General features: G+C 35.1%; 111 protein-coding genes and 3 tRNA genes (1 of these 114 running past the window's edge). 31 read left to right on the forward strand and 83 right to left on the reverse strand.

The window, feature by feature from the left end; genetic code table 11:
• Positions 1 to 289: 289 nt before the first annotated feature.
• From ACFQ1K_RS07705 to ACFQ1K_RS07735, 7 genes are all read right to left on the reverse strand, one after another.
• Positions 290 to 775, reverse strand: a complete 486-nt coding sequence (locus tag ACFQ1K_RS07705; RefSeq protein ID WP_320556413.1) for a YybH family protein — start codon at positions 773 to 775, stop codon at positions 290 to 292.
• A gap of 171 nt (positions 776 to 946) precedes the next feature.
• On the reverse strand, positions 947 to 1663 hold the full coding sequence (locus ACFQ1K_RS07710) for a VIT1/CCC1 transporter family protein (RefSeq protein WP_320556412.1): 717 nt from the start codon (positions 1661 to 1663) through the stop codon (positions 947 to 949).
• A gap of 170 nt (positions 1664 to 1833) precedes the next feature.
• Complete coding sequence (locus tag ACFQ1K_RS07715) at positions 1834 to 2130, reverse strand: hypothetical protein (RefSeq protein WP_320556411.1); 297 nt, start codon at positions 2128 to 2130, stop codon at positions 1834 to 1836.
• Positions 2120 to 2575: a hypothetical protein gene (locus ACFQ1K_RS07720; protein ID WP_320556410.1), complete on the reverse strand. Its 456-nt coding sequence runs from the start codon at positions 2573 to 2575 to the stop codon at positions 2120 to 2122. Before ACFQ1K_RS07720 ends, ACFQ1K_RS07715 begins: the two co-directional genes overlap by 11 nt.
• Positions 2576 to 2748: 173 nt before the next feature.
• A complete protein-coding gene (locus tag ACFQ1K_RS07725; protein WP_320556409.1) occupies positions 2749 to 3474 on the reverse strand; it encodes a DUF6090 family protein in 726 nt (241 codons plus the stop codon).
• Positions 3475 to 3614: 140 nt separating this feature from the next.
• On the reverse strand, positions 3615 to 3776 hold the full coding sequence (locus ACFQ1K_RS07730) for a tyrosine-type recombinase/integrase (protein WP_320556408.1): 162 nt from the start codon (positions 3774 to 3776) through the stop codon (positions 3615 to 3617).
• Between the two features lie 322 nt (positions 3777 to 4098).
• Positions 4099 to 4172: transfer RNA gene (locus tag ACFQ1K_RS07735), tRNA-Met, on the reverse strand.
• A 129-nt stretch (positions 4173 to 4301) separates the two neighbouring features.
• On the opposite strand from ACFQ1K_RS07735, the gene ACFQ1K_RS07740 reads away from it, so the two are divergent.
• Together ACFQ1K_RS07740 and ACFQ1K_RS07745 are read left to right on the forward strand one after the other, a co-directional pair.
• The gene (locus tag ACFQ1K_RS07740) at positions 4302 to 4694 is read left to right on the forward strand and encodes an START-like domain-containing protein (protein ID WP_076620980.1); all 393 of its coding nucleotides are present in this window, start codon (positions 4302 to 4304) and stop codon (positions 4692 to 4694) included.
• 66 nt (positions 4695 to 4760) lie between these two features.
• Positions 4761 to 5615: an aminotransferase class IV gene (locus ACFQ1K_RS07745; RefSeq protein ID WP_320556407.1), complete on the forward strand. Its 855-nt coding sequence runs from the start codon at positions 4761 to 4763 to the stop codon at positions 5613 to 5615.
• Here the strand turns inward: ACFQ1K_RS07745 and ACFQ1K_RS07750 are convergent.
• From ACFQ1K_RS07750 to ACFQ1K_RS07770, 5 genes are all read right to left on the reverse strand, one after another.
• A complete protein-coding gene (locus tag ACFQ1K_RS07750; protein ID WP_320556406.1) occupies positions 5612 to 6166 on the reverse strand; it encodes a YqgE/AlgH family protein in 555 nt (184 codons plus the stop codon). The genes ACFQ1K_RS07745 and ACFQ1K_RS07750 overlap by 4 nt on opposite strands.
• 128 nt (positions 6167 to 6294) lie before the next feature.
• Positions 6295 to 6567 carry an HU family DNA-binding protein gene (locus ACFQ1K_RS07755; protein WP_076620986.1) on the reverse strand — a complete coding sequence of 91 codons (273 nt, stop codon included), beginning with the start codon at positions 6565 to 6567 and terminating at the stop codon, positions 6295 to 6297.
• Between the two features lie 195 nt (positions 6568 to 6762).
• Complete coding sequence (gene fmt / locus ACFQ1K_RS07760; protein WP_320556405.1) at positions 6763 to 7722, reverse strand: methionyl-tRNA formyltransferase; 960 nt, start codon at positions 7720 to 7722, stop codon at positions 6763 to 6765.
• The gene (locus ACFQ1K_RS07765; RefSeq protein ID WP_320556404.1) at positions 7719 to 9611 is read right to left on the reverse strand and encodes a RecQ family ATP-dependent DNA helicase; all 1893 of its coding nucleotides are present in this window, start codon (positions 9609 to 9611) and stop codon (positions 7719 to 7721) included. Before ACFQ1K_RS07765 ends, fmt begins: the two co-directional genes overlap by 4 nt.
• A gap of 2 nt (positions 9612 to 9613) precedes the next feature.
• Positions 9614 to 10153 carry an ATP-binding protein gene (locus ACFQ1K_RS07770; protein ID WP_320556403.1) on the reverse strand — a complete coding sequence of 180 codons (540 nt, stop codon included), beginning with the start codon at positions 10151 to 10153 and terminating at the stop codon, positions 9614 to 9616.
• Between the two features lie 91 nt (positions 10154 to 10244).
• Between ACFQ1K_RS07770 and ACFQ1K_RS07775 the strand changes: the two genes are divergently transcribed.
• The 3 genes from ACFQ1K_RS07775 (at position 10245) to murA (ending at position 12591) form a co-directional block, all read left to right on the forward strand.
• Positions 10245 to 10538, forward strand: a complete 294-nt coding sequence (locus ACFQ1K_RS07775) for a DUF493 family protein (protein WP_320556414.1) — start codon at positions 10245 to 10247, stop codon at positions 10536 to 10538.
• A gap of 88 nt (positions 10539 to 10626) precedes the next feature.
• A complete protein-coding gene (locus ACFQ1K_RS07780; protein ID WP_320556402.1) occupies positions 10627 to 11268 on the forward strand; it encodes a DUF4290 domain-containing protein in 642 nt (213 codons plus the stop codon).
• Positions 11269 to 11274: 6 nt separating this feature from the next.
• Complete coding sequence (gene murA, locus ACFQ1K_RS07785) at positions 11275 to 12591, forward strand: UDP-N-acetylglucosamine 1-carboxyvinyltransferase (RefSeq protein WP_320556401.1); 1317 nt, start codon at positions 11275 to 11277, stop codon at positions 12589 to 12591.
• A gap of 133 nt (positions 12592 to 12724) precedes the next feature.
• Here murA and ACFQ1K_RS07790 read toward each other — a convergent pair whose 3' ends face one another.
• From ACFQ1K_RS07790 to ACFQ1K_RS07895, 22 genes are all read right to left on the reverse strand, one after another.
• Positions 12725 to 14029: a cryptochrome/photolyase family protein gene (locus ACFQ1K_RS07790; RefSeq protein ID WP_320556400.1), complete on the reverse strand. Its 1305-nt coding sequence runs from the start codon at positions 14027 to 14029 to the stop codon at positions 12725 to 12727.
• A gap of 1 nt (position 14030) precedes the next feature.
• Entirely contained in the window at positions 14031 to 14492 is a 462-nt protein-coding gene (locus ACFQ1K_RS07795; protein WP_320556399.1) for an SRPBCC family protein, read from the reverse strand.
• Positions 14493 to 14511: 19 nt separating this feature from the next.
• A complete protein-coding gene (locus tag ACFQ1K_RS07800) occupies positions 14512 to 14991 on the reverse strand; it encodes a TspO/MBR family protein (RefSeq protein ID WP_320556398.1) in 480 nt (159 codons plus the stop codon).
• On the reverse strand, positions 14984 to 15148 hold the full coding sequence (locus ACFQ1K_RS07805) for a Lacal_2735 family protein (RefSeq protein WP_320556397.1): 165 nt from the start codon (positions 15146 to 15148) through the stop codon (positions 14984 to 14986). The genes ACFQ1K_RS07800 and ACFQ1K_RS07805 overlap by 8 nt, the downstream gene beginning before the upstream one ends.
• A 6-nt stretch (positions 15149 to 15154) precedes the next feature.
• Entirely contained in the window at positions 15155 to 15694 is a 540-nt protein-coding gene (locus ACFQ1K_RS07810; protein ID WP_320556396.1) for a glutathione peroxidase, read from the reverse strand.
• 5 nt (positions 15695 to 15699) lie between these two features.
• Positions 15700 to 16383 carry an SDR family NAD(P)-dependent oxidoreductase gene (locus ACFQ1K_RS07815; protein WP_320556395.1) on the reverse strand — a complete coding sequence of 228 codons (684 nt, stop codon included), beginning with the start codon at positions 16381 to 16383 and terminating at the stop codon, positions 15700 to 15702.
• 10 nt (positions 16384 to 16393) lie between these two features.
• Positions 16394 to 16621: a hypothetical protein gene (locus ACFQ1K_RS07820; protein WP_320556394.1), complete on the reverse strand. Its 228-nt coding sequence runs from the start codon at positions 16619 to 16621 to the stop codon at positions 16394 to 16396.
• A gap of 3 nt (positions 16622 to 16624) precedes the next feature.
• The gene (folE, locus tag ACFQ1K_RS07825) at positions 16625 to 17317 is read right to left on the reverse strand and encodes a GTP cyclohydrolase I FolE (RefSeq protein ID WP_320556393.1); all 693 of its coding nucleotides are present in this window, start codon (positions 17315 to 17317) and stop codon (positions 16625 to 16627) included.
• 55 nt (positions 17318 to 17372) lie between these two features.
• A complete protein-coding gene (locus ACFQ1K_RS07830) occupies positions 17373 to 17645 on the reverse strand; it encodes a TIGR03643 family protein (RefSeq protein WP_320556392.1) in 273 nt (90 codons plus the stop codon).
• A complete protein-coding gene (locus ACFQ1K_RS07835) occupies positions 17642 to 18073 on the reverse strand; it encodes a hypothetical protein (protein ID WP_320556391.1) in 432 nt (143 codons plus the stop codon). The genes ACFQ1K_RS07830 and ACFQ1K_RS07835 overlap by 4 nt, the downstream gene beginning before the upstream one ends.
• Positions 18074 to 18174: 101 nt before the next feature.
• Positions 18175 to 19665: a cryptochrome/deoxyribodipyrimidine photo-lyase family protein gene (locus ACFQ1K_RS07840; RefSeq protein WP_320556390.1), complete on the reverse strand. Its 1491-nt coding sequence runs from the start codon at positions 19663 to 19665 to the stop codon at positions 18175 to 18177.
• On the reverse strand, positions 19662 to 21140 hold the full coding sequence (locus ACFQ1K_RS07845; RefSeq protein WP_320556389.1) for a cryptochrome/photolyase family protein: 1479 nt from the start codon (positions 21138 to 21140) through the stop codon (positions 19662 to 19664). The genes ACFQ1K_RS07840 and ACFQ1K_RS07845 overlap by 4 nt, the downstream gene beginning before the upstream one ends.
• Position 21141: 1 nt before the next feature.
• Complete coding sequence (locus tag ACFQ1K_RS07850; RefSeq protein WP_320556388.1) at positions 21142 to 22446, reverse strand: DASH family cryptochrome; 1305 nt, start codon at positions 22444 to 22446, stop codon at positions 21142 to 21144.
• Complete coding sequence (locus ACFQ1K_RS07855; RefSeq protein ID WP_320556387.1) at positions 22428 to 22565, reverse strand: DUF2256 domain-containing protein; 138 nt, start codon at positions 22563 to 22565, stop codon at positions 22428 to 22430. Before ACFQ1K_RS07855 ends, ACFQ1K_RS07850 begins: the two co-directional genes overlap by 19 nt.
• The gene (locus tag ACFQ1K_RS07860) at positions 22562 to 23983 is read right to left on the reverse strand and encodes an SDR family oxidoreductase (RefSeq protein WP_320556386.1); all 1422 of its coding nucleotides are present in this window, start codon (positions 23981 to 23983) and stop codon (positions 22562 to 22564) included. Before ACFQ1K_RS07860 ends, ACFQ1K_RS07855 begins: the two co-directional genes overlap by 4 nt.
• Positions 23983 to 24621, reverse strand: a complete 639-nt coding sequence (locus tag ACFQ1K_RS07865; protein WP_320556385.1) for a flavin reductase family protein — start codon at positions 24619 to 24621, stop codon at positions 23983 to 23985. Before ACFQ1K_RS07865 ends, ACFQ1K_RS07860 begins: the two co-directional genes overlap by 1 nt.
• A 1-nt stretch (position 24622) precedes the next feature.
• Entirely contained in the window at positions 24623 to 25933 is a 1311-nt protein-coding gene (locus tag ACFQ1K_RS07870) for an ABC1 kinase family protein (RefSeq protein ID WP_320556384.1), read from the reverse strand.
• Positions 25934 to 26590, reverse strand: a complete 657-nt coding sequence (locus ACFQ1K_RS07875; RefSeq protein WP_320556383.1) for a TetR family transcriptional regulator C-terminal domain-containing protein — start codon at positions 26588 to 26590, stop codon at positions 25934 to 25936.
• A 98-nt stretch (positions 26591 to 26688) separates the two neighbouring features.
• Positions 26689 to 27732, reverse strand: coding sequence for an ACR3 family arsenite efflux transporter (gene arsB / locus ACFQ1K_RS07880; protein ID WP_320556382.1), 1044 nt, complete (start codon positions 27730 to 27732; stop codon positions 26689 to 26691).
• Between the two features lie 4 nt (positions 27733 to 27736).
• Positions 27737 to 28351, reverse strand: coding sequence for a protein-tyrosine-phosphatase (locus ACFQ1K_RS07885; RefSeq protein ID WP_320556381.1), 615 nt, complete (start codon positions 28349 to 28351; stop codon positions 27737 to 27739).
• 15 nt (positions 28352 to 28366) lie between these two features.
• A complete protein-coding gene (locus tag ACFQ1K_RS07890) occupies positions 28367 to 29257 on the reverse strand; it encodes an arsenite methyltransferase (protein WP_320556380.1) in 891 nt (296 codons plus the stop codon).
• A gap of 37 nt (positions 29258 to 29294) precedes the next feature.
• Positions 29295 to 29624, reverse strand: coding sequence for an ArsR/SmtB family transcription factor (locus ACFQ1K_RS07895; protein ID WP_320556379.1), 330 nt, complete (start codon positions 29622 to 29624; stop codon positions 29295 to 29297).
• A gap of 148 nt (positions 29625 to 29772) precedes the next feature.
• On the opposite strand from ACFQ1K_RS07895, the gene ACFQ1K_RS07900 reads away from it, so the two are divergent.
• Positions 29773 to 30621 carry a DUF2911 domain-containing protein gene (locus ACFQ1K_RS07900; RefSeq protein WP_320556378.1) on the forward strand — a complete coding sequence of 283 codons (849 nt, stop codon included), beginning with the start codon at positions 29773 to 29775 and terminating at the stop codon, positions 30619 to 30621.
• 48 nt (positions 30622 to 30669) lie between these two features.
• Here the strand turns inward: ACFQ1K_RS07900 and ACFQ1K_RS07905 are convergent, their stop codons facing one another.
• From ACFQ1K_RS07905 to ACFQ1K_RS07955, 11 genes are all read right to left on the reverse strand, one after another.
• Positions 30670 to 31647, reverse strand: a complete 978-nt coding sequence (locus tag ACFQ1K_RS07905; RefSeq protein ID WP_320556377.1) for a Gfo/Idh/MocA family protein — start codon at positions 31645 to 31647, stop codon at positions 30670 to 30672.
• Positions 31637 to 33454 carry a sodium:solute symporter gene (locus ACFQ1K_RS07910; protein ID WP_320556376.1) on the reverse strand — a complete coding sequence of 606 codons (1818 nt, stop codon included), beginning with the start codon at positions 33452 to 33454 and terminating at the stop codon, positions 31637 to 31639. Before ACFQ1K_RS07910 ends, ACFQ1K_RS07905 begins: the two co-directional genes overlap by 11 nt.
• A gap of 129 nt (positions 33455 to 33583) precedes the next feature.
• Complete coding sequence (locus ACFQ1K_RS07915) at positions 33584 to 36103, reverse strand: PIG-L family deacetylase (protein ID WP_320556375.1); 2520 nt, start codon at positions 36101 to 36103, stop codon at positions 33584 to 33586.
• A 147-nt stretch (positions 36104 to 36250) separates the two neighbouring features.
• Positions 36251 to 37333, reverse strand: coding sequence for a magnesium/cobalt transporter CorA (gene corA, locus ACFQ1K_RS07920; protein WP_320556374.1), 1083 nt, complete (start codon positions 37331 to 37333; stop codon positions 36251 to 36253).
• Positions 37334 to 37336: 3 nt separating this feature from the next.
• Complete coding sequence (locus tag ACFQ1K_RS07925; protein WP_320556373.1) at positions 37337 to 37870, reverse strand: mechanosensitive ion channel domain-containing protein; 534 nt, start codon at positions 37868 to 37870, stop codon at positions 37337 to 37339.
• 41 nt (positions 37871 to 37911) lie between these two features.
• Positions 37912 to 38835, reverse strand: coding sequence for a septum formation inhibitor Maf (locus ACFQ1K_RS07930; RefSeq protein WP_320556372.1), 924 nt, complete (start codon positions 38833 to 38835; stop codon positions 37912 to 37914).
• Positions 38836 to 38867: 32 nt separating this feature from the next.
• On the reverse strand, positions 38868 to 39458 hold the full coding sequence (locus ACFQ1K_RS07935) for a Maf-like protein (RefSeq protein WP_320556371.1): 591 nt from the start codon (positions 39456 to 39458) through the stop codon (positions 38868 to 38870).
• 1 nt (position 39459) lies between these two features.
• Positions 39460 to 40386 (reverse strand): geranylgeranylglycerol-phosphate geranylgeranyltransferase, encoded by a 927-nt coding sequence (locus ACFQ1K_RS07940; RefSeq protein WP_320556370.1) that lies wholly within the window; start codon positions 40384 to 40386, stop codon positions 39460 to 39462.
• Positions 40387 to 40395: 9 nt separating this feature from the next.
• Positions 40396 to 40710: a FeoB-associated Cys-rich membrane protein gene (locus tag ACFQ1K_RS07945; protein WP_320556369.1), complete on the reverse strand. Its 315-nt coding sequence runs from the start codon at positions 40708 to 40710 to the stop codon at positions 40396 to 40398.
• A gap of 3 nt (positions 40711 to 40713) precedes the next feature.
• A complete protein-coding gene (locus ACFQ1K_RS07950) occupies positions 40714 to 41247 on the reverse strand; it encodes a KdsC family phosphatase (protein WP_320556368.1) in 534 nt (177 codons plus the stop codon).
• Positions 41234 to 41995 (reverse strand): Rossmann-like and DUF2520 domain-containing protein, encoded by a 762-nt coding sequence (locus tag ACFQ1K_RS07955; protein ID WP_320556367.1) that lies wholly within the window; start codon positions 41993 to 41995, stop codon positions 41234 to 41236. Before ACFQ1K_RS07955 ends, ACFQ1K_RS07950 begins: the two co-directional genes overlap by 14 nt.
• A 127-nt stretch (positions 41996 to 42122) precedes the next feature.
• Here ACFQ1K_RS07955 and mscL point away from each other — a divergent pair, with 127 nt between their 5' ends.
• The 4 genes from mscL to ACFQ1K_RS07975 all read left to right on the forward strand — a co-directional run bounded on the left by mscL (position 42123) and on the right by ACFQ1K_RS07975 (position 47873).
• On the forward strand, positions 42123 to 42572 hold the full coding sequence (gene mscL, locus ACFQ1K_RS07960; protein WP_320556366.1) for a large conductance mechanosensitive channel protein MscL: 450 nt from the start codon (positions 42123 to 42125) through the stop codon (positions 42570 to 42572).
• 103 nt (positions 42573 to 42675) lie between these two features.
• Complete coding sequence (gene ccsA, locus ACFQ1K_RS07965; RefSeq protein ID WP_320556365.1) at positions 42676 to 45945, forward strand: cytochrome c biogenesis protein CcsA; 3270 nt, start codon at positions 42676 to 42678, stop codon at positions 45943 to 45945.
• Positions 45946 to 46017: 72 nt separating this feature from the next.
• Complete coding sequence (locus ACFQ1K_RS07970; RefSeq protein ID WP_320556364.1) at positions 46018 to 46206, forward strand: hypothetical protein; 189 nt, start codon at positions 46018 to 46020, stop codon at positions 46204 to 46206.
• Positions 46207 to 46466: 260 nt separating this feature from the next.
• Positions 46467 to 47873 (forward strand): MATE family efflux transporter, encoded by a 1407-nt coding sequence (locus ACFQ1K_RS07975; RefSeq protein WP_320556363.1) that lies wholly within the window; start codon positions 46467 to 46469, stop codon positions 47871 to 47873.
• A 49-nt stretch (positions 47874 to 47922) separates the two neighbouring features.
• On the opposite strand, the gene ACFQ1K_RS07980 is transcribed toward ACFQ1K_RS07975, so the two are convergent.
• Entirely contained in the window at positions 47923 to 48660 is a 738-nt protein-coding gene (locus ACFQ1K_RS07980) for a bacteriorhodopsin-like (RefSeq protein ID WP_320556362.1), read from the reverse strand.
• A 90-nt stretch (positions 48661 to 48750) separates the two neighbouring features.
• On the opposite strand from ACFQ1K_RS07980, the gene ACFQ1K_RS07985 reads away from it, so the two are divergent.
• Together ACFQ1K_RS07985 and ACFQ1K_RS07990 are read left to right on the forward strand one after the other, a co-directional pair.
• Positions 48751 to 49635, forward strand: a complete 885-nt coding sequence (locus ACFQ1K_RS07985) for a Brp/Blh family beta-carotene 15,15'-dioxygenase (RefSeq protein ID WP_386134060.1) — start codon at positions 48751 to 48753, stop codon at positions 49633 to 49635.
• A 46-nt stretch (positions 49636 to 49681) separates the two neighbouring features.
• On the forward strand, positions 49682 to 50827 hold the full coding sequence (locus ACFQ1K_RS07990; RefSeq protein ID WP_320556360.1) for a trans-sulfuration enzyme family protein: 1146 nt from the start codon (positions 49682 to 49684) through the stop codon (positions 50825 to 50827).
• On the opposite strand, the gene ACFQ1K_RS07995 is transcribed toward ACFQ1K_RS07990, so the two are convergent.
• The 3 genes from ACFQ1K_RS07995 to ACFQ1K_RS08005 all read right to left on the reverse strand — a co-directional run bounded on the left by ACFQ1K_RS07995 (position 50808) and on the right by ACFQ1K_RS08005 (position 55082).
• A complete protein-coding gene (locus ACFQ1K_RS07995) occupies positions 50808 to 51500 on the reverse strand; it encodes a DUF2490 domain-containing protein (protein WP_320556359.1) in 693 nt (230 codons plus the stop codon). The two genes, ACFQ1K_RS07990 and ACFQ1K_RS07995, sit on opposite strands and share 20 nt — an antisense overlap.
• 93 nt (positions 51501 to 51593) lie before the next feature.
• Positions 51594 to 53231 (reverse strand): phosphoenolpyruvate carboxykinase (ATP), encoded by a 1638-nt coding sequence (pckA, locus tag ACFQ1K_RS08000; RefSeq protein ID WP_320556358.1) that lies wholly within the window; start codon positions 53229 to 53231, stop codon positions 51594 to 51596.
• A gap of 12 nt (positions 53232 to 53243) precedes the next feature.
• Positions 53244 to 55082 carry an SLC13 family permease gene (locus ACFQ1K_RS08005; protein ID WP_320556357.1) on the reverse strand — a complete coding sequence of 613 codons (1839 nt, stop codon included), beginning with the start codon at positions 55080 to 55082 and terminating at the stop codon, positions 53244 to 53246.
• Between the two features lie 222 nt (positions 55083 to 55304).
• Here ACFQ1K_RS08005 and bshB1 point away from each other — a divergent pair, with 222 nt between their 5' ends.
• Together bshB1 and ACFQ1K_RS08015 are read left to right on the forward strand one after the other, a co-directional pair.
• Positions 55305 to 56027, forward strand: coding sequence for a bacillithiol biosynthesis deacetylase BshB1 (gene bshB1, locus ACFQ1K_RS08010; RefSeq protein ID WP_320556356.1), 723 nt, complete (start codon positions 55305 to 55307; stop codon positions 56025 to 56027).
• A gap of 60 nt (positions 56028 to 56087) precedes the next feature.
• Positions 56088 to 56163, forward strand: a tRNA-His gene (locus ACFQ1K_RS08015).
• A 57-nt stretch (positions 56164 to 56220) separates the two neighbouring features.
• Here the strand turns inward: ACFQ1K_RS08015 and ACFQ1K_RS08020 are convergent.
• From ACFQ1K_RS08020 to ACFQ1K_RS08035, 4 genes are all read right to left on the reverse strand, one after another.
• Positions 56221 to 57804 (reverse strand): M28 family metallopeptidase, encoded by a 1584-nt coding sequence (locus ACFQ1K_RS08020; RefSeq protein ID WP_320556355.1) that lies wholly within the window; start codon positions 57802 to 57804, stop codon positions 56221 to 56223.
• Between the two features lie 101 nt (positions 57805 to 57905).
• Positions 57906 to 58937 carry a M28 family metallopeptidase gene (locus tag ACFQ1K_RS08025; protein WP_320556354.1) on the reverse strand — a complete coding sequence of 344 codons (1032 nt, stop codon included), beginning with the start codon at positions 58935 to 58937 and terminating at the stop codon, positions 57906 to 57908.
• Between the two features lie 142 nt (positions 58938 to 59079).
• Positions 59080 to 59418 carry an FUSC family protein gene (locus ACFQ1K_RS08030; RefSeq protein WP_320556353.1) on the reverse strand — a complete coding sequence of 113 codons (339 nt, stop codon included), beginning with the start codon at positions 59416 to 59418 and terminating at the stop codon, positions 59080 to 59082.
• A 4-nt stretch (positions 59419 to 59422) separates the two neighbouring features.
• A complete protein-coding gene (locus ACFQ1K_RS08035; RefSeq protein ID WP_320556352.1) occupies positions 59423 to 60202 on the reverse strand; it encodes a DUF3108 domain-containing protein in 780 nt (259 codons plus the stop codon).
• Positions 60203 to 60371: 169 nt separating this feature from the next.
• Between ACFQ1K_RS08035 and ACFQ1K_RS08040 the strand changes: the two genes are divergently transcribed.
• The 5 genes from ACFQ1K_RS08040 to ACFQ1K_RS08060 all read left to right on the forward strand — a co-directional run bounded on the left by ACFQ1K_RS08040 (position 60372) and on the right by ACFQ1K_RS08060 (position 67824).
• Positions 60372 to 60456, forward strand: a tRNA-Ser gene (locus ACFQ1K_RS08040).
• A 62-nt stretch (positions 60457 to 60518) separates the two neighbouring features.
• Positions 60519 to 61148, forward strand: coding sequence for an NAD(P)H-dependent oxidoreductase (locus tag ACFQ1K_RS08045; protein ID WP_320556351.1), 630 nt, complete (start codon positions 60519 to 60521; stop codon positions 61146 to 61148).
• A 63-nt stretch (positions 61149 to 61211) separates the two neighbouring features.
• On the forward strand, positions 61212 to 62402 hold the full coding sequence (locus ACFQ1K_RS08050) for a DegT/DnrJ/EryC1/StrS family aminotransferase (protein WP_320556350.1): 1191 nt from the start codon (positions 61212 to 61214) through the stop codon (positions 62400 to 62402).
• Between the two features lie 37 nt (positions 62403 to 62439).
• Entirely contained in the window at positions 62440 to 66192 is a 3753-nt protein-coding gene (locus ACFQ1K_RS08055) for a DUF3857 domain-containing protein (RefSeq protein WP_320556349.1), read from the forward strand.
• Positions 66193 to 66267: 75 nt separating this feature from the next.
• Complete coding sequence (locus tag ACFQ1K_RS08060; RefSeq protein WP_320556348.1) at positions 66268 to 67824, forward strand: family 16 glycosylhydrolase; 1557 nt, start codon at positions 66268 to 66270, stop codon at positions 67822 to 67824.
• On the opposite strand, the gene ribB is transcribed toward ACFQ1K_RS08060, so the two are convergent.
• From ribB to pheT, 8 genes are all read right to left on the reverse strand, one after another.
• Complete coding sequence (gene ribB / locus ACFQ1K_RS08065) at positions 67821 to 68954, reverse strand: 3,4-dihydroxy-2-butanone-4-phosphate synthase (RefSeq protein ID WP_320556347.1); 1134 nt, start codon at positions 68952 to 68954, stop codon at positions 67821 to 67823. The two genes, ACFQ1K_RS08060 and ribB, sit on opposite strands and share 4 nt — an antisense overlap.
• Before the next feature lie 42 nt (positions 68955 to 68996).
• The gene (locus tag ACFQ1K_RS08070; protein WP_320556346.1) at positions 68997 to 70976 is read right to left on the reverse strand and encodes an LptF/LptG family permease; all 1980 of its coding nucleotides are present in this window, start codon (positions 70974 to 70976) and stop codon (positions 68997 to 68999) included.
• An 18-nt stretch (positions 70977 to 70994) separates the two neighbouring features.
• A complete protein-coding gene (locus ACFQ1K_RS08075) occupies positions 70995 to 71636 on the reverse strand; it encodes a LolA family protein (RefSeq protein WP_320556345.1) in 642 nt (213 codons plus the stop codon).
• Positions 71637 to 71653: 17 nt separating this feature from the next.
• Positions 71654 to 74065: an FtsK/SpoIIIE family DNA translocase gene (locus ACFQ1K_RS08080; RefSeq protein WP_320556344.1), complete on the reverse strand. Its 2412-nt coding sequence runs from the start codon at positions 74063 to 74065 to the stop codon at positions 71654 to 71656.
• 39 nt (positions 74066 to 74104) lie between these two features.
• Complete coding sequence (locus ACFQ1K_RS08085) at positions 74105 to 74887, reverse strand: M15 family metallopeptidase (RefSeq protein ID WP_320556343.1); 783 nt, start codon at positions 74885 to 74887, stop codon at positions 74105 to 74107.
• 71 nt (positions 74888 to 74958) lie between these two features.
• Positions 74959 to 75330 (reverse strand): diacylglycerol kinase family protein, encoded by a 372-nt coding sequence (locus tag ACFQ1K_RS08090; RefSeq protein WP_320556342.1) that lies wholly within the window; start codon positions 75328 to 75330, stop codon positions 74959 to 74961.
• A gap of 7 nt (positions 75331 to 75337) precedes the next feature.
• Positions 75338 to 75838 (reverse strand): thiol peroxidase, encoded by a 501-nt coding sequence (tpx, locus tag ACFQ1K_RS08095; protein WP_320556341.1) that lies wholly within the window; start codon positions 75836 to 75838, stop codon positions 75338 to 75340.
• Positions 75839 to 75977: 139 nt separating this feature from the next.
• On the reverse strand, positions 75978 to 78404 hold the full coding sequence (pheT, locus tag ACFQ1K_RS08100) for a phenylalanine--tRNA ligase subunit beta (protein WP_320556340.1): 2427 nt from the start codon (positions 78402 to 78404) through the stop codon (positions 75978 to 75980).
• Between the two features lie 116 nt (positions 78405 to 78520).
• Here pheT and ACFQ1K_RS08105 point away from each other — a divergent pair, with 116 nt between their 5' ends.
• Complete coding sequence (locus ACFQ1K_RS08105) at positions 78521 to 79744, forward strand: peroxiredoxin family protein (protein WP_320556339.1); 1224 nt, start codon at positions 78521 to 78523, stop codon at positions 79742 to 79744.
• Between the two features lies 1 nt (position 79745).
• On the opposite strand, the gene ACFQ1K_RS08110 is transcribed toward ACFQ1K_RS08105, so the two are convergent.
• From ACFQ1K_RS08110 to ACFQ1K_RS08120, 3 genes are read right to left on the reverse strand one after another with little or no spacing between them, the layout of a single operon-like run.
• Positions 79746 to 80294 carry a hypothetical protein gene (locus tag ACFQ1K_RS08110; RefSeq protein ID WP_320556338.1) on the reverse strand — a complete coding sequence of 183 codons (549 nt, stop codon included), beginning with the start codon at positions 80292 to 80294 and terminating at the stop codon, positions 79746 to 79748.
• Positions 80284 to 80775, reverse strand: a complete 492-nt coding sequence (locus ACFQ1K_RS08115) for an RNA polymerase sigma factor (protein ID WP_320556337.1) — start codon at positions 80773 to 80775, stop codon at positions 80284 to 80286. Before ACFQ1K_RS08115 ends, ACFQ1K_RS08110 begins: the two co-directional genes overlap by 11 nt.
• Positions 80776 to 81624: an alpha/beta fold hydrolase gene (locus tag ACFQ1K_RS08120; protein WP_320556336.1), complete on the reverse strand. Its 849-nt coding sequence runs from the start codon at positions 81622 to 81624 to the stop codon at positions 80776 to 80778.
• 176 nt (positions 81625 to 81800) lie between these two features.
• Between ACFQ1K_RS08120 and ACFQ1K_RS08125 the strand changes: the two genes are divergently transcribed.
• Entirely contained in the window at positions 81801 to 82559 is a 759-nt protein-coding gene (locus tag ACFQ1K_RS08125) for a DUF481 domain-containing protein (RefSeq protein WP_320556335.1), read from the forward strand.
• Between the two features lie 93 nt (positions 82560 to 82652).
• On the opposite strand, the gene ACFQ1K_RS08130 is transcribed toward ACFQ1K_RS08125, so the two are convergent.
• The 4 genes from ACFQ1K_RS08130 to recG all read right to left on the reverse strand — a co-directional run bounded on the left by ACFQ1K_RS08130 (position 82653) and on the right by recG (position 87679).
• Complete coding sequence (locus tag ACFQ1K_RS08130) at positions 82653 to 82847, reverse strand: cold-shock protein (protein ID WP_320556334.1); 195 nt, start codon at positions 82845 to 82847, stop codon at positions 82653 to 82655.
• A 371-nt stretch (positions 82848 to 83218) separates the two neighbouring features.
• On the reverse strand, positions 83219 to 83830 hold the full coding sequence (locus ACFQ1K_RS08135) for a hypothetical protein (RefSeq protein WP_320556333.1): 612 nt from the start codon (positions 83828 to 83830) through the stop codon (positions 83219 to 83221).
• Between the two features lie 57 nt (positions 83831 to 83887).
• Positions 83888 to 85273: a short-chain fatty acid transporter gene (locus ACFQ1K_RS08140; RefSeq protein WP_320556332.1), complete on the reverse strand. Its 1386-nt coding sequence runs from the start codon at positions 85271 to 85273 to the stop codon at positions 83888 to 83890.
• Positions 85274 to 85576: 303 nt separating this feature from the next.
• A complete protein-coding gene (gene recG, locus ACFQ1K_RS08145; RefSeq protein WP_320556331.1) occupies positions 85577 to 87679 on the reverse strand; it encodes an ATP-dependent DNA helicase RecG in 2103 nt (700 codons plus the stop codon).
• Between the two features lie 79 nt (positions 87680 to 87758).
• Between recG and ACFQ1K_RS08150 the strand changes: the two genes are divergently transcribed.
• Together ACFQ1K_RS08150 and ACFQ1K_RS08155 are read left to right on the forward strand one after the other, a co-directional pair.
• Positions 87759 to 89723: a M1 family metallopeptidase gene (locus tag ACFQ1K_RS08150; protein ID WP_320556330.1), complete on the forward strand. Its 1965-nt coding sequence runs from the start codon at positions 87759 to 87761 to the stop codon at positions 89721 to 89723.
• Positions 89723 to 90613 carry a patatin-like phospholipase family protein gene (locus ACFQ1K_RS08155; protein ID WP_320556329.1) on the forward strand — a complete coding sequence of 297 codons (891 nt, stop codon included), beginning with the start codon at positions 89723 to 89725 and terminating at the stop codon, positions 90611 to 90613. The genes ACFQ1K_RS08150 and ACFQ1K_RS08155 overlap by 1 nt, the downstream gene beginning before the upstream one ends.
• A 31-nt stretch (positions 90614 to 90644) precedes the next feature.
• On the opposite strand, the gene ACFQ1K_RS08160 is transcribed toward ACFQ1K_RS08155, so the two are convergent.
• Positions 90645 to 91163: a DUF7935 family protein gene (locus tag ACFQ1K_RS08160; RefSeq protein ID WP_320556328.1), complete on the reverse strand. Its 519-nt coding sequence runs from the start codon at positions 91161 to 91163 to the stop codon at positions 90645 to 90647.
• A 37-nt stretch (positions 91164 to 91200) separates the two neighbouring features.
• Positions 91201 to 92766, reverse strand: coding sequence for an FMN-binding glutamate synthase family protein (locus ACFQ1K_RS08165; protein WP_320556327.1), 1566 nt, complete (start codon positions 92764 to 92766; stop codon positions 91201 to 91203).
• Between the two features lie 138 nt (positions 92767 to 92904).
• Between ACFQ1K_RS08165 and ACFQ1K_RS08170 the strand changes: the two genes are divergently transcribed.
• The gene (locus ACFQ1K_RS08170; protein WP_320556326.1) at positions 92905 to 95232 is read left to right on the forward strand and encodes an ATP-dependent helicase; all 2328 of its coding nucleotides are present in this window, start codon (positions 92905 to 92907) and stop codon (positions 95230 to 95232) included.
• On the opposite strand, the gene ACFQ1K_RS08175 is transcribed toward ACFQ1K_RS08170, so the two are convergent.
• Positions 95233 to 96132 (reverse strand): hypothetical protein, encoded by a 900-nt coding sequence (locus ACFQ1K_RS08175; protein ID WP_320556325.1) that lies wholly within the window; start codon positions 96130 to 96132, stop codon positions 95233 to 95235.
• 38 nt (positions 96133 to 96170) lie between these two features.
• Positions 96171 to 97145 (reverse strand): hypothetical protein, encoded by a 975-nt coding sequence (locus ACFQ1K_RS08180; RefSeq protein WP_320556324.1) that lies wholly within the window; start codon positions 97143 to 97145, stop codon positions 96171 to 96173.
• A gap of 84 nt (positions 97146 to 97229) precedes the next feature.
• Here ACFQ1K_RS08180 and ACFQ1K_RS08185 point away from each other — a divergent pair, with 84 nt between their 5' ends.
• Positions 97230 to 97850, forward strand: a complete 621-nt coding sequence (locus ACFQ1K_RS08185) for an L-threonylcarbamoyladenylate synthase (RefSeq protein ID WP_320556323.1) — start codon at positions 97230 to 97232, stop codon at positions 97848 to 97850.
• 75 nt (positions 97851 to 97925) lie between these two features.
• Here the strand turns inward: ACFQ1K_RS08185 and ACFQ1K_RS08190 are convergent, their stop codons facing one another.
• Positions 97926 to 99137, reverse strand: a complete 1212-nt coding sequence (locus ACFQ1K_RS08190) for a multidrug effflux MFS transporter (protein WP_320556322.1) — start codon at positions 99135 to 99137, stop codon at positions 97926 to 97928.
• A gap of 72 nt (positions 99138 to 99209) precedes the next feature.
• Between ACFQ1K_RS08190 and ACFQ1K_RS08195 the strand changes: the two genes are divergently transcribed.
• The 3 genes from ACFQ1K_RS08195 to ACFQ1K_RS08205 all read left to right on the forward strand — a co-directional run bounded on the left by ACFQ1K_RS08195 (position 99210) and on the right by ACFQ1K_RS08205 (position 102988).
• A complete protein-coding gene (locus tag ACFQ1K_RS08195; protein ID WP_320556321.1) occupies positions 99210 to 99656 on the forward strand; it encodes a DinB family protein in 447 nt (148 codons plus the stop codon).
• A 267-nt stretch (positions 99657 to 99923) separates the two neighbouring features.
• Positions 99924 to 101198, forward strand: coding sequence for a ribonucleotide-diphosphate reductase subunit beta (locus ACFQ1K_RS08200; protein ID WP_320556320.1), 1275 nt, complete (start codon positions 99924 to 99926; stop codon positions 101196 to 101198).
• Positions 101199 to 101200: 2 nt separating this feature from the next.
• Complete coding sequence (locus ACFQ1K_RS08205) at positions 101201 to 102988, forward strand: ribonucleoside-diphosphate reductase subunit alpha (RefSeq protein ID WP_320556319.1); 1788 nt, start codon at positions 101201 to 101203, stop codon at positions 102986 to 102988.
• A gap of 62 nt (positions 102989 to 103050) precedes the next feature.
• Here ACFQ1K_RS08205 and ACFQ1K_RS08210 read toward each other — a convergent pair whose 3' ends face one another.
• The 6 genes from ACFQ1K_RS08210 to ACFQ1K_RS08235 all read right to left on the reverse strand — a co-directional run bounded on the left by ACFQ1K_RS08210 (position 103051) and on the right by ACFQ1K_RS08235 (position 108998).
• A complete protein-coding gene (locus ACFQ1K_RS08210; RefSeq protein WP_320556318.1) occupies positions 103051 to 104592 on the reverse strand; it encodes an acyl-CoA carboxylase subunit beta in 1542 nt (513 codons plus the stop codon).
• A gap of 6 nt (positions 104593 to 104598) precedes the next feature.
• Positions 104599 to 106038 carry an acetyl-CoA carboxylase biotin carboxylase subunit gene (accC, locus tag ACFQ1K_RS08215; RefSeq protein ID WP_320556317.1) on the reverse strand — a complete coding sequence of 480 codons (1440 nt, stop codon included), beginning with the start codon at positions 106036 to 106038 and terminating at the stop codon, positions 104599 to 104601.
• Position 106039: 1 nt separating this feature from the next.
• Positions 106040 to 106516, reverse strand: a complete 477-nt coding sequence (locus ACFQ1K_RS08220; protein ID WP_320556316.1) for an acetyl-CoA carboxylase biotin carboxyl carrier protein subunit — start codon at positions 106514 to 106516, stop codon at positions 106040 to 106042.
• A 128-nt stretch (positions 106517 to 106644) separates the two neighbouring features.
• Complete coding sequence (locus ACFQ1K_RS08225) at positions 106645 to 107322, reverse strand: PrsW family intramembrane metalloprotease (RefSeq protein ID WP_320556315.1); 678 nt, start codon at positions 107320 to 107322, stop codon at positions 106645 to 106647.
• On the reverse strand, positions 107319 to 107876 hold the full coding sequence (locus ACFQ1K_RS08230) for an NUDIX hydrolase (RefSeq protein ID WP_320556314.1): 558 nt from the start codon (positions 107874 to 107876) through the stop codon (positions 107319 to 107321). Before ACFQ1K_RS08230 ends, ACFQ1K_RS08225 begins: the two co-directional genes overlap by 4 nt.
• 33 nt (positions 107877 to 107909) lie before the next feature.
• Positions 107910 to 108998: a M42 family metallopeptidase gene (locus ACFQ1K_RS08235; protein ID WP_320556313.1), complete on the reverse strand. Its 1089-nt coding sequence runs from the start codon at positions 108996 to 108998 to the stop codon at positions 107910 to 107912.
• A 124-nt stretch (positions 108999 to 109122) separates the two neighbouring features.
• Here ACFQ1K_RS08235 and ACFQ1K_RS08240 point away from each other — a divergent pair, with 124 nt between their 5' ends.
• The 3 genes from ACFQ1K_RS08240 (at position 109123) to ACFQ1K_RS08250 (ending at position 111991) form a co-directional block, all read left to right on the forward strand.
• Positions 109123 to 109806 carry a DUF4294 domain-containing protein gene (locus tag ACFQ1K_RS08240; protein WP_320556312.1) on the forward strand — a complete coding sequence of 228 codons (684 nt, stop codon included), beginning with the start codon at positions 109123 to 109125 and terminating at the stop codon, positions 109804 to 109806.
• Between the two features lie 5 nt (positions 109807 to 109811).
• On the forward strand, positions 109812 to 110441 hold the full coding sequence (trhA, locus tag ACFQ1K_RS08245) for a PAQR family membrane homeostasis protein TrhA (protein WP_320556311.1): 630 nt from the start codon (positions 109812 to 109814) through the stop codon (positions 110439 to 110441).
• A gap of 107 nt (positions 110442 to 110548) precedes the next feature.
• On the forward strand, positions 110549 to 111991 hold the full coding sequence (locus ACFQ1K_RS08250) for a pyridoxal phosphate-dependent decarboxylase family protein (RefSeq protein ID WP_320556310.1): 1443 nt from the start codon (positions 110549 to 110551) through the stop codon (positions 111989 to 111991).
• 307 nt (positions 111992 to 112298) lie between these two features.
• Here the strand turns inward: ACFQ1K_RS08250 and ACFQ1K_RS08255 are convergent, their stop codons facing one another.
• The 4 genes from ACFQ1K_RS08255 to ACFQ1K_RS08270 all read right to left on the reverse strand — a co-directional run.
• Positions 112299 to 112613, reverse strand: a complete 315-nt coding sequence (locus ACFQ1K_RS08255) for a hypothetical protein (protein ID WP_320556309.1) — start codon at positions 112611 to 112613, stop codon at positions 112299 to 112301.
• Positions 112614 to 112879: 266 nt separating this feature from the next.
• A complete protein-coding gene (locus ACFQ1K_RS08260; RefSeq protein ID WP_320556308.1) occupies positions 112880 to 113110 on the reverse strand; it encodes a hypothetical protein in 231 nt (76 codons plus the stop codon).
• Positions 113107 to 114435, reverse strand: a complete 1329-nt coding sequence (locus tag ACFQ1K_RS08265) for an APC family permease (RefSeq protein WP_320556307.1) — start codon at positions 114433 to 114435, stop codon at positions 113107 to 113109. The genes ACFQ1K_RS08260 and ACFQ1K_RS08265 overlap by 4 nt, the downstream gene beginning before the upstream one ends.
• Before the next feature lie 144 nt (positions 114436 to 114579).
• Positions 114580 to 115343 carry the 3' portion of a DUF6090 family protein gene (locus ACFQ1K_RS08270; RefSeq protein WP_320556306.1) on the reverse strand. It continues 28 nt past the right edge of the window, so only the last 764 of its 792 coding nucleotides appear in the window; the start codon falls outside the window, past its right edge — the gene reads right to left on this strand; it ends in the stop codon at positions 114580 to 114582.

Raw genomic sequence — 115343 nt, forward strand, 5'->3', positions numbered from 1 at the left:
AGCTTTCCGGTTGTAAGTTCGTCTAAAATTTTCAGTTTGAAAGGTTCTGAATACCGTCTGATGACTTTGTCGTTTTTGTACATAATGTTTAAAATTATGTAGCCTTTATTCAGGACGGGTCATAATTAAAGACAACGGTCTCGTATAACCGTCAGTTACGGGTTTTTATGCGTTTATTTTTCGGTTAAGCACAGACGTTAGCAATTCCGAGTGCCTTCGGATGTAGTCGAATCCAGCATAATTGCGGTTATACATTGTTGGCAATAGTTTTTATTTGATTTAATCAATATCATTCAGTAACATTTGATGATGCAACCTCTCGGTGAAGTCTCCAAATGCCATCCTTACCTTTTTTTAATATAGCCAAAAAGTTATCTTTAAGTTCAACAACAATTCCTTCACCATTAGTATAATATACATGACTAACGCCAAAGTCATAAGCCATACTGTCTGATGCAATTATTGTCTCTTTTGGGAACATAATAATACTGTCGTAAGGAAACGGACCTTGATTTTTACTCGTTTTATACATTTCAATCCAATCACTGCTACCAGGTGAAATAGTCTTAACATCTTTTGTTACCATTTTTCCTATGGTTTCACCATCACCTTGCTTAACAGCTTTCATAAATGTCTGACGAGTTTTTTCTATTGAAGCCAATTCGGCTTCAATATCAATAGTATTGGTATTTGACGATTCTGCTTCCCCTCTATTGTACTTATCGTTGCAAGAAATAAGGGTTAGGACGAAAAAAATAATTATTGAACTTCTCATATTTTTAAATTTTCAGGTTATTCATAATTATTGCCAACGGTTCGGCTGTGATTTCGTTGCGTTGAAAATCCGCTTGGATTTTCCGCCGTAAACCGAAGATAGCAAATTTGCAAGGACTTTCCGCGAGGAAAGTCAGAAGCAATGAACTATAGCAAATGTTGTTTGCATTTTTTATCCAACATTTACATTGAACAAATACCCAACCAATGCTGTCAGTCCCATTGCCACAGTTCCCCAGAACGTAATTCTAAGAATTGCTTTACCAACACTAGAGCCTCCTGCTCGGGCGGCTAGAGCACCTAAAATTATTAGAAAAACAAGTGCAAAGCCATAAAGTGAATATTCCATACTCCTTATAGGAATGAAAAGTGTCACTAAAAAAGGAAGTAATCCACCAACTGTAAATGCCGCGCCAGATGCTAAAGCAGCTTGAATTGGTTTTGCTTGACTAATTTCATTTATACCTAATTCGTCTCTAACATGAGCACCTAATGCATCGTGTTCCGTAAGTTCCCTGGCAACTATCTTGGCAGTCTCTTTTTTTAGCCCTCTTTTCTCATAAATTTCCGCTAGTCTTTGTAATTCAATTTCAGGCATTTCATTCAGTTCATCCATTTCACGTTGGATATCGGCTTTTTCAATATCTGTTTGCGAACTTACAGAAACATATTCTCCAGCAGCCATGGATAGAGCACCAGCAACTAAACCAGCTAGAGTGGCCAAAATTACAGGTTCTCGTAAATCACTTGCCGCGGCAACACCAATCGCAATACTAGCAGTAGACAAAATTCCATCATTTGCTCCCAGAACTGCTGCTCTTAACCAATTACTACGATTAATGTAATGTGGTGCTAAGTAATCATCTAATTCGTCCGTTTGTTTAGTCATTTTTTTGATTATTTAGATTGCACATATCCTAATTGTGTATGGTTAGTTGGGTTGACAAGGATTAAGTTAGTGAACAAAAACCAACCAGAAGAAAATCCGAAGGATTTTTCGAGCACACTAAGACCAAGCAATTGGCTATACACGTTGTTGTAAGTAGTTTTTTAATCCCATTAATAAAAGAACAAAAAGTAAATTAAACCACAAGTCACGATAATTGACAGTAAATATAAATATAATTCATGCCGCAATTGAGCTTTAGCTTTTTTTCGTATTTCAATTTTTATTGCTTCTAATTTTTTAGGGTCAATTGTTTCAAAATTGTTTTCAATTCCGCTTTCGCCTCTTTGAGTACTACTTAAACTATTCCGCCAAATTTTATTTTCTCTGCGCTCTATTTTTTTTCGGCGTAGCTCTTTAAATCTTTGGTTGTGTGCGCTTAATCTACCATATGTTCCATCAATAGGCATACTTTTTTCTTTCCGTTACTAATTCCGTTAACTTACCCAGTTTTATTTGGTTAATTTTTTCCCAATCAGTTTTGTCAAATTCCAACGTACTGAACTTTTTTAAACTCCGATACATTGGTAAAATCAAAGTCTCAAAATTTCCATTCAGTTCATAAATCAGGTTTCGTTTTTTTGTTTTTTCGCCACTTTTTGAGATGAAAATGTCAATTCCTTTTCCGTTTGGTTTTAGTTCAATGAAATAACATTCAGGTTCTAAATTCCAGCATATTTCCGTTTCAAGTCCGTTTATTGCTAAAATCAGAGATTCACAAAGTTTGTCAGTCGGATTTTCAGGAATATTAGAAGCCATAAATTCCAATTCAAATTCCGCTGATTTTAATTCAATCGGAAGCCATCCATTTTTCGGATTTCCTAAATTTAGTTCTATTTTTCTTGGTTTGGTCAAATTACTTACAACGGTTTGTGTATGATTAGTGGCGTGTTTAAGTACCTAATTTAGCAAACAAATCACAGATAGAAAATTCCAGCAGAATTTTCGTAAGTCGGCAGTGACCTAGCAATTAATTATACACGGTGTTGTGCTTTCGTTATTTTTTTAATCAATTTTAATAAAGACTTTTATTTAGCTTCTGCAATTTTATCTATTTCGGAAATTATATTCAATCCAATTAACTTAGCTTCTTTATAGGGTACTAAAATGCCCTTTTCCTGATTTACAGCTTGACTTACAATATTTCTAAATGCCACAGAATGATGCATCTTTTTAAATACATTTTCAATTTCTTCCTGAGTCGTTTTTGTGCTTTTTAATTGTTCAGGGTCCATCCAAATATATGCCATTACTAATGTTCTATCTATGTCATATGCCTGTTTTGCCTCTAAATTTTCTAAAAATTCATTATAACTTTTTTCTGCTTCTTTTATTTGGTACGTTTTAGCATAATAGTCGATAATTAAATTGTTTAGATTAGTACCATTTATTTTGCCTAGATATGGTGAATTTTTTAAAGCATCATATGCACTGGTGTTGGGTTGAAGATAAAAGTCTACATAAGAAGATAATGCCCATCGTGTATCATCAAAATTAAACGTCTTATTTAAAAAATTAAGCTGTTCTTTTTTACTGCGATTTATTATAAGTTCTCTTCTTTTAATGAGAGAATCTAATACTTGAATATCTTCTTTTATATTTTCTTTTAGACTTGATAAATATTGATTTAATTCTTTTTTTTCCTTTTTTTCCTCGTTCCAATTATTAATAGATAATGCAATTAAAATACCTATGACCACAAGAACAATTTCTCCAATGGCATATTTAAAATACTTTCCAATTTTATTTTCCATAAGTAAGTTTTGCCGAATTTTTCTAAAGAATTTAATCATTGGTTAGCGGTTTCTGATAATGAAGCACAACGTAGGAATAAAAACATTGTTTTTATATCCATTATGTTTCTTCCCTAAATTTACATATTATTCCTACAAATCTAGAGGGTTTTTATAGAATTAAAATTATTTATTGCAACATGTGTGTAATTCTCTGTAGTTTTTGTTGAGTTGTGCCCCAATAGCTCCTGTATATACCTAATATCGCTTATGCTTTCCAGTAAGTGAGTTGCAAAACTATGACGCAGGGTGTGCAATATCACCTATTTTTTAATGCTTGTAAGTCTCAATACATTCCTTAAAACCTGCCTGGCGCTTACCTGCGTATAAGCCTCGCAAGAACGTCCTTTAAAAAGATTCAATTAGGGCATAAAACCGTGAATGTAGTGTCACTTATTGGTTGCATCCAGAATGAAGTCACCTTTTGCAGTATGAATTTTAGGTTCAGAAAACGACGTCGTTCTGACAAATCGTATGCGTTATCGTATTCACTTTCGAATAAAAATAAGAACTTCTTGAACTGAAAACATAAAAAAACGGTTTAGGGAAAGCCTAAACCGTATAAATGCTGTGTTTTATGTTTTGTAGCGAGATCGAGATTTGAACTCGAGACCTCCGGGTTATGAATCCGACGCTCTAACCAACTGAGCTACCTCGCCATTTTTGCGGTTGCAAATATAAAAACAAATTCTTCGACAACAAACATAAGTTTCTAAAAAAATAATTTTAAACTAAAGTTTTGAATTGAGTCATAATTGCATATATTGAGCAAATAATTAATTGCTTCTATGGACGATAAAGAAAAGTATGAAATGGAGTTTGTCATTCAGGCATCTCCTTCTTTAATTTACCAATATATTTCAACCCCTTCTGGTTTATCTGAGTGGTTTGCTGATAACGTTAATTCCCGTGGAGAACTTTTTACCTTTATATGGGATGGCTCTGAAGAACAGGCCAAGCTATTAACGAAAAAGAGTGGTGAACGCGTAAAATTCCGTTGGTTGAGCGATGAAGAAGATGGCGCGAGCTATTATTTTGAAATTAGAATTCAAGTTGATGAAATCACTAAAGACGTATCTCTAATGATCACTGATTTTGCAGAAGAAGATGAGATTGATGAAGGCAAAATGCTTTGGGATAATCAGATATCCAGTCTAAAACAAGTTTTAGGCTCGAGGTAACCCGTAACTAACTCAACTATTATATCTTTGTCTCGATTTAATTGAATCTAAATCGGGACTTTTTTTATGGTAAATTTTAACGGTAATCTAATTGAACCATCTGATACTTTTTTGACATCAGAAAACAGAGGCTATAGATATGGTGATGCACTTTTTGAAACATTAAAAGTAGTAAATGGCAAAATCTTTTTTTGGGAAGATCACTATTTCAGGCTTATGGCATCCATGCGCATTATGAGAATGGATATTCCAATGGATTTTACTATGGAGTTTTTAGAGGCTCAAATCTTAAAAACAGTTGAGGCAAACGGGTTATTAAATAATACAGCTAGAGTAAGACTTAATATTGATAGAGGTGAAGGAGGTAAATATTTACCAGCACCAACTTCAAGTATTTCGTTTAATATTATAGCTGAAGCTTTTGAAGAGCCATTTTATTCCATTAAAGATGACCAATCTAATGAAGTAGATTTGTATAAAGACTTTTTTATAGCACCAGGTCTGCTTTCAGGTTTAAAGTCCAATAATAAGGCTATACAAATTATTGGTAGTATTTATGCTAAGGAGAATGACTTAGGTAATTGTTTGATTTTAAACACAAATAAAGCTGTAGTTGAGGCATTAAATGGTAACTTGTTTTTGGTAAAAGGGGACAAAGTCAAAACACCGCCTCTTGAAGATGGCTGTCTAAAAGGCGTAATGCGTAAACAACTGTTAGAAATAATGTCGAAGGATGTGAATCTTTATATTGAGGAAGCCTCTATAAGTCCATTTGAACTACAAAAAGCAGATGAACTGTTTATTACCAATGTTATTCAAGGTATAGTTCCAATAACGAAATACCGTAAAAAAACGTATGGATGGGAATTCGCAAAAAAAATAACAGATAAGCTTAATACTAAGATACGGTTAGAATCTTAATTATAGCTAGGGTTTTCAGGTGCGTTAGACCAAATACTATATTCACCACCAAGTTCTAACATTTTCTCTCTCCAAAAGGATTGGCAAGACTTTGCTATGATTTTGTTATCATAGACGTTATCCGTAACCAACCATGCATTGGATTCTAACTCATGGTGCAATTGTTCCTCGGCCCAACCAGAGTAACCTAAAAAGAACCTTATGTCATTCTTGGTTATTTTTTTTAGATTTATTAAATCTAACACTACGTTAAAATCTCCGCCCCAATAAATACCATTAGATATTTCGATACTGTTTGGTATTAACTCTGGTGATTTATGAATAAAATACAGATTGTCTTGTTCTACAGGTCCACCATTGTACACTTTAAAGTTAGAATCTGTTCCTTCTACAATGTCTTTGAGGTGATATTCTAGGGGTTTGTTAAGAATAAACCCAACAGAGCCTAAGGCATTATGATCTGCCAAAAGAATCACTGCGCGGTTAAAAGATAGGTCACCAATAATGGATGGTTCTGCAATTAATAAACTGCCTTTTTCTGGTTTACTCATCTTAAATTTCTTTTTGGGTTGATTAAATCTAATTCATTTTTGTGATTAAAACAACACAAACCCTTTAAAATTAAGGTAAAAAAAAGCCTGCTCATTGAGCAGGCTTCATATTTTTAAGAAAAAATGACTTAGTTTACAGCGTTGCTTAAGTCAGAACCTGCCTTAAACTTCACTACATTTTTAGCTTTAATCTTGATAGTCTTACCAGTTTGAGGATTTCTTCCATCTCTAGCAGCTCTTCTAGAAACTGACCAAGATCCAAATCCAACTAAAGAAACTCTATTTCCTTTTTGTAAAGCACCTTCGATGTCAATTAACATAGAATCTAATGCTTTTTTTGCAGCTGCCTTAGTAATTCCAGCATTCTCTGCCATACCATTGATTAAATCTGTTTTGTTCATAAATTTTAAATTTAAATTGTTAAATATTCGGTTTTTAAAAGTGATTTCTAAAAATCCGTATACAAATTTATCAGTAATATTAAGCTACGCAAGTAATAGCAAGGGAAATCGGCGATTTTGTTAATAAGTCACCCTATTTGTTAATAAAGGACTGCATTTTATCGGATTTTTCACTATGTCAGTGATGACAAGGGTTTACAGAAGTTTAGCATTTTTTGAAAATTCATAACCATTTAAAAGTGATTTTACATCCATTTTTCGCTTCCCTGGCAACTGCATTTCATTCACTTTTATGTAACCTCCTTTGCATGAGACCCTTAATTCTGTTTTTGTAGAAAAAATTAATCCGGCATCCAAATCATGGGTTTCATAAACTTTTTCTACACCATAAATTTTAACGGATAGCAAGTCTTCTTCAGCATTATCTAAATAGCACCAAGCCGTAGGGAAAGGATTTAGGCCTCTTATCTTATTATAAATAGTCTCTATGTTTGCTGTCCAGTCTATTTTGCAGTTATCTCGATTAAGTTTATAGGCTGTTTTTAGGTCATCTGATTGAGGTTGAATCAAAGTAGTTACTTCGTCCTTTTCAATCTGCCTAACAGTTTTAACTACAAGTTCACTTCCTATTGCCATTAATTTGTCGTGTAATTCACCTACAGTAGTGTCCTCATTAATTTCGGTTGTCTCACTTAGAATTATGGCTCCAGTATCTATTTTTTCATCGATAAAGAAGGTAGTGGCACCAGTTTTGTTTTCACCATTTATTATGGCCCAATGAATGGGTGCAGCACCTCTATATTGAGGTAAAAGGGAAGCGTGAAGGTTAAAGGTTCCGAATTCAGGCATACTCCAGACCACCTTTGGCAACATTCTAAAAGCAACAACAATTTGTAAGTTGGCATTTAAAGCTCTGAGCTCTTCAATGAATGATTCTGCCTTAAGGTTTGTTGGCTGTAGGATATTTAAATTGTGTTTTAGGGCAAATTCCTTTACAGCAGAGGGTTTTAATTTTTGACCACGACCAGCTTTGCGATCAGGTGCGGTTATAACGCCAACAACATTGTAATCATTATCTAATAAGGCCTTTAAAGCGGCAACGGCAAAATCTGGTGTTCCCATAAAGACAATTCGTAAATCGCGGTTTATAGTCATTGTAAGGTATAAGTGTTTGAGTCCGTAATTTTAATTCTTTTAGTTTCAATAAGGGCTTTTAGAGATTCTATTAATTGATTCTCTGTACAATTAAGAGTATGTAATAATTGACGTGATGATAGATCTTCTTGTTTCAAAGCTACGATTATTTGATTTGCAAGGGTGTTTGAGTCAGTTTTTGTATGGGTTGTATTTTGAATACATACCGAACATATACCACAATCTACCTCAGATTTTTCACCAAAATATGTTATTAATTGTCTGTTTTTACAGATAAGATTGTTATTGACGTAATCAATGACCGCTTCAACTTGTTGGTGTCTTAAATCTTGTTGTTGTTCAATAATCTTCACTATTGGGTTTATTGTAATGTCATCTTCACGCGGCTTTAAGAAAGTAATTTCAGAGTCTGTATTTGCCATCTCAAAGCTTATAACTTCATCTTTTTCTAGCCTTTTGAGTTGATCGATAACTTTTTGTTCCGGTAGGCCAGCTTTATCAATAACAAGATTTAGGTTTATTTTGGTTTCATAGTCAAATATCCCTCCATAAGTACGAAGCAAAACCTTAACTAAGGTATTTAATTCTAAATGTCTTTCTAAATATTGAAAAAGGGAGTTGTTCGAAATTAAAAATTGAATTTTAGTCCTAAAATTAAAATGACGGTTTAATACAATTATTGAGTTTCGGTCTAAGAGTGCAAGGGTATTATACGTAATACTAGGATTAAGGTTGTAGGTGGTGCAAAATGTTTTGAAATCTAGCTGATAGGTATTGTTCTCGCCTTCTCCATAAGCTATCTGAAAATAATTGCATAATTTTTTATAGATATACTTAACATAATCTGAGGAAGGTAACGTATGCAGAAATTGATTTTTTAACCGTTCCTCGTCTATGTTCTGTTTTAAGATTATTGCATTGGCCAATTGTCCATCTCGGCCAGCTCTTCCAGCTTCTTGATAATAACTCTCTAGACTTTCGGGTAAATTGAAATGTATAATATTTTTCACATTAGCTTTATCAATACCCATACCAAAAGCTGTAGTGGCAACCATAATAAGCTTTTGTTCGCTTAGCCATAGCTGTAAACGATCGTTTTTTTCTTTGTTGGTAATGCCTCCATGATAAAAGGTACAAGAAAATCCCTTTGCTTCTAAGTAGTCGTTAATGTCCTTAGTAGCTCTTCTGTTCCTAACATATATAATAGAACTTCCTTTATTGGTCGTTAAAATGTGTTTTAGCTGAAATAGTTTATCTTCCGTTGGAATCACCTGATAGGCTATATTTTCTCTAGTAAATGAAGCTTTGTAGATTTTTGGTGACACAAAATCTAAGTTTTTTATGATGTCGTCAATAATCGAATACTTTGCAGAGGCGGTTAAAGCAATACAATTTACCTGAGGATGAATTTGTCTTAACGTAGAAATATTATTATAAGCCGGTCTGAAGTCGTTTCCCCATTGGCTAATACAGTGCGCTTCGTCTACTGCGATTAAATTGACGCGCATTTGCTGAATGCGGTCCTGGACTATAGGCTGTTGTAAACGCTCAGGTGAGAGGTATAGGAATTTATAATTACCATATATACAATTATCCAATTGTGTATCCAATTCACCATAAGACATGCCGGAGGTTAAGGCAATGGCTTTAATGCCTTTTTGTTTAAGGGTATTAACTTGGTCTTTCATTAGTGCAATAAGTGGTGAAACCACAATGCAAATACCTTCTTTCATTAGAGCAGGGATCTGAAAACAAATCGATTTGCCACCCCCAGTTGGTAATAATGCAAAGGTATCTTCATTATCCAATACGGAATGAATGATATCTTCCTGTAAGGGTCTAAATGATGTGTAATTCCAGTAACGTTCTAAAACTTCAATAGGATGCATTACTACAAATTTAAGACCTCTAAAATAAAATCCGTTCGCTTTTCTATAGTTTCAAAGGGAACATCAATTAATTGGTAACCAAATCGCATGTAGGTTTTCAGTAAGTGGTGATGGATTTCTATAGCTTGCTCAAAGTTTTCATAGCGTTCGCTATCACTAGTAAAAATTTCTTGCCAAGGAGCTAATATGAATACATAATCATACCGATTATTTTGAGAAGCATTATCAAAATACTCTGGATATTTGTCACCTATATAATCCAGATACGCCAATATGTCTGGTATTCCCCTATCTAAAAAAACAGTGCTTGAACTTTCATTTGAGGTGTCGTGATATTGCTTTAATCTACCCTCTAAAAGTTTTTCACTAAAGAGTAAGGAATTAGTCAAGAAGAGCTGCTCTATGCCATCTTTTCTCGCCTGTAAGGTAATTTGTCTAGAAATTTCGTCATAACACAAAAATCCGCGTGTTTTTAAGTGATTAATGACTGAAGATTTTCCTGTGCCTGGTCCACCAGTGATAACAATTTTCTTAGGATTCAAATTGGCAGTATTTTTGCAGTAAAATTCGTGATAAAAAATTAAAACCAAAAATGTAAAGTAAGATGTATCTTTGCATTGATAAATAATGATGATGGATAAAAACAAAAAATCGGAAGAGTTTTACATAAAACTGAAGTCACAACTTCAAGATACGGCACTTTGGCCAACAGAATATTTGTATAAGTTTATTGTTATTTCTGAAACCTCAAAAATTGAAGAAATCAAGGCTTTGTTTAATCATTTAGGCGCTGTTATCAATACAAGACCATCTAAAAATGGTAAATATACCAGTGTGTCTGTTAACGTTAGAATGAAAAATCCTGATGAAGTAATCTTAAAATATAAGGAAGTAGGTGAGAAAGTAGAAGGTGTAATTTCCCTCTAAATTTTCCTGTAGGCTAGCTATTTTTTTGTACTTTGCGACAAAACCTAGAAACTTCAGGTTTTGAATAATTTACTACACATTTTATATTTTGATTGACAATTTAGAATACAACACAGAACGCGAGCATTTAATTATTCCTGAGTACGGGCGTCATTTGCAAAAAATGATAAACTATGCTAAGACACGCGAAACAAAAGAAGAAAGAAATAAGTTAGCTAAAGCCATAATATCGGTTATGGGTAACTTGCAGCCCCATTTAAGAGATGTGCCAGATTTTCAGCATAAATTATGGGATCAGCTTTTTATAATGTCTGATTTTGAACTCGATGCTGATTCACCTTATCCAAAACCATCTAGAGAAGAATTGTCCTCTAGGCCAGACCCATTAAAATATCCACAAAATCATCCAAAATACCGTTTTTATGGCAATAACATAAAAACAATGATTGATGTGGCGACAACATGGGAAGAAGGTAAGATGAAAGAGGCTTTGATTTATACCATAGCTAACCATATGAAAAAGAGTTACCTTAATTGGAATAAAGATAGTGTTGAAGACAATGTTATCTTCGATCACCTCTACGAGTTATCCAATGGAAAAATTAATCTAAAGAATAGTGAAGAGGATTTAAGTGACTCCTCGAGCTTAATGCGTACCAAATCCAAGTACAGTAATAAAGGTGGTAAAAAATCAAAGAAAAAATATTCTAACAATCGTAAACGTTACTAATAACGAATGGGCACATTTAAAATTGAAGGGGGCCATCAGTTAAAGGGCTCTATTAAACCTCAAGGTGCGAAAAACGAAGCCTTACAAATTCTTTGTGCTGTCTTACTTACGCCAGAGACGGTCATCATAAATAATATCCCAGACATCATTGATGTTAACAAACTTATCGCCTTATTAAAAAAGCTTGGAGTCAAAGTTAAAAAATTGGGAAAGGGTTCCTACAGTTTCAAAGCGGATGAGCTTAATCTCAAATATTTAGAATCTGCAGAGTTTAAGGAAGATGGAAGAGGTTTGAGAGGTTCAATTATGATAGTGGGTCCACTTTTAGGACGTTTCGGTAAAGGATACATCCCAAAACCAGGTGGTGATAAAATTGGTCGTCGACGATTGGACACCCATTTTGAAGGATTTATAAATCTTGGTGCTAAATTTAGATATAACAGAGAAGATTATTTTTATGGTGTTGAAGCTGAAGAACTTAAAGGCACTTATATGCTTTTAGATGAAGCTTCGGTAACAGGTACTGCTAATATTGTCATGGCAGCGGTTTTGGCTAAAGGTCAAACCACGATTTACAATGCTGCTTGTGAACCCTATTTACAGCAGTTGTGTAAAATGCTGAATAGGATGGGAGCTAAAATTTCGGGTATTGGCTCTAATATGCTTGTCATTGATGGTGTGGATAGTTTAGGTGGGACCGAGCATAAAATGCTACCTGATATGATTGAAATTGGTAGTTGGATAGGTTTGGCAGCCATGACTAAAAGCGAATTGACTATTAAAGATGTTAGTTGGGACGATTTAGGGCAAATCCCAAATGTGTTCAGAAAATTAGGTATTACCGTTGAGCAACAAGGTGATGATATCCATATTCCGGCCCATAAGGACGGTTACCAAATTCAAAATTATATTGATGGGTCCATACTTACTATTTCAGATGCTCCTTGGCCTGGGTTTACACCAGATTTGTTAAGCATCGTCTTGGTAATTGCAACACAAGCCAGAGGTGAAGTTTTAATTCATCAAAAGATGTTTGAAAGTCGCTTGTTCTTTGTAGATAAGTTAATAGATATGGGAGCCAAGATTATTCTTTGCGATCCACATCGCGCTACTGTTATTGGTCATGACTTTAAATCACAACTGAAGGCAACTACTATGACATCACCAGATATTAGAGCTGGTATTTCATTACTCATTGCGGCCTTATCAGCTAAAGGAACTTCTATTATACATAACATTGAACAAATTGATAGAGGTTATGAAAATATTGATGAAAGGCTTCGGGCTATAGGTGCTAACATTGAACGCCTACCAGGAAATTAAACATAAAACAAAAGTCCCAAATGTGTCATTTAGGACTTTTAAAATTGTTTATTGAAATGGTTATTTTTATTAAGACATATCTGTCTTATTCCTTGTAACGTTTAGATTTTCAATTTATTGTATAAAAAATAAATTAATTTAAAGCGGCTTTGTAAGTTGCCAAACAGCGCTCCCTCGCTTTTTTATGATCAACCATAGGTTTTGGATAAGTAAGCTCTTGATATTCTGGTACCCACTTTTTAATATAGTGGTGCTCTTTGTCAAATTTCTTAATTTGAGAAGTAGGATTAAATATTCTAAAATACGGTGCAGCATCAACGCCTGAGCCAGCAACCCATTGCCAATTACCTACATTACTGGCCATTTCGTAATCATGTAATTTTTCGGCAAAGTAGGCTTCTCCCCATCGCCAGTCGATTAAAAGATGTTTGCAAAGAAAACTACCTACGAGCATTCTCACTCTATTATGCATAAAACCGGTTTCATTGAGTTCTCGCATACCCGCATCCACTAAGGGATAACCGGTATTTCCGTCGCACCATCTTTTAAATTCCTCTTCATTGTTTCTCCATTCAATTCTATCGTATTTAGACTTAAAGGCTTTGTCTACCGTTTGCGGAAAATGCCAAAGTATTTGCATAAAAAATTCGCGCCAGATGAGTTCTTGCCAAAAGGTTTCATTGGCTTCATTAATAGCCTTTTTCACCATTTTTCTAATACTTACTGTACCAAAGCGAAGATGAGGTCCCAATCGCGATGTGCCATCTTTTGCAGGAAAATTCCTGGTGTCCTCGTATTGTTGAATTAAAGTTGGTGTTACCTCATAGGGTGCAATATTCTGACTTGATTTTTCAAAACCAATTTCTGATAAACTTAGGTTTGGTAAACGCGTATGTTCAACAAGGTTGTTCAAAAATGAATTGGTATAATAAATTTTTAAATCAATAGACTTAAATTTTTCTTTCCAAGTACGCATGTAAGGGGTATAAACAACATAGGGATCGCCATCTTTTTTGACGACTTCGTCTTTTTCAAAAATCACTTGATCTTTGAAGGTCTTAAATGTTATGTTTTGGTCTTTTAAAAATGCTTGTATTTCACCATCACGCATTTTAGCGTAGGGTTCATAATCATGATTAGTGTAGACAGTATCAATATCAAAGTCTTTAACGAGTTGTTTATATATTTCAATTGGTTTTCCGTGGTAGATGGCAATACTACTATTATGGTGCTCTTGTAGTTCTTGCCTTATCTTTTGTAATGTTTCGTGAATGAAGGTGACACGAGCATCATTCTTAGGTAATTTGTTGAGTATTTCAGAATCAAAAATAAAAATTGGTAGTACGGGTAGGTCGCCATGTAATGCCTCATAAAACCCAATATTGTCATCTAACCTTAAATCTCTACGAAACCAAAAAATATTTACAGTCTTACTCATATTAGTATGTTCCGAAAAGTGCTTCTAACTTCTTTGTTCTATAATTAAAAATTTCTTCAAGTTTGGGTTTTACTAAAAATGGATGCACCATTTGACCCAAAATCCCCATAGGTAATTTATAATCTACAATATCCTCCATTTCTACACCACCTTCAATTGGTTTTATAAAATGTTTGTGATGCCATAGAGCGTAAGGGCCAAAGCGCTGTTCATCTACAAAATATTCTTTATCCTTAACATGGGTAATTTCCGTTACCCATTTGGTTTTTATACCTAATACCGGTGTTACAATGTACTGAATAATTTGACCAGGAAACATTGGTCGATCTGCACCTGACAGTATATGAAAGCCCATATAATCGGGTGTGATAGTTTTTAAATTTTTAGGACTAGATAGAAATTCCCATGCTTCATCAATAGAGATAGGAAGGTTTTGTTTTTTGTGTAGAGTATATATTTTCATTTATGATAATTAATAAAAATCAATTGTTCAAAACTATATAAGCATTTAATGAGGTTGCAATACACAACCATAGGAGATAAGGTAACAGCAAATATTTGGCGTATTTTAAACGATCACTTCTAAACGTAATGAAAAAATAGAATATAACAATTAAGAGTAGGCTTATAACTGCTAATCCTACTGTTACCATATGCTGATTGAAGAATATCCAATTCCACCCTACATTTAGGATAACTTGTAGGCTATAAATAGACCAAAGAAATCTGGAATTTCTATCTTTAAATAGTTCCGCTAGATACCAAGAAAAGCACAACATTATAAATGTCCAAGCGACCCCAAATACCCATCCGGGTGGTGTCCAAGGTGCTTTATTCAGGTTTTGGTACCATGCCGTATTAGGACCATTATCCATTAGCCAGCTGCCCAAAGCTAAACCTCCGAAGTTGATCGCTAAAAAAATAATAAAATATACCGTCCTAGTAAGATTTTGCTTAATCAAGTGCTTCTATTTTTTCTAATATTTTTTGAGCCTGAGCATACTTTTCGTCACTAGCAGCTCTATTGGTATTGGATAATTTATGCCAGTCTGCCATCAGTTTTTCATATTCCTTTTGCAACTTTTCTTTTTCAGAAACTTTTTTAAATAATCCAAACATAGCAACTTAATTTAAAAATTTGGTAATTCGCGAATTCATTGGTTTGGTAATGGAATAGAAAAAGTCTATAAATTCACCATTTTCATCAATCAGGTATTTCTGAAAATTCCATTTTACGGTTGAATTTTGTTTTCCATTAAGTCGTTTGTTGGTTAACCATTGATATAATGGATGCTGTTCTGCACCTTTTACATTTATTTTTTCCGTGATTGGGAATGAAACTCCATAATTCATTTCACAGAATTCTTGTATTTCGTTCGGCCCACCAGGCTCTTGCGATCCAAATTGATTACAGGGTATACCAACGACAATAAGCTGATCCTTATACGTTTCATAGAGTTTTTGTAATTCTCTATATTGTGGTGTAAAACCACATTTTGAAGCGACATTAACAAACAAAATTTTCTTGCCTTTAAATGCAGAAAGGTCAAGGGGTTTTCCATTGAGACTATTGATTTTTATGTCATACAATGGTGTTGTAGCTTTTTGTTTTATATTCTTGTCGCTTGTACTTAAAGTACCTACAAATGCTTTAATAGGATTCATTATTCTTATAATTTAAAACTTACAATGCCACAATCCATTTCAAAAACCTGACCAGATAATGAAGCAGCTTTGTCGGATAATAAAAATGTAGCCATATCTGCGACTTCATTTGGTTGAAGATATTTCTTTAAGGGATGACGTTCAGTCATGTTTTCAATCATTCGTTCATTACGTAGTAATTTAGAGGCTAAATCAGTATCTGTTACTGTTGGTGCAATAGCATTAACTCTTACGGTAGGAGCCAATTCAGCACCAATAGATTTGGTTATTCCTTCAATAGCCGACTTTGAGGCAGCAACACTTGCATGAAAAGGCATACCCAATTTAGACGCTACAGTACTAAAAAGTACGATGGAAGGCTTATCTCCGTTCTTTAAAATTGTAAGGTATTTTTGTATGGTCTTTACTGCACCCAAAACATTAATTTCAAAATCATTTCTAAAATCATCTAAACTTAAACGATTTATTGGCTTTAAATTAATACTTCCAGGGCAATAAACCAGACCGTCAGCAGATTCTATTTCAGGCAAATCATCATTTAGGACATCACATTGAAAATGCTTCAAATTTTCATGAACCTGAGCAGGTTCGGTTCTGCTTATGTTAATTACTTTATGAGAAGAAAGCAAAGAATTGACTATGGCACTGCCAATACCTTTGCTTCCTCCAACTACTATTATAGTTTTCATATATTGTCTTTTATGCTGCCGTTAATGGACGACCTTTTAATCGTTTCTCAATTTTTTGTTTAATGACCGTTAATCGTTTCATGAGATCCATAAGTTTAGCATCTTTCTTTTTCTTGTATACTTCGTTAATAGCGAGGATAATTTCTTTGGCTTCTCTAGATGCTAAAATTCGCTCGCTTGTAGTTTTGAATGTGTGTTTTCTGTTTTCGAACTCTACTGCTCTTTCTAAAATATCCATAGCTTAATTGTTTATATAGTTTTGTAATTCTGCAATTTTTTCTGGCGTATTAAATATGCCACCATAATAAGTAGTCACGGTTGCTGAGGTATCGTCTTTAACACCTCTTGATGATACGCAGAGATGCTTAGCATCAATAATTACCGCTACGTCTTCAGTGTCTAACACGGTTTTTAGTTCGTTAGCGATTTGCTGTGTTAGTCGCTCTTGTACTTGCGGTCTTTTGGCATAATATTGAACGATTCTGTTCAATTTAGATAAGCCAATCACTTTACCAGACGATTTATAGGCTACATGCGCTTTACCTATAATTGGTACAAAGTGGTGCTCACAATTAGAATAGAAAGTAATATCTTTTTCAACCAGCATCTGATTGTACTGGTACTTATTGTCGAATAAGGCCACTTTTGGTTTGTTTTCTGGGTCTAAGCCGGAAAATATTTCTTCGACATACATCTTAGCCACACGATCTGGTGTTCCTTTAAGGGAATCATCAGTTAGGTCTAAACCCAAAACATCCATAATCTCAGAGAAAAGTATAGAAATTCGTTGTTTTTTCTCACTATTAGACATTTCGAAAGCGTTAGGCTTCATTGGTGTGTCTAGGCTAGTGAATAAATGGTCATCTCCGATATCATCAATTGAAAATCCATTTAATTTTTGACCATTTTTTTTGGAAATTGCTTTTGTGTTCATAGCATCTTTTTAATGTGCTGTCTTTAAGTACTCCAAGCTTAAATCAAAGCACGGTTTAACGTTTTGAAATAGAGTTGTTTGATATAGTCCTTTGACGCGAGCATTTAAACCTACCCTTGTCAAACGTTCGTTTATTTTTATGTTTTGTTGCTCTGCCTTGCACGCGTTTTCTCCACATCCTAAAACTGCTTGGCTTCATTTCTCTCCGCATTAATTCTATTACATCTTGCTCATTAAGACCAAATTGATACGTAATAGCTTCAAAAGGCGTTCTATCTTCCCAAGCCATTTCAATAATTCTGTCTATCTGTCTGTCATTTAATGTCATATTGTAGCAGGCATTGAAAATTGCATATCATATTTTACTTTTTCATCAAGAAGCTTGTCAAAAAACTTTTTATTCTCCTTAAAGGTTTTGCTATTCTTAAAATGTATAAAGCGTCCTTGGGCATGCAAGCTTGAACCATTAACTTTATAGATTACGAGTTGATAGTAAGGGATGATCCATGTAAAGTTTTTCAGCCCTTGATTTATCATAACTAAAATACCTTTAGGTCTTAGCTCAATGTTAGCATAATTGATGTCAGAAACAGTATTCATCATGCTTTGCATATTTGGACTAACCTCCTCAATGATCATACGCTTAGAGCCTACACCTTTCATTTTCAATTTTTGTACCAAACTAAAAGGGTAACCTACAAGATCAGCAATGATCTGTTTATGCTCAGCGTTATGGTGTGTGGTATTTATAATCATATTACCGTAAAGATACAAATGTTTAACCTTTTAATATAATAGTTAAACAAAAATTAACAGAGAATTGTGAAAGTAAATTTTGACAAGATTTGAATTGGAAGCTAATCGCTTTTCAATAACCTACTTCTATCCTTTAAGGTATGTCGTTTTAAAATACGAATACTTTCTTTCACCACATCAGGATCTTGTTTCATGTTCCAAAGAATATCACTGGCACGTATACGGTTTTCTTTAATATCTACAATTGGGTGTGGGTAATCATGCCCTAATTTGAAATCATAAAGTCCTTGCTCTAGTTCTGTCATTAAATAGGGCTCGTGTATAAAGGGAATGTCTAAATGCGCTAATTCTGGTACCCACTTTTTAATAAATTCGGCATCAGGATCGTGTTTAAGACCATTTAAGGTTGGGTTGTAAATTCTTAAGTTATTTATTCCCGTTTCACCTGCTTGCATTTGCAGTTGCGGAAAATGAATACCTGGCTCAAAATCTAAGAATTGCTGCGATAGGTGTTCTGAGGCATGTTGCCAAGGTTGCCATAAAATATGAGTAAAAAACGAAACTAGCATGGCACGCATTCTAAAGTTAACATAACCTGTCTCAACTAAACAACGCATACTGGCATCGACTAGTGGAAAACCTGTTTGTCCCTCTCTCCATGCTTTCTGATATTGGATGGAAATACTCTTTTTTAGTTTGTGATAACCTTTGTTAACACTAGCATTTTCCATGGTATGTTCCATTTCAAATTTCTGAATAAAATGGGCTTGCCAACGTAAACGCGATAAAAAGCCACTAATATGACGTTTGCTTTTAGATGTCTTTTTTAGGTCTTGTCCCTTTTGAAAGACCTGTCTAACTGAAATATTACCCCATGAAATATAAGGTGAAAGTCTACTACAACTTGTACGTGATGCCTCAGGTTTTGATATGTTGAACATATAGTCTTTGTAACGACTCTCAAAAAAAGAATTGGCATATTTCCAAGCCGTAGTAGTTCCACCTTTTTGGAATTTGGTGTTTTCTGGTGTGTCTAAATCGGTAACAGTAAGTACACTTTCTAAAAGCGAAATATCTTCAATAGATAGTAATTGATTTACGTTTGGAGTGAAATCTTCAAGTGGTTGATTCATGTAGTCTTCCCATTGCTCTAACCAATTTTCCCTATTTAATAATCCACGTTCTACACCATTATTTTTACTTTCTTTCCAGGTGATGAGGTTGTTCCTGCAATAGCGCGATAACTCTTTGTCTCTGTTGTAGGTCACTAAAATCCCTGTTTCTACGTGAGAAAAGATAGTGTCTATTTTATAGAAGGTTTGGATGAGGTTAAAAGCTGTTTGTATATCACTCGTTACAGTTAAAACTTTTGAATTATACGATTTTAATTGCTCGTTAATATCTCTAATGGACTCCTTTATGAAATTAAAGTGACGATCACTGTAATGATTATCATTTAGTAGTAGATGTTCAAAAACATAAAGTAGGAGGGTAGGTTTACCAGACTTTAAAGCATTGGCGATTGCTTCATTATCCTGAAGTCTTAGATCGCGTTTTAGCCAAACAACATTGATATGTGGTTTACTCGTCATGATAAGTTATTAAGAAATTTTTCGGCGTTGTTAAAGTGATTTTCCAGGGTCTCTTTCTTCATGCGATCCAGATTACCCAAAAGCATGTTTAATCTTGGATTACTTTCAAAAAAACCACGATGCTTATCCATAAACTTCCAAAATAGACCGTCCCAAGTGTCTTGCCAGTTGCCCTTGCTATAGTTGCTCATTTTCATTATGTAATTACTGCTGCTTATATAGGGTTTGGTAGACATTAAACCACCATCGGCAAATAGACTCATGCCATAAACATTAGGTACCATAACCCAATCATAGGCATCTATAAAAAGTTCCATAAACCATTTATAAACTTCATCAGGATCAAATTCACATAACACCATAAAATTGCCCAAAATCATCAGACGTTCTATATGATGTGCATAACCCGTTTTTAGCACTTTTTTTATAACATCATCAACAGGTTGTATACCTGTGGTGCCATCATAAAAAGATGCAGGAATTTTACGATTAAAATTCCAAAAGTTTTCGGTACGTTCTTCAGTTCCCTTTACTTCATAAACTCCACGTATAAATTCACGCCAGCCTAAAATTTGCCTTACAAAACCTTCTGTGGAGTTTATTGGAACACCATTGGTATTTGCGTAATCTATAGCTTCTTCTATAACTTCTAATGGTTTAAGTAAACCTATGTTTATTAATGGCGATAACAAGCTATGATTTAGAAAATGTTCTTCTTTTACAATGGCATCTTCGTAAACACCAAATTCATGAAACCTGTATTCAAAAAACTGTTGCAGCCAAGTTTTGGCACTATTAAAATCTATAGGATAGTTAACGAAATCATTTAATTGGCCATAATGGTCTGCAAAATATTCTTCAACATACGATTCTGCCTCTTTGTGAAACTTAGAACGCTCTGGAAACTGAATGGTAGGTGGTGTTTTGTCTTTCGGATATTTTTTTCGATTTTCTGTATCGTAAGTCCATTTTCCTCCTTCGGGCTCATTAGAAACCATTAAAATATCGCGTTCTTTTCGTTGTGATTTATAAAACGAGGTTTGGAAAAACTTCTTTTTGCTAGGTTTGAAGAATGTTCTCAGTTCTTCTTTAGAATTAATAAATAATGGGCTATTGTACCATTTAATGTTAATATTATTTGATGCTGATATAATCCGTTTTTCAAGCCAATTATCCGTTGGATCTATCACGTGAAGTGTTTCAGAGCCCTCATCTATCAATTTAGGAATTAAATTACGAATGTCTGATTCTTTTAAATTGGACTCTATATAGTGAACGGTTTTATCTTTTGAGTTTAAGAAATCTGCATAGGCATTCATTGATGCCCTATGAAATGCAATCTTCTGTTTGTGAAATTTATAGTGTTTAAAGAATAAGAATTCTTCGATAAGATATATATCGGCATCAACGTCTAGAATTGGGGAATCCTTGAACAATTGATGAGGAAAAAGTAGTATGTGTTCCTTTTTTGCCATGTTAAAATAAACTCAGTTGTAACCAAAGACTTCTAAACTTTCCGTTGCTATCGTACCGCTCGGCTTGTAATTGTACATTGAATTTACGGTCACGAGGGTCGTTGCCCACACCTGCGACATACATCCAATTACCGTAATTACTATGCACATCATAATCCAATAGGAGGGACTGAAAATAAGCGGCTCCTATTCGCCAATCTAGCTCCAATTCTTTTGCAAAATATGAGGCAACGTTTTGGCGGCCTCTATTACTCATCCAGCCCGTTTCCTTTAGTTCTATCATGTTGGCATTTACGAAAGCGGATATCGTTTCTCCATTAATCCATTGCTCAATTTGAGTTTGGTCGGAAGACCATTCATAATTTTTATGTAAAATACCTTCTAGCTTAAAAATCTGGTCACCATGCTTTAGCGAGATATATTTAAAATAATCACGCCAAATCAATTCAAAAATCAACCAATAGGTTGATTGGTTTTTGTAATGCTCGTTTTCGAATTGTTTAACTTTCCAGTAAATGGTTCTTGCTGAAATACTACCATTGGCTAGCCAAGGAGAAAACTTTGAGCTATAATCCTTGCCAACTAATCCGTTTCTTGTTTTTTTGTAAAAGCCAAGCTTTTTTGTATTGAAGAAATAGTCTTCCAATCGATTTAGAGCTTCTGATTCACCTCCTTTAAAAGGAAATGCAGAATGTGGATGTGGTTCAAACTCTTCAAAACCTAGTTCTAGTAAGGTTGGAATCGTAGTGTTATTTTCAATTCGATTATTCTCAGGACGTTTAGGTATTGTCACTTCTTCTCGAATCTTAACATATTTCTCTAATTTTTTTCTAAATGCTGTAAATACTTGAGGTGTTTTTGAGATCTCAAAATTGATATCCTCAGGATGAAATAAAAATTGATTATAAATACTGTGCCAATTAACATTAATAGCTTTTGTTCGTACGGAGTTTTCAATATTAAGTTCTTCTTGGGTCCATTCCTTTTGAAGAAAAATAGCATTCACATGAAAAGTTTTACATATTTCAGGAATTACGGTTTCAGGATGCTCATCATATATCAATAGCTCAATGTTGAGGTTTCTAAGTTGAGATTTTAGATTTTCAACAGTTTCAATTAAAAACTTGGCTCTGAATTTTTCGGTTTTTTTAAACCCGTATGTATCAACTTTAAACTGTTTTGGATCAAAACAATATACTCCAATGACCTTGGCATTATGTTTTGTTGCTTCATATAGTACCATATTATCATTGGTTCTAAGGTCGTTCCTAAACCAAACTAGATTTGTTATTTCTGTCTTCTGCATCTTTCGCTACAATATTTTACATTCTCCCATTCTTTTTCCCATTTTTTTCGCCATGTAAAAGGTCTTTCACAAGTTGGGCATATTTTTGTGGGTAGATTTTGTTTTTTTACTCCTTTCATTTGGGCTCTACAAGTGCGTTAATCATACCTTTAAAAACAAAGGCATGAAATGGTAAAACCATGTACCAATATACTCTTCCCCATACACCTCTGGGTCTAAAAACAGCACGCTGGTACAACTTGTCTTTCACAATTTTAAACTCGAGCCAAGCTTCACCAGGAAGCTTCATTTCGGCAAATAGCAATAACCGCTTTTCAGTTTTATCGGCAAAAAGCACACGCCAAAAATCCAAAGGATCACCTGGTTCTAAATATGTGTCGTGTGTACGTCCTCGTCTTAAACCAACACCACCAAATAATTTATCAATATATCCTCTAATTTTCCACAAGCCATTAAAGCTGTACCAACCATTGCGTCCCCCAATACTCCAAATTTTATCCAGCGTGTAAGCTTCATTTTTAATGGTTTTTGATCGTATGTCTTTATAACATCCAAACTGTGGCAATTCGATATGTTTGGAAAGTTGATCCTTAAACCTTCCGCTACTTACCGCATCTTTCCAACTTGAAATCACACTGTTTTGCTCTATACGCTGAAAAGCCAATTCTACAGCTTCTTTATAGGTAAGGGGATTGATGTCTAAATGCTTATTAATGTCACTGGGTTTACCAATAACCTCTACTTTCATGCTATCTACTAGGGCTTGTGCTAATTGGAATGATGTAGAGGTCACGAAATAAAGCCAATAGGACGATAGTTTAGGGGTTAGCACTGGTAAGGTATAGATATAACGTTTTAAACCTCTTACTCTGGCAAACTGCAAAAGCATCTCTTTGTAGGTGAGAATTTCTGGTCCAAAAATATCGTAAGAATTGTTATACAGTGCTTCTTTTCCAAGTCCTTGTGATAAATAGGCTAAAACATCTCTTATGCCAATAGGTTGCGTTTTGGTGTTCAACCATTTAGGTGTTATCATAATAGGAAGTTTCTCAACGATGTCCCTTATAATTTCAAATGATGCACTTCCGCTACCTACAATAATACCAGCTCTAAACGTAGTTAATGCATATACGCCTGACCTTAAGGTTTCCTCGACTTGTAAACGAGATTTTAGGTGTTTAGAAAGCGAATCATCATTTACAATGCCGCTGAGATAAATTACCTGTTTGCAATCGGTAACTTCTACTAAATTTTTAAAGTTTTGTGCACATTGCCGTTCTAAATCTTCAAAATCATCTGCATTGGTTGCCATTGAATGAATGAGGTAATATGCTGCATCAATAGTTTTAGGTATTTTGTTTGGCTCTGGACTTAAAAAGTCGATTTTAATGAATGAACATCGTGGGTGTTCTTCAATTTCATCCGGAATACGGCTTAAATCACGAACGCAACAAACCAACTCATGCCCATCCTCAAGTAACTGAAGTGCGAGTCTTTTGGCAATGTAGCCTGTTGTGCCTGTAATTAGTATTTGCATTAGTCATTAGGTATTGCAAATTCTGGCTTTGGACGTTGATATTCGAGTCGCTTTTTTAATTGGGGTACAGCATAACCATCTAAACCATTGATGGTGGCTACCTTACCTTTTGATAGGTTTATAAAGCCATCTTTTTCTAATAGTGTATCAGGCACATATAATTTTTCAATTTTGCCAATCAAAAGTATGGTGTTATTGGCTTTAATAGCATACTCTTCTACATAACTCATAGCCAATTGTATGGGACAGCCCTTTACAAATGGTGCAAAGAAGTTGTCTTTGTATTCTTCCTCTAAAGATGTAGCATCAAATTCTGAGATTTGTGCATCATATTTTGCTGAGGTGTGGTGTGCCTCTTCAAGTATATCGCTATGTATATGGTTGATGGTGTATTTTCCAGTAGAACGAATATTATCGTAAGTATTTCTAGTTACAGTTGTTGGTCTTAGAAAGAATCCGAGTAAAGCGGGATTTGAGCCTAGATGCGTAAGGGAGCTGAATACAGCAACATTACAAATGTCTTGAGGATCCTTAGTGCCAATAAGATTAGCAGACTTATAACCGCTACAACTGTTAATTAAATTGATACGGTACAAATGATGCATCTTATTAATATCTTCTAAGCTAAACTCTGCCATCTTATAAATTTATAAAATTGTTAATTTTGATTTTCTCTGCTTTAAGATCAAACATCAAATTGTACAAGCCGAAGAAGGTTCGGTTGATATAAATAAAATGCTTAGAACCCCTATTGCCATTCATATTTCTTAACTCAGTGCTTTTAGAATATTTTTGGCCCATTTCACCAACTTTGTTAAAAAATTCTGGGTCTGAAAAATCAAAAGTTTCATTATGGAATGGTTGAGTAAACAGGCTTAATAGCTCATGAAACATATCACTGAAAAATTCAATTTCTTCTTTAGTATCCTCTTTACGTAAAATTTCAAGCTCGTACATTTTCTTCGTGAAAATTTCGGGATCTTCAAGACTCTCTTTTTTAGCTAATTCAAAATAAGGTACATAAAATTCATCAGGAATGGCTTTCATGCAGCCAAAGTCTAATGCAATTAATTCGCCTTCATCTGAAATTAGGAAGTTACCCGGATGCGGATCAGCATGAACTTTTCTCAAATTATGGATTTGGAACATGTAAAAATCCCAAAGTGCCTGGCCTAACTTAGTTGATAAACTCTTATCCGTGTTGTGGCTTGCAAATTCAGAGAGGTGTTCACCTTCCATATAATCCATTGTGATGATGCGTTCGGAAGATAATTCATCATAGTAATTAGGGAACCTAAGATTAGGAATATGTTTACAGGCCTCTACAACTGCTTTACTTTGTTCAACCTCTAACTTGTAATTGGTTTCTTCAGTAAGTTTATCTTCTACTTCTTTAAAATATTTGTCGGAATCTTTTCCTTTAATATTGAACATTTTAATAGCTACAGGTTTCACCAAAGCCAAATCGGATGCAATACTCTCCGCAACTCCAGGATATTGGATTTTCACAGCAAATTTTTTCCCATTCTTATCTGCAATATGGACTTGGCCTATACTGGCAGCGTTAACTGAAGTTGCGTTGAAAGTATCGAATAATTCTTCGGGATGTTTCCCAAAATATTTTTTAAATGTTTTTACAACTAGGGGTGGTGAAAGTGGTGGTACGGAAAATTGAGAAAGTGAAAATTTCTCAACATACGCCTTTGGCAAAATGCTTTTCTCCATACTCAACATTTGAGCCACCTTAAGGGCACTTCCTTTTAATCTCTTGAGACTGTCATATATATCTTCGGCATTGTTCTGGTTAAGACGCTCTTTAGCGATTTCTTCAGACTTAACCATTTTATCACCGTAGTATTTTAAATAGTTAACACCTACTTTGGCACCAGTAGTCACTAACTTTGAAGCTCGTGAGATTTTAGAAATTGGTATGCTATCAATTGTTTTCATTTAGTTCATGTGGATTTTTTCCTTGTATATAAACTTCCCAAAATCTATAAGACTTTTCAATGGAGTGGTATCGATAAGGTCAAAACTAGCTCTCACGGATTTTTCTATAAAGACATCTGTTTTTTCAAAAGAAGGTGAAGTGTCATCTAACCAAAATTTCATAGTGATTAACAATTGTAACCATGCTGACTCCTTGAGGCTTCTTCTCTGTAATTTTATTAATTGTTCTTGCTTTAAATCAATTGTATTAATGTTAAGAAGATCAATATAATTAACAAATTGTTCTTTGAGTAGCGCAAGGGTACGAAGGGATTTAAGCGATCCTTTATGATTTTGAAGTGTGTAGGACACATAGCTTCTGTTCGCCGTTAAATTTTCGAAAAACGTAAAGTAAAAACTCAGCAATTTGTTGCGTGCATCAAAAGTTAGGTAGTCTTCGCTCTTTTCTAAAACCGCGATGGTATTATCAAAGAATACTTTGAAGATGGATTGTTCTAGAGCATCAAAAGACGAAAAGAATTGATAAAATTGTTGTTCTTCAAAATTATTGTCCTTTGCGAATGCATATACCGACTTAGGTTGTTGGTTATGCATAAGGACGTAGTCCATATAACTTGTAAGTATATCTGACTGCTTAAGTGTTTTTTTCTTTGCCATTGTAATTTATTTACAATGTAAAGATACTAAATGTTTAACTATTAGTTTTAAAAGTTAAACAAAATTTAACTCCATTAAAGGAAAGAGTTTATTTTAAATTATGTCTTAATAGATGGATAGTATTTTTTTCTTAACAAAAACGCCACTCGAACTAATAGGATTAAAGCTGGAACCTCTACCAATGGACCAATAACACCTGTAAAGGCCTGCCCTGAGTTTAGTCCAAAAACGGCGATAGCTACTGCTATAGCCAATTCAAAATTATTTCCTGCTGCAGTAAATGCAATTGCTGCATTTTTATCATATGGTGCACCAATACTTTTGCTAATAAAAAAGCCTATAAAGAACATTAGGGCAAAGTATATAAGTAATGGAACTGCGATAATGAGAACATCACCAGGGATTTCAACAATTAGTTCACCCTTTAATGAAAACATCACTATAATAGTGAATAATAAGGCAATTAAAGTTAAAGGTGAGATTGATGGAATAAATTTTTGAGTATACCATTCTTCACTTTTTAGTTTTACCAAAATGACGCGGGACAGTAAGCCTAATAAAAAAGGAATTCCTAAATAAATGGCCACACTCTCAGCAATAGTTGCAATAGAAATGTCTACGATTGCGCCTTCAAAACCAAAATACGGAGGAAACACTGTAATGAATAAATAGGCATAAAAACTATACCCAAAAACCTGAAAAATACTATTTAAAGCTACCAAGCCAGCACCGTACTCACTGCTTCCCTCAGCCAAATCGTTCCAAACTAATACCATGGCAATACATCTGGCAAGACCAATTAGTATAAGACCTACCATATATTCTGGGTAATCCTGTAAAAAGATAATAGCCAAAATAAACATAAGTATTGGCCCTATAATCCAGTTAAGGATTAAGGACAACGACAAAACTTTAACATCCTTAAAAACCTTGGGCAATAAATTGTAATTAACTTTTGCTAATGGTGGATACATCATAAGAATTAGTCCAATTGCAATAGGAATGTTTGTAGATCCACTACTGAAAGTATTTATAAGTTCTGGAAATTTTGGAAAAACATAACCTATGACTACACCCAAAATCATAGCTAAGAATATCCATAAGGTTAGGTAACGATCTAAAAAGCCAAGTCTCTTTTTCATGACATTAGCTTTTAATTTGAGAGAAAACAAACTTCATTTCTAGAGCAATTTGAGAGCTTCGTTCTTCATATTTTTCAATTTGATAAGGAGTGCCATCAGCCACTTTTGGGTCTTCGTAAGTAATGGAAATACGTTTTTCTGTGCCTGCAATAAAAGGACATCCTTCATCAGCTGAAGAACAAGTCATTATTGCAGCAAAGTTGTTTTTAGGATTGAAATCTGAATTGATAGTTTTAGAAAACCCAATTATGGGATGCAAATTATTTGCATACTTTATACTATAAACAGGATTTTCACCTTCAGAAAGGGTCTCAATTTTAAATCCTGAATTTTCAAGTGTTTTTGCAGCTATGGGAAACAATGCTGTGGCTTCTGTTCCTGCAGAATAGCAAAATAAATTATTAATCCCATAATAAGTTCCAATAGCTTGAGCCCAGACTTGGGACAAATGACTTCGTCTGGAATTGTGTGTGCAAATAAAATTGAGATTCACTATTTCTTTTTGATTTACTTTGACCTGAATAAAGTCAATTAGCAGTTGAAGTTTGTTCTTTCTTTCTTCGGAAATTAAGGCTATATCCAGGCCTTCTATTTTTTCTGTTAATTTTAAATATAACATGGTTGGTTATCAAATTTAGCAACAGTTGCCATCTGGTGAACAACACGGTTCATCATCTGTTAAGTTAGCTAGTTGAAGTTTTGATTTCTTTTCCATTTTTCCTGGTTTTTCAGCATACACTGTAATACTGAAAATGCCAACAGCATCAGAATTAAATCTTTTGATCATTTCTTCATCCAAGTATTTGCTAAGAATGTCTTCTGGTATTGTAATTGGCTTTTCTTTTAGGATGTTTATGTTTACAAAACCTCTATTAGAAATGTGCTTCAAATAATCCTCTTTTTGTATAGCACCAGCTACGCAGCCAGAATACATTTCTGCATCTTCCTTTAAAGCTTTAGGTAAATCACCAACTAAGACAATATCAGAGATACTAAAATGACCACCAGGCTTTAACACCCTAAAAATTTCACGGATTACCTTTTCTTTATTAGGAACTAGATTGAGGACACAATTGCTCACAATAACATCTGCTACCTCATCACTAACAGGCATGTCGTCTATATCTCCTTCTCTAAATTCTACGTTGTTATAACCAAGTTTCTCGGCATTTATTCGTGCTTTTTCAATCATTATTGGAGTAAAATCAATACCTATAACTTTACCGTTAGCACCTGTTTCATGTCTGGCAACGAAGCAATCATTTCCTGCGCCAGATCCTAAATCTATAACGGTATCACCTTCATTAATTTTGGCAAATTGAGTTGGTAATCCACAACCTAAACCTAAATCGGCATCACTGACATACCCTTTGGTTTCTGAGTAGTCATCCATCATGATATTATAAACTTTATTTGATTGAGTAGTGGCGCCACAACATGATGATGCGTTTAAGGTTTTGCCTTGTTCTGCGATCTTAGCGTACCGTTCTTTGACTATGTTTTTAAGGTCTTGTTCAGTTTTCATAATTATATGTTTTATATTGATATAAAATCAATAGGCATTAACAACAGGTAGTATTTTTAGACTCATAATCTAGAAATTGAGATATAATATCTTTTGCATTCGCCCAATTATCCTCATCTATGCAATAGCAAACACTTGTACCTTCAATGTTTCCTTTTAACAATCCTACATTTTTGAGTTCTCTAAGGTGTTGGGAAATTGTAGCCTGCGCTAGTCCAATTTCATCCACTAAGTCACCGCAGATACAGGTTCTAGAGTTGAAAATTTGCTGCAGTATAGCCACTCTGGCAGGATGGGCAAATGCTTTTGCAATAGCAGCAATATGGTTTTGCTCTTTTGTAAAAATCTCAGATTTTGTAAGTCCCATGTCGTTTAATTTATATATTGCAATATTACGATTAAATTAGAAGTTAAAAATTATTTTGACCAATAATTTTTGTTTTTTAGGTATTCATTAACATTTTGAGGTTTGCTTATATCGTAATTTTAACCTTGTAATAATCAATTCCTATAAAATGAAAAAAATAATACTATTTGCTTTTGCTTTAACTCTAATGTTTAGTGCAAATGCTCAAATTGAAACGCCCCAACCAAGTCCTACAACTACTATAAAACAAAAAGTAGGGTTAACAGATGTGACTTTAGAGTACTCACGCCCAAGTATGAAAGGAAGAAAAATATTTGGTGATTTAGTGCCTTATGGTAAAATGTGGCGTGCTGGTGCCAACAAAAACACCATTATAACATTTAGTGATAATGTAACCATATCCGGAACAGAAGTGAAAGCAGGTTCGTATGCTATTTTTATTTCACCAAACAAAGAATCTTGGGATGTTATTTTTTATTCAGATACTAATAATTGGGGAACACCTGCTAAATGGGATGACTCTAAAATCGCTGCTAAGGCTTCAGCAAAGGTATATGAAATGCCAATGAATGTTGAAACATGGACTATTGGGTTTGATGATTTAACCAACAGTTCTGCAAACATAGGGTTTGTTTGGGAAAACACATATGCAGCCGTTACATTTAATGTTCCAACAGAAGATAAAGTGGCTGCCTCAATAAAGAAGGTGATGTCAGGACCGTCGGCCAATGATTATTATTCAGCTGCCGTATACAAATTATCTGAAGGTAAGGATCTTAAGCAAGCTATGATGTGGATTGACAAAGCTGTTGAAATGACCAAGGACGAACCACGTTTTTGGTTTTTAAGACAGCAATCCTTAATCCATGCTGCTAATGGCGATAAGAAGGGAGCCATTGCTGCCGCTAAAAAGTCACTGGAAGGTGCAAAAGAGGCAAAGAATGGCGACTACATTAAAATGAATGAAGATTCCCTAAAAGAATGGGGTGCAATGTAAGTACTGGAAACATAAAATATTTTAAGCGCAACTCAATGAGTTGCGTTTTTATTTGTACTCAAGACCTATACATTGACGCACCTTGTCTAATGTTGAAATAAGTTGTATGCTCTTTTCAAAAGTCATGATGTCACTTTCGGTTTTACCCTGTCGAATTAATTGATTAAAATGCTCTATTTCGTAGCTATACCCAAGGGTATTATTGTCAAAAGTTTTAAGTTCTTTATTGCCGTTATGATCAATGAGTGAAATGGATGACGGTTCATGAAAGCGACCATTTATTTTTATGATACCGTCTTTGCAATGGAAAATAGCTTCTGTATATGTTTCTTTTTTAAACGTACTTTTAAGTTTGGCAAGAGCATTTTTATAGTGAAACTGGATATCGCACTCTGAATCTACACCAGTTGGAAAAAATTCAGCCTTAGCTTCAATGTGTTCTGGACTACCTAAACTTGATAGTGCAGCAAAAACCGGGTAAATACCAATATCTAAAAGGCTGCCACCACCTAATTGTTTATCAAAAAGTCTGGATCTTTCATTATACTCCGGTTGAAATCCAAAATCAGCTTCAAGTTTTATCAATGCACCAAAATGTTGCTTATCTATCAGATCTAAAGCATATCGAAAGTGAGGAAGAAAGATAGTCCACATGGCTTCCATTAATAGAGTTTCCTTTTTTCTTGCCAATTGAATCATTTCCTCAACTTCCTCAAGATTCATGGCAAAGGGTTTTTCACAAAGAACAGGAATATGATGGTTTAGGCATAACATCGTATGTTCTTTATGAAAAGAGTGTGGTGTTGCTATGTAAACTGCGTCTACATTTGGGTCTAAGACAAGTTCTTTGTAATCGCCGTACGCTACATCAGCCTGAAAAGTCTCTCCAAAGTTTTTAGCTTTGACTAGAGTTCTTGATGCTATAGCATAAAGTTTTGCATTTGGAATAGTAATTAAGTCAGTGGCAAATTTTTTAGCAATACTACCAGCTCCAATAATTCCCCAATGTACAATTTCATCTTTCATCGTTATCTTTTTCAGATCGGAGTAATTGGGTAATAAATGCTATGATGATAACAAGCACACAGCCAAATAAATTTAGCCATAAATAGGGCATCCAATCCAACCACCAACCTATAATAACAATCAGTTGCGTAATAAGCGCACTAATGAAAACCGCATTACCTTTGATCCGTTTAAAGAAAAAGGCCAATAAAAAGATACCTAATACATTTCCATAGAATATAGAGCCTATGATGTTAACTAACTGGATCAGGTTTTCGGCTAAATTTGCAAAGCATGCAATGGTGATAGCTATAATTCCCCAACCTAGGGTAAACCATTTGGTCATCTTTACCATATGACTTTCTCCCTTGTCTTCTTTTAAATTTCGGCCATAAAGGTCTATTGATGTGATGGTAGCCAAAGCATTGATTTCTGAAGCTGTTGATGACATGGCTGCCGAAAGTATCACGGCTAATAATAAACCAATTAAACCTGTTGGCAAATGGTTTAAAATAAACCGGATAAACATGTAATCCCTATCATTGGTTTGTGTGTCTTTGGCAGCCTCTTTATACAGTTGTTTGAGCTCAGCGGATTTTGAAATAAATGCCTTGCTTTTTGGATTTGCTTTTAAGCTTTCTACCTCTTTTTCAAGATCCGAGTAATTGACTTTGTATTCTGGGTCAATGGATTTCTTAATTAAGAATTTTGATTCTAAACGATATGTTTTTTCAATACTATCTATTTGTAATAATTCTTGTCTTAATTGAGATGATTCGTCTTTAGCATACGCCAAACTTAGTCTTTGCTTTATAGAAAAAAGTTCGGCTTGCTTGTCTTGGAGCGCTCTGTATTCGTTGCGATATTCTGAGGCTAGAACAGTTTCTGTTGAATTATCAATAAAATTTAAAGGCGAAGGATTAAACTGGTAGAATACAAAAACCATAACCCCAACAAGTAGAATGAAGAATTGCATGGGCACTTTTAGTAGGCCATTAAAGAGTAAGCCCATTTGCATTTCTTTCATACTTTTCCCAGATAGATAGCGTTGTACCTGACTTTGGTCCGTACCAAAATAGGATAGCATTAAGAACGTACCTCCAATAAGACCTGTCCAAACAGTATATCGATTTTCTAAATTGAACGAAAAATCCAATACCTGCATTTTTCCTGTAGCGCCAGCAATATCAATAGCATCTACAAAAGAAACCTCTTTTGGTATTAGGTTAATGATAATGACTAAAGCAGCTACCATCCCGGCGAAAATGACAAACATCTGCTGTTTTTGGGTCACGGTTACGGCCTTTGTACCCCCAGAAACAGTATAGATGATTACTAAAACTCCTATAATGATATTCAATGTTACGATGTTCCAATTTAAAACAACTGATAGAATAATGGCAGGTGCAAAAATGGTAATACCTGCCGCTAAACCACGTTGAATTAAAAATAAAATAGCAGTAAGTGTTCTGGTTTTTAAATCGAAACGATTTTCGAGAAATTCGTAGGCTGTATAAACTTTAAGGCGATGGTAAATAGGAATGAATACCATACAGATAATCACCATAGCAATGGGAAGACCAAAATAGAATTGAACAAACCCCATACCATCTGAAAAGGCTTGGCCAGTAGTGGATAAAAAGGTAATGGCACTAGCTTGGGTAGCCATAACAGACAGACCGATGGTCCACCATTTAGTAGTATTTCCGCCTCTTACATAATCCTGAACGTTTTTGCGTCCACGAGTTTTCCACGTCCCATAACCTACAATAATGGCTAAGGTAGAGATTAAAACCGCCCAGTCTATCCAATCTAACGTTTGGTGCATGGACTAAGCGAATGATGCTGTTATAAAATAAAAAAGAACAATATAAAGGGCATTAGCAATAAGTACTACAGTGTACATTTTCTCCCATTTTTGTTTTGGTTGTGGTTGGTTTTGCATATGAATCAATGATTAGTTTTTAAGTGTATTTGTGTCATCTTTACCAGCGGATAATAAATTGGCGAATAACCTGTACGCTCCAGAAACTCCAGCAGGAAATTCCCTAAAGAAGCTTAATCCAGTATAAATATAATTTCCTTTTCCGTATTTGGCTACCAAGAGGCTTCCTTCTTTTGAAGTTTCTCCTTTATCATTCATGGCAAGAAGTGACGTGAATTCCTCTGACCACTGGTTTGGGAAGTATAAACCACGTTCTTGTACCCAGCCTTCAAAATCTTGAGAAGTAATTTTGTTTGGGTAATTTAATAGAGGATGATTTGGTTGGAGAATGGTAACTTCTGCACCCTCATCAGTAACCCTGTCTCTCGATAATTGCAAGTCGTATGGTGCTATATTCTCTGTTTTAATCCCTCTACTCGTATTATACTGAACAATTAGGTTACCACCTTCTTTTACATAATCTAATAAGAAGTTTTGTTTGAATTTTAGTTCATCCAAAATATTGTAGGCTCGGATGCCAACAACAATAGCATCAAAATTGACTAAATTATCTGTAGAAATTTGTTCTGGCTTTATAATAGTAACATTGTAACCGATTTGCCTTAGACTCTCAGGGACGACATCACCGGCACCTTCAATATAACCAATATTGTTGCCACGCTTGTCAATATCCAAACGAACGACCTTACTCACGCTTGGCATTAAAACGGTTTGGTGAGGTATATGACTGTAATCTATTTCAATAAGCTCGTCTGTGTAGTATGTACCATTGATATTTACCATTGGTGTTATAAGACCTTCGCTTTGTCCTTTGGGCGGATACACAGAAAAGATGACTTTTTGTATGTCGCCTTTGTTTACTATTTCAATTTTTTGTTTTTCTGGATACACATTCCAATCATTAGGATAAGCTAGTTGCACATAGCCTTCTACAGCATCGCGACCTGATTTTACAGTAACTTCAATATCCTTTTGATGGTCGTTATCAAAAATGAAAACTTTATCTGAGATGCTTGCCGTTACTTCCGGTATAATCTCAAAGGGTCTGTAAAGTTCACCCTTATCTGGCTTGGAATATCTATAAACAACTGGTTTAGTTATTGTAATAGGTGTTCCTTCAATGTTGAGATTAAAATCTACTGAGACCGCTCTCGGTGTTTCAGGTTTTCCAATCCATTCAGGATTGTCTACGTGATACATGCCAAGTGTACTTTTTTTATTTAACCAGTATGGAGTAGTATAATGACTGTTCTTTGGTATGGTGATACCTTCGTTAAAATTAAACTTTTGGTTTTCTGACATGTCTATTTGTTTAGAAATATCAGTTTTTAATGTTGACAATTTGTACGATATCAAATTAATATCGGCTGAACTTCGATTTAAAGCTTCAATAGTTAAGCTTACCGTAGAATTTGGTGCCGCATGTGGTGTGTTTGCAGATGCCTCTAAATATAAACCGGCACACGCTTCGATTATGGTTAACAGTTCTTTGGTTTTAATTGTTTTCCAATGGTCATTTTTTACATTTTGAAGTAATCTGTAAGCTTGTAATAATTGAGGCAGGTGAAATGCTGGATTCTTAAAGTTGAAATTTTCTTCTACTTTTTTCAAAATTGAACCTATAGCGTTTCCTCCTTCAATACGATTCCATGAAGTGTCTATTCCAGCAAAAACAGAGTTATTGCCATCTAAAGGCTCTCCTTTTAAGAATTCGATATATTCTTGTTGTGTACCACGTTGTGATAAACGACCAAAGCCTTGACACAGGTGCTGACTACTGGCTAAAGCGGCGACTTCATTATTAGACAGGCCTTTGCTAGGATAATATACGCCAATGTCAAAATTCAGCATATTACTTTTATCGGCTTCTTCAAATTTTTCTTGACTACCATAGAACCACCATGAAGTATTAAAAAAAATGCGCTTAGGTTGCCAGATATCGGTATACTGTAACTGTGATGGATATTTTGAATTATCATTTGCCAAATCAAAAGCCTCCAGACTCAGCATTGCAGAACTGGTATGATGTCCGTGGGTTCTTCCTGGGGTTCTATGGTCAAAACGATTTATGATAACATCTGGTTTAAAGTTCCTAATGGCCCAAACCACGTCAGCAAGCACCAAATCTTTATTCCAAATACTAAGGGTTTCATCAGGATGTTTAGAATAGCCAAAATCATTGGCGCGTGTAAAACGCTGCTCACCACCATCAATGCGTCTGGCGGCTAACAATTCTTGAGTTCTAATTACACCGAGTAGTTCTCTAATTTCTGGACCAATAAGGTTTTGACCACCATCTCCTCGAGTAAGTGATAGATAAGCTGTACGAGCTTTCACTTGGTTAGACATGTAGGAGATCAGACGTGTATTTTCATCATCCGGATGTGCGGCAACATATAAAACAGACCCTAAAACATTAAGCTTTTGAATGGCTTCATAGATTTCTGATGAATTGAGTTTTTTGGGTTGTTGGGCTTGTAAAGAAACTAAGCTACCTAATAAGATACATAGGTATAGTTTTATCTGACGCATGTTAAATTAGTTAGTTAGCTATCAAATATAAAAAAGTAACTAAGTAATAGTTTTACTTTTAGGTTTTGTTTAACGTTGAAAATAGTTTTTCATTCTTTATAGTAGTGTATAGTAATATTAATAGTAATAGTATTTCTGTATTGATCGTTACAACCACTTTTTCCTTTTAAAATAATAAAGCATGGCTAAAAACATAAGAATCATTAGACCCAAGAGTACAAAATAACCATAGCGATATTTTAATTCTGGCATATGTTCAAAATTCATCCCGTAGATTCCGGCGATAAAGGTAAGAGGAATAAAAATGGTAGCTATAATGGTGAGTACCTTCATCACTTCATTCATCCTGTTGCTAATGGTTGTCATATACATATCCATTAAACTCCATATCATTTCACGATAGATATCAATATTTTCAGAGACTTGAATTAAGTGGTCGTAAATATCCCTATAAAATGTAATTGTGCGCTTGTAAATAAAGGGATGATCTCCTTTTTCTATACGATTAATAATTTCACGAAGTGGAAAAATAGCACGACGCACTTTAAGGATTTCCCGCTTTAATTGTTGCACTTCTGCATTTATCTCTTCTTTGGCGTTGCCTGAAAATAATTCGTTTTCTAAATCTTCAATTTTGTACCCTAAGGTTTCTATGATACTAAAGTAGTTATCTACAATGGCATCAATGAGCGCGTACATTAAATAATCAGACTTTAATCCTCTAATTCTGCCATTAGCCAAACGTAGGCGTTCTCTGATGGAACCAAACACATCTCCTTCGGACTCTTGGAATGTGAGTACGTAATTTTTACCTAAAATGACACTGACTTGCTCTATGACAATATTTTCTTCATCGTCGTAATACAACATTTTAAGTACAACAAAAAGATAATCCTCATATTCATCTATCTTTGGACGTTGAGAGGTGTTCACAATATCTTCTAAAACCAATGGGTGCAGGTCGTATTGCTTACCAATATCCTCAATTTTATCGGTATGTTTAAGTCCGTCAACATTGATCCACGTTACAGAATCAGTTTCTTTGTAGTTTATCGCATCTTCGATATTTAATAAGATGGATTCTTCAATATGATCTTTGGTGTAATCAAAACATTCAACTTGAAAATCCTTATCAGATTTTTTTCCGGTATAGATAAGCGTGCCTGGTACTTGACCAATATGTTTCTTAGATTCCTGGGTACGCTTTTTTCTTAATCGTCTTTTAATCATAGTTTAAAGAATACTGCTATCGTCCAAAGCATCTTTCTCCATTAAAGTTACAGCTTTTTGAAGAATTAGGTTGTTCGGGTAGGTCACTAAATCTCCATTATCTTCTCGTAGAATCAATTGAAATGCTCTGATATCTTCTATAATAGCCTCAACAGGATAATCCTTGTCATGTATCTTTATCTTATCTCCAACTTTGTAAGGAAAGGAAAAAAACATAATGACACCAGAGGTTACATTGCTTAATATAGACCAAATTGCAAATAATGCGATACCTATTACAGCAAACACAGAAGAAAATACCAAAGTGATATCGCTAGTTTTGGCGCCAAGAATAAAGGCCTCAATTAGCAAGGCCAAAAGTACTAGTGTCACAGTGACATATCGTCCTATTAAAGCAGCTCTAGCTTCGGTTGTTCCGCTTTTTTTGCCAATTTTTTTTACGGCAACAACAATAATTGCCCTGATGACGAATAGAATGACGAGCAGAATTAACGTGTAAATAATTTCAGATTTATGAGCCTTAATGATATCAATCATAGTAAGAAATAGTTGGTATTTGTACAAAGGTAATTAATAATCTATTCCAACTTTAATGAGGCTCTTAAGTTTTTGTCGGCATTACTATTCTTATTCCAATACGCTGATTTAATAGTTTCAAGCCTCGTCGCTTTTGTGGTTAATGTTTTGGTAGAAGCGCCAAAACCACTGGTCGTTGATTCTTCCCAACCTAAAATATCATAAGGGAATTCTGGATTGAATTTAATCTTTAATGTTCTTTCTAGTTCCAAATAGTTAATGGTATAAATACCTTCTTTCATGCTCGCAAAAGCATTATAAGCTTTCAATTCTTCATGTTTTAACCTTGTGAATTCGAGAGAAGGAACAATATCAATGTCACCAATCGGTAATGTATAAGGATCTATTCTTAGTTTGGTCCATAGCTCATTTTCGGTCCATGTTTTTTCAATGCTAAACTGTTGGTCGGCTTCATTTTGAAAATAGGAGTGTGATGATATTTCAAATGTATTACGATTGTTTAATTGTGTGTAAACATGACCACACCATTCTTGTATTGAAGCTGAAATTTTAATAGCATGCTGGTCATTGGCAACCGGATAAAATGTACTCTGCATAATAGAATATGGATAAATCCCAGTATTGAATTTTTTAGTGGTATTTAGTTTTAAAACTGGGATGTTAGATTTGTTATAACTTTCTGCCTTAACTTGTACTTCCGGTAAAAAATCTTCGGTTACGAAAACTAAAACAGCTTTACCATCCCGTATTTCACCATATCTAGCCTGTTCTAACTTATAAGAGGTTATTTCCGCTTCACCTGCATACCAATAGTCTTTAAATATACTAGTGAGATTTGTTTTTGGCTGTTTTAATTCAACTTCCGGGCGCAGTACTTCCGAGACTTGAGAGGTTGTTTCAACTGCTTCTTTACAGCTTTGCAGTGTTAAGGCTAATAATGGAATTATTAAAAGTAACTTTTTCACAAGAAATTGTTTCTTACAAAGTTACAATCCGACTATCCCTTAACAATGGCCTTTAACGTTTCATAAAGTAAATGCGTTGGGAGTCCTACGACGTTATTGTACGACCCGTCAATATTTGTAATTCCGATAGCCCCAATCCATTCCTGTATACCATAAGCTCCTGCTTTATCTAAGGGTTTATAGGTATTGACATAATACCAAATTTCTTCATCTGTTAGAGTTTTGAAAGTAACTTTGGTTGTTGTGTTTACGATTGTTTGCTGTGAATTCTGGGTAAAACAAATTGAGGTCATTACCTCATGGGTTTTGTTACTTAAGGTACTAATCATTCTATGCGCATCATCTTCATCCTTAGGTTTTTCTATCGCTTTACCATCTAACCAAACTATGGTGTCGCTAGTGATAAGAATATCTTTATCATTGAGCTGTTCCTTAAACGCTTCTGCTTTTAATTTTGATAGATAATCAGTAATTTCAGTACCCATTAAATGACTGGGATAGATCTCTTCAACAGGTTTTAGTCGTACCTCAAAATCTATATTCATAGACTTTAAAAACGAATGCCGTCTTGGTGAAGCCGAAGCCAAAATGATGTTGTATTCTTTTAATTGTTCATTAAGCATTCTACTTTAATATAAATGGATAGACAAGCATGGATAGCATGCCAGTTAACATTACCAATTTTAGTACATTGCCAATGTGCTTGTAATGAGATGGTTGTTCTGCGCTAAAGATTTTAATAGTCACATAAATTATCGGGGCGACCACAAAAATTAAAAAGTAACCAACAAGTATTTGTTGCTTAAAAAAGTTATTCACCACATAATACACAACCGAAAATAGTGGTATTAAAGACAGTATAAATGCAACTTTATTTGCGCGTTCTCTACCAAGAACTATAGGCATGGTTTGCATACCAACCTTATGGTCACCATTAATATCTTCAATATCTTTTATAACCTCCCTGACAAGATTTATTAAAAACGCGAAAATAGCGTAGTCTCTTATAATTTCTAAAAAGGTCATGTTTGGGACATTGTTCAGAGAGTTCATCGATGGAATCAACTCAAAAATACCAACGACCATAATACTTAATGCCACGACAATTGAAATTACAATATTACCAATCAAAAACATTTGTTTTAGAGCTGTTGAATAGATGTACAACAATGCAGAACTAATAAAGAATATGACAAATAATGTAGCGTAGTTAACATGATAGGCCAGATAAAACCCAAGGCCAACACCGATTATATTGCATAGCATAAAATAGGTGTAGCCATCTTTTTCAGAAATAAATTTATTAATAATGACCTTATTGGGTTTATTTACCTTATCGGTTTCAATATCATATATATCATTAATAATATATCCGCCTGCTGCAATACAAAGTGTGGCAATTACCAATAGTGCAAAGGTGAAAGGGCTTAATGCCGCCGTTACACCATGACTTTCGTTAAAGGGCAGAAGTAGGGCATATTTAATTAAGATTTGCACTAGGGCAATCATGATAAGATTTTTCCAACGGATAAGATTAAGAAAATGAATCATTATTATTGATTAATGAGATAGTATTTGATTGATTAGATAATAGGTAATATAAGCAACAATAGCAAAAACGATAAGGCTTATAACAACTGTTCTTCTGAATAGTTTCCGTTCTTGCCTGCGTATTTTGTTTTTTATTTTTTCCTTATCAGCTTTAGTAAGATCTCTATGCATGAACTCCATTTCGTAGTGGAGATGTGCTTCCAAGTCTAGTTTTTCTTTATAGACAGAAAAAGGTGTGCTTGTTTTTTGGTTAAAGGTAGATTGATTATTCCCAAAACCTATATAACCAAATCCAGTGCTATGTCTTCTGCTTCTACGAGCCATGAATTAATCGTATTTAGCATCAAAATTACCATTCCATTTGTTATGGACTTTTAAAACTTGCTCAATTACATCTCTGGCAGCACCTTGACCACCCTTTTTGTGCGAAATATATTTTGAAATGGCTTTAATTTCTGGCGCAGCATCTTGTGGACAGCAAGGTAAACCCGCAAGTTGCATCACAGGATAATCAGGGATGTCGTCTCCCATGTAGAGGACTTCAGAGGTTGAAATGTTTTTCTTATTTAAATAATCGTTGAGTTGCTCAATTTTATTGTGTGCTCCTAAGTAAATATCCTTTACGCCTAAGCCTTGAAGACGTTTACGAACCCCTTCGTTTGAACCTCCTGAAATCACACAAACATTAAAACCAGCATCTACAGCCGTTTTAAGCGCAAAACCATCTTTAATACTCATTTTTCGCAGCATTTCTCCAGAGGTGGTGATTGTGACTGTGCCATCTGTTAGTACACCATCTACATCAAAAATAAAGGTGCTGATATTGATGAGGTATTCTTTGTAGCTTTTATCGTTGTCCATGTGTTTTTTTTATTGAAGCGGTTAATAATTCGTAAATGGCCTTATGCTCTTCGTTTTCCAATAGTTTTAAATGCCGCTTAATTGTTTTTTTGTCGTTGCGTTTTGCTGGTCCTGTTTGTGCCATGTATGGTGACATATGCTGTACCTTTCGGGCAGTTTCCATGATTAAGGGTTTTAGAATATCAAAATTTATGCTCTTGGCATCAGAGATTTCATGAGCAATTCTATACAATTGATTTGTAAAATTATTTACAAATACAGCCGATAAATGCAGAGTTTGGCGTTGCTCAGTAGTGATTTTGTATGGTGTGCAACCTAAAGCTTCAGCTAAATCCTTCATAAACTGAAGATTCTCTTTCTCAGTCACCTCAATGCAAATTGGGATTTCACTAAAATCCAATTCAGCATCTTTAGAAAAGGTCTGTAAGGGATAAAACACAGCACGTTGGTTTTTTTTGTCTAAATCATGAATAGAAACACTACCGGAGGTATGTGCTACCAATCTGTTTTCAAAAGGTAAAGCTCTAGAAAGTGAAGCACTACTATCGTCGCTGACTGCCATTATATAGATGTCAGCGTATTTAAGTTGATTCAAGTCATCTATACAATCTACCTCATTCGCATAAGACGATATGGTGCTGTAAGTACGATTGTACCACTGCTTAACAGTAACATCTTTAGCATCATTAAAAGCTCTATATAAATGAGATGCCACGTTACCAGCTCCTATGATTGTAACAGTTATCATGCTGTAAAAATAGGCAACAATTACTTTAAAAAAAATTGTGGCTGTCTATCTTTCTGTAGATGTATATTTATACTTTGAATAAAAAGGAATTAAGAGAATTTAATCAACCATTTAAAACACTTGAAAAATGAAACTCCTAAAAGAATTTAAAGAATTTGCCGTTAAAGGCAACATGATGGATATGGCCATTGGTATTATTATCGGTGCAGCATTTAATAAAGTTATTGATGTACTCGCTAAGCAAGTCCTTCTGCCACCCTTATCATTATTATCCGATGGGGCAAATTTTCAGGATAAAAAATTAATTTTAAGAGAAGCTCTTCTTGATACTTCAGGTGCTGTTATAACAAGTGAAGTTGCTGTGGAATATGGCGCTCTGTTTGAAGTCTTTATAGATTTTATAATCATTGGCTTTACGGTGTTCATTGTTGTAAAGGCAATGAATCGTTTAAGAAGCAAAGCTCAAGATACAAAGGATGAAACGGTAACCACGCCAAAGGATATAGAATTGTTATCTGATTTAAGAAATTTAATGGAAGAGCAGAACAGACTTCTCAGATCAAAGGTTTCAAAATAATTGAATGCATATTAAGGAATTTTAACGCTATTGATAGCCTAAAAACAAAGTAAAAACTTTAAAAAGCATTATCTTTGACGCGCTTAAAAAAGCCCTTAAGACTATGCAAAAGAAAATCGCAAACTTTCTATTTTCTACCAAACTGACTGCTGTTTTATTTATCCTGTTTGCCATAGCAATGGCAGTAGGCACCATTTTGGATAGAAATATGGATACCTCGCCTACACCATATACCAGAACTTTAATTTATAACGCATGGTGGTTCGAGACCATTATGGTCTTTTTTGTCATTAATTTTATCGGAAATATTTCAAGATATAAACTACTCAGAAAAGAGAAATGGTCTGTCCTTATCCTACATATATCTTGGATACTGATTATTGTTGGTGCTGCGGTAACAAGATATATTGGTTATGAAGGGATGATGGCTATAAGAGAAGGTGAGACCGAAAGCCAGTTCCGTTCCCAAAAAACTTATATCAGCGGAAGAATAATTGGTGATTATGAAATTGGCGGACAATTGCAGCAGCGAAATATCATGGAAGAGGTCGATTTTTCTCCACGTTTAGATAATGACTTTGAAAGGACTTATGACTATGGAGGAGATCAGATTACTTTCAGATTAATAAAATTTATTAAGGGTGCTGAAAAAGATGTTGTGCCCAACGACAATGGCAAGAGTTATCTGAAAATTGTAGAAGCCGGAAATGGTAGCCCTCATAATCACTTTTTGGAAGAAGGACAAGTATCTCGTATGCACAATGTTCTTGTGTCTTTAAATAAAGAGCAAGAAGGAGCTATAAACATTTATAATACAGATGAAGGTTTGTTTATTAAGTCACCTTTTGAAGGTGAGTATATGACCATGGCTACAGGACAAACTAGAAAGCTAGTCAAAGATAGTTTACAGCCTTTAGCCTTAAGGTCGCGATACGTGATTGGCAATATGCAATTGGTTTTCCCTAAACCAGTTGTAAAAGGTGTTTTTGATATCGTAAAAAAACCAACCATTTTAAAAGGGGATGACGACGGAGTAGTACTCGAAGTTTCTGCAAATGGAGAGACTAAAACGATCAACTTGTTAGGAGGTCAAGGGATTTACAACCGAATGGAAGAAATAGAAGTGGGCGGACTAGAGGTAGCCTTACGTTATGGGTCTAGACTAGAACAACTTCCTTTTGAAGTTAAGCTAAACGACTTTATTGCCGAAAAATATCCTGGTACCGAAAATGCCTATTCCTCTTATGAAAGTAAAGTAACCGTCTTAGACAAGGAAAAGGGAGACTTTGATTATCATATTTACATGAACCATATCTTAGATTATAGAGGGTATCGATTTTTTCAGGCCAGTTTTGATCCCGATGAAAAGGGGACTATTTTATCTGTAAATCACGACCGTTGGGGAACCTATATTACATATGCTGGATATATGCTATTGTACTTTGGGTTACTGGCTATTCTATTTGCTAAAAACACCCGATTTGACGACATAAGAAAGCGTCTGAAAAAACTAAAAGATAAGAAGGTGAAGATGATGACAATGCTTCTTTTATTAGTAAGCATTAGTGGTTTTGCTCAAGAGCATACACAGAATGATGGTCATGATCATGTAGAAATGCAGCAACCATCTAAGGTACAGATAGATTCCATATTAAGAGCTAATATTACTCCTGTTGAGCATGCCGAAAAGTTTGCCCAAATGGTTATACAGGACTATAGCGGTAGGATGATGCCAATGCATACATACGCATCCGAAGTTTTACGCAAATTAAGTAAAAAGGATACCTACGAAGGATTTACGGCAACACAGATTTTCCTTTCCATTCAAGAAAGTCCTTTATTATGGTACAGCGCACCTATTATCTATTTAAAACCAAGAAAAGCAGATTCTATAAGAACGATAATTGGAGTGGATTACGATCAAAAATATGTGAGCTTGCTTGACTTTTTCACATCAAATGGGAGAAATAAATTAGGGCCATATATTGAAGAGGCATTTAAAGCCCAGGTTCCCAATGGTTTTCAGAAAGAGGTCAAAGAAGCTTATGGAAGGCTTAGTTTGTTATCTGATGCGATAGAAGGCCGTTCCATAAAAATATTTCCTGTTCCCAATGATGAAAATAATACTTGGATTTCTTCCTTAGAGTTTAGAGAAGGTAACTATCGCGAAAAGATTAAGGATACCTTGTATGGTAACTTTATTAATAATGGGTTTAGCTCGTATTTAGTACGTTTAAATAATGATAAGACCACTGGTGATTTCACAAATTCCGAAGCGTTACTAGAGGCCATAAAAAAAACACAACAACGCTATGGTAAAGAGGTGATGTTGTCTGATGAAAAAATAGAATCAGAGATTCTTTACAATAAATACGATATTTTTAAGCGTTTATTTAGTTGGTATTTGTATGCCGCTACTTTTCTATTTGTTTTTATAATTCTCAATATATTTTATTATAAGAGTAAGCTCATTACCATTTTAGTAAAATCATTTGTTGGAATTGTCTTAGGCTTATTTGTTTTACACACTTTAGGTTTAATTTGGCGATGGTATTTATCTGGACATGCTCCTTGGAGTGATGCTTATGAGTCCTTAATTTATGTTGCTTGGTCTTTAATGTTGTTTGGTTTGTTACTAGCTTACAACAGAAAGCTCGGTTTTAAAAAGTTGTCATTAGCTTCATTAATACCATTCTATGGGTTGTTTGAAAAAAAATCTTCTGATTTAACCGTTGCGGCTTCAGCATTTGTGACTTCAATGATACTCATGATTGCCCATTGGAACTGGATGGATCCAGCAATTGCTAACCTTCAACCAGTTTTACAAGGGTATTGGTTAATGATCCATGTTTCAGTGATTGTGGCAAGTTATGGCCCCTTCACTTTAGGAATGATACTAGGTTTAGTAGCGTTATTATTGATGATTTTTACCAATAAAAAGAATAAAAAACGAATTGAAATTAATATCAAAGAGCTTACCATTATCAATGAAATGGCATTAACTGTAGGTTTGATCATGTTAACTATTGGTAACTTCTTAGGTGGTATGTGGGCTAATGAAAGTTGGGGACGTTATTGGGGCTGGGATCCAAAAGAAACTTGGGCCTTAATTAGTATTATGATTTATGCGTTTGTAATACATATGCGCTTGGTGCCTGGATTACGTGGACGTTGGATATATAATTTAATGTCTGTGTTGGCGTTTGGTAGTATTTTAATGACCTATTTTGGTGTTAATTTTTATTTATCTGGTCTTCATGCCTATGCCAGTGGTGATCAAATCTTGAGTTTTCAGTTTATAGCCATTACACTATTAATCATTGCGATAATTGCATTTTTAGCTTTTAGGAAGTACAAAATTTATTATAAATAATCTTTTTTCCATTTCGCTGTCCTAAGCATCATAAATTTTCATAACTTAACCTAATTAAACTAACCATTTAAGATGAATTACTTCAAAAAATTAGGAACTGCCAATCTGCTGATGCTTATTTTATGTGCAGTTATAATTCTTGTAGCTGAGTACTTATTTTTAACCGGAGATCAAATGCATGGTTTATTTGTTGGTCTTTGGGCACCTACTTTGTTGGGTGTTATGATCTATTTAAAGCTTGTAGACCATGGTAGCAAATGATATCGTTTTGTGGTTTTCTGTTGTTGTCATTGTCTTAGTCGCTATCTGGGCTATACTTATGATTAGAGCTTACAATAAAGCTAGTCGTAATGATTAAGTTTTTAAATTAATTCTATATTTTTCAGAAATAATGCGCATATTTGCGCTATTATGATTGCCTAATTTACCCTTCGGATAAAAATCGTCACTACTTCATGTGATGTAAATATGCTAAACGTATAGTCATGTTTAGCCATAATTAATCTTATGTTTTTATAGTTATGCAATCCAAAAAAGTTTCAATCCGAGAATTTTTCAAATATTTAAAAATTGCTATTTCTGGTAAGGAGCAAGAATTTACCTCAGGTAGTATTCGCAAAGCTGTTTTTCTATTGTCTGTTCCAATGATTTTAGAAATGTTGATGGAATCTATCTTCGCTATTGTAGATATTTTTTATGTATCCCAAGTTAGTGTTAATGCTGTTGCAACCATAGGTCTCACAGAGTCCGTCATTACATTAGTTTATGCAGTGGCTATAGGTTTAAGCATGGCGGCCACTGCTATTGTCGCTAGGCGAATTGGTGAAAAGGATAGGGAAGGTGCTTCTCAAGCTGCTGTACAGGTTATAGGTCTTGGCATCATTGTCGCTGCCATTATAAGTATTTTCGGAATAATATTCCCCAAGGAAATACTGCAATTAATGGGAGGAGAGCCCGATTTAATTGCTGAGGGTTATGGCTATACCCAGGTTTTGTTAGGAGGTAACGTTACCATTATGCTGTTGTTTTTAATCAATGCTATTTTTAGGGGAGCAGGTGATGCCTCTATTGCCATGTGGGCTTTAGTTTTATCGAATGGACTTAACATTATATTGGACCCAATTTTTATTTTTGGGTTTGGACCAATTCCGGGATTTGGTGTAGAAGGAGCTGCAATTGCCACTACAATTGGTAGGGGAACAGCAGTTGTATTTCAACTTATGGTTTTATTCTATGGTTGGAGTAAAATTAAGGTTGGTGTTAAGGATTTAGTACTCCGGGTAGCGGTAATGGTGAATTTGATAAAAGTTTCTTTAGGAGGTATTGGTCAGTTTTTAATTGGAACCTCATCATGGGTATTCTTAATGCGTATTATGAGCGAATTTGGTAGTGAGGTTTTGGCGGGTTATACCATTGCTATACGTGTTATGATGTTTACTATTATGCCAGCTTGGGGAATGAGTAATGCTGCGGCAACCTTAGTTGGACAGAATTTAGGAGCTAATCAACCTCACAGGGCAGAGGCCTCAGTCTGGAAAACAGGAAAGTACAGTGCTTTTTTTATGGGATTTGTTTCTGTTGTTTATCTCATTTTTGCACCGCAAATTATAGCATGGTTTACACAAGAGCCAGAAGTGATAAAAAATGGTGCACTGTGTTTGAGAATTATTGCAGCCGGATATGTGTTTTACGGTTATGGTATGGTAATCATCAATGCCTTTAATGGTGCTGGTGATACCAAGACACCAACTTGGATCAATTTTATTTGTTTTTGGTTGTTCCAATTACCTTTAGCCTACATTACAGCGTTGGTTTTAGATATTGGACCTTTGGGTGTGTTTTTATCTATCACATTAGCTGAAGTTCTTATAACAGTAATTGGTCTTATTTGGTTTAAAAAAGGGTATTGGAAAACGATCAAGGTATAAAAAAAAGCCACCAACTGGTGGCTTTTGTATTCTTACTTATATTAGAAAATTAGGCTTCAACTTTAGAAGATGCAACTGTTGCTAAGTTATAAACAACAAGCCCAAAACCTATTTTATTTACAGCGTCACCAATGTTATAAATAACATCCATGTTTAACCCAAGACCTGCTAAACCATCATACCATCCTGGAGTTCCAGCCATATAGCCTAATGGATATATTGCCCAACCTACCAATACAAACCAACAAAGCGTTTTGTGCGCCTTCAACACTTCACCACCAGCTTGTTCTGCCAGTTTTTTGGCTTCACCAAACCAAATCATATATACAATAACAAAGTAGGCAATACCAGATACTAAGCCCCAAAACCAAGCTTGGTCTCTGTAAACGGCCTCACCGAAATAACCTGTTACTAACATTATCACAGAAAGTGCAATTAACTTCCACATTAAGGACTTTTTAGCACCTGCCACTTTTAGTATGAGGTAAAATTCAACACACATCAATGGTACTGTTAAAACCCAATCTACATACCTAAAGAATGTTGGGGATTCCGCATTTGCAGCCCAATAATCTCTCATGTACCAATAATGCACAGCAGCAATAAAGGTAATCAATCCGGATACTAGAATTGAGGTTCTCCATTTTTTATCAAAATTATTCATTGATAAAAAGAAAAAGGCTGAAGCAGCCATCATTGCCATACATCCAACAAAGAATGTAAAGCCTACGTAATCGTCAGTTGCGATTTTCTGCACTCCGTCGATAAAAATGGTTAGTAATTTCATATCTAATGTTTTATTGTTTAATCAAAAATAAAAATAGTTAAACAAAAAATGTTTAAAATTTTCATAAAAAAATTAAACAAAAATAAATATATGTACCTTTATATTATGAAATATCCAATTTTTAATTTAATTATCACGGTATTTTTACTTTGGTTAACCATTCAGATTGGTAGGTCTTCTGAAGAATATTTATCATACTTTTTTATTCTTACCATTGGGATTATGCATGGCTCCAACGATATTTCTTTGATTAACGTCCTAAAAACCAATAAAAAGAGATCTTACAAGTTTCTTCTTATATATATAGCGTTTGTTATTTTCGCTATTCTAGCATTTTTCCTTTTTCCTTTTTTTGCATTACTGTCTTTTGTTTTTGTAAGTTGTTATCACTTTGGGGAACAGCATTACCATCATTTAATGAAAAAGAGAAATACCAAATCATTACTCTTCTTTATTAGCTATGGCTCCTTGATTTTTGGTCTCTTGTTTTATTTTAATTATGATGCCACGAGTGCCATAATTTATGAACTAACAAATGTGACACTTAGTGAACAACAATTTTTGTATTTCCTTATAATAGGTGGTGGAGCTACGATACTTACAACACTTCTTAACCGGACTAACTTTACATCTGAATTCAATTATTTTCAGGAACTATTTTTAATTGTTTTATTTACCTTACTGTTTCAATTAGCCAGTCTGCTTTGGGCTTTTGCTATATATTTTGTAGTGTGGCATTCCTTACCTAGTTTAATGGATCAGATTAAAATGCTTTATGGTGATTCCAGCAAAATAAATTTTATCAATTACATTAAATCTTCTTTTATTTATTGGTTGGTTTCAATTTTAGGATTGGTAATGTTATACCTTAGCACAAAGTATTTTGATATTAATTTCATAACTATATTCTTTGCGTTCTTGGCAGCCATCACTGTACCACATGTTATTGTGATGTATTTTCTTAACAAGAATTGAATATTGAAATGCCAATGTAAAATATCTTATTTCTTATTTTTATAGAATGAAAAAATTAGGCTTAAACACCATTTGTACCCATATCGGTGAAGTAAAGGACCAACAGTTTAAAGGTGCGGTATCTCCCATATTTTTGAGTTCTTCATATGAATTTTTAGACGTTGATGTAAAACGATACCCACGCTACTTTAATACACCAAATCAAGAATATCTAGCAAAGAAAATTGCTGCTTTAGAACATGCGGAGGCTGCTTTAATTTTCGGGTCGGGTATGGCAGCGATTAGTCATATGTTTTTGGCTTTTCTTCAAAAAGGAGACCATTTGGTAGTTCAGAATACTTTATATGGTGGAACGGTTAATTTTATTAAAGAGGAATTTCCAAAATATGGTATAGAATATACATTTACAAATGGCTACAAGGTTGAGGATTTTAAAGCGGCTATTCAACCAAACACAAAGCTTATTCATATTGAAACACCTTCTAATCCACTATTGACAATTACCGACATAAAAGCGATAGCTAAGCTAGGGAAAACTATGAACATACTTACATCCATAGATAATACATTTGCTTCACCCGTCAACCAAAACCCAATAGATTTGGGTATTGATATGGTCATGCACTCGGCGACTAAATATTTTGGTGGTCATAGCGACATCTGTGCAGGTGCTGTGGCAAGTTCACAAGTACATATAGACAAAATTTGGAACATAAGTAAAAATTTTGGTGGAAGTCTAAGTGATATGACGGTCTGGCTATTAGAACGTAGCATGAAGACCTTAGGCTTACGTGTAAAAGCACAAACTAAAAATGCTATGAAAATGGCAAATTGGTTGAACAAGCATCCAAACATTGCCAAGGTCTATTATCCGGGATTAAAATCCCATCCAGAACATCAATTGGCAAAATTCCAAATGAAAGGCTATGGTGCTATGTTGTCTTTTGAATTGGTAGATGGTCTCGATGCCTATCAATTTCAGAAATCACTAAAACTTATTAAGTCTTCAATGAGTTTAGCAGGAGTAGAAAGTACGGTTATTTCACCCCACTTAACATCTCATGCCCTTTTAACCCAAGAGGAACGTGATCAGGTGGGTATAAGTAATCAATTGATCAGGTTTTCAGTAGGTATTGAAGATATTAAAGACTTAAAAAGGGATATTGATAATGCTATAGCTGCGCTAACTTAGATTTTGCCTTCCTATTATCAGTTTTAAAGCTTATACCAACTTGTATTCTATTAAGATTATTTTTACGAATATGCTGTTTTAAGTAACCGATTTGTAATTTAGAGTGGCTGCTAACTTTAAAGCCAAGTCCTGTATAGAACCTATTTTCGTGAAATGCCTGGTCTTGAAAGTTTATAAAAGGTTCTTCAGATACATTAATGAAAATCGTTTTGCTAAGATCATACTTAAAACTTAGGCGATATCTAAATCTATTTTGAAGCTCATTTCTTTCTGAAAAGTCTAAAAAACGATGCTCTAGTCTTGCTCTATGTTGAATATGTAGTTTGGATTTTGTTTGGCTAATAGTATACTGTTCATAAACACGGTGTTCGTGAATGTTAGGTTGATGGTCAAATTCAAAAACTGTATCGATATCTAAGTAGGCATAGGCAACTCCAAATGTTTGACTATCTTTTAAATGATAATTTCCTCTGAGTGAAATATAGGTGAGATTATAATTCGATGACGTTTCGTAAAGACGCAATTCTGCCCATGGGTCAAGGCTAAATCGCTCGCTTAATCTGTGATGGCTGCCATAAGTGTACCAAGAACCCAAATGGTTTTCTGATGGCTTTTGAGCCATTACAGAGGTTATAATTAAAGTTATAAATACAAGTGAAAGTAGAATTCTCATTTTGATTTAGACTCTATTCATTTTGAGAATTAATATTCAGTGAACTAATGAAAAAGAGGAGTTCCATAAGAACTCCTCCTTGTCATGGAAATATTAAACGTGGTCGTTTAATTGATGGTGTTCATCAATTAAAGGACCTCCTTCTATAATTTGTTCAGAAGCTTCACTTATAAACTTCTCAAAGTTTAAGTGGAAAGAGTGTGCTAGTTGAATAGCTTTACTTATATAAGCTCCTTTTTGTAGCCAAGTATTCATAGGATCTAACATTTCTGAAGGTACATTAGGGATATATTTTGGCATATATAATCCAAAAATAGGATGTTGTTCATAATCAACATTATCTAATTCACCATTAAGAATAGCAGTAATCATTGCTCTTGTATATTTTAGTTTTATACGAGATCCAACACCGTAAGGTCCGCCACTCCAGCCTGTGTTAAGTAACCAAACATTTACACCGGCTTCTTGCATTTTATCGCTTAACATTTCGGCATATTTAGTTGGGTGCAATGGCATAAATGGTTCGCCAAAACAAGCAGAGAATGAAGGGACTGGCTCAGTTATACCAGCTTCTGTACCTGCTACTTTAGCCGTATAACCAGAGATAAAGTGGTATGCAGCCTGACCCGGAGTTAGCTTAGATACTGGAGGTAAAACACCAAAGGCGTCACAAGTTAAGAAGAAAATATTCTTAGGGTTATCTGCATAAGATGGTTGTTGTATATTATCTATATGGTAAATAGGATAACTAACACGTGTATTTTGAGTAATACTGCTATCTTCATAATCAACTTCCCCATTGTTTTTGAAAATAACATTCTCTAAAATGGCACCAGGTTTAATGGCTCTGAAAATATCTGGTTCTTTTTCTTCAGTGAGGTCAATAACTTTAGCATAGCAACCTCCTTCAAAATTGAAAATTCTATTTTCAGCAGTCCAGCCATGTTCATCATCACCTATTAGCTTTCTGTTAGGATCGGCAGATAAAGTGGTTTTACCAGTTCCTGATAATCCGAAGAAAATAGCGGTTTCACCATCGTCACCAACGTTTGCAGAACAGTGCATTGGTAATACGTTTTTATCAACTGGTAAGATCATGTTTAGCGCAGAGAAAATACCCTTTTTAATCTCGCCAGTATAGGCAGAACCACCAACTAATGCTATTTTCTTTGTGAAGTTAAGTATTGAAAAGTTACCTTGTCTTAAACCATATTTTTTTGGTTCTGGACATTCATAACCAGGTGCACAAAGCACTAACCAGTCTTCTTCAAATTTTTCTAATTCTTCATCAGTTGGTCTTAAGAACATGTTGTAAACAAACATATTGGACCATGGGTACTCAGTTACGGTTCTAACACCCATTCTATATTTAGGGTCAGCACAAACGAAACCATCTCTAACGTATATTTCTTTACCACTTAGGTAGTTTTCGATTTCGCCTTGTAGATAATCAAAATTCTCTGGAGATATCGCTTTATTTGTTTTTCCCCACCATACTCTATCTTTGGTGTAATCATCTTTTACTAAGAATCTGTCCTGAGGTGAACGTCCTGTGAATTTACCTGTATTAACAGCTAGTGTGCCATTTGCAGTTTCTTTGCCCATGCCTTTTTCAACGGTAATGGCTTGTAGTTCTTCTGGGGAAAGATTCCAATGTGCTTTGGTGTCTTTCAGTCCGTACTTTGTAAGGTCTCTAGTTTTCATAATCGGATCTTTTAATAGTGTTTCCATGAGTTAAAAAGTTTAAAATGGCCAGATCAATGGCACTAATGTTAATGTTGTTATCAAAAAGAGTAGAAGCAAGGGTGCACCTACTTTTACATAATCTATAAATTTGTAACCACCAGCAGTCATTACCATAGCATTTGTGGTCGTTCCAACTGGTGTTAAGAATGCAGTTGAGGCACTTATTGCAACAGCGATCATAAAAGGGGCTGCAGAAAGATTTAAAGTATTTGCTGTTATGATGACAATTGGAGCCATTAACACGGCTGTTGCAGAGTTGTTAATAACTTGGCTAAATGTTGTGGTTAGAAGAAAAACCCCACCTAATAGTACTATGGGATGAAGACTACCAAGAGTAGTTACCAAACCATCTGCTATGAGTTTTGCCGTACCTGTTTTTTGAAGCGCTAATCCCATTGGAATCATTGCCGCAATCATTACCACACTTATCCAGCTTATGCCTTTATAGGCCTTTGGAAGCGGTACACAACCTGTAATTAAAATAATACCAGCCGAAATTAGGGCTGCAATAGCACCAGGGACAATTTTGAAGACTAATAAGCCAATCATAAGTAACAGTGAAAAAAGTGCGATATAGGATTTGTAGGTAATATTAGTTACAGTTTTTGCCATCCCTTCTGGACTTCCAATGATCACTAAATTTTCATGATAGGATTTTAATTGTTCAATATCGCTCCAGATACCTCTTACTAAAAATGCATCACCAGCTTTAACTTCAATCTCTCTATCCGTAAAAGGTTTATTATTTCTTGAAGCTGCCATGAGTTGAACCCCAAACCGTTTAAAGTATCTACCAATTCTCAATTTTCTACCCACTAGCGTAGAATTTGGTGTCACTATAATCTCGGTCATACCAACCTCTTGATTAATCAGGTTATTACGAAGTTCATCTGCAATTGGTTCTAAGGGTAACAGTCCCAATCTAAATTTTATCATTAAAGCATTTATAGCTTCCGTTGTTCCTTTAACCGTAATAATGTCGTGATATTTAAATTCGGTTTCGTTTGAAGGAAACTCGATGTAAGGTTCGTGCCCTTTTAAAACATTTGGATGACGACGTTTAATACGGAGAATAGAAACATGGTAATTATCTTCAAAATTCCATTCACCAAGATGAGTACCCAATAGCGGAGAAACAGAACGAACTCTGAGTCGGTAATAATCACCTTCCACTTTATAAGCTTCAATCCATTTATGAAGTGTGGTACTTATATCTACAGGTTTGTTATTGGTTTTATTGTTTGGTAGTAGTCTATACCCTACAAACTTAAAATAGAATAGAGTGATTAATAAAAGTGGAAGACCTATTAGTCCAAATTCAAAGAAAGAAAACCCCTCCAAACCACTTTCTATCATGGTATTGTTAACGATTATATTCGGTGGTGTTCCTGTTAGGGTTAATAAACCGCCCGTGTTAGAACCAAAGGCGACCGGCATTAATAGTTTGGAAGGAAGTGTTCCGATGCTCCAAGCTGAAGAAATTGTCACTGGCATTAAAGTTGCTACCGTTCCCGTATTGCTTACAACACCAGAAAGTAAACCAGAACCTAAGGTTGTAATCAATAGGAGTTTAGTAATACTTTTCCCAGCCATTTTAATAAATTTCTGACCTGCTAAGGCTGTCCATCCCGTTTGGGATAACCCTTCCCCAATTATAAAAAGGGCAGCGATCATAATCACTGTTGGATTGCTAAAGCCACTTAATGTTTCTTGTAGGTCTAAAATTCCAAAAAGAAACAAGCTTAACATCGAAATTAGAGCGATAATGTCTGGTGTGAATTTGCCCCAAATAAAAAGGACAATTGTAACAATTAAGATGGCCAGCATTAAACTCATTATGATGCTCTTTTTTTAATTTACTGTAAAGTTAAAGTCAATAGCCACTATTATATATGACGAATGTCATGCTTTTAGGGAATTGCGAATTATTCAATTATTCCTATATAAAATAACAAGAAATAAGGGAAAATATAAACGAAACCGATTGCGAAATAAAAAGAATGCTTACCCCTACATCCTTTTTTAATATTTTTGACATCAGAGAAAAATGAAAAACACATGAAATTAGACATTTTAGCTTTCGGAGCGCATCCAGATGATGTAGAATTAGGTTGTGGAGCTACCGTTGCCAAGGAGGTAGCAAATGGTAAAAAAGTCGGGATAATTGATTTGACTCGAGGTGAGTTGGGAACCAGAGGTACAGCAGAAACCCGTGACGAAGAATCATCTGAAGCTGCAAAGCTTCTTAATATAGCCATGCGCACGAATATGGAGTTTGCAGATGGTTTTTTTGTTAATGATCAATCTCATCAAATCGAATTGATAAAGGAAATACGAAAATACCGTCCAGAAATCGTGCTTTGTAATGCTATAGATGATAGGCACATAGACCATGCACGAGCCAGTAAATTAGTTAGTGATGCATGCTTTCTTAGTGGATTAAGAAAGATTGATACTAAGCATGAAGATGAGGACGGTTGGCAGGAACCTTGGAGACCCAAAGCTGTATACCACTATATCCAATGGAAGGATTTAGAACCAGATGTCGTTGTTGATGTTACAGGCTTTATAGAAAAAAAGATGGAAGCTGTTTTGGCCTATAAAACTCAGTTTTTTGATCCAGATAGTAGAGAACCAGAAACACCAATATCTAGCAAGAATTTCACAGATAGTATTATTTACAGAGCAAGAAATGCGGGAAGGCTGATAGGCACTGAATATGGAGAAGGGTTTACTGTAGAACGCTATCCCGCTGTAGATTCTTTATTCGATTTAAAATAAGTAAAGAAAACGTTTTGTAGAAAAACGTAAATAATTTACATTTGCAATCCAATTTTAAATGGTGGTTGTAGCTCAGTTGGTTAGAGCGCCTGATTGTGGTTCAGGAGGTCGTCGGTTCGAGACCGATCTTCCACCCAAAAAGACAAGCCTTTCAGAAATGAAAGGCTTTTTTTGTTTCTTTATTTTAAATAAGCTATTCGGTTGCTTTATCAACAATTGGCCTATCCGCTCTGTTGGCAACTTCCCAAGCCGTATAAAACACTAAACGCGCTCTATTTTCTAATAAGTCATACTCAATTTTATCTGGCGTATCACTTGGTTGATGGTAATCGTCATGGGTGCCATTAAAATAAAAGATGACTGGAATATTATTTTTTGCAAAATTATAATGATCGGACCTATAGTAAAAACGATTTGGGTCATTATCATCATTATAAGTATAGTCAAGTTCTACATTACAGTATTTTTCATTCATTTTCTCTGAGATATTATGCAAATCCGTACTCAATTTGTCACTACCAATGAGATAAACGTAGTTTCTATCACCATCTTTACGCTTTGGATCTATTCTGCCAATCATATCAATATTGAGATTAGCCACTGTATTTTCTAGCGGAAATATAGGATCGTTGTCTGTGTAATGCCTAGAACCTAAAAGTCCTTTTTCCTCTCCGGTAACATGAAGAAATAAAATAGAACGTTTTGGACCATGGCCAGCTTTTTCGGCCTCCTTAAATGCTTCGGCGATTTCTAAAATAGCAATAGTCCCAGAACCATCGTCATCTGCGCCATTATAAACTTCACCATTTTTAATACCTTCATGGTCTAGATGCGCCGATATGACCAGAATTTCATCTGGTTTGGTTGATCCTTTAATATATGCCACTACATTTTCAGAAGAAATGGCTTCAGATTTATTCTCAATTGCTAAGCTTAAATTTGTTTTAATATTCTTAGGCTTATCGTCTTCTAAAATAGAAGGGTGTAATGCCTTTGCAAGATTTTCATTCACCATTAACATCACCATCTCAGCATCATTGCTTTTAAGTGATAAACGATTAGATGTTCCGTTTTCGGCTAATCTTTGATAGTATGGAGCATACCTTGTAAATAGTTCTTCGTCCAAAAGAATCAGTCCTTTGGCTCCATTTTCTATGGCAGCATCTCTTTTACTCGATAACGACTGACGGCCGTTTGACCACTTTGTATTTTCCGAACTGCCAGTTGTTATATAGTTTCCATCAGCATTTTTGGGTTCACCCGCCTTTGCTAATACAAATTTTCCAGTAACGTCTAGATCTTTATAATTTGAGTAATTTTCAGAATCGATACCGTAGCTTACGTAAACGAGATCCTTAATAGATTGATTTGAATTTTCATTTGCTCTTAAAACAATGTGGTCTTCAAAATCCTCAAAGCTTTTGCCATTCACGGAAATTTTGGCTTCTGCTACACGTTGTTTTTCTAGAGGTACGTTTTGAAAATAATTGTCACCGCCAAATGGAGATGCTATATCCATATTTTGGTATTGAGATTTTAAATACTCTACGGCCATTTTTTGTCCTTTTTCACCGGTTTCCCTGCCTTCAAATTCGTCAGAAGCGTAGGTGTAAAGCATCTCTTTAAGTTCTTCCTTGGTTATAGTGGTAGCATATTGTAAGGGGTCTACCGACAGGGCTTCATTCATCTCTGTAGGTGATATTGCTTTGCTACTTGATGAGGTGCCACAATTGGTAATTAATAGTGAAATAAATAATAGGGTTAATAAATGTTTCATGTTTGTGATACTAATTTTTCTTATCAATACAATTTTCTCAAAATTATAAAAATTGAAACTATGAATAATGGAATATTGTTTTCTTTAGCTGAGTTTTAACACTATATGATTTCAGGATTTAATCGCTCAGGTGAATTGGCTAAATACCAGGCGGTAGCGAAAATTAATTTAGTACGCTTAGCAAGTAAGGGGTAATTGATTTTATCGGCAGTATCCGTTGGTTTTGTATAATCCTCATGTTCACCATTAAAGAAGAAAACAACTGGGATACCTTTGGTGGCAAAATTATAATGATCTGATCTGTAATAATAACGATTTGGGTCGTTCTCTTCGTTATATTTATAATCTAAATTTAGATTCACAAAATTGTAATTCGCTTCTTGTATAATAAAATGGAGTTCTGTGCTAATGCGATCAGCTCCGATAACATAGATATAATTTTCATCATTTTTATGTCTTTCATCTACACGGCCAATCATATCAATATTTAGAGTACTTATCGTATTTTCTAATGGAAAGACTGGGTTGTTGGTGTAATACCTTGACCCGTGTAAACCTACTTCTTCTCCAGTAACATGTAGAAAAACAATGCTGCGTTTAGGACCATAACCATCCTTTGCTGCCTTTATAAAAGCTTCGGCCATTTCAAATACAGCAGCTGTTCCAGAACCATTATCATCCGCTCCTGGGTAGATTTCACCATCAACGATGCCTTCATGATCAGAGTGAGCGGTAATGTAGATATATTCATCAGGAAACTCAGAACCTTCGATATAGGCAATGACATTTTGTGAAGGGTTCAAATCGTCCGGTAGCACCTCCTTAGGTACGTTTTGAAAATAATCAGGGTGAGAAGAAGGGGCTTTAATGTCTAGCGAATCATAATACCTCCTAATGAAATCACAAATCTCATCATGACCTTTTTCACCTGTCATACGCCCTTCATACTTTTCGGATGATACTTCTTCAACAACGATTTTTAATTCTTCCGGAGTAATGGTTTTTAAATATTTCTTTACGATACTTTCGTTATCGTAAGAAATGCTGTCTTTTAAATTGTCTATTTTTTCACTATGTCTAAGTGTAGAACAGGAACCAACAAGGATAAGTACCGAGGCAACTAATACTTTCATCTATTAATATTTTCTTTCATAAGAACGTCCAAAACAATAGAGGTTTATAGGTGATGATTGTGTTTGGGTTTGCTCATAACTAATTGATTGTCCCAAAAATAAACTAAAATGTGATTTATTTTCTTACAATATGTATGAAATTTTATAAATCTTCATCAAACTCAATATCTTCAAGTAATTCTTTAGAATCTTCTAGATTATCTTCATCACGTTGCTCTAATTGCTTTGTGTCGCCAACTTCAGAAGTGTAGTAAACACTTTTATAAATGGTTAGAACCAAAGCGATAATAGTCATTAGAAAAATGTATTGGATCGATTTTGGTTTGTTTTGGTCCTTCTTTGACATAAGAAAAATCAATAAACCACAAATAAAAGCAATAATGATAGGTACTACGGCAAGATTTGAAAATGGTGTAACTGCCAAAATAACGCCTAAAACGGCTGTTGTAAATCCTAAAATAACAATTAGTTTTTTTCCCATGATGTTAATGTTTTAAACCAGTTGCCGATTGTATTTTTAATTCTCCATTGCCAATGGCAATTTTAAATTTTGCATAAACCGGTATTTTGTTTTCATCGGCGGTTAACCAAAGTAAATTTGAATTATTTCCTTTTAATATATCACTGCCTTTAATGGAAATAGCTAGTTTGTAACACGCTTTACTACCAATATTTGTAGAAATGGTTTCCTTACCAATATATTTTAAGGTGATGGTCGTTTCTTTATTGTCAAATAATATAGTGAAGTCTTGTTGATCGCCAGGACTAGCTTTATGAATGTCTAAATTTCTTATGTAATACAATGTGCTTACAATATCTTTTGTGGCAGCACCTATTTTTACATTTTTATTTTCGTCCCATGTCTTACCGTCTTTTCTTTTTTTGCGTTTTAAGCTCTGCACCAGTTTGGTCTTGTGATTGTATTTATATTGCATAAACTTGTAGTAACCACCTTCACTAATGTCTCTTTTATAGAGGTATGGCGTCAGTGTTTTTGGATTTACGTAGCTCTCATATAAATCTCTAATCTTAAAGAAATTATCGAATTTTTTATAGGTTGCAGCAGTACATTTTAATCGCATTAACGTACTCTTGGAAGTTTTAACCTCACTGGTTTCCATGGTCACCTGTGCAATATCCGTTAATAATCCCGACATATTGTATGATGCAGAAAAAACAAGTTTCTCACCAAAGGCTATCGCGTTATTTTGGGCAATTGAATAATAACCGCATAAAATTATTATAGCAAAAACAAATTTTTTCATAAAGAATGATTAATCGTTATAACGATAATTGTTACATATTTTATGCCGAAAATACAATGCATTATTAAATGTTACTAATTTTATTTAAAATGGGTATAGACATTTTGAAAAAAACTCAAAAAAAACCTTTGGCTACATCAAAAAGGGTTTTATATTTGCATCCGCAATTGGAGAAATGGCAGAGTGGTCGAATGCGGCAGTCTTGAAAACTGTTGAGGGTCACACCTCCGGGGGTTCGAATCCCTCTTTCTCCGCAAAAGAGTTCCTATTCATAGGAGCTCTTTTTTGTTTATAACGTATCTTTGCAAATAAAAGAATGTCCACAATAGAGCACTTAAAATGGCGTTACGCTACTAAAAAGTTTGATACTTTAAAAACATTATCTCAAGAACAATTAAATACATTAAAGGAAGCATTTAATCTAACAGCACTTTCCTATGGTTTGCAGACTTTAAAATTGGTAGTTGTTAAAGACAAAATTATTAGGGAACAGCTTGTACCACACGCCTATGGTCAACGACAGGTGGCAGATGCCTCTCATTTATTAGTGATTTGTATTCAAGATGAAATCAACGATGCAGATGTTGATTATCATTTTGACACTGTAAAAAAGGTTAGGCATACTCCAGATGACATTTTAGATCCTTTTAGAGAAGGTTTAAAATCAACAATTCAAAAGATGACCAATGAGAAAAAAGTGGAATGGGCCACTAGACAAGCCTACATAGTATTAGGCAATTTAATGACGGTTTGTGCCATAGAGCATATTGATGGTTGTCCAATGGAAGGTTTTATTGCCCAAAAAATTGATAACGTGCTTGAATTGCAGAAATATGGCTTAACTTCTGTCTTATTATTTCCAGTTGGTTACAGAGCAGACGATGATATGTTTGCAAGTATGAAGAAAGTAAGAAAACCGTTGTCAGAAACCATTATAGAATTGTAAATAACACTTTAAAAACCTATTCAAAAGTTTATATTTGTTTCAAATAATAAAAATATAAACTTTATGCCCGGATTCGAGTTATTTGGTGATTTAGAGCGAAAGGAAGTAAACGATGTTTTAGATAATGGTGTTTTAATGCGTTACGGGTTTGACGCCATGCGCAAGGGGCATTGGAAAGCTAAAGAACTCGAAGCGGAACTTTGTAAAACGTTTACTACGGATTATGTGCAATTGGTGTCTAGTGGTACCTCTGCAGTTTCAGTAGCTCTAGCGTCGGCTGGGATTGGTGCAGGGGATGAGGTTATAATGCCAACATTTACATTCGTGGCTAGTTTTGAAGCTATCATGATGTTAGGAGCTATTCCTGTCTTGGTAGATATTGACGATACCTTAACACTAGATCCAAAAGCAGTTGAAGAGGCAATTACCCCAAAAACTAAAGCTTTGATGGTTGTTCAGATGTGTGGTAGTATGGGGCATATGGATGCATTAAGAGCTATCTGCATCAAACATAATCTAATATTTGTAGAGGATGCCTGCCAAGCTATTGGTGGAAGTTACAAAGGTAAACCACTAGGCAGTATTGCCGATGTGGGCTGCTTTTCTTTTGACTTTGTAAAAACCATAACTTGTGGCGAAGGTGGAGCAGTAGTAACAAACAATAAGAACTATTATAATAATGCAGATCATTATTCAGATCACGGTCATGATCATGTTGGAAATGATAGAGGTGCAGAATCGCATCCTTTTTTAGGATATAATTTTAGAATATCTGAATTAAATGCTGCGGTTGGACTTGCACAGGTAAGACGATTACCAGAATTTATAAAAATCCAAAAAAGAAATTATTCAATTATAAGGGAAGCGTTATCCAAAATTCCTGAAGTTACTTTCAGAACGGTACCTGAAGGTGGCGAGGAAAGTTATGCTTTCTTAAATTTCTTTTTACCAGATTTGGAGTTTGCAAGAAAAGTATCCCAAAGTCTTAAAGACAATGGAATTGATGCTTGTTTTCATTATTATGATAATAACTGGCATTACATAAGAAAGTGGGATCACCTTAAAGATTTAAAATCATTGTATCCTATCTCCAATGATGTTAAGGAAGGGCTTCAGTACCTAAAAGCAAAAACGTTTAAACAATCTGATACTTATATCGCTCGAAATATCTCTGCTTTAATAAAACTATCATGGACTGAAGAAGAGGTGTATGCCAGAGCGCAAAAAATGGCAGAAATTATACAGTCAATCTAATTATTCAATCAATCTAATTTTTAAATATTTCTAATTAATGAAGCATTCATTCTTTTTACTATCTATTTTTTTTATTTCCATTCTATACGTCAATGCCCAAAATAACTATACTGATTTTTGGGAAAATCTGCTCAAAAACAACAGAAGTGAAGCTGCAAAAATCCTTAATAATTCTAAAGAGAATAGTACGGAATGGCTGATCTTAAATGAAATAACTAGAATTGAAAATGGTCAACTTGAAAGAAATAAGGATTTTATAGATAAATTTTTAAAGCAGGACGACTTCGAAAATTATTTATTTGCGTTTTGGAGCAACCCTTTCATTTTTGACGATTATTTAGGAGATGGGTTCAATGACCATATTGTTGATGCCATTAACAAAATAACACCAGATAAGGTTTCACATATAGATTTGGTAGATGCACTAGTTTATTTGCGTTCCGTTGAGCGCAGGCATTTTAATGATTGGGAAACGTACTATAAAGAAAATACCAAGATAAAAAGTATTAAAGACTGGCAGTATTGTGGTGTTTTTGAAAATCTCAATAAAAGTGGTATTGATAAATTTTACGAGCCAGAGGTAGAAGCAAGTAACGATAAAGTATTTGATGCCAGAAGCAATGGGTCTTTAAAATGGTATCCAGGTATTGGTCAGAAGGAAGCTTATCAGTTTTATGAAAACCATGTAGAGTATGGGTCTGGTGTTCACTTTGCACAAACTTTTATTTCGTCCCCGAAAGATCAGCGGGTTATTCTAAGAATAGGAAGTGGTTCGGCATTTAAGGTATTTTTGAATGATGTAGAGATCTTTAAAAATGATAAAGATGTAAATACGGATTTAAATGGTTATGAGCTAAACGTGAATTTGCCAAGTGGAACAAACCGTTTTCTTATAAAATCCGCAGAAAGTGGTTCAACATCTTATTATATGGTTACCGTCTTAGACGAAAACAAAAACCCACTAAACAATATAACAGTTTCAAGTCAACCTGTTACCTATAATACTTCTAGTTTGGAGCAGTTAAATCCACAACTTAGAGAAAATGATTTTGAGACCTATTTTAAAACGAAAGTAAAAGAGAATCCTGATAATTTCTTTTACGCATATGCGCTCTTCAATACCTATATTAGAAACTCTAAATATAATGAGGCCAGGGCTATCCTAATGCCTTACTATGATACATATCCTCAAAGTTCTTTCTTGAGAAAAGCACTTATCACTACCTATAATCTTGAAGGGGATACTACCTCAATTAATGAGCTGAACGAAAATATTGAACGAGATGATCCCGATTATTATTTAACAATCCTCAATAAGTTAGGAGATTGGAATGATTTAATGCGCATGAGTATGACCGATTTTGAAGAATACATTGAAAAGCTTAAAGGTGCTTTCGATTCAAAATTATTTCATGCTTCGGCAGATTTCTTTTACTATGCTAGACAAGAGAACATAGTAGAATTACGAAAAGCTTTAGATGCCATTCATGATAACTCTATTGGTAACAACAATTTCAATCTTAACTTTATTCCACTTTATGATCAGATTTTTCAAGATCAAGACAGGTCGGTAGCACTTTTAGAAGATGTAATAGATAATACTTTTTCAATCCAGGCAGAAAATATGCTTATTGGATATTATGAAGACAGAAATCAAAAAGATAAGTGTGTTGATATCATTACTAAATATTATGATCAGTTAAAAACAGATAATGCTTATATCAAAAGAATAGTTGACAAATTAATAGAATATCAAAGCTTTCAAAAGGCACTTCCTTATGTAGACCAATTACTCGATAATTACCCCTATAGTTTTGTGGCTATGGAATATAAAGGCGATATCTTAAGGCAGTTAGATAAAAATAAAGAAGCCCTTAAATATTATAGAAAAGCTTTAGATCACAACAGTGCAGATTCTGGTCTTAGAAAAAAGATTACGGATCTTTCTAAAAAAGAAGACGCCATTAAGGGACTTGTAATGGAAGATGTGTATTCTTTTGTCCAAAAAAACCGAAATAAAATAACAACAAATAACTATGGATTTAATATTCTTTTAGATGATAGTAATGTGGAAATTTACGAAGAAGGCGGATTTAAATATCGTTATGTATATGTTTATGAAATAACCTCAAATAATGGTATAGAAACCTTTAAAGAATATAATCTTGGGCTTTCAGGACGCTATAATATCACAAAATCCGAACTCATAAAACCTAATGGTAATGTAGTGCCTGCAGATAAAAGAGGGTCAAACTTAGTGTTTACCGATATAAGTATCGGAGATGTGGTTTATATCGATTATGAAGGGACAAGATCTACAACAGGACGTTTTTATAAAGACATTTCAGATAAATACCAGTTCTATTCTTTTCATCCCATAGTGAAATCTTCGGCAAAAGTTTTAGTGCCAAATTCGACAACCCTTAATTACAAGTTTGTTAATGGTGACCTTAAACCAACCATCAGAAAGAAAGATAAATATACACTTTACCAATGGGATGTTAACAATCCTACTACCTTGCCATTTGCAGAAGACTACATGCCAAATATAGTAGATGCTGTTGGCTACTTGCATTTCAGCACTATAAATAATTGGAACGACGTTTCCAAATGGTATTCTGATTTGGTGAGATCCAGGATAGAGATTAACGATGTGGTAAAGGCTGAATTTAAAAAACTATTTCCTAATGGTCATGAAGATTTACCCGAAGATGAACGCGCTAAAATTATCTATAATTATGTAGCAAAAAGTTTTAATTATAGTTATGTGAGTTTTAGACAAAGTGGATTCATTCCACAAAAACCATCAAAAACAATTAATACGAAACTAGGGGACTGTAAGGATTTTTCAACGTTATATGTCACCCTGGCAAAGATGGCAGATTTAAAATCTAATTTGGTATTAATCCTAACGTCAGACTATGGTAGAAACAACTTAGTTTTGCCTAGTACAGATTTTAACCATTGTATCGTAAAAGTTCTAATTGATGATAAGGAGCAATATTTAGAACTAACAGATAAATATTTACCTTACAAATCTTTACCTACGAGTTTAAGAGGGGCCACTGCTTTAGAAATTCCTTTTGACTCTGAAGATAATAGCACTTTATATGATCTTAAACACTTAGATGATGTTAACAGGCATCTATCTGAAATAAAACTTGTGGTCGATTTGGGAATTTCAGAAAATGAAATGAACTTGTTGATTGATACCGATGTAGAAGGTCACAATACCTCTTATTACAATCAAGTCTTTGATGAACCGAATCCAGAGGTGGTAAGAAAATCATTATTAGATGACTATAAAGGTAAAATAGCAGATGATTTTACACTTAATAGCATAAGTGATATTTCAAAAGCCGATGATGGTGCTAATGTATCATTCAAGTCAGATCTAACAATTAATAAAAAATTAAATAGCATCGGATCTATAAAAATATTACAGTTGCCAATTATTACCCATCCCTATGAAAGTTCAATTATTCAGCTAGAGGAACGAAAATTTCCAATCGATTATATTCAATATGAATATGTAGACAATTATGCTACAGATTACATCATAGACTTGGATAAATCACAATCGTTTGTAGAGATACCAGAAAGTAAATCATTTAATTTTAAAGGGCATTCATATAGTATTACTTATGATAACCCTGAACCTCATAAATTAAAGGTGTCGATAAGATGTAAAACGTCTTTAGAGCGTATTAGCCCAGAAGATTATCCTGATTATAAGGCTTATGTAAAGAATATTCTAGATGCTGAGGCCGAGTATTTAGGTTTTAAATAATGGCTGTATAGCTAGTGTATAGGTTAATGATACCTTAAAGTAAAAGCTGTTTCATATCTTTAAAAAAATTAAACTATGAAACAGCTTTACATTTGTACAATTTGTTTCCTTTTAGGAAACAATCAATTTTTTGCCCAGCAAACACCGTTAGATTTTTCTAATCCTGTACAAACATTTACAGCTTTCGGTGGGTCTCAGTTTTCCTTTGGTGTCGATCAGACGGATGCCAATAATCCGGTTGGTCAGTTTTTTAATGATGGTAGCCAAGAATGGCAAGGGTTTTTTATTGATTTGTCTAGTCCTATAGATTTATCCGAACAACAGATCATCACTTTGTCTTTTTATCAATTTGATCCCAATTCCCATACGATTATGCTCAAACTTGAAAATGGGTCAGAGGCCGATGTAGAAGTCGTTCAAAGTAACTCGGGTTCTGGGTGGTCCTATGATTTAACTTTTGATTTCTCTGATGCAACCCTAAGCGGTGTTGGTACTCCTGTAAATGCAATGGGTGTCTACAATAGGCTAGTTCTATTTATAGATGGTGGTGCATTAATACCTGGTACATACCTCATAGATGATATTAATGATGGCTCTGTAGCAAGCGACCCAAATGAAATCGACGTTGTTTATACAGATTTAGTTTGGTCAGATGAATTTGATTCTGATGGAGCAGTAGATGATACGAAGTGGTTTCATCAAACGCAATTACCAGCTGGTGGTAGTTGGTTTAATGGCGAACAACAGCATTATACCAATCGTATAGAAAATTCATTTGTAGAAAGTGGTTTTTTGAATATTGTAGCCATAAAGGAGAATTTCACAGACCAAGGTGAAACGAAACAATATACATCTGCACGCTTAAACTCTAAGTTTGCCTTTACATACGGTAGAGTAGATGTGAGAGCTAAATTACCTGAAGGAGACGGTACATGGCCGGCAATCTGGACACTTGGTAAAAACATTAACGAGACTGGTGCCTATTGGCAAACCCAAGGATTTGGAACAACCTCTTGGCCAGATTGTGGTGAAATTGATATTATGGAACATGGTTTAGGTCCAGTAAATCATGTGAGTAGTGCCATACATACTCCTTCGAGTTTTGGGGCGACGGTCAATTTTCAGTCTTATATTTTAAATGATGTAGCTAATGATTTTCATGTGTATTCAATGAATTGGTCACCAAACCAAATTACATTCTTGATTGATGGAGTTGGATTTTACATCTATAATCCTGCCGTTAAAGATGCAAGTACTTGGCCTTTTGATGAAGATCAATATTTACTGCTAAATATTGCAATGGGTGGAGTAGCAGGCTCTATTGATCCTTCTTTTACCCAAAGCGAAATGGTCATTGACTATGTTAGAGTTTATCAGAACTCACCACTTAGTATTGATGATTTAAATAAAGATAAAATTATAGTTTATCCAAATCCTGCAAGGGAAGTGATAACTATTAAAACGGATAGCGATATTGAGAATTTAAAGCTTTACAATTCGCTTGGCCAGATTGTAATAGATCAAAACACAAAGACGAAGACTATGGATATAAGTCAACTTCAAAACGGTGTTTATATCTTAAAAATAAAATCTGAAAATCTTACAGTAACGAAAAGGATACTTGTGGATTAGTAATTTACATAATCTACTATTTCCAAACCATAACCTATCATACCAACACGCTTGGTTTGTAAACTATTAGAAAGCAAGTTCAGCTTACTTATTTTTAGATCGTGTAGGATTTGAGCACCGATGCCAAAATCTTTTGAATCCATTGAAATTCTCGGTGCTTTAACAAGCTGTCCTTCAACTTGACTATCTTTCAAAATGGATAGGCGAGATAATAAATTCATTGACTCTGCCTGCTGATTAATAAAGATGATAGCACCTTTCCCTTCAGTATTAATAGCATTGAACATATCATCTAACTTTTGGTCTGCATTGTTGGTAAGTGTACCAAGAATATCATTGTTAACAAGAGTTGAGTTAACACGTGTTAAAACCGTTTCGTCAGACCTCCATGTTCCTTTCGTTAGGGCTATATGAACTTGATTATTCGTAGTTTGCATATAGGCCCTTAACCTAAATTTACCAAAACGTGTTTCAATATTAAAGTCTTCTTTCTTTTCTATTAAGGAGTCATACTCCATTCTGTAGGCTACCAAATCTTCAATAGACACAATTTTTAAATCAAATTTCCGAGCAACTTCAATGAGTTGTGGAAGGCGTGCCATGGTACCATCTTCATTCATGATTTCCACAATTACACCGGCAGGCTCAAATCCAGCCAAACGTGCAAAATCAATAGCAGCTTCGGTATGGCCTGTACGTCTTAAAACACCACCTTCCTTAGCTACGAGAGGAAAAATGTGACCAGGTCTAGCCAGTTCAAATGGTTTGGTGTCTTTGTTCACTAATGCTTTAATGGTTTTTGCCCTGTCGCTTGCAGAAATACCTGTACTTACACCATTTCCCCTCAAATCTACAGAAACGGTAAAAGCTGTTTCCATAGGATCTGTATTGTTTCTTACCATCATGTTAAGCTCTAGTTCTTCACAACGGTGCTCCGTAAGCGGTGTGCATATAAGACCTCGACCATGTTTAGCCATAAAATTAATCATCTCCGGAGTTACCTTTTCGGCAGCTGCCAAAAAGTCTCCTTCGTTTTCACGATTTTCATCGTCCACAACGATAATGACCTTCCCTTGACGAATGTCTTCAATGGCTTCTTCAATGGTGTTTAATTGGGTCTTTGTATTCATAGCACTATTCATAACTAAGGGATTAGAGGTGCAAAGATACGGTTATTTAATGTTATCAATGCAACTACGGTAAAAGTCGAATGTAATCTTATTTCTAAATATCATATACTTTAACGGATAGAGGGGAAGTGAAAGAATGAAGATTACAGGATTGATGCTTTTGTTTTTAAAACCAATGGTTTTGTAGAATTTAGAATAAACAAGGGCATCAACAACAACATAAATAGCAAAAAAGATAAACGCAATGATACTTAGGCTTAATGAAGCCTCAGCAATTTCTGGTAATTTATTGTTCTTGCTTATAAAATGTAAACCTAATAATGCTCCACCAATGCTAAAACTTACTAAACTAGTTAGGGAGTAATCCTTGTAATCCTTTAGTAAACTTCTACCTTTTATAAGTTTGTCATCTACAGTCAAGCCTTCGGTTTTAAGTTGTTCTAGAGGAATATTTCTATTCAGTAAATTATGTAAGGCTATTTCCTTTGGTTTCTTGTCTAGATCGTATTCGCCTTGTGCTTTGATAACGTTTACTAATTCTTCTACGGAGTACTTCTTATAATAATTGTAGGATTTAGTTTCACTTTCGGAGAGTTGCAATTTATTTTTTGGGGTGAACAAGCGTTTTAGAGGTACTATAATAGCATCAAACTGAAAAACTCCCTTATCATTCGTTGCTCTTGTTGTTAAATAAATACTGAGCGGTAACATAATGGCTGTTGATAACCATGAGCCGATAATTGGGCTAAAACTTCCTTTTTCAGCGCTATTCTTGGCAAAAATTCCGAAAAAGTGATAGGTTAAAAATAAAACGACAGCAATAACAATTGGTAAACCCAATCCTCCTTTACGAATCAAAGCACCCAGTGGTGCACCTACAAAAAATAGAATGATACACGCAAAGGCCAAAACAAATTTGTCATGATAGGCTATAATGTGCTTATTGAGCCAAATAGCTTTGCTTTCGAAGTTATTCTTATTAGAGTCGATAATTTGATTGGTACTATTGGCAGAATTGAGAGCGAGGTTAATAATCTGTACTTTTTTACTCGCAGGAAAAAGATCTAATACATTTCCTGTGAAAGAAGAATCCCGCTGTGTATTAATATTTAAATTTAAGGCTGCATAGGTGGTTCGGTTGTAAAGCGTACGCGATAATGCTTTGTAATCTTCTTGGCGTTGACCCTTTAGGCTATCTATAGTATAGTTCAGTTGTTCTATATTTTGCATATTATGTCGACCTGAAAAATTCTTTTCTTCCAAATCTTCAGCATTTAAAATTTCTAAATCAACATTAATAGTATAACTGTCAAAATAGCTTTTGGCATGTGGTCGATTCACATTTTTACGAATGTCCTTATTAATGACCTCTTCATAATAGTTACCATTGATTAGCTCTAACTGCAGTACATTGGAATTCTCACTGCTTTTTAACTCCCCTTTTTCTGAAACAATGACTTTGAAATTTCCAACTCTGGCAGAACTTTTATCATGAATGATGACATTTTCTAAATATTGACCTCTGTCACCGGTTTTTTTATCCACCTTAATATTGATATTTCCAATATCGTTAAATTGGCCTTCTGCAATAGCCAGTGCAGGTTTAACTTTGGCAATGTTACGTCTAAGATTGTAAAAGTTGTATTCTCCCCATGGAATAACGTTGTTGGCAAAAAAGAAACAGGCAATGCCGAGAATAACAATGAATACACTTAGACTTCGCATGGCACGTTGCAGTGAAATTCCTGTAGATTTCATGGCTGCAAACTCGTAGTTCTCTGCAAAATTCCCAAAGACCATAATCGAAGACAATAATATGGTCAGTGGCACCACCAAAGGAATAAGCTTTGGCATGTAGTATAGAATAAATTTTGCGGTAACGGAAATATCCAGATCCTTGCCAGCTAGCTCAGAAATATAGAGCCAGACTCCTTGAAGTACAAAGACAAACATGAATATAATAAAGACGCTAAAAAACGTCCTTAAGAATGTGATAAGTATGTACCTATCTAATATTTTCACACATGATGTATTAAAACCTTAATCTATCCTATTGATAAAGTAATCGGCATATTTACTTTCGTCAAAGGTAAATAAGGTTTTTGAGATTGGTTGATCGGTTTGAAAAGAATTAACAGTTAATGTTGTTTTTGTCCCGTTTTTACCAACTTCTATGAGATTGTAAATGTGTTTTGTAGTTGCATCAATTCCTAATAAAACGTGTTTTATTTCAGAATTGGTGTCCATTGGAGTTAATTTAACATACTGTATTTTTCTGCCCTTTACATTTTGAATTATATCCATTTTAAAGGTATAACCATCTTCGTAGAAGGATAACATTTTACTCGGTGTAATTGTAGCTTCCTCATCTGTATTTGTAGACGAAATTGTAACTTCTTCGTCTTCTGGACTTATTGTGTACAAGCTATCTCCATCAAATATTCGGGTCACACCTAATATGTTGAGTTTATATTTTTCCCCTTCGATAACTACATCTCCGCGGGTTTCTTGGTTAATGTTTTCATTTACATTACTGAGCTCGTACTTAAAATCTAAGCTTATATTGCTGTAAGCTTTTATTTTATTGCTCACTTCCGTTAAAAGCGATTCAGCTTTGGCATCATTTTGGGCGAAACCAGTAACGCCAAATGTCATTAATGCTAAAAAGATTAGTTTTTTCATTTTATGAGAGTATGTTTTTATTGTTGTTCATTTTCTAGTAATTGATCTAAGGCTACTAAATCTGGGACTAAAACCTGTCTGGCCTTACTGCCTTCAAAAGGCCCTACAATTCCAGCGGCTTCTAGCTGATCTATAATTCTTCCTGCTCTATTGTAGCCCAATTTTAGTTTTCGTTGTAATAAAGATGCTGAGCCCTGTTGTGCTGTCACAATAATTTCAGCAGCCTCTCTAAACAGGCCATCTCTATCGGCAATATCTATATCAAGATTTGTGCCACCCTCTTCACCGACATATTCGGGAAGTAAATGTGCATCTGGATATGCTTTTTGCGAACCAATAAACTCAGTAATCTTTTCAACTTCTGGAGTATCTACAAAGGCACACTGTAAACGAATGAGGTCATTACCTTGAGTGTACAACATATCACCACGACCAATAAGTTGATCGGCACCAGAGCCATCTAAAATGGTTCGTGAATCTATTTTACTGGTAACTCTAAATGCAATACGAGCAGGGAAATTGGCTTTAATAATACCTGTTATGACATTAACGGAAGGACGTTGTGTTGCTATGATGAGGTGAATACCTATAGCACGCGCTAATTGTGCTAATCTTGCGATTGGAGTTTCTACTTCTTTGCCAGCGGTCATTATTAAATCGGCAAACTCATCGACGACTAATACAATGTATGGTAAATATTGATGGCCGTCGTTAGGGTTTAATTTTCTAGCTTTAAATTTCGCATTGTATTCGGCAATATTTCTACAATATGCATTTTTGAGCATTTCGTAACGGTTATCCATTTCGATACAAAGTGAATTAAGCGTATTAATCACCTTGGTATTGTCTGTAATAATGGCGTCTTCACTGTCTGGCAGTTTTGCCAAATAATGGCGTTCAATCTTGTTGAACAATGTTAATTCTACCTTTTTAGGGTCCACTAGTACAAATTTGACTTCAGCAGGATGCTTTTTATATAATAAGGAAGTCAATACCGCATTTAAGCCAACAGATTTACCTTGACCCGTGGCACCAGCCATAAGTAAATGGGGCATTTTAGCTAAATCCACAACAAAGGTTTCATTGCTAATGGTTTTACCAAAAGCAATAGGTAACTGCATTTTGGATTGTTGAAATTTTTGAGATGCAATTACCGACCGCATCGAAACGATGGTCGATTTTTTATTGGGTACCTCAATACCAATGGTACCTTTACCAGGAATCGGTGCTATGATTCTAATGCCCAAAGCAGAAAGCGAAAGGGCAATATCATCTTCTAGGTTTTTTATTTTAGAAATCCGAATACCTGCATCGGGTACGATTTCATAAAGGGTTACAGTAGGGCCAATGGTAGCCTTTATACTGGTAATACCTATTTTGTAATTGTTTAGGGTCTCTACAATGCGGTTTTTGTTTTCTTCTAGCTCCTCTTGATCTATGGAAATCCCTTCGTTATCATATTTTTTTAGCAAGTCTAAAGGCGGGAATTGGTAATTGCTCAACTCTAACGTTGGATCAAACTGCCCAAAATCTTCAACAAGTTTGTCCGCCAGATTATCGGTTTCGGATTTTTCTTCTTCAACGGCTTCAACCTCAACTTTGATATCAGATTTGTCATCAGATGCTTTTTTTGTTGAAGTTTCGGAGGCTAAAGATGCTTTATGCTCTTTTGGTTTAGAATGTTGACTGATCGTTGGTTCAGGTTCATCTAATGTAATCTCAAAAGCAGATTTAATAGCTTCAGCTTCCTCGCTGTGACTGTTGTCCACTAAAGTGGTTTGTGACTTATCTTCCGCATTTGGATTCATATCATTTTTAAAATCCTTTTTTGCACTCTTAAAAAGCTTAACAAAAGTATCACCAGTAACCTTAAATCTCAAGGCTAAATAAGCAATGAGCCCAAAAAGCAATAAAAATGACGTACCTATCTTTCCAATATAATCTTGAAAGAAATGATTCATTTCAAATCCTATAGTGCCACCTAATATATCGTACTTATGGGTAAAGAAACCGAAGAATATAGATAGCCAGATCACAATCAAAGTTCCCCATATCCAGTGTTTTATAAGTTTGTTTTTCTTAAGATTGAGCGTAACATAAACACCTGATAGAAAAATTAAACCTGAAAATATAAATGAAGGAATACCAAATCCTTTACTTATAAATAGTTCACTAACCCAGGCTCCTAACTGACTAGCCCAGTTTTTATAGGCTTCTGTTCGTTCGGGGAAATTACTTAAGACACTCTGATCTTCTTTACCTGTGAAAATAAAGGACAAAAAAGAAATGAATAAAAGCACTCCTAAAATAATCAATAAGCTACCGAAAATAAGCTTTTGTTGATTGGATAATTTGAATGAAGGCGTTTTTAAGGTTCGTTTAGTTTTTGCCTTTGTTTTTGTTTTATTTTTAGTAGTCTTTTTTGCCATGTTTTGCCGAATGTTATTTCGGTAATTACCTCTAAATATTTAAGGTTTTTCTTGTTTATATGCCTTTACCTCATCAGAAATCCCATTAACATAATCTTCAATAACATGAAGATCTTTAGTAAGTTGAGATCCTTCAAACTCTGAAATATCTTCTGTTTTTATATTCGAATTATAAAATTCTAAATATTTACTTGCCAAAGGTACAAAAGACCAATGCCATTTTTCTTCATTATAGCCAGTTCTTCCATTATTTTTATTGGTATAAACTTGATAGAATCCAAAACTATTGGCATGTGTTCTTAACCATTGGTAAGCTTTTAACCCTTTTCCGCTGTTAAAATACGAATTATTTAAACTATTCAAATCTATATCTGTACCCCAATGATGCCTAGAGGTTGAAGGCATAGCACTGTATTCTAATATTTTTTTAGCACGCTTGATTGGTTCCAAGTCATTGTACCTATTCCATTTTCGCTGCCAAATGGCCTTTTGTTCAAAGAAATTCCGTGTACCTGAAATAATCTTAAAATCAATATTGTCTTTTTTTGCTGCGGCAGCCATCTTAAGAAAAGCTCTATAAGTTAAGGTGTTAAGGTAAATTTCCTTTCCTGCATATTTATCATCAACTTTTATAAAACGAGCATCAGTTTTATAATCAAATTTACCAAGCACAAAATCTTTAGTGATGTTAAGCGTATCTTTACTAATAGTCCCTTTTACCATATCAAATGAAAGGTAAGGTGGTATAGCTGCTTTTTTAGTTTTGTTTGGAAAACTAACAGACAACATAAGGAAAACTAATAATAGGGACAGTAGCTTCATTTAGATTAATTAAACGTGTTTAAAATGGAAAGCATCCAATCATTTAACGTTATTAAGCTTTAGTTTGGTATTTAGAGAATTTTGGGAAGATAAATGATGCCTGCAATAATAACCGCTATGATTGAGGCTATAAAAACAGCACCTGCAGATATATCTTTGATGAGTCCAATCTTCGGATGATGGTCTGGATGAATAAAATCCGCTATGTATTCAACGGTCGTATTCACCCCTTCAATACTCATGACCAAGCCAATCATTGTTAGCTGAACCATCCATTCCGTTGTTGAGATGTTAAAATAAAAACCAGCAAAGGTGACAACTAAGGCAACGACAAGTTGAATTTTAATGCTGGCTTCGGTCTTAATTAGCACAAGCATGCCTTTAAAAGCGAAGCCAACACTTTTGAGTCTATTAATAAGAAAGGGCTCTTTACTTTGTTGCATCAAATATTTAAGATAAACTGCTCAAGGCACTTTCGTAATTTGGTTCATCTGCTATTTCAGAAACTTGTTCTGTGTGCAAAACAGTACCATCGGTGTCAATAACAACAACACATCGAGATAGTAAGGTTTCAAATGCTCCGTTGGCAAAAGCCAAACCGTAATCTTTGCCAAATTGACCTGTTTTGTAATCAGATAAGTTCACAACGTTATCCAAACCTTCAGCACCGCAAAAACGCGCCATGGCGAAAGGTAAGTCTTTAGAGATACATAATACTTTAGTGTTTTCTAATTGACTTGCTTTTTCGTTAAAAGTTCTGACTGATTGTGCACAAGTACCTGTATCAACACTTGGAAAAATGTTCAGGACTAAGCGATTGCCTTTAAAATCAGCAGCAGTTTTATCTTTTAATTCAGTGTCTGTTAGTTTAAAATCTGGTGCTTTACTACCAACTTTTGGTAAAGTTCCTATAGTTTCTACTAAAGTACCTCCTAGTGTTACGTTTGCCATGGTTTTAGTGTTTTAAATTTTGTTAAAAATAAAAAAAGCAATACTGAAAAATGTAAATAAAATGATAATGTTTTAAAGAAAAAGCCATATCAATTTTAAGATTAATATGGCTCTGATTTTATAATGATATTCTAGTTGATTATCTCAACTCAGCACCAAGTTTAGATTCAAAGTTGGATTGCAACTTAGACATTATTTTATCTATCTGCTTATCCGTCAATGTTTTGTTTTCATCTTGCAAAGTGAAACTCACGGCATAACTCTTTTTACCAGCAGGCAGGTTTTTCCCTTCGTAAACATCAAACAAATTAATATTTCTAAGTAATTGCTTTTCGGTTTGTTTAGCAATGGTATAAATGTCCTCAAAGGTAACTTGATTATCTAGCAAGAGTGCAAAATCCCTGCGTACTTCAGGATACTTAGGTATAGCTGTAAATTTAATGGAATTGTGTTTTGCCATATCTAAAACATTATCCCAATTAAAATCAGCAAATAAAACAGGTTGAGCAATTCCAAAATGTTTAAGTACCGATTTTTTGACTAACCCAAATTCAACGAGTTTTTTCTTTCCAAGAGATAGGCTCATACCTTCGCTTAGGATATCAGTTTTATGAGGACTAGACTTTAATTTATTCAACCCCAAACGTTCTAAAATAGCCTCAATAGTACCTTTTAAATAAAAGAAATCACTCGGTGATGTTTGTGAGTTCCAGCGTTCTTGGGTTTTATTACCTGTAACAAAAAGTGCCAAATGCTTAAACTCTTCTCTGCTTTCAGAATACTGATGATATGTTTTTCCAAATTCAAACAACTTTAAATCGTAGCGCCTACGGTTAATGTTATGAGCTATAGCCTCTAACCCTGAGAATAACATCGATTGACGCATTACTTCTAAATCCGTACTCAGAGGATTTAACATTTTTACGTTGTGCGTTGCGTCTAATTGCTCACTTAATTCAACATATTTCGGTGTTGTGAGGGAATTTGCCATGATCTCAAAAAACCCTTGAGCAGCTAATTGGTTACCAATGATATTTTGAAGTTTATAATCTTCAAAACGTGTAGAATTAGAAATTGAAGCGTTGAGCTTTTCGGTAGTGCCAATATTATTATAACCATAAACCCTGAGGATTTCTTCAATAACATCCGCTTCTCGCTGTACATCATTTCTGTAGGCCGGTATAGTTAACCCTAAACCAGCTTCAGTAACATTATTAACCTTGATTTCTAAAGAGGTTAAAATACTTTTAATCGTCTCTTTTGGGATTTCTTCTCCAATTAATTTCTTGGCGTTCTCAAAACTGAGACGAACTTCGTAATCCTTAAATTTATTAGGATAAGCATCAGAAATGTCACTTGTTATTTCGCCTCCAGCAATTTCAGTGATTAATAGTGCTGCACGCTTTAACGCATATTCTGTAATATTTGGATCGATACCTCTTTCAAACCTAAAGGACGCATCTGTGTTAAGTCCGTGACGCTTTGCCGTTTTTCTAATACTCACTGGATCAAAATAGGCGCTTTCTAAAAACAGATTGGTTGTTCCTTCGGTCACACCAGAGTCGATACCTCCAAACACACCTGCGATACACATTGGTTTTTCGGCATCGCAAATCATTAAATCATCCTCGTGTAATTCTCTTTCAACCTCATCTAAGGTTGTGAATTTTGTTCCAGCTTTGCACGTCTTTACCTCAACTTTATGCCCTGAAATTTTATTGGCATCAAAGGCGTGTAATGGTTGTCCTAATTCATGAAGTACGTAGTTGGTAATATCTACAATGTTATTGATAGGAGACAATCCAATAGCTTTAAGACGGTTTTGTAACCAATTGGGAGACGGCCCTACCTTAACTCCAGAAATAGTAACACCACAATAGCGCGGACATTTCTCTTTATCTTTAACATCAACATCAACTTTGAGCGATCTCGTATCTACATGATAAGACATCACCGATGGTGTAATAAGTTCTAGTGATTTCTCTTTTTGAAGAAGACCAGCTCTCAAATCGCGAGCCACTCCATAATGGCTCATAGCATCCGCTCGGTTTGGTGTTAGGCCAATTTCAAAAACCTCATCATTTTCTACTTCAAAAATTTCAGCAACAGGAGTGCCTACTTTTAAGTCGGCATTCAACACCATAATACCATCGTGGGATTCACCAAGACCAATTTCATCCTCAGCGCAAATCATTCCTTGGCTTTCTTCGCCTCTGATTTTTCCCTTTTTAATTGTCCAGGCTTCGTCCTCAGCGGTATAAAGTGTTGTGCCAATAGTGGCTACAGGGACTTTTTGTCCAGCAGCGACGTTTGGTGCACCACAAACAATTTGTACGGGTTCTTTCTCGCCAATATCTACAGTCGTTAATTTAAGTCGGTCTGCATTAGGGTGCTGCACACAAGTTAATACTTCACCTACAATAATACCTTTTAATCCACCTTTAACGGATTCATAGGTTTCTATACCTTCAATTTCTAGTCCAAGATCTGTAAGTAATTCACCTGTTTTCTCGGCATCCCAATCTATCTTTATAAACTGTTTTAACCAGTTGTATGAAATCTTCATAATGTCAGTTCAATGAAGGCACAAAGATAATAATACTTGTATGTTAATGAAATGAATATGCTTTTTTATGTAAGGGATTTGTTGTTATTTCGAACTTTATAAAAACTCAATTTGTAATGCGATATATTTTTGGACTTTTGTTCTTAGGCCTACTAATTTCTTGTAAAAATGATACGAAAGACAATAATAAGCTAGAATTAGAAACGTATAGAGCATGGTTGCCCATTCAGGACAATCAGGAAATTCCTTTTATATTTAAGGTCGAATCCAATAGCTTGTTAAAGATTTTCAATGCGGAAGAAACTATTGTTGTGGATGAAATTGAATACAAAGGAGATTCCGTTTATATTAATCTTCCAGTATTTAAAGATTATTTGGTGGCTAAAATTACCAAGGAAAATAATTTGATTGGTTATTATGTAAGCCCTGATAGAAACCGAAAAGTGCCATTTCGCGCGACCTATAATGATTCCATCAGATTTGGAACGGGGACAGGTGCGGCCTACAATATTGAGGGTGTATGGGAAACCGTTTTTAGCAAGGGTATTGAAGGTGATGAGTATATAGCTAAAGGTGTTTTTAGACAACGAGATGATGGTAAGGTTACAGGGACTTTTAGAACTACAACAGGGGATTATCGTTATTTGGAAGGTGTATTAGATGGTACAAGATTAAAACTTTCAACCTTTGATGGAGCTCATGCTTTTTATTTTACAGCTAAAGTTACCGATAGTACAATGGAAGGCACATTTTATTCTGGGAACCACTGGAAAGAGCCTTTTGTAGCTAAGCGTAACGAGAATTATGAGTTGCCAAGCGCAAATACACTAACCTATTTAAAAGACGGTTATGATAGTTTAGATTTTGTATTTCCTAATACTTCAGATGAGTTGGTAGGTCTTAAAGACGATCGCTTTAAAGATAAGGTTATTGTAGTTCAAATTATGGGAACTTGGTGTCCTAATTGTTTGGATGAAAGTAAATACTATGCTGACTTTTATAAGAGCAACAAAGACAAGGATTTAGAATTTATTGCTTTAGCCTTTGAATATGCGAAGGATAAGAAAACCGCTTTTAGTCGTATAGATAGGCTACAAAGTAAAATAGGTATTGAATATCCAATACTTTTGGCACAATACGGTGATGCAGACAAATCCCTGGCACAAGAAAAGTTACCTATGCTTAATCATATTTTGTCATATCCTACTTCAATTTTTATTGATAAAAAAGGCAATGTAAGAAAGATACATACAGGTTTTAACGGCCCAGCAACCGGTGATAAATACATAGCCTTCAAAAATGAATTTGAAAGCTTTATAGCCGAGTTGCTGAGTGAATAATTTAATGGTGTTTCAATTTATCTAAAAACCGTAGTTCTTTCCGAATGCTGTATATGATTATTCCAATAATCACGGTAATCGACCCGAATCCTGAAATCAAACAATAGAGGTAAAAGCCTTCAGAAAACTCACGCTTAAAATAAGGCAAGAGCAAGTAAAAACCATAAATATAGGTCGCTAAGCAAATTGGTGTTATTACGTAATGCACCCATAGACGCAATTCATAATGCTTCTTAAGGTAATTCTTGTAAGACTTGCTGTCTAAGGAAATGAGTTTGCTTTCTTTTAGGTGAATCGTTGTGAGTTCCAAAACAATTCTAAAGACCAAGCTAGAAATCATTAACAAGAGACCTAGAGTGAAATTGTTCCAGTGTTTTGGTGAGACAAAAATGGTGTAACCAATCAGTATGATCACCGTTAAACTCATAATCAACACAGACCAATATTGTCTTCTACGTTGTTTTTTGGCTTTACCTATAACGGTTTTAGGGTCAATAATAGCCTTATCATTTTGGCTGCTCCATATGGTGTTTAATATATCATTCTCCATTTGTAATACATTTTAAAAGTGATTTTCGTATACGGCTTAATCGTGTTCTTAACGTACCGTGGGCTAATCCAACCGTTTCTGCAATAGTAGTTTGTGGTACATCTTCCAATTCTAAAAGGATTAAAGTCTTATTTTGTTCTGTGAGTTGATCGATACAATTGTACATCTTTTTAAGTCTGGATTCTTGTTTTTGGATTTCATCGTCACTCTCATTGTCTTTTAAAATAGCTTCATTTATTGGAATATTCTTCTTGGCCTTGCGCAAATCACTTAAGCAGGTGTTCACCGCTATTCTATAAATCCAAGTATCAACTGAAGCCCTTCCTTTAAATGATTTTCTATGATTCCACACTTTAATAAAGGTTTCCTGAAGCCACTCATTGGCGAGATCTTGATTACCAGAAGCATAACCCATACATAGCCTTCGTATTTTTGGTGCATGCGTATGGTATAACGCTGTAAAGTCTTCTTCTTTAATCATTTATTGATTTGATAAAATCGTTTTGATGGTCCTCAAAAACCATTCAGGTTGGTCTAACATCACAAAATGTGCAGCATCTTCCGCTAAAATAAAATTATAATCCTTCAGATTGGCGTATTGGTCTTGGTAGTTCTTCGTGACCACCTCTTTTCCAAATGGTTGAGGAGCTGCAATAATCGTTGTTGGTATGTTTATATTTTTTAAATCTTCCCTAAGGTCTAGTTTTAAATAATCTGTGTAACCATAGACATAAGTTTTCCGATCAGAGGTCATGATCCATTTTTTAATGTCCTCTTGAGCTTCTTTGTTCATGCTCATGCCTTGCGACATCATGGTGGCCATTTGTTCAAACTGAGCGTCATCCATGGCCAATTGTTGATTGTTATATGGGCTATCATACGCCAAGTTGTCTGGATTAAAATCTGGAATCATTAAAGCTCCTGCAGCAGGCAGTGCATCTACAATAATGATGTTAGACACTTTTGAATTTTCCCTACAGGCCAACCATGTGGCAATAGTGCCGCCAAGGCTATGACCAATTATAGTTGCATTTTCCAAATTGTTCTTAGAGATGTAGTTCTGTAGGGCGTCGTTTACCTTTGGTAACCAAGGAAATCCAATAGGTGCCTTACCACCAAAACCTGCTAAAGTGACTACATGGCATTCATAAGTCTTCTCTAATTCTTTAACTACAGGATTCCAAACCTCACCAGGAACTGTAAATCCAGGAATGAAAATAATGGGATTGCCATTACCAGAAACTTCTACATGGATAGGTTTAGGGGCTTGCTCTGTAGTAAAGGTCCAAGAGAAAAATGTTGAAAGGATTAATAGTGCAATAGTTTTCATGTTTTTTATGTTTTAATTTCCCTTTAGATGTCGTTATCGTAAAATGTTACATCAAAACCGTTGGAATTTTTATTTCAGAAAACGTTATCGTAGATTTTTAGGTGTCTTCGCGCTTAAAAGTGCATAAATAAATATCTTCGCGTTTTCTATAGAAGTATAATCTCATGATGCTAGAAATGAAAAGGACGTTATATCTTTTATTGCTATTTCCAATTTTGCTTTCAGGACAAATTAATGAAAGCGATTCGTTAAAGGTGAAAGCCGATCTGTCGCTTACCGGTTTTTGGCAAGGTGGGAATGTCGAAACTTTGATTTTTAGAGCCAAGTCAGGGGTCACTTATAAACCTTTGGAAAAATGGGTGGTTAAAACCCAAAATTCTTATGTGTATCAGGAATTTGGAAAAGAAAAAGCTGATGCGGACTTTTTGAGCCTCAACTTTCTTTACTTTAATCCCGAAAGAAAGATCTACCCCCAACTTTTAGGCTTTTTTAGTACCAATTTTAGACGTGAAATCAATGCTCGTTCGTTACTGGGTGGTGGTGTTACGGTACAGTTGTATAAGAAAGAAAAAAACTGGTTAAAATTTTCATTGACTAGTGAATACGAGCAAACCAATTTTAAGAATACCGATTTTAATCTAGACGAGTACGATGGCAAAGATGAAATTGATACTTGGCGTGGGACGGTTTGGGTCAGTGGTAAGTACTATTTGTTCAAAGACAAGGTGATTTTAAGTCATGAAAGTTATTTTCAACCGTCTTTGGAAGAAAGCAATAATTATCGTTGGCAAGCCGATTTCGGAATGGAATTCCCAATCTGGAAATTCCTCAACTTTAAAATAAATTATCTACGGACCTACGAGAGTATTGTGATTGAGGGCCAAAAGCGTGAAGACCAGTTTTTAACTTTTGGGTTTACGTTGAAGAGTTATTGAGACTCACAAATTCAAGCTCAGATATGGATATAAAAAAAGATTGTCCAACAAGACAATCTTTTTATAATTAACTAAGAGTTAAAATGGTTTGTATTACCAAACAACTTCAACATCAATAGCATTTAATCCTTTTTTTCCTTGCTCTGTTTTAAACTGAACTTTGTCGTCTTCTTTGATGTTATCAATTAATCCTGTAGAGTGAACGAAAATATCCTCGTTAGAATCTTTTGAAGTGATAAAACCAAATCCTTTGGCGTTGTTGAAAAATTTTACTGTGCCTTCTTGCATCTTACTTGTATTTTAATGTTAAAAAAATTTGTTTGTTCAAGAATAGGGTATTCGTTTAGACTTTCATGAAAGGCCATAAAAAGCTCTTCGAAAGTTTTTTGAGTCTTAAAAAATAAAGTAGTGATAAAATAAAGAAGGAAAGAAGAGCTGAGCTCTTAAACTGCAATTACTGTATATTACCTTAATATTAAAAGGTGTTCTATCTTGAACGGGACAAACATACGCTATTTATTGTTATAAAACTGATAATTAGCAAAAAACATTCGATTTATTTTAATTTATCATTTAAAAATATGGCGTTTAAGACCAAAAACGCAAAGGGTAGTTTTTAGTTATTGGGATGGGGTAGAAGGGGTTTTTAAACTAAATTATTAATGATAATTTTTTAATTTAAGTTTATATCCATTTGGTATAAAAACATCGTGATCAGATTTTTCAATTAGTATTTCCAGCAGTTTTTCTAAATCCTCAGGTTTATAATCTTTTATATTTATTGAGACTTCAGATTTAGTTCTAAAATGAAGGTTTAGATTATTTGTAAATCGGTTAAAATCTATTTTTATGAGTTCATTTACATTGCGTACTTCTACCCAACGATTCTTTAAAATGAGGGTATTGTCTTTAATGTATATTCTATTAGGTTTCAGTTTTTTATAAACAAACCAAAATATCAGTTCAGTCAAGGTGGCAATCCAGAATAAAGAAATAAGATAAATTATATCTCTATCACCTTCCCAAGGCCATAACAATAATGTCATAAAAACAGAGTAAAGCAGATTAAAAATATCAATGTGCTTTCGTTGACTTCTTATTTTAAAGTCTGCAACATATTCCTTTTTTAAGGTGTTGTATTCCCATAATATGAATATCGCAAAACATAAAATGACTAATGATATATTTAATATGTGAGGTAACTTGAATTCAAATAATTGACCTATAAAAAGGATAGCCATTAAAGTAAGTATGGTAATAAAATATCTCATGTTGCGTGTTTTAAATTGTGAGATTGAATTAACGATTGCTTATCGCAATTAAAAAAACTACAATGGCAAATACGTCACCATCAACGCCTGTATTACAAACAACACCACAAACGGGATAAACAAATAGCCTACCACATCCCTCGCTTGTATCTTAATGCCTTTACCCATAACTGGGAAGACAATCAGCAAAAAGAAGGGTTGCAGTAAATTGCTAAGACTTTCGCCATAGGCCACAGCCATAGAGGCTCTGGCAGTCATTGCCGTGACGTCAGTAGGTGACCCAAGGCCTTTCACCATATTAATAATACTTGGACCTATAACGGCAAATTCACCTCCAGCTGAGGGTATGGCAAAGTTGATGACTCCTCCCGTTACATAAGCAATGAAGGCATAGCTTTCTGGTGTGGCAATAGATACCAAAACATGGCTAATTTTCTCACCCAAACCAGAGGCCAGCATTATACCCATAATACCCGCGTAAAATGGATATTGAAACAGTACTCCAGAAATATTGCTGCTGGCACGTTTCATGGCGATGCTGTAGCGCATAGGAGTCATATGCAAGAACATTCCAGCCACAAAAAAGATAAAAATCATAATGTTGAAATTGAGGTCAAAACCCTTGGTGGTAAAGTGGTGGATAATGTAAATCAGTCCTAAAATGGCTACGGTAATCTGTAGCCAGCCAGCATTATTTAAACTGTCGGACAAGGCTTTGTAAGGCAATTTATACGAATGGGCTTCCTCTTTAACAGAGCTTTCCTCTTCGTCTATGGAGGTCTGTAAGTCTTTTAATTCCTTGCCTTCATGTGATTTTGGAATGAGCAGCCATATCAAGATTGGTGACAGCACCACAAACAGTAAAATCATAACCATATTAAGTGTTGATCCTAGGCTATAACTGGTGGAAATAGTATCGTTTAAAATACCTTTTTGTATTAAAAAATTGTTTTCGGTATTCAATAATAGTGCAATCGAACTCGATAGTCCACAGACCCAACCATTAAAAGAAAAATATACACAAGCTACCAAAAAAGGGTAGTGGATCCCTTTAATTCGTAGGGCCAGCTCACGGCCTAAAATAGCTGTAACTACCACCATCCCGAAGCTAATTAATGATAACAGCGCACCAAATGCTATGATAATTAAGTACACCTGTGTTGGTGTTTTTATGAATTTGGAAATATAGTCTATGCCTTTTTTTACGGGAGAGGATTGCGCAATGCAGTAGGCCGTTATAATGATGAGTACAATTTGCATCCCAAAAGCTAGAAGATCCCAAAAACCGTTATACCAACCTGCTAATATATCTATGGGTTCACTTTCAGTAAATGCCAGTGCCAAAACACCTGTAATTATAGTTAATAAAAGGGCAAACACATACGCACTTGGCATGTATTTGGTAAAACCGTCTGTAAATTTCTGGCCGAGTTTGGTGAGCATAGTTATATTAGTTAGTGCATCTAATATAATGGATTTGTAGAAATTATCTTTTAATACTTCTATGCTCTTAATAATACGTTAATTAACAATTGGTTACTGTTCTTTAACAAGTCGCTAACAGGCTTGCTTTTAAAATCGGTCTACCTTGAACGTACATTCATCAGCAAAACACGTTTGGTTATGTTTTGAAAGGTCTGGTTGTAGTTGGTGCCAGGCCTTTTTTTTTTTTAATACAAAGTATCATCCTGAAATCCTATCTACCAGCAAGCAGGTGTTTTAGGATTATTTTGAAACTAAAATCAATTAACTAATATAATTCCAAATATTTCGATACTTGCTCATTTGTCGGTAGGTGTTCAAAATAACCTTGTGTTCTGGCAAGGCCAGACTAGGGTCGAGATTTAAAACAGATTTAGCATGGTATCTGGCACGTTCTAGAATATCCTTGTCCTTTACAATATCTGCAATCCGAAGATTGAGAACACCACTTTGTTGCGTGCCCATGATATCACCTGGTCCACGAAGTTTTAGATCGACTTCAGCAATTTCAAAGCCATCGCTAGAGCGGACCATGGTTTCTAATCGGGTTTTACTATCGTTACTCAACTTATGGCCTGTCATTAAAATACAATAGCTCTGCTCAGCACCACGGCCAACACGACCTCTAAGCTGGTGTAACTGTGATAAACCAAAGCGTTCGGCACTTTCTATGACCATTACAGACGCATTGGGAACATTAACACCAACCTCAATGACGGTTGTAGCCACCATGATATTCGTTTTGCCATCAGCAAAGCGTTGCATTTCATAATCCTTGTCTTCGGCTTTCATTTTACCGTGTACAATGGAGATTTGATAATCAGGAGTAGGAAATTCTCTAGCAATGCTTTCATAACCATCCATTAGATCTTTATAATCCATGGTTTCGCTTTCTTGAATTAAAGGATAGACCACATAGATTTGACGACCTTTTGCGATTTCGTCTTTCATGAATCGAAAAACTTTTAGCCGATTATTGTCATAACGATGTACCGTTTTTATCGGTTTTCTACCAGCAGGTAGTTCGTCTATAATGGAGATATCCAAGTCGCCATAAACAGACATGGCTAAAGTTCTTGGAATTGGAGTCGCGGTCATGACCAATACATTTGGAGGTAACTCATTTTTATGCCATAATTTGGATCGTTGTTTCACTCCAAAGCGATGCTGCTCATCAATAATAGCGAGCCCTAAATTTTTAAATTTCACCTTATCTTCAAGAAGGGCATGTGTTCCAACTAGGATCTGTAAATTGCCATTTTCGAGATTTTCATGAATAATCTTGCGTTCTGAAGTTTTACTTGAACCTGTAAGTAATGAAATACTGATATTCAATTTATTACACCATTCATATAAACTGTTATAGTGTTGAACTGACAAAATTTCAGTCGGAGCCATTAAGCAGCATTGAAAACCATTGTCAAGTCCCATGAGCATTGACATGAACGCTACTATGGTCTTTCCGGAGCCCACATCTCCTTGTAAAAGTCGGTTCATCTGTGCATTGCTTCCTAAGTCGGCCCTAATTTCTTTAAGAACGCGTTTCTGTGCGTTGGTTAAATCAAATGGTAAATGCTCATTAAAAAAGGTGTTAAAATAGTCTCCAACTTTTTCAAAAACAAAGCCCTTAATTTTTGACTTATGGATTAAATTTTTCAGAATCAGTTGTAATTGAATGTAAAATAATTCTTCAAATTTTAATCGAAATTGAGCTCTTGCAAGAAGCTCTGGAGACTTTGGGAAATGCACATTAAAAAGTGCGTCGGATTTTGATAATAATTTTAATTCGCCTCTGATGGAATCGGGTAAGGTCTCGGCAAATTTTCCTTTGGTTTCCAAAAACAACTGCTGCATGATTTTGCTAATCACACGATTGGTAATGCCTTTGTTGGATAATTTTTCGGTAGATGGATAAATGGCTTGCATAGCAGAACGCAGGTTTTTTTCGTGTTCTGATAGCAATTCCAATTCTGGGTGTGGCATACTAAACGTACCATTAAACCAGTTGGTTTTACCAAAAATCACATAAGGCTGACCGATTTTAAGGCTTTCTCTTATCCATTTTTGCCCTCTAAACCATACAAGTTCCATCATGCCGGTATCGTCCCTGAAATCGGCTACTAAGCGCTTACCGCGCTTTTGTGCAACTTCCCTAAATGCGGTTATTTTTCCAACGACTTGTATTTCTGCACTATTGCGCTGTAATTCATTGATTTTGTAATATTTAGTACGGTCTATATAGCGATTCGGAAACAGATTGATTAAATCCTGATAGGTGTGAATGCCCAACTCTGAGCGCAATAAATCGGCTCGGTTAGGACCAACTCCTTTGAGGTAATCGATAGGTGTTTGTAAGTTCACACTCATAGGGCGAATTTAAATGATTTCTATAAAAGTTGTAGGATTAGATTTGTATTTTGGCGTTATCCTTGTGTAGATTTATGCTATGAAAAAAATTCTTGTTGTTTTATTTCTTTTTCAAATCAGCTTTTGTGCTGGTCAACAGACCCAATATGTGGATTTTTTAAGTTTGGAAGCATCGATTGGGCTTGAGCCTGATTCCTCTTCAGTTTATGGGGCCGGAGTTTTTAAATTTATGATTTTGAAGCCTATTGACTCCGTGTTTATTGATGCCAAAGGATTTAAATTGGATATGGCTATACCAGAAAGGGTTAATAATGGTTTGAAGTATTCTTATGATGGAAGTAAAATTTGGTTAAAAGGAAATTTTGCTAAGGATTCTATTTATAATTTCCATTTTGAATATGAAGCGACCCCAAAAAAAGCACTTTACTTCGTTAATAAAAATGGCGAATCGCAAATCTGGACCCAAGGTCAAGGAAAATATACCAGTAATTGGCTGCCAAGTCTCGATGACGTCAATGACAAAATAGAATTTGATTTATCCATAACCTATGATAAGGACTATGAAGTTGTAGCAAACGGTAAGCTAACGAAGAAACAAACCAACGACTCAACGATTGTATGGCGTTACGATATGCAAAAACCTATGTCAAGCTATTTGGTTGCGTTGGTTGTTGGTAAATACAACAAAAAAACAGAAACTTCTAAAAGTGGTATTCCGCTTGAATATTATTACTATCCAGAAGATTCTTTAAAGGTAGAGCCTACTTATCGTTACTCTAAGGAGATGTTTGATTTTTTAGAGGAAGAGATTGGGTTTGCGTATCCATGGCAAAACTATAAACAAGTACCAGTACACGATTTTTTATATGCTGGTATGGAAAATACGAGCTGTACAATTTTTTCAGATGCTTTTATGGTAGATGATATAGGTTTTAATGACAAAAACTATGTCAATGTAAATGCGCACGAATTAGCGCACCAATGGTTTGGTGATTTGTTAACCGCAACATCTGGTGAGCATCATTGGTTGCAAGAGGGCTTCGCAACGTATTATGCCTTATTGGCTGAGCGTGAAATTTTTGGTGATAATCATTATTATTTTAAGCTATATGAATCTGCCGTAGATTTAGGTCGTCAGGATTTGTCTGGTAAAGGAACATCGCTTCTGAATCCGAAATCAAGTAGTTTAACGTTTTATCAGCGTGGAGCTTGGGTGCTTCATACATTGCGCAGTTTGGTTGGTGACGTCCCTTTTAAACAAGCTGTGAAAGCCTATTTAGAAAATCATCAGTTTGCAACGGTAGAAACTTCAGACTTTATCAAAGAAGTAGAGTGGTATTATGGTAAACCCTTGAATGCCTTTGTCAATGTTTGGATAAAGCAAAAGGACTTTCCCGTAGATGCTGCTTTTGGTTTGTTGCAGGAGCAATCTACGTTTATTAATGAATACCTAATGGTAGATTGTGAGGCTAAAACATCAAAATGTAAAGACTATTTAAGATACTATGCTTCTGATGATGCCAAGGTGAAAGTGATTTCGCAGGTGCCAGAACTCGTTACCAAAGATACCTTTAAGCAAGGTTTAAAAGTTAGACAGGCGATTTCGCAATATGTTAGGCAAGTCCCAATGGGATTAAAGGAGGACTATGAATCCTTGTTAGACGATAAATCGTACATTACCATCGAGAATGCATTGTATAATCTTTGGACAACGTTTCCTGAAGAGCGAGCAAAATACTTGTCCAAAACTAGAAATGTGGTCGGTTTTAATGATAAGAATGTGCGTTTGCTCTGGATTGCTTTAAATTTAAACACTCCGTTTTACCAGGCGGATAGCAAGCAAGAGCTATTTGAGGAACTCGTAAGCTACACAGACGAACATTACAATGCAGATTTACGGATGAATGCTTTTAACTACTTAAATCTAATGAATGCGTGCAACGACATCTGTAAATCCAATCTCAAAAAAGCATCATCCCATCATAACTGGAGAATGGTTAAGTTTGCAAAGGACATGTTAGAAAAATTAGAAAACAAACAATAATGCGAGCATTAGTCATTTCAGGAGGAGGGAGTAAAGGCGCTTTTGCTGGTGGTGTTGCCCAATACCTTATGCAACGTCAAAAGCGTGAGTATGATATGTTTCTGGGCACCTCTACGGGAAGCTTGTTGGTGCCGCATTTGGCGTTAAATAAAATTGACAAAATCTATAATATTTTTACTAATGTACAGCAGCAGGATATTTTTAGTGTGAGTCCTTTTGTACAGCGTAAAAAAGGAGATCGTGAATATGTATCTATCGATTTTGTGAATTCGTTGTGGCAATTCGTTAAAATGAAAAGAACCTTTGGTGAAAGTAAAGCGCTTCGGCGAAACATAAAACGGAACTTCACTCGAGAAGAATATGAAGAAATAAAGGCTATAAGGCATGACGTGGTTGTAACGGTTTCAAACTTATCCATGAACCGTGTAGAATATAAATCGATTAACGATTGCACTTACGAAGAGTTTTGCAATTGGATTTGGATTTCGTGCAATTACATTCCGTTTATGTCTTTGGCAAAGGTAGATGGTTATGAATATGCTGATGGTGGATTGGGCTGTGTGATTCCCATTAGAGAAGCTATATTACGAGGAGCAACGGAAGTTGATGCTATTGTTCTTGAAGCTGAAAACCTAGGGAAACAACGCGTGTTGGGTAAAAATCCATTCTCCTTAATGATGAATTTATTTGGGCATTTGCTCGATCAAGTCGAGCGAAATGATATTGTCATTGGTCAGCTTGCGGCAAAAAACAGGAATGTTAAGCTAAACCTGTATTACACGCCTACAAGTTTAACGGAAAACTCTTTGATTTTTAGTAAGCGATTAATGGAAAAATGGTGGCAACAAGGTTTTAACTATGCTGAAAAAAAACATATTGAATTAACCTAAAGCTTTGGTTAATAGTTGAGCTGGTCATTCTTTACCATAACTCCCTAACTTCTTCTTTTATAAACGAAAGGGCTGCATTGCTAGGTGCAGGTTTGTCCATGAGTTCCGTTAAAACAACCTCACGTAATTTATCGGCACTGTCTGTTTTTTCGTTCATATTCGCTTTGCGAATAAGTTGAATAGTAGCATTTTTTGCAGCCATAATAATGCTCCAGCATTGGTCAGTAACATAGACTTGTTGGGTTAAATTATGCTCAAACTCTTGTTCAATTGTTGCTACAAGTAAATTTTCATAATCCTCTTTATTTGATGAAGTTGGATTGATTCTTGTTAACAGTTTTTGTGGTTTTATACGTTCTAAGAAAAGCGACATACGTTCATAGGCTTGAAGCCTTAATGGAAATGATTCTTTTTTTAAATCTCTTTTGATTAAAAAGTGACGTCTGTTATTTTCATTATCAATATGTTCTCTAAAAAAAAGAAAAGCAATGGCTCCAGTCACCAAGGCTGGTATTGTGTACATTAATAAATTAAGAAGTTGTTGCTCCATGGGTGTTGTCTAGTAATTTGTATTTAGAAACTTATAGTTAGATATTATTTTTTATACCGCCAAGATAAACACATTCTTTTAAATCTTGCATGCTTTTAAAAGTAACTGGTGTTTTTTCGTAATTGAAGGTATTTTTAAATGCTTTTGTAAGGTTATGGTCATCAACATTCATTTCAATATCACCCATATTAAATTGGCAAGGATGCTCATAACCTGCAGCGTGTGTAATCTCTATCAATTCTTTTCTAAAGGTTTTGAAGTATTGTGCCAGTCGTTCTGATTTCAAAGGGACATCAATGCCATTTTGAAGCCATTTCTTCTGTGTGGCTATTCCGGCTGGACAACGATTTGTATGGCAAATCTGTGCTTGGATACAACCGATACTCATCATTGCTTCTCGTGCAACGTTGATACAATCCGCTCCCATGGCAAAAGCCATTGCTGCTTTAGCCGGAAAACCAAGTTTACCACTGCCAATAAAGACAATACGATCTGTAAGATTGTGTTTTTGAAATAGTTTGTAAACATCACTAAACCCATAAATCCAAGGTAAGGATACATGGTCTGCAAAACTTGGTGGTGCAGCACCAGTTCCACCTTCGCCACCATCAATGGTGATAAAATCAGGACCACGATTATCACGTTCCATAATTTGTGCAAGTTCTTCCCATTGGTCCAATTTACCAATGGCTGCTTTAATACCAACAGGTAAACCTGTAGCTTCGGCAATCTCCTCGATAAAATCAACTAATTCTGGTATGGTTGAAAAGGCCGAATGGTTGGGTGGTGATAAGACTGTTTTACCCACTTCCACGCCTCTGATTTCAGCAATTTCCTTAGTAATTTTCTTTCCAGGAAGCACACCACCTTTACCAGGTTTGGCACCTTGTGATAGTTTTATTTCAATCGCTCTTATAAATGGATTGTCTTCAACTAATTTGACCATTTTTTCCATCGAAAAGTTACCATCCTTGGCCCTAACACCAAAGTAACCCGTACCGAAATGAAAAATAACATCACCACCATGACGGTGATAGGGAGATAAGCCACCTTCACCTGTATTGTGGTAAGCATTGGCAAGCTTCACTCCCTTGTTCAGGGATTCGATGGCTTTCGCAGATAATGACCCAAAACTCATGGCGGACACATTGATTATGGAAGCTGGACGGTAAGGTCGTTTACGTTTGTTGTAAGCTCCCATAACCTTGGCACAAGGAACAAAAGTTTTATCAAGAGCATTAGGATGATTTTTTTCAACCTTATAGGGTATCATTGCGTTATTAATGAAAATATGCTGATAGGCGTAAATGTCCCTGTCCGTTCCAAAGCCCTCGTAGTTATTTTCCTTTTTTGCAGAAGCATAAATCCAGCTACGCTCAATGCGATTAAAAGGTAATTCTTCCCTATTGTTAGCAACAAAATATTGGCGCATCTCCGGACCAATACTTTCTAGGAGGTAACGCAAATGACCTACGATTGGAAAATTGTGACTAATGGTGTGTTTGCGTTGAAAAAAGATGTCTCTTATTGCGACAATTAGCAAAGCAATAATAATCCATAACCACCAGGGAATATTGCTGAAGAATTCTAGTGTGGCATCCATTATCAGAAATTAAAATTTGCACTAAGATATTGAAAATAGATCATATCAAACTCTTGATATTTTGTTTATAATTTATGGGTTTTTGCTATGGAAAAACATATGACTATACGTATTTTCACGGTTTGAAAAAATGAAGTCTTGGAACAATACCTCAGTCAACTTAACGAAGCACAGTTAGCACCAACATTGCAGAAAGACGGTCCAATGATTGTTATTGCAGGAGCTGGTTCTGGTAAAACCCGTGTGCTTACGTATCGCATAGCTTATTTAATGAGTCAGGGAGTAGATGCCTTTAATATTTTGGCATTAACCTTTACCAATAAAGCAGCACGCGAAATGAAAGGCAGAATTGCAGCTATTGTTGGTGATAGTGAGGCTAAGAACCTTTGGATGGGAACTTTTCACTCGGTTTTTGCTAAAATTCTACGGTTTGAAGGGCATCATTTAGGCTTTCCAAGTAACTTCACCATTTACGATACACAAGATGCGCAAAAATTAATAGGTTCTATCATTAAGGAAATGGGGCTGGATAAAGACATCTATAAAACCAAACAGGTATACAGTCGTATTTCATCATATAAGAATAGTTTAATTACCGTAAAGGCCTACTTTAGAAATCCTGAACTAATGGAAGCTGATGCCATGGCGCGACGACCAAAAATGGGAGAGATCTACAAAGAGTATGTAGAGCGTTGTTTTAAGGCTGGTGCCATGGATTTTGATGACTTGTTATTAAGAACTAACGAGCTTTTAACACGCTTTCCGGCTGTTTTAGCACAGTATCAAGATCGTTTTAGGTATATATTAGTAGATGAGTATCAGGATACCAACCACTCACAATATCTTATTGTTAGGGCTTTGTCTGATCGTTTTCAGAATATTTGTGTCGTAGGTGACGATGCACAGAGTATCTATGCGTTCCGTGGGGCCAACATAAATAATATTCTGAATTTTCAGAAGGATTATGACGATGTCAATGTTTACCGGTTAGAGCAAAATTACCGATCTACCAAAATGATTGTTGGCGCAGCTAATTCGGTAATAGAGCATAATAAAACCAAACTCGATAAAATCGTTTGGACAGCAAACGATGTTGGTGAAAAGGTGATTGTGCACCGTTCTATGACTGATGCAGATGAAGGCCGTTATGTAGCCAGTACTATTTGGGAAACCAAAATGAATCAACAATTACAAAATAGTGATTTTGCAGTACTTTACAGAACGAATGCACAATCGCGTGCTATTGAGGATGCCTTAAGAAAGCGCGATATTCCCTATAGGATTTATGGTGGGTTATCGTTCTATCAGCGCAAGGAAATTAAAGATGTTACGGCCTATTTACGTTTGATTTTAAATACCTCGGACGAAGAAGCCTTAAAACGTGTTATTAATTATCCTGCACGTGGTATTGGTCAGACAACTGTAGATCGATTGGTAGTAGCCGCAAATGCCACAGGAAAGACCATTTATGATATCATGGCGGATATTGATAACGTAATTATAAATATCAATAATGGGACTAAAAATAAGCTTAAGGATTTTGTAACCTTAATTGAAAGCTACAAGGTAATGAATCAAAATGCGAATGCTTTTGAACTTGCCGAGCATGTTGCTAAGACTAGTGGGTTAATACGTGAGCTGGGTAAAGATGGCACGCCAGAAGGTGTAACCAAATTGGATAATGTTCAGGAATTGCTCAACGGTATAAAGGACTTTGTTGAAGGTCAAGTAGAAGTTGCGGACAGTACTGGGTCTTTGGCGGAATTTTTAGAAGATATTACGTTGGCCACTGATTTGGATGGCGACAAGGGAGATCCTAATCACGTGGCTCTAATGACCATTCATCTCGCTAAAGGTTTGGAGTTTCCGCACGTATTTATCGTGGGCATGGAGGAAGATTTATTTCCGAGTGCGATGAGTATGAATACCAGAAGTGAGCTCGAAGAAGAACGACGTCTATTCTATGTGGCCTTAACGCGTGCCGAAAAGCAAGCCTATCTTACTTATACGGTGTCGCGTTATCGATGGGGAAAATTAATCGATGCTGAGCCTAGCCGATTTATAGAAGAAATTGACAATAAGTTTATTAACATCACCACACCGTTAAAAGAGCAACGCTTTAACCCAATGTTAGATGCCTCTATATTTGGAGATATTGAGCCTAATAAAGTTCGTTTTTCAAAACCAAAATCACCAAAATTCAAAAAGAAGGAGACAAAAAAACCAGAGAATTTTCAAATTAGTACACCAAAAAAGCTAAAACCAGTAAGTCAAACCAACACTGGTTCTAATCTTTTTGACACCAAATTAACTGTTGGCAACGTAGTAAACCATCAAAGGTTTGGTAGGGGTGAAGTCCTAAAAATTGAAGGTGCTGGTGGTGATTTAAAAGCAGAAATTAAATTTGAAAATGGTGATACTAAAAAACTTTTGCTTCGTTTTGCCAAATTGGAGATTATAAGCTAATCATTTTACCATACAAACGGAATTGATATGGCCTTCATCGTCGTATTCCTTTACTGAATTTTCGGGATCTGTAATCCACGTTCCATCCACAATAAATTTATAATGATGCTTTCCGCCAGATAATTTCTCAGTATATACCCAACAGTTATCAACTTTAGTCATTTTATAATCATCTTCTGACCAATCATTAAAATCACCACTAAGAATAACGGATTTGGCCTCTAGGTAATCACAAAGTTTAAATGTGACGTTTTTTTTAATATCGATGACAGAGTTATAGCCTCCAAACTCATTTTCAATTTTTGAGGGATTATTAGGGTCAGTAATCCATAAGTCCTTGTCTATAATGAATTTGTACTGATAAATATCAGGTTTGAGCTGTAATGTGACTTCCCATCCAAAATCTGTGGGTTTCATTTTAAAACCTGTTTCATCCCAACGATTAAAAGTGCCACTGAGCATTACTACTTCTGCATCTTTGTAGCCTTTGAGTTTAAAGGTGACATTGCCATAATCCGTTGCAAAGGCACTATAGAGTTTAAGATTATAAGTCATTAACTTATGGCCATTGTAGTCTCTGGCATCTACTATGTTTTCGAAATCATCTGAAGGTTCAGCCCAATGAATACCGTTGACGATAAACTTAAATTCCCAATCAAAATCCGAAGTAAATGTAGAAAGGTCTTTTCGTAACTCATAAACAGTTTCGTTAATCTTGTTCATTTTCCATTCGTCTTTAGCCCAATTATTAAATTCTCCAGAAACACAGACATAATCTATTGGATCTCCATTGTATTTAATGTTAGGATAGTCGTTGACATCAAAAACAAAAATGACGGTATCACCTTCGATTTTATAACCCTTGCTATTTTGTGCATTTAAGCTGGTGGTTAGAAACAAAAGGCCGATTAGCGACAATATTTTGAATTGTTTTAATCTCAAGGCGAAACTATTGGATTAGCAAAAAAATACAGCTTTTTCTTTTTGTAATTAATAATTGTTCTTTTTTGTAAGAAGAATTCAAAACCCAGCACACCGTCTAAATGCGCACCAAAAGCAGCATTCATTTTTCTCAAATTGGCAAGAACGGTTTTCATAGGTCCAAAATAAATAGAATCACTCAGTTTAACACTATACAATTTTCCTGCCAAAACTTTCTTCTTATTACCGCTGGCACCTGTTAGTTTTAATTCTTTGTTAGGATAAAAGTAATTTAAAATTTCCGAATCGAGAGTTTCATTAAGTTGGTTATATTCAGCAGCTGTATCTAAACCAAATTTCACTGCTTTTTCACCTACATAGGCCTCTAGGATAATCGTATGTTTCTTTAGAGTAAAATCTATACTATCCATAATGGTTTCTGCATACACCTTATCGGATACCTTATTGCCCTCATTGTCTATTTTGGTTAAGGTTAACTGGTTAAGGTGCATATCTATAAAGATTTCAAAATCCTTAAGAACACTATAACCAATAATTCCCAGTAATTTAATCTTTTTGGTGCGTTCTATATGTGACAGATCTATGACGTCGGCATTCAGTTTTTTGAGGTTAATGTCATTAATACTGAGTAGGTTTAGGTATTTTTCTTTTACGTCTTCAATATGGTCGTTCACTCCACTTTTTTGCTGACCTTCAATGCCGTATTGGCGTGTAGGCTTAAAATGAGCACTATTTAAAATAAGGGTTTCAGAGCCAGTATCTAAAATAAAATCACCAACTTCATTAAGAATATCTACCTCAACAACAATAAGTTGGTCTATTACTTTAAATGGAATACGAGTGGTAGAGGCATTGACAAACTCTGCTTTGGTAAAATTAAATGGAGGAACATCCTTCAAGGAGTTCCTTTCGCTTGCAAAAATAGTTGCAGAGATTAAGAGCGTGATTATGATTTTGATTGATTGATGCATACTATATAGACTGTTTGACATAAAAAATGTTACGACCTCAAAAAAGATTATCATTTTTTTAGCATTTATGCGTATCTTTAAATTATGGCAAAATTCATTAAGATATATCCAGAAAATCCTAATCCAAAGGCGATTGAAAGTGTTGTTGAGGTCTTAAAGAGTGGTGGTTTGGTAATTTACCCCACCGATACGGTTTATGGTTTGGGCTGCGATATTACTAATCTAAAGGCCATGGAACGCGTCGCCCAGATTAAAGGGGTGAAGCTTGAAAAATCCAATTTCTCCTTTGTTTGTGAGGATTTGAGTAATCTTAGTGATTATGTAAAACAAATTGACACATCTACCTTTAAGATTCTTAAACGGGCGCTGCCAGGTCCATACACATTTATTCTACCTGGTTCTAAAAGCTTACCAAGTCCATTTAAAAAACGAAAAACTGTTGGGATAAGAGTGCCAGATAATAGTATTGCTTTGGCATTGGTAAATGCCTTAGGTAATCCCATTATTTCAACCTCTATAAGAGATGAAGATGATATCATTGAGTATACCACAGATCCTGAGCTCATTCTTGAGAAATGGGATCATTTGGTTGATGTGGTAATTGATGGTGGCTATGGTGGCAATGAAGCCTCTACCATCATAGATCTTTCTGACGATACACCTGAAGTCGTGAGGGAAGGTAAAGGTAGTTTGGAGATTTTATAGAAAATCTGAATTGAAAACCTCAGACAACAACCCAATTTTAAGCTTATAAAGCTTTGTGAAAATAAAGAAAACACACTAGGCTTTGTCTAATACTCTAGAAATACTTCTGCTGTTTAAATAAAACAAGGTAAGAGAAATTAGTCCACAAACTAAAAATCCAAAAAATAATGGGGTGACGGAATTCACCACAAAACTTCCGATATAATTAGCAATGGGCACTGCCATTACAGTGGATATAAAACCATTTAATGCAGAACCAATTCCGGCTATATGTCCCATAGGTTCCATGGCCAAGGCACGTAGATTACCAAACAAAAATCCTATTGTAAAAAATTGAAGTGCAAAAAATGTAATGAGAATGCCAATACTTGGATTATTACCAGAATTAAACAGCGTAATAAACAATAAGGATATCACTACAAAACTTACCATTGCGGTGTGTACAATATTTTTCATACCAAAACGAATCACCAATTGGCTATTAAGAAACGTAGCTAACCCAACAGAGGTGGCGAGACTGGCAAATATCAGAGGAAACTCTTCGGCAAGGTTGTATTGTTTTTCAAAAATGCGTTGCGATGTGCTAAGATATACCATAAACGATCCAGTAATAAAACCAGACAACAAGGTATAGATCACTGCAGATCTAATTTTAAAAAACTGTAGTGTTCCAGTTTTAAAAATGGCAAGCCTGTAGGGTATGCGATATTTGTCCTTTAGCGTTTCAGGTTGTCTCAGCCAATACCACGTCACCACTATAATTCCAAATATAAGGTTAAAGGTAAATATAGAGGTCCAGTGGTAATGGGTCATTAAAAACTGACCTAAAGTTGGTGCAACCACTGGAACAAGGATAAAAACCATGACCACAATGGATAAAATCTTTGCCATATAATCACCTTCATAAGAGTCTCTTACCATAGCAATACACATGGTTCGTGGTGACGCAAGTGCAACGCCTTGTAGGACTCTTCCAAAAAGCATCATCTCAAAGCTTTTGGTAGTGATACAAATTATTGAAGCTACTATAAAGAGAACAAAACCAATGTAAACAATAGGTTTTCTTCCAAAACTATCTGATAAAGGACCAAAAATAAGTTGGCCAATGCCTAGACCTAAAAAAATAGAGGTAATTAATTTGGGGAGCTCCAGAGGTTCATTTACGCTTAGGTGATTTCCAATTAATGGTAGGGCAGGTAAAACAGCATCGATAGATAGTGCTACAATAGACATTAATGATGCCATTAACACTACAAATTCAAACTGAGATCGCTTTTGTTTTTCCATGGCGCAAAAGTAAACTATTTATTACCTATTTTTGAGAGTAATAGGTTCCATAACTATTAAACCTTTGTTAAGATGCTCACTAAAACACTAGAAACTATTTTTCACAGAGACCTCGATGCTTTAAAACAAGAAATTGAAGCCTATCAAAACGAAGATCGACTTTGGATGGTAACAAAGGATATTTCCAATTCAGCAGGAAATTTATGTCTGCACATCATTGGCAACCTAAATCATTTTATCGGAGCCGTTTTAGGGCATACTGGTTATGCGAGACAACGTGAGTTGGAATTTACCAGAACCCATGTTCCCAAAATTGAGATGATTACTAATATCGAAGCCACAAAAGCTATTGTTGCTAAAGTATTGGCTGACCTAACAACTACAGATCTGGAAAGGGAGTATGAACTTAAAGTTTTTAATAAGCCCATGTCCACGGGCTATTTTTTAGTACATCTTTCTACGCATTTGGCTTATCATTTGGGGCAGATCAATTACCACAGAAGACTTCTGGACAGTTAAGAAATTATTATGGTTTTTCACCTATTTAGTTAAGAACTTTTAATAACTATTTCTTGCTGAATTTCATTAATTAATTTTTAATCAAATTCTAAAAAACGACATTTTTATTGAGGATAATTATGTAAATCGTGGTTTTCTTTGATGTTTATTTAATGTTATCACAATGTTAATAACAGTGTTAAAAAAAATGAATTTTAATGCTGGAAAAAGGGAGGAATAAATTAGATATTTGATCTCGTCCAAATTATTAATCTAAATATTTTCCTCATGCAAATCACACATATTCAAAAGCGGGATTTCTCCACAAAACCATTTCAACTTAGTAAAATTACCAATGCCGTTTTAAAGGCTATGACCGCTCTAGAACATGGAAGTTTAGAAGATGCAGAACGTATTTCTCAAAGTGTTTTAGATGTGTTGCTAAAGCAAAAGGAAAGTGAACCCAAATATGTTCCTACGGTAGAAGAAATCCAAGATGCGGTAGAAAATGCGCTGATGGAAAATTCATTTTTTGATGTGGCTAAAGCCTATATTCTTTACAGAGATGAACAGGCTAGAAAGCGTAAGACCAACATCTTTGAAAAGCGAATAAATCTTAAGCCTTACGAATATCCAGATTTGTATGAATATGTACCTGCTATACGACACTCATATTGGATTCATACGGAATTTAATTTTACCAGTGATATTCAAGATTTTAAAGCAGGATTATCGGATGTAGAACGTAGCGCCATCAAAAATACAATGTTGGCTATTTCTCAAATTGAGGTTGCCGTAAAATCATTTTGGGGTGATATTTATCACAAAATGCCAAAACCAGAGATCGGATCTGTTGGAGCTACATTTGCTGAAAGTGAAGTTAGACACCATGATGCCTACTCTCATTTACTGGAAATTTTAGGCTTAAACAAGGAGTTTAAGGACTTAAAGAAGAAACCCGTCATTATGCGTCGTGTTCAATACTTAGAGAATGCCTTAAAAAATTCTAAGAGTGATGATAACAGAGCTTACGCCGATGCAGTCTTACTGTTCTCACTATTTATAGAACATGTGTCTTTATTTTCACAGTTCCTTATTATCATGGCTTTTAATAAATATAAAAATGTACTAAAAGGTATATCCAATGTCGTAGAGGCTACCTCTAAAGAAGAACAAATTCATGGAGATTTTGGAATTGATATAATTAAGATTATTAAGAATGAAAATCCAGAATGGTTTGATGAAAGTTACAATGAAACTGTACAAGATATGTGTAGAGATGCCTTTGACGCAGAAAGTAAAATCGTAGACTGGATTTTTGAGAAAGGTGAGATTGATTTCCTACCAAAAGCCGTTGTCAACGAATTCCTTAAAAACAGATTTAACAAGTCTTTAGAGAGTATCGGTATTGATTCTATTTTTAATATAGATGAACAACTATTAGCAGAGACCGAATGGTTTGACGATGAAATCATAGGGACCAAACATGGTGATTTCTTCGTGAAACGTTCCATAAACTACAGCAAAAGAACCCAAAGTATAACCAGTGATGACCTTTTTTAAAAATGATAGAACAAAACCAGATTAGTAGCACAAACAAAACAGAAAACAGAACAGAAAACGAATTATTAAATGCCAGAAAAAAGTCATTACAACAATTAAAAGTAAAAACAGATGGTGACTTTAGCTGGTTAACAGAACACAGCCGGAAATTTTTAGCATCAGGTTACTTAACAGAAGGTGTAACCCCTGAAGAGCGTATTAAGGAAATTGCAGATAGAGCTGAGCAAATTTTGGGTATTCCAGGGTATGCAGATAAGTTTTTTAACTATATGTCCCTTGGTTATTTCTCATTAAGTTCACCGGTATGGTCCAATTTTGGTAAAGAAAGAGGGCTTCCTATCTCTTGCTTTGGTTCACATGTAGATGATGATATGGGTAATATCCTTTACACCCAATCAGAGGTAGGTATGATGTCTAAACTGGGTGGTGGTACTTCCGGTTACTTCGGAAAAATTAGACATCGTGGTGCGCCTGTTAAAAATAACGGACAAGCCTCAGGTGCTGTACATATCATGCAGTTATTTGAGTCTATGGTCGATGTTGTAAGTCAAGGGTCTGTAAGACGTGGTCGTTTTTCACCATATTTACCTATAGAACATCCGGATATTATGGAATTCTTGGAGATTGGTACAGAAGGTAATCCGATACAAGAATTAACACACGGTGTTACCGTAACGAGTGATTGGATGCAGCAAATGATTGATGGTGATGTAGAAAAGCGTACTATTTGGGCAAAAGTCTTACAAAGACGAGGCGAGATGGGTTATCCGTATATTTTCTTTACGGACAATGCGAATAATGGCGCTGCGGATGTATATCAAGACAAAAAACTTCCAATCTATGCCAGCAACCTGTGTACTGAAATTATGTTGCCATCAAACGATGACTGGTCGTTCGTTTGTTGCTTGTCATCAATTAATGTATTGCACTACGAAAAGTGGAAAGATACCGATGCAGTAGAAACTATGGTATATTTTCTTGATGCGATCATCACGGAATTTACAGAAAAGTTAGAAGCCTATAAAGACTCACCGAATAGAGATGATCAACAAACGTTCTTGTTCATGGAACGTGCATATAACTTTGCTAAGGCTAATAGAGCACTTGGTTTAGGAGTGTTGGGATGGCACTCTCTATTACAGTCTAAAATGTTAGCGTTTAATAGTCAAGAAGCCTTTAACCTCAATAGTGAGATCTTTAAACTTATAAAGGAAAAATCTTATAAAGCTTCAGAAGAGTTAGCAGAGCGTTTTGGAGAACCAGAAGTACTTAAAGGATATGGAAGACGAAATGCGACCTTAAACGCTGTAGCACCAACAACATCTTCAGCATTTATCTTAGGGCAGGTGTCTCAGGGTATTGAGCCCATATGGTCTAACATTTATGTTAAGGATATTGCTAAAATAAAGACAACTATTAAGAATCCATACTTGGAAGCCTTTTTAGAATCTAAGGGGAAAAACACTACCGAAGTCTGGAGAAGTATCAGAGATTACGATGGGTCAGTACAACATCTCGATTTTTTAACGGATGAAGAGAAGGATGTATTTAAAACCTATTCTGAAATTGATCAATTGGACATCATCTATCAGGCGGCCAACAGACAAAATCATATAGACCAAGGACAGTCCGTTAATATTATTGTGCATCCGGATATGTCTGTAAAGGAAATTAATAAAATCCATGTTACAGCTTGGAAGTTGGGTCTAAAGTCACTGTACTATCAACATAGTATGAACGCAGCACAGAAGTTTAAACAAAAGAAGGAGTGTACAAGCTGTGAAGCTTAAAACGCTCTAAATTTTAAAATAAAAAAACCCGATTTCACGATCGGGTTTTTTGTTGTCTTTTATTATAAAGGAATGTTACCATGCTTGCGTTTGGGTTTGTTAACCTCTTTATTTTCAAGCATGCTAAAGGCTTTAATTAATTTTCTTCGTGTGTTTTTAGGTAGAATAACTTCATCTATATAACCACGTTCTGCAGCACTATAGGGATTAGCAAAAAGTTCTGCATATTCTGCTTCCTTTTCTTTCCATTTTGCTTCTTGGTCTTCAGCGGCTGTTATTTCACGTTTAAAAATAATTTCAGCAGCACCTTTAGCTCCCATTACCGCAATTTCTGCATTTGGCCAAGCAAAATTCATATCGGCACCAATATGCTTGGAATTCATCACATCATAAGCTCCACCGTAGGCTTTACGAGTAATAACGGTAACTCTTGGTACCGTTGCTTCACTAAACGCATATAACAATTTAGCACCATGAACAATAATACCATTCCACTCTTGATCTGTTCCAGGTAGGAAACCTGGGACATCTTCGAATACTAATAATGGAATATTAAATGCATCACAAAAACGCACAAAACGTGCTGCTTTTTTAGAACTGTTTACATCCAATACTCCCGCTAGAAACATAGGCTGATTAGCCACAATTCCTATGGATTTTCCACCAAGTCGAGCAAAACCTACGATTATATTTTCTGCATGGTCTTTATGAATTTCGTAGAACGAACCATCATCAATGACACCTTCAATAACACTATGCATGTCGTAAGGCTTGTTAGGATTATCTGGAACGATATCAGAAAGGCTTTCTCTTACTTCATCTTTAAGTTCAAAAGCTATATCTTCCGGTTTTTCTCTGTTGCTTTGTGGTAAATAGCTTAACAGCTTTTTAATATCTTCAAGGCATTCCACATCGTTGGCAGAAGTTTTATGAGCTACACCAGATTTAGTTGAGTGTACGCTCGCACCACCAAGTTCTTCACTAGTCACCTCTTCATTGGTTACCGTTTTTACCACGTTAGGTCCAGTTACAAACATGTAACTGGTATCTTGCACCATTATGGTAAAATCGGTCATTGCAGGGGAATATACAGCACCACCAGCGCAAGGACCCATAATTGCAGAAATCTGGGGAATAACACCAGAGGCTTGTACGTTTCTATAAAAAATATCGGCATAACCACCCAAAGAGCGCACACCTTCTTGAATACGCGCACCACCAGAATCGTTAAGGCCGATAATTGGTGCACCAACATTAACAGCCATATCCATGATTTTACAAATTTTTTCGGCATGAGTTTCGGATAACGAACCACCAAACACTGTAAAATCTTGCGCAAATACATAGACTAAGCGTCCATCTACGGTGCCATAACCCGTAACCACACCATCCCCATAAAACTTTTGGTTTTCCATACCAAAGTCTTTGGTTCTATGGGTAACTAAGGCTCCAATTTCCTCAAAAGACCCCTCGTCTAACAAGTAGAGAATCCGTTCTCTAGCGGTTAATTTTTTCTTTTGGTGTTGTTTATCAATTCGAGCTTGGCCTCCACCCAATTTAGATAAGGCTAATTTTTCGTTAAGTGTTTTTATTTTAGAATTCATAGTATCTTAATTAGGTAATCTTAATAATTTTTGATCTTCTAAATATTGCTTCAAGGCTAGTTTAGCTGCAATCTCTGCTTCGGCTTTGTGCTGTTCTTCCAACAGGCTAGGTGAGTAGTACTTCTTCACAAAATGGGTGTCGAAATTTCCACTTCTAAAGGCGTCGTGTTCACAAACAAAACGACCAAAAGGCAGTGTGGTCTGTACCCCTTTTACATGGTAGTTATCAATCGCTTTTATCATAAGTTCAATTGCTTCTGCACGTGTTTTACCATAGGTAATTAGTTTGGATAGCATTGGATCATAATAAATAGGTACATCCATACCTTCTTCAAAACCGTTATCAACGCGGATATTTTCACCAACAGGTAACTGGTAAACTTCTAGGTTACCAACACTTGGTAAGAAGTCGTTCATAGGATCTTCGGCATATACACGTAGTTCTAGGGCATGCCCATTAATTTTTAAATCCTCTTGTTTAATATCCAATACTTCACCACGAGCCACTTTAATTTGAAGCTCAACCAAATCGACACCGGCAATCCACTCAGAAACAGGATGCTCAACTTGTAATCTGGTGTTCATTTCAAGGAAGTAAAAGTTATGATCGGCATCCATTAGAAATTCAACGGTACCAGCACCAACATAATCACAAGAACGTGCCACGTTTATGGCAGCCTGTCCCATCTTTTCCCTTAACTCAGGTGTTAATATCGCAGAAGGTGCTTCTTCGACAACTTTTTGATGACGTCGTTGTACAGAACATTCGCGTTCAAAGAAATGTATTATGTTACCATGTGTATCTGCCATCACCTGAATTTCGATGTGTCTTGGTGAGGTGACGTATTTCTCAACAAAAACCGAACCATCACCAAAAGCTGAGGTGGCTTCGCTTATAGCACGTTTCATTTGACTTTCAACATCTTTTTCCTTCTCCACAATTCGCATCCCTTTTCCACCACCACCTGCAGCAGCCTTTATTAGGATAGGTAAGCCAATTCTCTTTGCAATATCAACCGCTTCTTTTGGATCTGTAACCGCATGGTCTACACCTGGTACCATAGGGATATTATAGTCCTTTACAGCATCTTTAGCCGCTAATTTGTCTCCCATCATCTTAATGGCCTTGGATCGTGGTCCTATAAAAATCACATTATTCTTTTCGCACAGCTCTGCGAAATCGGCATTTTCACTAAGAAAACCATATCCAGGGTGTATGCCATCAACGTTCAAGGCTTTGGCGACTTCAATAATTTTATCTCCTTTTAGGTAGGACTGGCTAGAAGGTGCAGGACCAATGCAAACGGCTTCATCAGCAAATTTCACATGAGGGGCATTTCTATCGGCTTCAGAAAATACGGCGACAGTTTTAATGCCCATTTTTTTTGCCGTTCGCATGACACGAATTGCAATTTCGCCACGATTGGCAATTAATATTTTTTTCATTTTATTCGAATTCGATTAAAAGTGCATTTTTTTCGACGGTATCTCCTTGATTAACTTTAATGGATTTTATAACACCATCACGAGGTGAGTTGATAACATTTTCCATTTTCATGGCTTCAAGAATTAATAAAGGATCATCTTCTTTAACTTCTTGGGCTTTTTCAACATTTATTTCCAAGATTAGACCAGGCATTGGAGCCTTGATTTCATTTACTTTTTTAGATGCTCCAATTTCAAACCCTAAAGCAGCAATTTGCTGATCTAAGGCATCGTTGATGACAACATCATAAGTGTTGTTATTCACTTTAATGCTGTATGTTTTTTTGTTAAAATCTTTGCTAAGAATGTTAGCTTTAATAGAATCGTTGTTTTGAAGGATATGATACTTGTTTGTTGAGGTTTCAACAGCATCAAGTTGGTCTACTGCTTCCTGACCTAAGTCAAATTCATAAGAAGCATTAACTTTTGCTTTATACATATAAGGGGGTTTGTTAAACTTTGGCTAAATTATGTTTTAATGGACTTCTAAAATATGAAATAAATCATGTTTACAGAAAGACTTAAGGTGATTATAACATTTTATTGATCTTATTGGATAGTTGATTTTTAGTCGGTTTTAAATGTTGAATTGTCTTGGTGTCTACGAATTGCTTTTCGCGATAAGATCACTGCAATTATTAAGGATATAAAGGCACCAATTGATATCCCTGGAATGAATCTGATGAATAGGAAGAAATCGTAGGCTCCGTGGAACAAGACAGCCAAAAACAGTCCAGCCATATTAAGTTTTATCCTATTGTTAGAAAATTTAGCCAAGCCCATGAAATACCCCATGAGTACACCAAAGGTGGCGTGTGCAGGTACCGCTGTAAATGCTCTCAGGATGGCGGTTTCGTAACCACCTTGAAGCACATACATTATATTCTCTGTACAAGCAAAGCCCATAGATACCATAACCGCGTAGATAATTCCGTCATAAGGCTCGTTAAAAGCTTTTTTTGGTTGTGCAAAATATTTTACGATCACATATTTGCTAAATTCTTCAGATAGTGCTACGACTACAAAGGCCTGAATAAACTGCTGCCATATGCTATACTCATCAGTAATAGGAATAAATCGTCCTGTTATGAGGTAAATAACAGTAACAATTATAATGCTTACAATAGCACCAAAAAGGAAATTGGCAATTAAAAGTCCAACAGGTTCCTTTTCATATTTATCATGAAAATAAATGTATATAATTATAGTGAGTACAGGTGCAACTGCACAAAGAATTAAATTCATGGTTTCAGTTTATCTTTAATAGCTTCCAAAATGAAATTATAATAGGATTTGTTTGTAGGTATAAAGTGGTTGTTTGTGGCACTGTTTTCCAAAAGCTGCTCAAACTCATTAAAGGTAACCAATTTTAGGGCCTCAACTTCGTCTTCCTGTGGCTTTAAATCCATTAGGTTTACTTTTAATTCTGCAATATAAACCTGATGAAATTCATTATCTTGTATAGTTCCATTAGCATATGAACTTTCATGAAGCTTTGTGCCAATCTTAGTTAGTTCTTTAGCTTGCAAAGTAAGACCAAGTTCTTCTTCAGTTTCTCTTAGAGCAGCCTCTATAAAGGATTCTCCAGCATCGATATGTCCTGCTGCAGAAACATCCCAAAGTAAAGGATGAATCGCCTTTTTATGAGAGCGTTGTTGCAACAAAATTTCTCCCTGATTAGTATATAGCCAGAGATGAATAGTGTTGTGATACCAACCGTATTTATGTGCTTCGGATTTAAGCGCCGTCTTACCGGTCGGGAGACCAGACTTAGTGACTATGTCTATAAATTCATCCATATAAAAAGATTCCCACTATAGTGGGAATTTTATTTATTTAAAATAACTAAACGTGTCTCCATCTTTAATTTTTAGAAGCGTCTCATAAATTAAGCGAATTACATTTTCAACATCGTTCTTATGAACCATTTCTACAGTAGTATGCATGTAGCGTAAAGGTAAAGAGATAAGGGCAGAAGCCACACCACCATTACTATAGGCAAAAGCATCAGTATCAGTACCAGTAGCTCTTGATAATGCGGCACGTTGAAACGGTATTTTCTTTTCTTCAGCGGTATCGGTAATTAAATCGCGTAATTTTTGTTGTACGGCTGGAGCATAAGCAACCACAGGACCATCACCGATTTTTGCCAGTCCTTGCTTTTTAGGATCTATCATTGGTGTGGTTGTATCGTGTGTTACGTCGGTAACTATGGCAACATTTGGTTTTATGGTTTCTGTAATCATTTCAGCACCACGCAAGCCTATTTCTTCTTGCACGGAATTAGTGATGTAAAGTCCAAATGGTAATTTCTTTTTGTTTTCATGAAGCAATCGTGCTACTTCGGCAATCATGAAGCCACCCATACGATTATCGAGTGCCCTGCAAACAAATTTATCCTTGTTTAAGATATGAAATTCATCCGGGTAAGTAATGACACAGCCTACATGAACCCCCATTTTTTCAACTTCGTCTTTATCTTTTGCACCAATATCAATACAGATGTTATCCGGTTTTGGTGATTCTTCTTTTGAACGGTCTCTTGTATGTATTGCAGGCCAACCAAACACCCCTTTTACAAGTCCTTTTTTGGTATGGATATTTACAATTTTGCTAGGTGCGATTTGGTGGTCACTACCACCATTTCTTATAACATACAATAGGCCATTGTCCGAGATATAGTTCACATACCAAGAAATTTCATCGGCATGTCCTTCTATGACCACCTTATACTTTGCTTTTGGGTTTATTACAGCTACGGCAGTGCCATATGTGTCGGTTATAAACTCATCAACATAAGGTTTAAGGTAATTCATCCATATCTTTTGACCATCCCATTCGTAACCTGTTGGTGAGGCATTATTTAAATATGTTTCTAAAAAGTCCATCGACTTTTTGTTGAGTAATTGCTTTTTAGCCATTTGAAAAATTTTTCTTTAAAAATAATAATATTAATAAGAATTTGCGGTTAGAGGTGGTAATAATTGTTAATTTTGAAATCACCGAGAATTGCTCTTTGGAACAATTTTGGAAGTCCAATTCAATATGAAATATATTACCTATATACTATTATTGTTAACCACCTTAATTTCTGCCCAGGAGGATCCTGTTAAAAAAGATTCCACCCTTGTGCATTATATGATTATTGAAGGGGATTCCATTCCTATAACAGAAGTAGAGCTCGATGAAGTTTTGATGCTTCCTAACCTTAGTTTTGAGGATCGTAAGTCGCGTATGAGATATATTGTACTTCGACGAAAAACACAAAAGGTGTTTCCATATGCAAAACTAGCGGCTGAACGATTAGAAACCTTACAAAAACGTTTGTCGCAATTAGAACGCAAGCGTGACAAGAAAAAGTATGCTAAGGTAATACAGCGATATATAGAAGATGAATTTTCGGCCGAGTTGAAAAAGTTGACTAAAACCGAGGGACAAATTTTGGTAAAGCTTATCCATAGACAGACCGGAAAGACGACCTTTGAGCTCATTAAAGAATTACGAAATGGATGGCGTGCCTTTTGGTTCAACAATACTGCAAGTTTATTTGATATTTCTTTAAAACGAGAATTTGATCCCTTTGAGGTTGAAGAAGATTACCTGATTGAAGATATATTGCAGAGAGCCTTTCAAAATGGTCTATTGGAAAAGCAAAAGCCAGCATTTGAAATCGACTATTATGCTTGTGTTAATAAATGGTCACAACCAAAAACCATAAATAATAACTAAATGCTATGCGTACACAATCCAAACAAGAAGAACTGCTCAATGCTTGGTCTCATGGTGTTGGTGCTGCCTTAGGTATTGTTGCATTAATTCTATTGATTGTATATTCAGACAATATTGCCAAACCTTGGAGTCTTTTTAGTGTTATCGTGTATGGCATTTCTGTCATAGTCTTGTTTTTGGCATCTACCTTATATCATGCTGTAAAAGGGGAGAAGCGCAAACATTATTTTAGGATTGTAGACCACATAAGCATATACCTTCTCATTGCAGGGACTTATACACCAGTATTATTAATTCTACTAAGGGAAAGTAATGGCTGGCCACTGTTCTGGATAGTTTGGGGAATTGCCGCTTTTGGATTGGTGTTAAAACTCTTTTTTACGGGAAGGTTTGAGTTGTTTTCTACCCTATTATACCTTGTTATGGGTTGGCTAATTATTTTCGATTTTTCTAACCTTTCGGATGCGATTGGACCAACTGGTGTATTGTGGTTGTTTGCTGGTGGATTATCATATACGGTTGGAATTATATTTTACGCAATTCAGCGTATACCCTATAATCACGTGATATGGCACCTTTTTGTATTAGGTGGTGCTATCTGTCATTTCTTCATGATTTTTAATCATGTGATATAAATTCACCGGATAATAATGTAAGTTTTAATGTGATGACCTAGGAACTTTAGCCAAAAGTTTTCAGAGCTCTATTGAAGCTGTATCTTTGCAGCAAAATTGAAAACCTTATGTCTAAAAATACCTTAGAAGCACATAAATTGACCATTTCAAAAGCCGAAATGCAATCCTATGGTTATAAGATTGTGGATGCCATTGTAGAACATTTTGATACACAGGACACAAAGAATCCTGTAGTTACAGCTACTCGTGAAGAAATGGATAATTTGTTTTTAGAAAATGTTCCTGAAAACGGAACAGAAGCCCATAAGGTTTTGGATTTTGTTATAGATAAAGTCCTTACAGAAAGTAATATTGTCTCCCATCCCAAGTCGTATTCTTTTGTGCCAGGACCTAGTAACTTCATAAGTGCTATGGCAGATACTTTAGCGACAGGGTTCAATGTGTTTTCTGGAGGTTGGGCAGCGTCACCTGCTGCAACTGAGCTAGAAATTGTGACGATTAATTGGCTTTTAAAACTTTTTAAATTCCCAAATAAAAAGGGTGGAGGTATTTTTACTAGTGGAGGATCAATGGCTAATTTAACAGCTCTTGTTACTGCCAGACGCCAAAAGTGTGGCGATGAATTTTCTAAGGCTATTGTCTACATGTCCAATCAAACGCATTCTTCAAATATAAAAGCTTTAAAAACCATTGGATTTAAAAAGGAACAAGTGCGCTTGATCCCTGTGGACTCTGATTATAAAATATCTATCAATAAGTTAAAAAACGCCATAGCTAAAGATAGGATTGAAGGCTATCAACCATTTTGCTTAATAGCCAATGCCGGCACTACAAATACTGGAAGTGTAGATCAATTGGATGAGTTGGCCAAACTTTGTAAAAATGAAAAGCTTTGGTTTCATGTAGATGGTGCTTATGGTGGAGCGGCAATTTTAAGCGAAAAAGGGGCTAAACTTTTAAAAGGCATTCAAAAAGCAGATTCCTTAACGATAGATCCTCATAAATGGTTTTTTCAACCCTATGAAATGGGATGCTTGTTAGTTAGGGATCACAAATGGCTAAGTTCTACATTTAGCGAAAAGCCAGAATACTTAAGAGATATTGAAGGAAATACGTCTGAAATTAATTTCTACGATCATGGTATACAGCTCACACGTAGATTTAGAGCGCTTAAGTTTTACATGTCAATAAAAACTTTTGGCTTAAAAGCGTTTAGGGAAGCTATAACCTATAATATTGATTTGGCTGAAGCCGTAGAAGATATCTTAAGAAAAAGTAGCGATTGGGAAATTGTATCTCATGCTACTTTGGCCGTTATAAACTTTAGGTATAATCCAATAAAAAAACAGTTTTCAGAAAAGAAATTAGATACTCTGAATCAAGAGATTTCAAAACGGGTTATTGGTACTAAAAAAGCATTATTGGTAACCACTGTGCTTCAAGGACAGGTCGTCCTTAGAATGTGCTTGATTAACCCGAGAACAACAATAGAGGACGTTAAAGAAACTCTTGATAGGTGTTTAAGTTTTGCCGAGCTTTGTTTAGATTGACAACTGATAATGAGCAATTACAGGAAAAAGGAAACTAAAATTTGATTTCTAGTAATACTAATCTTTATTCGATTGGTTTAATGCTGCCAACGGTGACCTATAGCCTTAAGTTTCAATTGAGGTTATACATCTAAAATTTAAAACTTATTACTTTTAGCCTTGTTTCACGTTAAGTATTTCGGCTTGATACATTTTGGCTGTCATTAAGAATAAACTATCCAACTAGAATACCGTTTCTATTATCAGTCCTGGCATTTAGGCAAGACTTTATAAAAGACCTTTTGTTTTGAAGTATAATTACTATAAATCAGCTCCCTATCTGATCAATTTCATTCACTGGTAGGTTTTTTTTCCAGGTTTTTTCTAAATATTTATAAAGCACATAGCAACTTAAAATACCAAAAGGCAACATCATTAGACCAAGGAGGGTTTCATTAATGTTATCTATGGCACCTGGTGAAGTCAGTTCTATGACTATACCAAAAATAAAGCTAAAAATTATAATACCTGCATAATACGTGACGACTCCCAAAATGGCAAATCCCCATTTGTTCTTATTGTATTCTTCAGCGAGTTTAAAAAAGTATTTACCAATCCAGTAGAGTAGTATTAATCCTAACATATTGAGCAGTGTTTAAAAACAGGTAGCAATATAGAGTTTTTATTTTTTCTAATGACTGACTTTTTTAAAAAGTAAAGTTAATAGTATAGAATTAAGGTGACTAGAGCTCCTATACCTACTCCATAGCTTAAATACCAAAACCAACTCATGGCCGTTTGTCCAACCTGAAATGATTCTTTTTCGGAAAATGTAAATAAAGGATTGCTAGCAAGTAGGTAAGAAATTAGAACCCAACTTAGTTCTAAAATAATTACGATTTCAAGTGATTATTGAGAGTGTTTTTGTAGTTTGTTTGTTGGCTTTCTCAAGGCTTTTATTCCCCAATATATGGTTAAGGGTAAAGAAAACATACCTGTCCATGTAATGAAGGTTCCAAGGGGAATGGCATTATCTTTAAATAAAGCTAATGTTAATAACGAAGACCCAGTAACCAATAAAGCAATTACGGTCAGTATTGATAGTAAAGAAATAATAATATAGACTTGTCTTTTTTTCATTTTATATCATCTGTGTCCTTTAGTTTGTTTTTCTTCGCATAAATCCATGAACCTAAACTCAAGACTAAATAAAGAAGAATAATGGCCATCATTTGTTCCCATTTTGAGGTCAACTCATAATATAGAATTAAGCTGCCTCCAATACCTAATCCAATTATTGCAAGTAAGGTTAAAGCTTTTGATGATTCTGTTTTATCCCTTATTTTATAATTAGCGATTGCCATTAAAAGCGAAACCAAGAGAAAGGTTATACTACCAAATTCCAGTATCAACTCCAGTCCACCAATTAAAATTAAGATAGCCGACATGATCGCCATGCCAATAATTGCATTTTGTGGAATGTTGCTTTTTCTGATGGATAACCAATTTGGAAAATAGCCGTCTTTAGCAATAACGGCCATTTGTCTTGAAGAACCAAATACAGTACCGCTAATAGCACTACTTGTAGCCAGTATAGCACCAAGAATCACGAGGTTGGTTCCTAAAGTCCCTAATGCTTCACCAGCACCAGCTGCTAAGGCATATTCTTTGTATTTAATAATGTCATTTTTTGGAATGGCAAATAGGGCACCTATTGAGATAACTACATATATAATTACAGCTAAACTTATGGCCAAATATATGGCACGAGGAATATTCTTTTGCGGATTTGTCATTTCATTTACGGCATTGATAACCAATTGAAAACCCTCATACGCCACGAAAGTTATTGACGAAACAATTAAGATTGAAAGTATAGATGAGTTTTCGATATCTACTGCCATATTTTCCATAAAAGTCTTGAAGTCTGTTGTACCATGTTGAATTAAGGCAAATGAAATTATTGTAAGGAGTACTAACTTGGTATAGACCATTGCATCTTCAATTTTGCCCATACCGTTAACACTCCAAATATTTATGAAGGTGAAGACTGAAATTACTCCAATGGCAATTGATTTCCTTATCCAAATGTTATTGGCAAAATCAGTGCTACTGATTGCATATGATGAAAATGTATAAGCGTAAAGTGAAAGGGTACTTATATAACCAAAAATGATAAACCAACCAATTATGGATGCTGAAAAATGGGACTGTGGATAGGTCCTTTTAAAAAAAGAATAGGTAGCTCCCTCATCACGATAATACAATCCTAATTTAACATAAGAATATGCAGCTAAAGAAGCAATTAATCCGCCAATAATAATAGCAACAGGTGTTAAATTTCCAATCATTGAAACTGAGACACCAAGTATAGTAAATATGCCTCCGCCTACCATACCGCCTAATGCTATGGCAACCAGTTCTGCCAATCCTAAATTCTTATGTCTTTTGCGGTGTTGGGTCATTTGGTTTTCGCTTTATTATAGCTTGGTATATAAGTATCACGATGCTGGCAACGCTACTATATTAAATTTAAGAATATTTCTTGTACTTGTTATATAAGCATGTTAGGATGTTGAATTTTAAACAACATTAGACTTTCATTATTCTCATTCTTTTTCAATTTCTTGATTAATAATTTTAAGCATACTAATTATCCTCATGCGTAAACTTTGCGACTGAATGTTTGTGATTTGATGATTTGTGATGACTTGGCTCACTAAGCCTTCTAGTTCAACATCTGAAAGCACTTTTTTCAGATCCAATTGTTTTTTTGTTGGTTCAATCGTAAATTGATAGTTGAACTCTTTGTCCAATGCTTCAGTAGGTGAGTAGCCATCTTTCCATAAATTATTATTTACATTCCTTGAAACACCTAATCTAAGATAACATGGCAATAAAATCTCAGTTCTAAATTTTTGATACTCTAACTCTAATTCCTGGACTTGAAATACTTCAGAGGACCAATTGGATAAAAATCGCACTAGGGTATCATTATTGATTAAACGTATATTTTCGGAACCGACTATATCGTTTTGAATAGGGTCAAACGTTGGGTCTCTGAAAATTGTCCACAATGATTGGTACAACACATCTTCATTGATTGAATTAGGATTATCTATCTGATTTAGCAACTTGTTACAAGCCTCAAGTGCTTCATTACGCATTAGTATTTTTTCATCAAGTTGATTGATATTACTTTGATACTCACTATATAATTGTTTTAGAATTAATTGCTCTTTAGCTAATTCCTTTTGTCTTTCATTCCAATTGTTAATGCTCAATGCGATTAAAATCCCGATGACTACTAAAACAATTTCACCAATAGCGTATTTTAAATACTTACCAGTTTTGCCTTCTGAAAGTAAGTTCT

The organism is Winogradskyella aquimaris (assembly GCF_042676105.1).
In the GTDB taxonomy this organism is placed as follows: Bacteria; Bacteroidota; Bacteroidia; order Flavobacteriales; family Flavobacteriaceae; genus Winogradskyella; species Winogradskyella aquimaris.

Coding starts and splice junctions, on each gene's coding strand:
- ACFQ1K_RS07705 (WP_320556413.1), bottom strand. CDS start 775: ATGAGAAGTTCAATAATTATTTTTTTCGTCCTAACCCTTATTTCTTGC.
- ACFQ1K_RS07710 (WP_320556412.1), bottom strand. CDS start 1,663: ATGACTAAACAAACGGACGAATTAGATGATTACTTAGCACCACATTAC.
- ACFQ1K_RS07715 (WP_320556411.1), bottom strand. CDS start 2,130: ATGCCTATTGATGGAACATATGGTAGATTAAGCGCACACAACCAAAGA.
- ACFQ1K_RS07725 (WP_320556409.1), bottom strand. CDS start 3,474: ATGGAAAATAAAATTGGAAAGTATTTTAAATATGCCATTGGAGAAATT.
- ACFQ1K_RS07740 (WP_076620980.1), top strand. CDS start 4,302: ATGGACGATAAAGAAAAGTATGAAATGGAGTTTGTCATTCAGGCATCT.
- ACFQ1K_RS07745 (WP_320556407.1), top strand. CDS start 4,761: ATGGTAAATTTTAACGGTAATCTAATTGAACCATCTGATACTTTTTTG.
- ACFQ1K_RS07750 (WP_320556406.1), bottom strand. CDS start 6,166: ATGAGTAAACCAGAAAAAGGCAGTTTATTAATTGCAGAACCATCCATT.
- ACFQ1K_RS07755 (WP_076620986.1), bottom strand. CDS start 6,567: ATGAACAAAACAGATTTAATCAATGGTATGGCAGAGAATGCTGGAATT.
- fmt (WP_320556405.1), bottom strand. CDS start 7,722: ATGACTATAAACCGCGATTTACGAATTGTCTTTATGGGAACACCAGAT.
- ACFQ1K_RS07765 (WP_320556404.1), bottom strand. CDS start 9,611: ATGCATCCTATTGAAGTTTTAGAACGTTACTGGAATTACACATCATTT.
- ACFQ1K_RS07775 (WP_320556414.1), top strand. CDS start 10,245: ATGGATAAAAACAAAAAATCGGAAGAGTTTTACATAAAACTGAAGTCA.
- murA (WP_320556401.1), top strand. CDS start 11,275: ATGGGCACATTTAAAATTGAAGGGGGCCATCAGTTAAAGGGCTCTATT.
- ACFQ1K_RS07790 (WP_320556400.1), bottom strand. CDS start 14,029: ATGAGTAAGACTGTAAATATTTTTTGGTTTCGTAGAGATTTAAGGTTA.
- ACFQ1K_RS07795 (WP_320556399.1), bottom strand. CDS start 14,492: ATGAAAATATATACTCTACACAAAAAACAAAACCTTCCTATCTCTATT.
- ACFQ1K_RS07805 (WP_320556397.1), bottom strand. CDS start 15,148: ATGTTTGGATTATTTAAAAAAGTTTCTGAAAAAGAAAAGTTGCAAAAG.
- ACFQ1K_RS07810 (WP_320556396.1), bottom strand. CDS start 15,694: ATGAATCCTATTAAAGCATTTGTAGGTACTTTAAGTACAAGCGACAAG.
- ACFQ1K_RS07815 (WP_320556395.1), bottom strand. CDS start 16,383: ATGAAAACTATAATAGTAGTTGGAGGAAGCAAAGGTATTGGCAGTGCC.
- ACFQ1K_RS07820 (WP_320556394.1), bottom strand. CDS start 16,621: ATGGATATTTTAGAAAGAGCAGTAGAGTTCGAAAACAGAAAACACACA.
- folE (WP_320556393.1), bottom strand. CDS start 17,317: ATGAACACAAAAGCAATTTCCAAAAAAAATGGTCAAAAATTAAATGGA.
- ACFQ1K_RS07830 (WP_320556392.1), bottom strand. CDS start 17,645: ATGACATTAAATGACAGACAGATAGACAGAATTATTGAAATGGCTTGG.
- ACFQ1K_RS07835 (WP_320556391.1), bottom strand. CDS start 18,073: ATGATTATAAATACCACACACCATAACGCTGAGCATAAACAGATCATT.
- ACFQ1K_RS07840 (WP_320556390.1), bottom strand. CDS start 19,665: ATGACGAGTAAACCACATATCAATGTTGTTTGGCTAAAACGCGATCTA.
- ACFQ1K_RS07845 (WP_320556389.1), bottom strand. CDS start 21,140: ATGGCAAAAAAGGAACACATACTACTTTTTCCTCATCAATTGTTCAAG.
- ACFQ1K_RS07850 (WP_320556388.1), bottom strand. CDS start 22,446: ATGCAGAAGACAGAAATAACAAATCTAGTTTGGTTTAGGAACGACCTT.
- ACFQ1K_RS07855 (WP_320556387.1), bottom strand. CDS start 22,565: ATGAAAGGAGTAAAAAAACAAAATCTACCCACAAAAATATGCCCAACT.
- ACFQ1K_RS07860 (WP_320556386.1), bottom strand. CDS start 23,983: ATGCAAATACTAATTACAGGCACAACAGGCTACATTGCCAAAAGACTC.
- ACFQ1K_RS07865 (WP_320556385.1), bottom strand. CDS start 24,621: ATGGCAGAGTTTAGCTTAGAAGATATTAATAAGATGCATCATTTGTAC.
- ACFQ1K_RS07870 (WP_320556384.1), bottom strand. CDS start 25,933: ATGAAAACAATTGATAGCATACCAATTTCTAAAATCTCACGAGCTTCA.
- ACFQ1K_RS07875 (WP_320556383.1), bottom strand. CDS start 26,590: ATGGCAAAGAAAAAAACACTTAAGCAGTCAGATATACTTACAAGTTAT.
- arsB (WP_320556382.1), bottom strand. CDS start 27,732: ATGAAAAAGAGACTTGGCTTTTTAGATCGTTACCTAACCTTATGGATA.
- ACFQ1K_RS07885 (WP_320556381.1), bottom strand. CDS start 28,351: ATGTTATATTTAAAATTAACAGAAAAAATAGAAGGCCTGGATATAGCC.
- ACFQ1K_RS07890 (WP_320556380.1), bottom strand. CDS start 29,257: ATGAAAACTGAACAAGACCTTAAAAACATAGTCAAAGAACGGTACGCT.
- ACFQ1K_RS07895 (WP_320556379.1), bottom strand. CDS start 29,624: ATGGGACTTACAAAATCTGAGATTTTTACAAAAGAGCAAAACCATATT.
- ACFQ1K_RS07900 (WP_320556378.1), top strand. CDS start 29,773: ATGAAAAAAATAATACTATTTGCTTTTGCTTTAACTCTAATGTTTAGT.
- ACFQ1K_RS07905 (WP_320556377.1), bottom strand. CDS start 31,647: ATGAAAGATGAAATTGTACATTGGGGAATTATTGGAGCTGGTAGTATT.
- ACFQ1K_RS07910 (WP_320556376.1), bottom strand. CDS start 33,454: ATGCACCAAACGTTAGATTGGATAGACTGGGCGGTTTTAATCTCTACC.
- ACFQ1K_RS07915 (WP_320556375.1), bottom strand. CDS start 36,103: ATGCGTCAGATAAAACTATACCTATGTATCTTATTAGGTAGCTTAGTT.
- corA (WP_320556374.1), bottom strand. CDS start 37,333: ATGATTAAAAGACGATTAAGAAAAAAGCGTACCCAGGAATCTAAGAAA.
- ACFQ1K_RS07925 (WP_320556373.1), bottom strand. CDS start 37,870: ATGATTGATATCATTAAGGCTCATAAATCTGAAATTATTTACACGTTA.
- ACFQ1K_RS07935 (WP_320556371.1), bottom strand. CDS start 39,458: ATGCTTAATGAACAATTAAAAGAATACAACATCATTTTGGCTTCGGCT.
- ACFQ1K_RS07940 (WP_320556370.1), bottom strand. CDS start 40,386: ATGATTCATTTTCTTAATCTTATCCGTTGGAAAAATCTTATCATGATT.
- ACFQ1K_RS07945 (WP_320556369.1), bottom strand. CDS start 40,710: ATGGCTCGTAGAAGCAGAAGACATAGCACTGGATTTGGTTATATAGGT.
- ACFQ1K_RS07950 (WP_320556368.1), bottom strand. CDS start 41,247: ATGGACAACGATAAAAGCTACAAAGAATACCTCATCAATATCAGCACC.
- ACFQ1K_RS07955 (WP_320556367.1), bottom strand. CDS start 41,995: ATGATAACTGTTACAATCATAGGAGCTGGTAACGTGGCATCTCATTTA.
- mscL (WP_320556366.1), top strand. CDS start 42,123: ATGAAACTCCTAAAAGAATTTAAAGAATTTGCCGTTAAAGGCAACATG.
- ccsA (WP_320556365.1), top strand. CDS start 42,676: ATGCAAAAGAAAATCGCAAACTTTCTATTTTCTACCAAACTGACTGCT.
- ACFQ1K_RS07970 (WP_320556364.1), top strand. CDS start 46,018: ATGAATTACTTCAAAAAATTAGGAACTGCCAATCTGCTGATGCTTATT.
- ACFQ1K_RS07975 (WP_320556363.1), top strand. CDS start 46,467: ATGCAATCCAAAAAAGTTTCAATCCGAGAATTTTTCAAATATTTAAAA.
- ACFQ1K_RS07980 (WP_320556362.1), bottom strand. CDS start 48,660: ATGAAATTACTAACCATTTTTATCGACGGAGTGCAGAAAATCGCAACT.
- ACFQ1K_RS07985 (WP_386134060.1), top strand. CDS start 48,751: ATGTACCTTTATATTATGAAATATCCAATTTTTAATTTAATTATCACG.
- ACFQ1K_RS07990 (WP_320556360.1), top strand. CDS start 49,682: ATGAAAAAATTAGGCTTAAACACCATTTGTACCCATATCGGTGAAGTA.
- ACFQ1K_RS07995 (WP_320556359.1), bottom strand. CDS start 51,500: ATGAGAATTCTACTTTCACTTGTATTTATAACTTTAATTATAACCTCT.
- pckA (WP_320556358.1), bottom strand. CDS start 53,231: ATGGAAACACTATTAAAAGATCCGATTATGAAAACTAGAGACCTTACA.
- ACFQ1K_RS08005 (WP_320556357.1), bottom strand. CDS start 55,082: ATGAGTTTAATGCTGGCCATCTTAATTGTTACAATTGTCCTTTTTATT.
- bshB1 (WP_320556356.1), top strand. CDS start 55,305: ATGAAATTAGACATTTTAGCTTTCGGAGCGCATCCAGATGATGTAGAA.
- ACFQ1K_RS08020 (WP_320556355.1), bottom strand. CDS start 57,804: ATGAAACATTTATTAACCCTATTATTTATTTCACTATTAATTACCAAT.
- ACFQ1K_RS08025 (WP_320556354.1), bottom strand. CDS start 58,937: ATGAAAGTATTAGTTGCCTCGGTACTTATCCTTGTTGGTTCCTGTTCT.
- ACFQ1K_RS08030 (WP_320556353.1), bottom strand. CDS start 59,418: ATGGGAAAAAAACTAATTGTTATTTTAGGATTTACAACAGCCGTTTTA.
- ACFQ1K_RS08035 (WP_320556352.1), bottom strand. CDS start 60,202: ATGAAAAAATTTGTTTTTGCTATAATAATTTTATGCGGTTATTATTCA.
- ACFQ1K_RS08045 (WP_320556351.1), top strand. CDS start 60,519: ATGTCCACAATAGAGCACTTAAAATGGCGTTACGCTACTAAAAAGTTT.
- ACFQ1K_RS08050 (WP_320556350.1), top strand. CDS start 61,212: ATGCCCGGATTCGAGTTATTTGGTGATTTAGAGCGAAAGGAAGTAAAC.
- ACFQ1K_RS08055 (WP_320556349.1), top strand. CDS start 62,440: ATGAAGCATTCATTCTTTTTACTATCTATTTTTTTTATTTCCATTCTA.
- ACFQ1K_RS08060 (WP_320556348.1), top strand. CDS start 66,268: ATGAAACAGCTTTACATTTGTACAATTTGTTTCCTTTTAGGAAACAAT.
- ribB (WP_320556347.1), bottom strand. CDS start 68,954: ATGAATACAAAGACCCAATTAAACACCATTGAAGAAGCCATTGAAGAC.
- ACFQ1K_RS08075 (WP_320556345.1), bottom strand. CDS start 71,636: ATGAAAAAACTAATCTTTTTAGCATTAATGACATTTGGCGTTACTGGT.
- ACFQ1K_RS08080 (WP_320556344.1), bottom strand. CDS start 74,065: ATGGCAAAAAAGACTACTAAAAATAAAACAAAAACAAAGGCAAAAACT.
- ACFQ1K_RS08085 (WP_320556343.1), bottom strand. CDS start 74,887: ATGAAGCTACTGTCCCTATTATTAGTTTTCCTTATGTTGTCTGTTAGT.
- ACFQ1K_RS08090 (WP_320556342.1), bottom strand. CDS start 75,330: ATGCAACAAAGTAAAGAGCCCTTTCTTATTAATAGACTCAAAAGTGTT.
- tpx (WP_320556341.1), bottom strand. CDS start 75,838: ATGGCAAACGTAACACTAGGAGGTACTTTAGTAGAAACTATAGGAACT.
- pheT (WP_320556340.1), bottom strand. CDS start 78,404: ATGAAGATTTCATACAACTGGTTAAAACAGTTTATAAAGATAGATTGG.
- ACFQ1K_RS08105 (WP_320556339.1), top strand. CDS start 78,521: ATGCGATATATTTTTGGACTTTTGTTCTTAGGCCTACTAATTTCTTGT.
- ACFQ1K_RS08110 (WP_320556338.1), bottom strand. CDS start 80,294: ATGGAGAATGATATATTAAACACCATATGGAGCAGCCAAAATGATAAG.
- ACFQ1K_RS08115 (WP_320556337.1), bottom strand. CDS start 80,775: ATGATTAAAGAAGAAGACTTTACAGCGTTATACCATACGCATGCACCA.
- ACFQ1K_RS08120 (WP_320556336.1), bottom strand. CDS start 81,624: ATGAAAACTATTGCACTATTAATCCTTTCAACATTTTTCTCTTGGACC.
- ACFQ1K_RS08125 (WP_320556335.1), top strand. CDS start 81,801: ATGAAAAGGACGTTATATCTTTTATTGCTATTTCCAATTTTGCTTTCA.
- ACFQ1K_RS08130 (WP_320556334.1), bottom strand. CDS start 82,847: ATGCAAGAAGGCACAGTAAAATTTTTCAACAACGCCAAAGGATTTGGT.
- ACFQ1K_RS08135 (WP_320556333.1), bottom strand. CDS start 83,830: ATGAGATATTTTATTACCATACTTACTTTAATGGCTATCCTTTTTATA.
- ACFQ1K_RS08140 (WP_320556332.1), bottom strand. CDS start 85,273: ATGCTCACCAAACTCGGCCAGAAATTTACAGACGGTTTTACCAAATAC.
- recG (WP_320556331.1), bottom strand. CDS start 87,679: ATGAGTGTGAACTTACAAACACCTATCGATTACCTCAAAGGAGTTGGT.
- ACFQ1K_RS08150 (WP_320556330.1), top strand. CDS start 87,759: ATGAAAAAAATTCTTGTTGTTTTATTTCTTTTTCAAATCAGCTTTTGT.
- ACFQ1K_RS08155 (WP_320556329.1), top strand. CDS start 89,723: ATGCGAGCATTAGTCATTTCAGGAGGAGGGAGTAAAGGCGCTTTTGCT.
- ACFQ1K_RS08160 (WP_320556328.1), bottom strand. CDS start 91,163: ATGGAGCAACAACTTCTTAATTTATTAATGTACACAATACCAGCCTTG.
- ACFQ1K_RS08165 (WP_320556327.1), bottom strand. CDS start 92,766: ATGGATGCCACACTAGAATTCTTCAGCAATATTCCCTGGTGGTTATGG.
- ACFQ1K_RS08180 (WP_320556324.1), bottom strand. CDS start 97,145: ATGCATCAATCAATCAAAATCATAATCACGCTCTTAATCTCTGCAACT.
- ACFQ1K_RS08185 (WP_320556323.1), top strand. CDS start 97,230: ATGGCAAAATTCATTAAGATATATCCAGAAAATCCTAATCCAAAGGCG.
- ACFQ1K_RS08190 (WP_320556322.1), bottom strand. CDS start 99,137: ATGGAAAAACAAAAGCGATCTCAGTTTGAATTTGTAGTGTTAATGGCA.
- ACFQ1K_RS08195 (WP_320556321.1), top strand. CDS start 99,210: ATGCTCACTAAAACACTAGAAACTATTTTTCACAGAGACCTCGATGCT.
- ACFQ1K_RS08200 (WP_320556320.1), top strand. CDS start 99,924: ATGCAAATCACACATATTCAAAAGCGGGATTTCTCCACAAAACCATTT.
- ACFQ1K_RS08205 (WP_320556319.1), top strand. CDS start 101,201: ATGATAGAACAAAACCAGATTAGTAGCACAAACAAAACAGAAAACAGA.
- ACFQ1K_RS08210 (WP_320556318.1), bottom strand. CDS start 104,592: ATGAATTCTAAAATAAAAACACTTAACGAAAAATTAGCCTTATCTAAA.
- accC (WP_320556317.1), bottom strand. CDS start 106,038: ATGAAAAAAATATTAATTGCCAATCGTGGCGAAATTGCAATTCGTGTC.
- ACFQ1K_RS08220 (WP_320556316.1), bottom strand. CDS start 106,516: ATGTATAAAGCAAAAGTTAATGCTTCTTATGAATTTGACTTAGGTCAG.
- ACFQ1K_RS08225 (WP_320556315.1), bottom strand. CDS start 107,322: ATGAATTTAATTCTTTGTGCAGTTGCACCTGTACTCACTATAATTATA.
- ACFQ1K_RS08230 (WP_320556314.1), bottom strand. CDS start 107,876: ATGGATGAATTTATAGACATAGTCACTAAGTCTGGTCTCCCGACCGGT.
- ACFQ1K_RS08235 (WP_320556313.1), bottom strand. CDS start 108,998: ATGGCTAAAAAGCAATTACTCAACAAAAAGTCGATGGACTTTTTAGAA.
- ACFQ1K_RS08240 (WP_320556312.1), top strand. CDS start 109,123: ATGAAATATATTACCTATATACTATTATTGTTAACCACCTTAATTTCT.
- trhA (WP_320556311.1), top strand. CDS start 109,812: ATGCGTACACAATCCAAACAAGAAGAACTGCTCAATGCTTGGTCTCAT.
- ACFQ1K_RS08250 (WP_320556310.1), top strand. CDS start 110,549: ATGTCTAAAAATACCTTAGAAGCACATAAATTGACCATTTCAAAAGCC.
- ACFQ1K_RS08255 (WP_320556309.1), bottom strand. CDS start 112,613: ATGTTAGGATTAATACTACTCTACTGGATTGGTAAATACTTTTTTAAA.
- ACFQ1K_RS08260 (WP_320556308.1), bottom strand. CDS start 113,110: ATGAAAAAAAGACAAGTCTATATTATTATTTCTTTACTATCAATACTG.
- ACFQ1K_RS08265 (WP_320556307.1), bottom strand. CDS start 114,435: ATGACCCAACACCGCAAAAGACATAAGAATTTAGGATTGGCAGAACTG.